Annotated in this window: 89 protein-coding genes, 1 tRNA gene and 6 pseudogenes; 46 read left to right on the forward strand and 50 right to left on the reverse strand. The window is 42.0% G+C overall.

From position 1 onward, the window contains the following. The coding region (locus F8R90_RS01295; RefSeq protein ID WP_196508909.1) for a transposase at positions 1-259 on the forward strand (259 nt) is incomplete at its 5' end. A 194-nt stretch (positions 260-453) separates the two neighbouring features. Here the strand turns inward: F8R90_RS01295 and F8R90_RS01300 are convergent. After that, positions 454-4,527, reverse strand: a complete 4,074-nt coding sequence (locus F8R90_RS01300; protein WP_196508911.1) for a hypothetical protein — start codon at positions 4,525-4,527, stop codon at positions 454-456. A 540-nt stretch (positions 4,528-5,067) separates the two neighbouring features. On the opposite strand from F8R90_RS01300, the gene F8R90_RS01305 reads away from it, so the two are divergent. The 3 genes from F8R90_RS01305 (at position 5,068) to cobT (ending at position 7,757) form a co-directional block, all read left to right on the forward strand. Next, positions 5,068-5,769, forward strand: coding sequence for a Crp/Fnr family transcriptional regulator (locus F8R90_RS01305; RefSeq protein ID WP_190890082.1), 702 nt, complete (start codon positions 5,068-5,070; stop codon positions 5,767-5,769). A 13-nt stretch (positions 5,770-5,782) separates the two neighbouring features. After that, positions 5,783-6,523: a DUF2232 domain-containing protein gene (locus tag F8R90_RS01310; RefSeq protein WP_190889530.1), complete on the forward strand. Its 741-nt coding sequence runs from the start codon at positions 5,783-5,785 to the stop codon at positions 6,521-6,523. Between the two features lie 76 nt (positions 6,524-6,599). Next, positions 6,600-7,757 (forward strand): nicotinate mononucleotide-dependent phosphoribosyltransferase CobT, encoded by a 1,158-nt coding sequence (gene cobT, locus F8R90_RS01315; protein ID WP_196508912.1) that lies wholly within the window; start codon positions 6,600-6,602, stop codon positions 7,755-7,757. A 225-nt stretch (positions 7,758-7,982) separates the two neighbouring features. Here cobT and F8R90_RS01320 read toward each other — a convergent pair whose 3' ends face one another. Then, on the reverse strand, positions 7,983-8,354 hold the full coding sequence (locus F8R90_RS01320) for a hypothetical protein (RefSeq protein ID WP_190891452.1): 372 nt from the start codon (positions 8,352-8,354) through the stop codon (positions 7,983-7,985). Between the two features lie 356 nt (positions 8,355-8,710). On the opposite strand from F8R90_RS01320, the gene F8R90_RS01325 reads away from it, so the two are divergent. Further along, a complete protein-coding gene (locus F8R90_RS01325) occupies positions 8,711-9,868 on the forward strand; it encodes an extracellular solute-binding protein (RefSeq protein WP_196508914.1) in 1,158 nt (385 codons plus the stop codon). A 72-nt stretch (positions 9,869-9,940) separates the two neighbouring features. Here the strand turns inward: F8R90_RS01325 and F8R90_RS01330 are convergent, their stop codons facing one another. Then, positions 9,941-10,489, reverse strand: coding sequence for a hypothetical protein (locus F8R90_RS01330; protein WP_230966028.1), 549 nt, complete (start codon positions 10,487-10,489; stop codon positions 9,941-9,943). A 47-nt stretch (positions 10,490-10,536) separates the two neighbouring features. Further along, positions 10,537-11,313, reverse strand: coding sequence for a class I SAM-dependent methyltransferase (locus tag F8R90_RS01335; RefSeq protein WP_196508916.1), 777 nt, complete (start codon positions 11,311-11,313; stop codon positions 10,537-10,539). A gap of 539 nt (positions 11,314-11,852) precedes the next feature. On the opposite strand from F8R90_RS01335, the gene ppk2 reads away from it, so the two are divergent. Both ppk2 and F8R90_RS01345 read left to right on the forward strand, forming a co-directional pair. Continuing rightward, positions 11,853-12,755: a polyphosphate kinase 2 gene (ppk2, locus tag F8R90_RS01340; RefSeq protein WP_196508918.1), complete on the forward strand. Its 903-nt coding sequence runs from the start codon at positions 11,853-11,855 to the stop codon at positions 12,753-12,755. A gap of 195 nt (positions 12,756-12,950) precedes the next feature. Next, positions 12,951-13,706 (forward strand): DUF4336 domain-containing protein, encoded by a 756-nt coding sequence (locus F8R90_RS01345; RefSeq protein WP_230966029.1) that lies wholly within the window; start codon positions 12,951-12,953, stop codon positions 13,704-13,706. Between the two features lie 145 nt (positions 13,707-13,851). On the opposite strand, the gene F8R90_RS01350 is transcribed toward F8R90_RS01345, so the two are convergent. The 7 genes from F8R90_RS01350 to F8R90_RS01380 all read right to left on the reverse strand — a co-directional run bounded on the left by F8R90_RS01350 (position 13,852) and on the right by F8R90_RS01380 (position 22,871). Beyond that, positions 13,852-16,464, reverse strand: coding sequence for a U32 family peptidase (locus tag F8R90_RS01350; protein WP_196508920.1), 2,613 nt, complete (start codon positions 16,462-16,464; stop codon positions 13,852-13,854). A gap of 95 nt (positions 16,465-16,559) precedes the next feature. Continuing rightward, entirely contained in the window at positions 16,560-17,210 is a 651-nt protein-coding gene (locus tag F8R90_RS01355; RefSeq protein ID WP_069072845.1) for a DUF3226 domain-containing protein, read from the reverse strand. Positions 17,211-17,212: 2 nt separating this feature from the next. Continuing rightward, positions 17,213-18,355 carry an AAA family ATPase gene (locus tag F8R90_RS01360; RefSeq protein WP_196508922.1) on the reverse strand — a complete coding sequence of 381 codons (1,143 nt, stop codon included), beginning with the start codon at positions 18,353-18,355 and terminating at the stop codon, positions 17,213-17,215. Positions 18,356-18,469: 114 nt separating this feature from the next. Beyond that, positions 18,470-19,087 carry a Uma2 family endonuclease gene (locus F8R90_RS01365; RefSeq protein ID WP_196508924.1) on the reverse strand — a complete coding sequence of 206 codons (618 nt, stop codon included), beginning with the start codon at positions 19,085-19,087 and terminating at the stop codon, positions 18,470-18,472. A gap of 165 nt (positions 19,088-19,252) precedes the next feature. After that, a complete protein-coding gene (locus F8R90_RS01370; protein WP_196509031.1) occupies positions 19,253-21,061 on the reverse strand; it encodes an ABC transporter ATP-binding protein in 1,809 nt (602 codons plus the stop codon). Between the two features lie 95 nt (positions 21,062-21,156). Then, positions 21,157-22,287, reverse strand: coding sequence for an aldo/keto reductase (locus tag F8R90_RS01375; protein WP_196508926.1), 1,131 nt, complete (start codon positions 22,285-22,287; stop codon positions 21,157-21,159). An 86-nt stretch (positions 22,288-22,373) separates the two neighbouring features. After that, positions 22,374-22,871: a bifunctional nuclease family protein gene (locus tag F8R90_RS01380; protein WP_196508928.1), complete on the reverse strand. Its 498-nt coding sequence runs from the start codon at positions 22,869-22,871 to the stop codon at positions 22,374-22,376. Between the two features lie 340 nt (positions 22,872-23,211). On the opposite strand from F8R90_RS01380, the gene F8R90_RS01385 reads away from it, so the two are divergent. After that, positions 23,212-23,892 (forward strand): riboflavin synthase, encoded by a 681-nt coding sequence (locus F8R90_RS01385; RefSeq protein WP_196508930.1) that lies wholly within the window; start codon positions 23,212-23,214, stop codon positions 23,890-23,892. A 93-nt stretch (positions 23,893-23,985) separates the two neighbouring features. Here F8R90_RS01385 and F8R90_RS01390 read toward each other — a convergent pair whose 3' ends face one another. After that, entirely contained in the window at positions 23,986-25,599 is a 1,614-nt protein-coding gene (locus tag F8R90_RS01390; RefSeq protein ID WP_196508932.1) for a M23 family metallopeptidase, read from the reverse strand. Positions 25,600-25,689: 90 nt separating this feature from the next. Further along, positions 25,690-26,508, reverse strand: coding sequence for a biotin--[acetyl-CoA-carboxylase] ligase (locus F8R90_RS01395; protein ID WP_196508934.1), 819 nt, complete (start codon positions 26,506-26,508; stop codon positions 25,690-25,692). 77 nt (positions 26,509-26,585) lie between these two features. On the opposite strand from F8R90_RS01395, the gene pgeF reads away from it, so the two are divergent. Next, positions 26,586-27,365: a peptidoglycan editing factor PgeF gene (gene pgeF, locus F8R90_RS01400; RefSeq protein WP_196508936.1), complete on the forward strand. Its 780-nt coding sequence runs from the start codon at positions 26,586-26,588 to the stop codon at positions 27,363-27,365. Positions 27,366-27,498: 133 nt separating this feature from the next. Here pgeF and csaB read toward each other — a convergent pair whose 3' ends face one another. After that, complete coding sequence (gene csaB / locus F8R90_RS01405; RefSeq protein ID WP_196508938.1) at positions 27,499-28,545, reverse strand: polysaccharide pyruvyl transferase CsaB; 1,047 nt, start codon at positions 28,543-28,545, stop codon at positions 27,499-27,501. Positions 28,546-28,605: 60 nt separating this feature from the next. On the opposite strand from csaB, the gene F8R90_RS01410 reads away from it, so the two are divergent. Genes F8R90_RS01410 through F8R90_RS01430 form a run of 5 tightly spaced genes read left to right on the forward strand, consistent with a single transcriptional unit; the run spans position 28,606 to position 30,456 of the window. Beyond that, positions 28,606-28,941: a DUF2499 domain-containing protein gene (locus F8R90_RS01410; RefSeq protein WP_190891418.1), complete on the forward strand. Its 336-nt coding sequence runs from the start codon at positions 28,606-28,608 to the stop codon at positions 28,939-28,941. Then, on the forward strand, positions 28,938-29,237 hold the full coding sequence (locus F8R90_RS01415; RefSeq protein ID WP_190891416.1) for a DUF3593 domain-containing protein: 300 nt from the start codon (positions 28,938-28,940) through the stop codon (positions 29,235-29,237). The genes F8R90_RS01410 and F8R90_RS01415 overlap by 4 nt, the downstream gene beginning before the upstream one ends. Before the next feature lie 47 nt (positions 29,238-29,284). Next, positions 29,285-30,058 carry a 1-(5-phosphoribosyl)-5-[(5-phosphoribosylamino)methylideneamino]imidazole-4-carboxamide isomerase gene (gene hisA / locus F8R90_RS01420; protein WP_196508940.1) on the forward strand — a complete coding sequence of 258 codons (774 nt, stop codon included), beginning with the start codon at positions 29,285-29,287 and terminating at the stop codon, positions 30,056-30,058. 46 nt (positions 30,059-30,104) lie between these two features. Beyond that, positions 30,105-30,254, forward strand: a complete 150-nt coding sequence (locus F8R90_RS01425; RefSeq protein ID WP_190891413.1) for a hypothetical protein — start codon at positions 30,105-30,107, stop codon at positions 30,252-30,254. Continuing rightward, a complete protein-coding gene (locus tag F8R90_RS01430) occupies positions 30,235-30,456 on the forward strand; it encodes a hypothetical protein (protein ID WP_196508942.1) in 222 nt (73 codons plus the stop codon). The genes F8R90_RS01425 and F8R90_RS01430 overlap by 20 nt, the downstream gene beginning before the upstream one ends. 436 nt (positions 30,457-30,892) lie before the next feature. Here F8R90_RS01430 and F8R90_RS01435 read toward each other — a convergent pair whose 3' ends face one another. Then, positions 30,893-31,972: a hypothetical protein gene (locus F8R90_RS01435; protein WP_196508944.1), complete on the reverse strand. Its 1,080-nt coding sequence runs from the start codon at positions 31,970-31,972 to the stop codon at positions 30,893-30,895. A 53-nt stretch (positions 31,973-32,025) separates the two neighbouring features. Next, positions 32,026-33,009 (reverse strand): hypothetical protein, encoded by a 984-nt coding sequence (locus F8R90_RS01440; protein WP_196508946.1) that lies wholly within the window; start codon positions 33,007-33,009, stop codon positions 32,026-32,028. A gap of 435 nt (positions 33,010-33,444) precedes the next feature. Between F8R90_RS01440 and F8R90_RS01445 the strand changes: the two genes are divergently transcribed. The 5 genes from F8R90_RS01445 (at position 33,445) to F8R90_RS01465 (ending at position 39,316) form a co-directional block, all read left to right on the forward strand. After that, positions 33,445-34,197, forward strand: coding sequence for a winged helix-turn-helix domain-containing protein (locus F8R90_RS01445; protein ID WP_190891405.1), 753 nt, complete (start codon positions 33,445-33,447; stop codon positions 34,195-34,197). A gap of 53 nt (positions 34,198-34,250) precedes the next feature. After that, the gene (locus tag F8R90_RS01450) at positions 34,251-35,570 is read left to right on the forward strand and encodes a sensor histidine kinase (protein ID WP_196508947.1); all 1,320 of its coding nucleotides are present in this window, start codon (positions 34,251-34,253) and stop codon (positions 35,568-35,570) included. 28 nt (positions 35,571-35,598) lie between these two features. Further along, a complete protein-coding gene (gene phoU / locus F8R90_RS01455; protein WP_190891401.1) occupies positions 35,599-36,267 on the forward strand; it encodes a phosphate signaling complex protein PhoU in 669 nt (222 codons plus the stop codon). Positions 36,268-36,919: 652 nt separating this feature from the next. Further along, the gene (locus F8R90_RS01460) at positions 36,920-37,549 is read left to right on the forward strand and encodes a Crp/Fnr family transcriptional regulator (protein WP_190891399.1); all 630 of its coding nucleotides are present in this window, start codon (positions 36,920-36,922) and stop codon (positions 37,547-37,549) included. A gap of 132 nt (positions 37,550-37,681) precedes the next feature. Then, the gene (locus F8R90_RS01465; protein WP_196508949.1) at positions 37,682-39,316 is read left to right on the forward strand and encodes an iron uptake porin; all 1,635 of its coding nucleotides are present in this window, start codon (positions 37,682-37,684) and stop codon (positions 39,314-39,316) included. A gap of 75 nt (positions 39,317-39,391) precedes the next feature. On the opposite strand, the gene F8R90_RS01470 is transcribed toward F8R90_RS01465, so the two are convergent. Then, positions 39,392-39,643, reverse strand: coding sequence for a hypothetical protein (locus F8R90_RS01470; RefSeq protein ID WP_196508951.1), 252 nt, complete (start codon positions 39,641-39,643; stop codon positions 39,392-39,394). Positions 39,644-39,904: 261 nt separating this feature from the next. Between F8R90_RS01470 and F8R90_RS01475 the strand changes: the two genes are divergently transcribed. The 3 genes from F8R90_RS01475 to F8R90_RS01485 all read left to right on the forward strand — a co-directional run bounded on the left by F8R90_RS01475 (position 39,905) and on the right by F8R90_RS01485 (position 42,896). Then, entirely contained in the window at positions 39,905-40,507 is a 603-nt protein-coding gene (locus F8R90_RS01475) for a DUF3318 domain-containing protein (RefSeq protein ID WP_196508953.1), read from the forward strand. 116 nt (positions 40,508-40,623) lie between these two features. Continuing rightward, on the forward strand, positions 40,624-42,168 hold the full coding sequence (locus F8R90_RS01480) for a hypothetical protein (RefSeq protein ID WP_196508955.1): 1,545 nt from the start codon (positions 40,624-40,626) through the stop codon (positions 42,166-42,168). 536 nt (positions 42,169-42,704) lie between these two features. Then, a complete protein-coding gene (locus F8R90_RS01485; RefSeq protein ID WP_118167650.1) occupies positions 42,705-42,896 on the forward strand; it encodes a hypothetical protein in 192 nt (63 codons plus the stop codon). Between the two features lie 209 nt (positions 42,897-43,105). Here the strand turns inward: F8R90_RS01485 and F8R90_RS01490 are convergent, their stop codons facing one another. From F8R90_RS01490 to acpP, 6 genes and pseudogenes are all read right to left on the reverse strand, one after another. Further along, positions 43,106-43,510, reverse strand: coding sequence for a hypothetical protein (locus F8R90_RS01490; RefSeq protein ID WP_196508957.1), 405 nt, complete (start codon positions 43,508-43,510; stop codon positions 43,106-43,108). A 461-nt stretch (positions 43,511-43,971) separates the two neighbouring features. Continuing rightward, a pseudogene (locus F8R90_RS01495) lies at positions 43,972-44,382 on the reverse strand (type II toxin-antitoxin system VapC family toxin). Then, the gene (locus F8R90_RS33770; protein ID WP_442946733.1) at positions 44,379-44,522 is read right to left on the reverse strand and encodes a hypothetical protein; all 144 of its coding nucleotides are present in this window, start codon (positions 44,520-44,522) and stop codon (positions 44,379-44,381) included. Before F8R90_RS33770 ends, F8R90_RS01495 begins: the two are co-directional and overlap by 4 nt. A gap of 285 nt (positions 44,523-44,807) precedes the next feature. Then, a complete protein-coding gene (tkt, locus tag F8R90_RS01505) occupies positions 44,808-46,835 on the reverse strand; it encodes a transketolase (protein WP_196508959.1) in 2,028 nt (675 codons plus the stop codon). Positions 46,836-47,087: 252 nt separating this feature from the next. Further along, entirely contained in the window at positions 47,088-48,338 is a 1,251-nt protein-coding gene (fabF, locus tag F8R90_RS01510; protein ID WP_196508961.1) for a beta-ketoacyl-ACP synthase II, read from the reverse strand. 243 nt (positions 48,339-48,581) lie between these two features. After that, positions 48,582-48,836 carry an acyl carrier protein gene (acpP, locus tag F8R90_RS01515; RefSeq protein WP_190891379.1) on the reverse strand — a complete coding sequence of 85 codons (255 nt, stop codon included), beginning with the start codon at positions 48,834-48,836 and terminating at the stop codon, positions 48,582-48,584. A 420-nt stretch (positions 48,837-49,256) separates the two neighbouring features. On the opposite strand from acpP, the gene F8R90_RS01520 reads away from it, so the two are divergent. After that, positions 49,257-50,162: a CoB--CoM heterodisulfide reductase iron-sulfur subunit B family protein gene (locus tag F8R90_RS01520; RefSeq protein WP_196508963.1), complete on the forward strand. Its 906-nt coding sequence runs from the start codon at positions 49,257-49,259 to the stop codon at positions 50,160-50,162. 479 nt (positions 50,163-50,641) lie between these two features. Here F8R90_RS01520 and lpxD read toward each other — a convergent pair whose 3' ends face one another. The 4 genes from lpxD to F8R90_RS01540 form a co-directional block, all read right to left on the reverse strand. Next, positions 50,642-51,694: a UDP-3-O-(3-hydroxymyristoyl)glucosamine N-acyltransferase gene (lpxD, locus tag F8R90_RS01525; RefSeq protein ID WP_196508965.1), complete on the reverse strand. Its 1,053-nt coding sequence runs from the start codon at positions 51,692-51,694 to the stop codon at positions 50,642-50,644. Between the two features lie 204 nt (positions 51,695-51,898). Further along, positions 51,899-53,134: an NAD(P)/FAD-dependent oxidoreductase gene (locus F8R90_RS01530; RefSeq protein ID WP_196508967.1), complete on the reverse strand. Its 1,236-nt coding sequence runs from the start codon at positions 53,132-53,134 to the stop codon at positions 51,899-51,901. A gap of 49 nt (positions 53,135-53,183) precedes the next feature. Further along, positions 53,184-53,348: a rubredoxin gene (gene rd, locus F8R90_RS01535; protein ID WP_196508969.1), complete on the reverse strand. Its 165-nt coding sequence runs from the start codon at positions 53,346-53,348 to the stop codon at positions 53,184-53,186. Positions 53,349-53,408: 60 nt separating this feature from the next. Beyond that, positions 53,409-53,603, reverse strand: a complete 195-nt coding sequence (locus tag F8R90_RS01540; protein ID WP_190891356.1) for a hypothetical protein — start codon at positions 53,601-53,603, stop codon at positions 53,409-53,411. Positions 53,604-54,116: 513 nt separating this feature from the next. Here F8R90_RS01540 and F8R90_RS01545 point away from each other — a divergent pair. Beyond that, entirely contained in the window at positions 54,117-54,683 is a 567-nt protein-coding gene (locus tag F8R90_RS01545; RefSeq protein WP_196508971.1) for an SRPBCC family protein, read from the forward strand. Positions 54,684-54,867: 184 nt separating this feature from the next. Here F8R90_RS01545 and clpB read toward each other — a convergent pair whose 3' ends face one another. Further along, a complete protein-coding gene (clpB, locus tag F8R90_RS01550; protein ID WP_196508973.1) occupies positions 54,868-57,486 on the reverse strand; it encodes an ATP-dependent chaperone ClpB in 2,619 nt (872 codons plus the stop codon). An 8-nt stretch (positions 57,487-57,494) separates the two neighbouring features. Further along, a complete protein-coding gene (locus F8R90_RS01555; protein WP_196508975.1) occupies positions 57,495-57,704 on the reverse strand; it encodes a hypothetical protein in 210 nt (69 codons plus the stop codon). 106 nt (positions 57,705-57,810) lie between these two features. Here F8R90_RS01555 and F8R90_RS01560 point away from each other — a divergent pair, with 106 nt between their 5' ends. From F8R90_RS01560 to F8R90_RS01605, 10 genes and pseudogenes are all read left to right on the forward strand, one after another. Further along, the gene (locus F8R90_RS01560) at positions 57,811-58,194 is read left to right on the forward strand and encodes a hypothetical protein (protein WP_230966030.1); all 384 of its coding nucleotides are present in this window, start codon (positions 57,811-57,813) and stop codon (positions 58,192-58,194) included. A 74-nt stretch (positions 58,195-58,268) separates the two neighbouring features. Next, positions 58,269-58,523, forward strand: a complete 255-nt coding sequence (locus tag F8R90_RS01565) for a TIGR02450 family Trp-rich protein (RefSeq protein ID WP_190891347.1) — start codon at positions 58,269-58,271, stop codon at positions 58,521-58,523. A gap of 618 nt (positions 58,524-59,141) precedes the next feature. Beyond that, complete coding sequence (gene bchL / locus F8R90_RS01570) at positions 59,142-60,008, forward strand: ferredoxin:protochlorophyllide reductase (ATP-dependent) iron-sulfur ATP-binding protein (protein ID WP_012410753.1); 867 nt, start codon at positions 59,142-59,144, stop codon at positions 60,006-60,008. 32 nt (positions 60,009-60,040) lie between these two features. Further along, on the forward strand, positions 60,041-60,829 hold the full coding sequence (locus F8R90_RS01575; protein ID WP_196508977.1) for a DUF5331 domain-containing protein: 789 nt from the start codon (positions 60,041-60,043) through the stop codon (positions 60,827-60,829). Between the two features lie 344 nt (positions 60,830-61,173). Further along, a complete protein-coding gene (locus tag F8R90_RS01580; protein ID WP_190891342.1) occupies positions 61,174-62,577 on the forward strand; it encodes a ferredoxin:protochlorophyllide reductase (ATP-dependent) subunit N in 1,404 nt (467 codons plus the stop codon). Between the two features lie 152 nt (positions 62,578-62,729). After that, complete coding sequence (locus F8R90_RS01585; protein WP_230966032.1) at positions 62,730-62,945, forward strand: DUF4160 domain-containing protein; 216 nt, start codon at positions 62,730-62,732, stop codon at positions 62,943-62,945. A gap of 51 nt (positions 62,946-62,996) precedes the next feature. Next, on the forward strand, positions 62,997-63,290 hold the full coding sequence (locus F8R90_RS01590; RefSeq protein ID WP_196508979.1) for a DUF2442 domain-containing protein: 294 nt from the start codon (positions 62,997-62,999) through the stop codon (positions 63,288-63,290). Between the two features lie 22 nt (positions 63,291-63,312). Next, positions 63,313-63,450 (forward strand): annotated as a pseudogene (locus tag F8R90_RS01595) (AbrB/MazE/SpoVT family DNA-binding domain-containing protein); the annotation flags it as partial. Positions 63,451-63,525: 75 nt separating this feature from the next. Next, positions 63,526-63,753 (forward strand): hypothetical protein, encoded by a 228-nt coding sequence (locus tag F8R90_RS01600; protein WP_196508983.1) that lies wholly within the window; start codon positions 63,526-63,528, stop codon positions 63,751-63,753. Continuing rightward, complete coding sequence (locus tag F8R90_RS01605) at positions 63,743-64,159, forward strand: putative toxin-antitoxin system toxin component, PIN family (protein ID WP_196508985.1); 417 nt, start codon at positions 63,743-63,745, stop codon at positions 64,157-64,159. The genes F8R90_RS01600 and F8R90_RS01605 overlap by 11 nt, the downstream gene beginning before the upstream one ends. Before the next feature lie 24 nt (positions 64,160-64,183). Here F8R90_RS01605 and F8R90_RS01610 read toward each other — a convergent pair whose 3' ends face one another. After that, the gene (locus F8R90_RS01610; protein WP_196508987.1) at positions 64,184-65,329 is read right to left on the reverse strand and encodes a hypothetical protein; all 1,146 of its coding nucleotides are present in this window, start codon (positions 65,327-65,329) and stop codon (positions 64,184-64,186) included. 244 nt (positions 65,330-65,573) lie between these two features. Between F8R90_RS01610 and F8R90_RS33310 the strand changes: the two genes are divergently transcribed. Further along, complete coding sequence (locus F8R90_RS33310) at positions 65,574-65,708, forward strand: hypothetical protein (protein ID WP_269141714.1); 135 nt, start codon at positions 65,574-65,576, stop codon at positions 65,706-65,708. A gap of 188 nt (positions 65,709-65,896) precedes the next feature. Here the strand turns inward: F8R90_RS33310 and F8R90_RS01615 are convergent, their stop codons facing one another. Together F8R90_RS01615 and F8R90_RS01620 are read right to left on the reverse strand one after the other, a co-directional pair. Next, the gene (locus F8R90_RS01615) at positions 65,897-66,229 is read right to left on the reverse strand and encodes a XisI protein (RefSeq protein ID WP_196508989.1); all 333 of its coding nucleotides are present in this window, start codon (positions 66,227-66,229) and stop codon (positions 65,897-65,899) included. 26 nt (positions 66,230-66,255) lie between these two features. Next, positions 66,256-67,137, reverse strand: a complete 882-nt coding sequence (locus F8R90_RS01620; RefSeq protein WP_196508992.1) for a LysR family transcriptional regulator — start codon at positions 67,135-67,137, stop codon at positions 66,256-66,258. Positions 67,138-67,180: 43 nt separating this feature from the next. Between F8R90_RS01620 and F8R90_RS01625 the strand changes: the two genes are divergently transcribed. Then, positions 67,181-67,489, forward strand: a complete 309-nt coding sequence (locus tag F8R90_RS01625; protein WP_196508994.1) for a hypothetical protein — start codon at positions 67,181-67,183, stop codon at positions 67,487-67,489. Between the two features lie 18 nt (positions 67,490-67,507). On the opposite strand, the gene F8R90_RS01630 is transcribed toward F8R90_RS01625, so the two are convergent. From F8R90_RS01630 to F8R90_RS01645, 4 genes are all read right to left on the reverse strand, one after another. Then, positions 67,508-68,248: an amino acid ABC transporter ATP-binding protein gene (locus F8R90_RS01630; protein ID WP_196508996.1), complete on the reverse strand. Its 741-nt coding sequence runs from the start codon at positions 68,246-68,248 to the stop codon at positions 67,508-67,510. Between the two features lie 30 nt (positions 68,249-68,278). Continuing rightward, the gene (locus F8R90_RS01635; RefSeq protein WP_196508998.1) at positions 68,279-69,430 is read right to left on the reverse strand and encodes an amino acid ABC transporter permease; all 1,152 of its coding nucleotides are present in this window, start codon (positions 69,428-69,430) and stop codon (positions 68,279-68,281) included. A gap of 77 nt (positions 69,431-69,507) precedes the next feature. After that, a complete protein-coding gene (locus tag F8R90_RS01640) occupies positions 69,508-70,434 on the reverse strand; it encodes an amino acid ABC transporter permease (RefSeq protein ID WP_196509000.1) in 927 nt (308 codons plus the stop codon). A 53-nt stretch (positions 70,435-70,487) separates the two neighbouring features. Next, positions 70,488-71,567 (reverse strand): amino acid ABC transporter substrate-binding protein, encoded by a 1,080-nt coding sequence (locus F8R90_RS01645; protein WP_196509035.1) that lies wholly within the window; start codon positions 71,565-71,567, stop codon positions 70,488-70,490. Between the two features lie 551 nt (positions 71,568-72,118). Between F8R90_RS01645 and F8R90_RS01650 the strand changes: the two genes are divergently transcribed. Both F8R90_RS01650 and F8R90_RS01655 read left to right on the forward strand, forming a co-directional pair. Then, positions 72,119-72,676 (forward strand): hypothetical protein, encoded by a 558-nt coding sequence (locus F8R90_RS01650; protein WP_190891320.1) that lies wholly within the window; start codon positions 72,119-72,121, stop codon positions 72,674-72,676. A 77-nt stretch (positions 72,677-72,753) separates the two neighbouring features. After that, on the forward strand, positions 72,754-73,398 hold the full coding sequence (locus F8R90_RS01655) for a DUF3318 domain-containing protein (RefSeq protein ID WP_196509002.1): 645 nt from the start codon (positions 72,754-72,756) through the stop codon (positions 73,396-73,398). A 200-nt stretch (positions 73,399-73,598) separates the two neighbouring features. Here F8R90_RS01655 and F8R90_RS01660 read toward each other — a convergent pair whose 3' ends face one another. Beyond that, positions 73,599-74,396 (reverse strand): 7-carboxy-7-deazaguanine synthase QueE, encoded by a 798-nt coding sequence (locus tag F8R90_RS01660; RefSeq protein ID WP_196509004.1) that lies wholly within the window; start codon positions 74,394-74,396, stop codon positions 73,599-73,601. Between the two features lie 198 nt (positions 74,397-74,594). Here F8R90_RS01660 and F8R90_RS01665 point away from each other — a divergent pair, with 198 nt between their 5' ends. Further along, positions 74,595-75,644 carry an anti-sigma factor antagonist gene (locus F8R90_RS01665; RefSeq protein ID WP_196509006.1) on the forward strand — a complete coding sequence of 350 codons (1,050 nt, stop codon included), beginning with the start codon at positions 74,595-74,597 and terminating at the stop codon, positions 75,642-75,644. A 430-nt stretch (positions 75,645-76,074) separates the two neighbouring features. Here the strand turns inward: F8R90_RS01665 and F8R90_RS01670 are convergent, their stop codons facing one another. The 6 genes from F8R90_RS01670 to F8R90_RS01695 form a co-directional block, all read right to left on the reverse strand. After that, positions 76,075-77,532 carry a YcjF family protein gene (locus tag F8R90_RS01670; protein ID WP_196509008.1) on the reverse strand — a complete coding sequence of 486 codons (1,458 nt, stop codon included), beginning with the start codon at positions 77,530-77,532 and terminating at the stop codon, positions 76,075-76,077. Between the two features lie 105 nt (positions 77,533-77,637). Then, positions 77,638-77,714 (reverse strand) — tRNA-Met (locus F8R90_RS01675). 46 nt (positions 77,715-77,760) lie between these two features. Beyond that, entirely contained in the window at positions 77,761-78,714 is a 954-nt protein-coding gene (locus F8R90_RS01680) for an asparaginase (protein WP_190891308.1), read from the reverse strand. A gap of 87 nt (positions 78,715-78,801) precedes the next feature. Continuing rightward, positions 78,802-79,302, reverse strand: a complete 501-nt coding sequence (locus tag F8R90_RS01685; protein WP_190891306.1) for a CGLD27 family protein — start codon at positions 79,300-79,302, stop codon at positions 78,802-78,804. Then, entirely contained in the window at positions 79,299-79,757 is a 459-nt protein-coding gene (rsfS, locus tag F8R90_RS01690; RefSeq protein ID WP_190891304.1) for a ribosome silencing factor, read from the reverse strand. Before rsfS ends, F8R90_RS01685 begins: the two co-directional genes overlap by 4 nt. A gap of 621 nt (positions 79,758-80,378) precedes the next feature. Next, complete coding sequence (locus F8R90_RS01695; protein WP_196509009.1) at positions 80,379-81,650, reverse strand: glycosyltransferase family 4 protein; 1,272 nt, start codon at positions 81,648-81,650, stop codon at positions 80,379-80,381. A gap of 373 nt (positions 81,651-82,023) precedes the next feature. Between F8R90_RS01695 and F8R90_RS01700 the strand changes: the two genes are divergently transcribed. The 6 genes and pseudogenes from F8R90_RS01700 to F8R90_RS01725 all read left to right on the forward strand — a co-directional run bounded on the left by F8R90_RS01700 (position 82,024) and on the right by F8R90_RS01725 (position 89,050). Continuing rightward, a complete protein-coding gene (locus F8R90_RS01700) occupies positions 82,024-83,202 on the forward strand; it encodes a DNA cytosine methyltransferase (protein ID WP_196509011.1) in 1,179 nt (392 codons plus the stop codon). A gap of 170 nt (positions 83,203-83,372) precedes the next feature. Continuing rightward, a complete protein-coding gene (gene deoC, locus F8R90_RS01705) occupies positions 83,373-84,053 on the forward strand; it encodes a deoxyribose-phosphate aldolase (RefSeq protein ID WP_196509013.1) in 681 nt (226 codons plus the stop codon). Positions 84,054-84,174: 121 nt separating this feature from the next. Continuing rightward, entirely contained in the window at positions 84,175-85,104 is a 930-nt protein-coding gene (gene recO / locus F8R90_RS01710) for a DNA repair protein RecO (RefSeq protein WP_196509015.1), read from the forward strand. Continuing rightward, a complete protein-coding gene (locus F8R90_RS01715) occupies positions 85,091-86,737 on the forward strand; it encodes an MFS transporter (RefSeq protein WP_196509037.1) in 1,647 nt (548 codons plus the stop codon). The genes recO and F8R90_RS01715 overlap by 14 nt, the downstream gene beginning before the upstream one ends. A gap of 351 nt (positions 86,738-87,088) precedes the next feature. Further along, positions 87,089-88,237 (forward strand): glycosyltransferase family 4 protein, encoded by a 1,149-nt coding sequence (locus F8R90_RS01720; RefSeq protein ID WP_196509017.1) that lies wholly within the window; start codon positions 87,089-87,091, stop codon positions 88,235-88,237. A 369-nt stretch (positions 88,238-88,606) separates the two neighbouring features. Beyond that, positions 88,607-89,050: pseudogene (locus F8R90_RS01725) on the forward strand (DUF29 domain-containing protein). Between the two features lie 117 nt (positions 89,051-89,167). Here the strand turns inward: F8R90_RS01725 and F8R90_RS01730 are convergent. The 6 genes and pseudogenes from F8R90_RS01730 to F8R90_RS01755 form a co-directional block, all read right to left on the reverse strand. Next, a complete protein-coding gene (locus F8R90_RS01730; protein WP_196509019.1) occupies positions 89,168-89,971 on the reverse strand; it encodes a peptidase in 804 nt (267 codons plus the stop codon). A gap of 10 nt (positions 89,972-89,981) precedes the next feature. Next, entirely contained in the window at positions 89,982-90,215 is a 234-nt protein-coding gene (gene secG / locus F8R90_RS01735; RefSeq protein WP_094328436.1) for a preprotein translocase subunit SecG, read from the reverse strand. Between the two features lie 135 nt (positions 90,216-90,350). Next, positions 90,351-91,949 (reverse strand): 2,3-bisphosphoglycerate-independent phosphoglycerate mutase, encoded by a 1,599-nt coding sequence (gene gpmI / locus F8R90_RS01740; RefSeq protein ID WP_196509021.1) that lies wholly within the window; start codon positions 91,947-91,949, stop codon positions 90,351-90,353. Between the two features lie 221 nt (positions 91,950-92,170). Beyond that, positions 92,171-93,856 (reverse strand): ABC-F family ATP-binding cassette domain-containing protein, encoded by a 1,686-nt coding sequence (locus tag F8R90_RS01745; protein WP_196509023.1) that lies wholly within the window; start codon positions 93,854-93,856, stop codon positions 92,171-92,173. Positions 93,857-94,248: 392 nt separating this feature from the next. Further along, positions 94,249-94,770, reverse strand: a pseudogene (locus F8R90_RS01750) (Rpn family recombination-promoting nuclease/putative transposase); the annotation flags it as partial. A gap of 235 nt (positions 94,771-95,005) precedes the next feature. Beyond that, positions 95,006-95,161: a hypothetical protein gene (locus tag F8R90_RS01755; RefSeq protein WP_196509039.1), complete on the reverse strand. Its 156-nt coding sequence runs from the start codon at positions 95,159-95,161 to the stop codon at positions 95,006-95,008. A gap of 303 nt (positions 95,162-95,464) precedes the next feature. Here F8R90_RS01755 and F8R90_RS01760 point away from each other — a divergent pair. Continuing rightward, positions 95,465-96,802: pseudogene (locus F8R90_RS01760) on the forward strand (IS1634 family transposase); the annotation flags it as partial. 84 nt (positions 96,803-96,886) lie between these two features. On the opposite strand, the pseudogene F8R90_RS01765 reads toward F8R90_RS01760, so the two are convergent. Then, positions 96,887-97,128, reverse strand: a pseudogene (locus tag F8R90_RS01765) (NF041680 family putative transposase); the annotation flags it as partial.

A 97,128-nucleotide genomic window follows, 5' to 3' on the forward strand; every position in this document is an offset into this window, starting at 1 on the left:
GGCCAGACGGATTGCCACAAAATTAGAAATTCACTATACACCTAAACATGGGAGTTGGTTAAATATGGTTGAATCAGAGCTATCTGTACTTGTCCGTCAATGTCTCCAACGAAGAATTCCGAATATTGAAACTTTAGAAAAACAGGTCTCGGCTTGGGAGTGCGATCGCAATATTAATCAAGTTCGTGTAGATTGGCGTTTTCGTACAGAAGATGCCAGAGTTAAGCTGTCAAAGATTTATCCAACCCCGCAAAATTAATGGGACAGACCACTAGTACTTTGCAAAATTCAAAATGCTTATGACGTAATACCAATTCTTTGTGAAACTGCACAAAATCAAGCTTGGTGAAACAAAGGGCTTAAGCCCTTTGTTCTGGAGCAACCTTAGATGTAATCGGTATAAGCATTTTGAATTTTGAATAGTATCCTTATTTTTAGTATGATGCACCAATCTCAATGATGAACCTCTAAGGCGAAATTCACCGTATATGGTTCCTCTAGTGATTGCTGATTACTAGCTTTGATCGCATCTAGATAGCGACGCAAATACAACAGTTGTTGAGAATTGGGACGATAAGTAAGACTCCCTTGTTTTTCAAAAAGTGGTGCAGCTGCGATCGCCTGATAGTCAGAATTTTCTTGCGAACTCTGGGTGAGCCAGGTTGAGTCTGTAACTGAAGGTATCAAACCAGAAGGCAGTTCACCTTCCAAAAAAGCTAGGAGGCGTTGCTGACAAGTGCGAGTATTGATCCCACGACCCTCAAATAGCTGGATAACTTCACCAAAAGATAAGGATCGGTCTGGTAGCAGCCGCAGCAATTCTGTAAATAAGAAATAATCAGTGTATTGTTGCCTGGGTATATCTAATATTTGGGGATGCAGAGGCAGCATCGCCAAACCATAAGCAACCCGACTGCAATTAGGAGCGCCGTTGTCGCCGAGATATAAATCTTGAATAATCTTAGCGCTGGGGAGTTTTTGCCGTAGCCAGCGATTCACCGTCCCAACACAAGCCACCCCACCAGTCAGGATAGCTTGATTAATGGATTCTGTGGGGATGCCACGAGCTACCAACAACTTGTTGAGTTCTCGGTTCAGGCGGCGCACAAAGGGGATAAATACCTGGCTTTCTAAATCTCGCCGCTGCAAAATCCACTGCTGATCGGCCAATTCCAGAGTAAAAGAGTCTTGGTGTTGCAAAATCAGTTTTAGGGCTAGTGCGGCATCTAATACCGCCTGTCCCAGCAGAGAACTTTCTAGACGCTGCTGGAGGCGAATCCGAGCGGTGATATCTGGTTCCCCGACCCTGGGTAGTTCTAATTCTTCCAACCCTAAACTCTGCCAACGCATTTGGTCTAAACCGGGAATTGACGGTTGCCATTGCCAAGGATTACTGGTAATAGTTTTGCGTTGGCGTAGCCCGCCGCAGGCATCGCTTAGTGTTTCTGGGCGTGATTGCCGAGATTTAGGTGGCAATAGCAGCTGGCAGATAATATCTTGTTCAATTCCCTTGCCAGCATAGGCAAAACTATGGAGCATGAAATCATTGTATGTCAATTGCAGCAATGCTTCTGGGACATCTACCAGCAACATTTCTGTGGCAGTTGTCCCAATGTTAATCACAAGGGTGTTGCCAACAATGGAATGTTCACTGGTTTTTGCAGGATGAGAACCCTGACGTTCGCTTAATTTTACTTGCTCACCGTTAGCAGCATCGAGTTCTGGGAGTAAACTAGCGATCGCTTCTTCTACAAAAAAGACTTGCTGCGGATGTTGGATAAGTTTGCTGGTGAGTAAAGCTTCCCGCACGTTGAAGCGATATTGTTCCGACCAGCTAGATGGACAGGTGCAAATGACACCAGCAATATTATTGATAATCTTGGGAAAATCTTGTTCGCTGATCCCCATAGCAGCAGCCATTAAACTAGGGGTGGTACAAGTTTTTTCGGATTTGAGGGTTAACAGTAGCTTAGAGAGCGATCGCACAACCCAAATCAAAGGACCTGCCGAAAATTCATTTAATTGCAAAACAGGTTCCCATTTTTGCCGTTCGCTCTTGTAGGGAATGGCTACTTGTAAATAGGGCTTCAACTGCGCCGAGTAGAGATTGTTTATTGTCGAATCTGCTGTTGATCTCGGTGTTGCAGGGATTGTAGCTGAATGCTCAGGTACTTTATCTTGGGCAACAGCCGCAGGTGCAGTCTGTTCATGTGCTTCGATACTTTCGTTTTCACCGTGGGGAACAGAAGCTGTAGGCAGATAAACCTCTGTTGGTAAACGAAATGATTGCTGGAAGGAAGTTGTTCCCGGCGAATTTTCTGCTGACCAGTAGATAGGATGTACAACAAAAGTCGAGCGATTTAATAATGCGGCAGAAATTCCTGTTGTACCTAAATCAATCCCTAAATACCAAACTGATTCTACAACATTGAGCGAAGCTTCGGGATTGTTAGTGGAGTTGGAAATTGAAGGTAAAGAACCTTCTTGAACAGGAGTTGTGACTTCCTTTTTTTGTTCAGCTTCTACCTGGGGAATTACCAAACTGGAGAAAGCAGCAGTTGAGGTATTTTCTACTATTTGGAGATTTTCTGTTTGCGGCTCAGGGGGAATTGTGGGGATTATGTCTTGATTTTTAGTAACCAGCACCTGAGAAATATCCAAGTTAGTAGCTGGCTGCAACTCAGAATTTAGCTGCCGATCAAAATTAGCCAAATCCCGATCTAATTGCTGCAACTGTTCTTCATCTAAAGAAATATCAGGTACGGCTGGAGCCTGATTTGACTCAACAGAAAGCAAGTTTTCCTGCGGGGAAGCAGCAATGTAGTTATCTAAAAACGGTTCTGGCTGATCAGCAATTAATACTTCCGGTGTGGTGATACCTTCTGGTGCATCTGCTACGCGTAGCTTGCTTCCCTGTAGGGGTACGTTAGGCTTTGCCAACGTAATTTCTGTATTTTCTGCTACTTCTGCGACTTCTGGAGTAACTGGTGCTGTAGTCGTGGCATCCTCCACAGAGGATGATACTTCCAGCAGTTCCTGATCATTACCTGCATTAGGCAATAGGTCAGTTAGGGTATTAATTGTATCAACACTAGCTGGCTGAGTGTCGACTTGTACGGGAAAACTGTCTGTTTGTGGCAGAGAGTTGCTAAGAGGCGACCCTGTATCAGTATCCTCTTCAAAAAATAGTTCTTCCTGTGGTTCTGATGATGAATCTGTAGTTTCTACTAAAGTATCTTGGGATGAAAGACCTATATCTGTCCCTCCAACCGCAGAATCCACGGTTTTAGGGACAGATGGACTCTCGGCGATTGTGGAAGCAGATAAGTCATTTGTGGCAACATCGAGGCTTGGATTATTAACATTACCAGTACCAAACAAACTGGCGTAAAGTTGGTCTACTTCATCGCCAATTAACGCAGAAATATCTTGCGATAATTCGGTCTGGGTTTCAGAAGATTCTGACGAGTCTAAGCCAAGCTGCAACAGCACTGCATCTAGATCCTCTGTGAGGGTAGTCTCCTGTTGCTCAGAATTAATTGTGAGTGAAGATGAAATTTCTGGCTGTATAGGCTCGAAAGGTTGGGGCGCGACTCCAGCAGTTATCTCGGCTCGGTCAGCCAATGATTGTGGTGTCTCAGATTCTACCTCCAACAAAGATGATTGAGAACTAGGGGATTCTGGCTGCAAATGCTGGGTCAAATTATTGAGAAAGCTGGCCATCAACTGTTCGCCTTGCATTCCCTTGCTATGCATTCTTGCCAGTGCTTGCGACAGGGATTCGTAATAAGTATTAATGTTGCGCTGTAGTGCCTCAAAGACTACATTTACTGTCCCATCCAGTGATAATAAACGTTGATCCAACTCCTTGGCCAGATGTGTTAACCTCTCTACACGATCTGGTGATTCTAACAAAGGTTGAGTTGCAGAGGTTGTTGGTTCTGAGTTTGCGTGATTAATTCCTTCTGAAGAACTGGCAGAATTTTCCCAAGTTTGTGCTGCAAGTGGCGTTAAAGTTGGCACAAGGCGACTCATGAGTACCTGTAAAAACTCGGTAATCATTTGATCCTGGTTTGTCAACTGCTGCGCTAAGGAGTAATTTTGCAATCGCCTTTGCTCTAGCTGCCGAATTTCCTGTATAAGAGTTGCTCGTTCTTGCAAAAGCAATTCTAATTCCGATCGCAATGGCTGGATCAAGCTCGAAAATTCACTTTTTAATTGTCCTGCACCAACAGTGCTCTGTTCCTGATATGGTTCAAGCTGCGGTAATTGATACTGGTTATTACCTTGATCAATAAATTTTGTTAATAAAGGCGATCGCGGTTCTTCAGAAGGCTGATTTGGGATGCCTTTCTGTAATGCTTCTTTTTCTTGTAGCCTGACCAAGAAGTTGCGAATTCGTTCTAAAACCTCTTTAGGCTCTTGTGCCTGACCAGACAGAAATCTAGACACGCGTTTGCCACCGCTGGCAAGTAAGTTGTCAATGTCTGCAATCAGCTTTTGAATTTCGTCTGCACTGGAAGTCACTTTTGTTACCTTACCTAAAAACGTATGTCAACTAATGTGACAATTACTTTACAATCACCGTACCCCTATGAGGATCTTACATAGGAGAAGTTTTGAGTGGCAAAAGCCGCTGCTTGGACTTGTGACTGTCATTATGTTATGGATTACTGGGAGTCGTGGCAATCTTCAGTCAGTGTTTGTGTGAGAAGCTTAGTTTTGCAGCTCATTTAATTGCCTATTTTTGAAAATCGCTAAAATACCTGAGCAATAATTTACTCCCTTTAGTATCATTGATGTTGTTTGCCTATATTCTGAACTAATCAAGTTTGCAGTGCAGCTAGCCCCTAAGCAATACAACCGCCGGCTATAAACTACTTTTTGCAAAACTTTTATCCCGTTTAAACTTATAGGTAAAAATTGTCTAGAAAAACGTTCTTGTCGCTTTCTTATGTAGCATAGTTAAGTTTTCTCTTTGAAAGGGAGCTGTGCCTTGATGGCTTAGGCTGAAACTGGCGCTCTTGTTTGTTGTGTGTATATAGCAGCTTGAATAAAAATGTTGTAATGGAAGACCGATATAGCTTGCAAGCACAGGCTAATCCTTGGATGATCACCTCGGCTCCCTTTTTTCAAGGGTTGCCAGAAACTGCTGTGGAATCAGCCCTGATCCATCTTGTTACCCGCACTCATCCAGCCAATCAGGTGATTTTGCTAGAAAATGACTGGGGCGGTTCTGTGTATTTTATTCTGGACGGATGGGTAAAAATTCGCACCTACAATCTGGAAGGAAAAGAGGTAACGCTGAATATTCTTGGCAAAGGGGAATTGTTTGGTGAAATGGCGGCTCTAGATGAAGTACCTCGATCCACAGATGTGATTACCTTGGCCCCGACGGTAATTGGTAGTATGCCTGCTCAAGATTTTGTCAAGTTACTTCAGATAGAACCCTTGGCAGGAGTTCGATTGGCGCAACTCATGGCACGACGCTTGCGGCAAGTAAATCGCCGATTGCGGTTGCGGGAATCTGATAGCCAGTCACGGGTGGCAGATACGTTGCTATTTTTGGCAGAAGGACAGGGAAAAAAAGGGCAAACAGGAACCGAAATCCCCAATTTACCCCATCGGGAATTGAGTAGTTTGAGCGGACTGGCCCGAGAAACGGTGACACGAGTGTTGACAAGGCTAGAAAAAAAAGGCTTGATTAAACGGGATCAAGACACTATTTGTATTCCTGATTTGTCAGCCTTAGAAAGAATGATCGTTTAAGAACTTGTCAGATATGAGTATTTTAGATTCTCTGCCAGATGAGCCGGAGGAAGATCCATCCCCTGAATCTCCAACTCCCCACAATCATTGGTTAGACAAAGAACAGCAGTTAATGCCTCCTCAACTCAAGGCTGAGGCACCCTTGAGGATGGTGGAAACGGCGTTTTTAGCCAGTACCGCTAGCTTAATTTGGTTTATTAATTTTTACTTTCCCTTGGGGCCTGTTTTGCGGATATTTTTTCCGGTGCCCATCGCTCTAGTTTATCTGCGTTGGGGCAAACGCGCGGCATGGATGGCAGCACTCACCTCCGGGTTACTGCTAACGGTACTGATGGGGCCAGCCCGCAGTTTGCTGTTTGTCATGCCCTACGGGTTTATGGGCGTGCTTTTAGGAGCGACGTGGTATCGTCGTCGTGTTCCCTGGATTGTTTCTATCACCTTGGGTACGATGTTGGGTACTTTGGGAGTATTTTTTCGGCTGTGGTTGCTGTCTGTTTTGTCAGGTGAAGACTTGTGGATTTATGTAATTACCCAGGTAACTGAGTTCATAGAGTGGGTATTTTTGAAGCTGAGTTTGTTAGCGAGTCCCAGTGTATTTTTGATTCAAGTGGGAGCGATCGCTCTAATTGTACTAAACAACTTTATCTATCTTTTTATCGTACATCTGGCATCATGGTTGCTTTTTGACCGCCTGGGTAACCCCATTCCCCGGCCACCACGCTGGGTGCAAGTCCTCATGGATTATGAAGGATAGTCAAGAGTTGTGAGTTAATAGTTATGAATTAAACTCCTAACTCCTAACTCCTAATTCCTAACTTTTAACTTTCCAAATGATTAGTATTTATACGCAAAAAGAACAGAGTAAAGAATGGCTGCGACGGTATCGTGGCTGTCTACCCGTATTTGCATGTGTTTTAGGATTTACTGAAACTGGTTTAATTCCAGGGATTTCAGCAGCCGGTCGCACACCAGAGGATCGGAAATATACTGCTTGTGCCGATGCCGAGTTTTTGTATTACGGCCCAGAACATAAAGCTCAATATTCCTTACCACCATTAGCAGCCGGGGCTTCACCTGTGCTGATTTCTCGCGCTGTTTTTGAGTCACTAAAGACACCAGTTCATTTGTTTAATGCTGGTTTACCCCAGCCTCCTGCTGTTCCAGTAATTGATTTGGATGGCGCTCCTGCTCAGTGCTTAAGTGGTGGTTCTGCTATGGAAATCACAACGGTACACCACTTGTTTAAACAAGGGCTACTTTGGGGAGAACGCCTTGCTGCCAATATCCAACATAAGTATGTGATTCTTGGTGAGTGCGTCGTTGGAGGCACTACAACTGCCCTGGCAATCTTAACTGGTTTGGGTATAGATGCTGCCGGAAAAGTTAACAGTAGCCACCCTATTTGTAACCATGCACAAAAGTGGGCACTAGTGGAAGCGGGGCTGGAGAAGATGAGGGGGTCAAGTAGAGACATGGAGAAAACTTTTCCCGCGTCTCCATTTGACCCCCTACAACTCGTCGCATCTGTGGGTGATCCCATGCAAGTGGTGGTAGCTGGGATGGCGATCGCTGCTAGTCGTAATTGTGGTGTAATGCTTGCTGGCGGAACACAAATGCTGGCGGTTTATGCTCTGATAAGTGCGATTGCTCAAGCTTATGCTGTATCATGGCAACCCGAAGCAGTCGTTGTAGGCACAACTCGCTGGGTGGCAGAAGACCCTACTGGCGCTACAGTTGACCTAGCTCTCAGCTTAGGAAAAGGCAACTTAACTCAGAGTGGAGGAACCCCTGCCTTATTAGCAACTGATCTGAGCTTTGCTGATTCTCGTTATCCCCAACTGAGAGCTTATGAACAGGGCTTTGTGAAAGAAGGTATGGGTGCTGGAGCCGCTTGCATAGCCGCTCATCTTAGCCAAGATTGGCAGCAAAACCAACTTTTGGCAGCCATTGAAGCCCAACTTGAACGGCTAAGTACAGCATTTAATTAAGGAAGTAGCCAATTAAATTTGGTAGGACTCTGCGTCCCTCTGCGCTTTATTAAAAACTTCCACCCAGGATTGTCATCAAGTGCTAGCAAGAAATTTATCAATTTGATAGCTGGATTAATTGCTTATACTTAATATATTCTTACAAAGCCATCACTCGACATTGAACCTAAAGGCTTACCTTCCCTACCTCCAGCCATTTTTTTATTCGTTTAACTCAGGTTAAATTTAATGAATTCTCTCTCTGAGTAATTGTTCTTCTAAGGCAGCAATGCGATTGTATGCTGCCGTTAGTTGCGCTGTCAGTCGTTGTATTTGAATTTCTGGTGTTATGTTATCTCCACTTTGACGATGCATGTCTAGATACATGCCATCTGTCAATACATCCTTGTGCTCCATTTCTGGATTGAAATTGTTACGTCCTTTGAACTGGTAGCCTCCAGCCGCACCATTTTCCTGATAATTATGCTTTGCTTGTGTATTCGCTAAAGAACACTCTGAGAAAGCTTGAGCAACTTTACCATCAAGCTGCTCAATCACTTGGCAGAGCGCATCCAGTTTTTCGCTTAAAGTCAGGATTTGCTTCTGTAATGGCTCCATTTAATACCCTCATCCGTACATTCTCTTTATGTTATTCAATTGACTCTCAATGTTAACTATACTTAGGGATTATTTAAGTATTGATAATTTTTGGTGCAAAAGTGAAATTTAAATCATTACTTCTAAAGATAAGTAAAGTTTGACCATAAGTACTAATGAGGAAAATTATGAAGAAAAATCCAACTTGAGGCAAGTAATTGCCGAAAAAATCATTAATTTGACTCAAATAGTCAAAATTAGCGATATTACCAAGAAAAAATACTAATAACTCCCCAACTACACTTTTTCAGTTAGTCAGCCTCTGGTGAATATCTGCTTAATATTAGGTATAATCAAAAATCTCAAATCCAAAATCAATGGATCGACGGTCTTTTTTGCTAGGTACAAGTACATTGGCACTTTCACAAGTGCTTTTTGGTTGTGGTGGAAACAACCAGACGCAACTAAAAGTAAAGTTATTAAAAGGTTCTATACCTGGCCAGATAGTTAATCAATTCCACAAAGGTTTGCAGCAACAGGTGCAATTAAAGTTTGCTCCAGTTGAGCAGATACAGGATTTATTTCAGCAATTACAGAATTGGCAGCAGAAACCAAAAAGCACTGATGAGCAGGGATGGAGTCGCTTTATACCCTTTAGGCAAGGTCAACAAACGGCTGATGCAGACCTAGTGACATTGGGAGATTACTGGTTAAAAGCAGCTATTGAGCAAAAATTGATTCAACCACTCCAAGAGGTACAGGGAAACCAATTAAAGCAGTGGTCTGCTTTAGATGAAAGGTGGAAGAAATTAGTAACGCGCAACGACCAAGGTAACTTGGATACTCAAGGGAAGGTCTGGGGTGCACCTTACAGGTGGGGTAGCACGGTGATTGTTTATAACCGTGACAAGTTGCGAAAATTAGGATGGATGCCCAAAGATTGGAGTGATTTGTGGCGGGATGAAGTGCAGCAGCGCATTTCCCTACTTAATCAACCACGAGAAGTTATTGGTCTGGTCTTAAAGAAGCTAGGAAAATCTTACAATACAGAGAATATTGACCAAGTACCAGACTTGGAAAAGGAATTACAGACATTAAACCGACAGGTTAAGTTATACAGTTCCAATAACTACTTGGAACCTCTAATTATGGGAGATACTTGGCTAGCAGTTGGTTGGTCAAGCGATGTACTGCCAGTTTTGGGAGCTTATCCGCAACTTGGCGCAGTTATTCCCCAATCAGGAACAGCAATCTGGGCAGACTTGTGGGTACGTCCCGCAGGTATTCCTAGGGTTACTTTATCAGATCAATGGATTGATTTTTGTTGGCAACCAAGCACAGCTAAACAAATTTCTGTGCTGACCAAAAGTAATTCACCAATTTCTACAAATATTGTTGCTTCCGATATCCCAAAACCATTATTAAGCTTATTACAGAGCGATCGCGAAGTGTTTGATAAAAGTGAATTTTTGCTTCCTTTACCCCCATCAGCAATAAAACAATACGAGTCTTTATTCGCCAAAATTAAAGTTTAATTGGATATTGGGCATTGGGTAGAGGAGAGGAATTTTCCCCTTGCTCCCAATTCCCCATCCTCTAACTCCTGACTAGAGTAAACGCTGTAACCCTATCTTGTTTTTGACATTTGTTTGGATACTGCATAAAGCTGGACTTGTACTAAAGTTGCAAGTGTAGGTTGCTAAGGGTTCTTTTTGATAGTTAAATACCCGGACGTTGTAACCAAAGTTCCGTGCAGTGCTACCCAAGCGATTCACGAAGTCGTAGCGCTCTACATACTCTAGTAGGCTCCAAATTTGCTGATTCACGATCAAGTCTACTCGTGCAGGTTCTTGTTCAGAAGCTGGATATGCTATCCAATTATCCAATAGCTTTCTCTCAGAGTTTTGTTGTGCCCACCATAAACTGGGAACGGTTAATCGTTCTGGGTTTATGGTGTTAGCTGTGATTACATAATCTTTTGGCTTAGTCAATAAGTCTAGTTCTAGAGGCGCATTAGAAGGCGACGGTATTGGGGGGGTTTGCGCTAACGAGGGCGGGGCTAGTAAAGTGGTGAGGCTAATGGTTAGGAGTAATGAAAATGATGTCTGGCGTTGGCGCAGCCCGCCGCAGGCATCGCACAATTTAGGTATATGCATAGCTGATACTAATTAGTAATTAAGGTATAAGTAAAATTCGCGCAATTTTAAAGTTTAATGGCAACTATACGAATTCTTCGATAGTCTGCCGTCCAAGTTCCTTGTTGATAAAGCGTCGGCTTGAGATATTCCTCCACGACGCGAATTAGTTGTATTTGTTGCTCACCAGAAAGCCCTGCTAAAAAGGCATTGGCGAACATCTGAATCCAGTTTGCCATACCTGCTTCTCCCTCTGCTAGGGGAGTTGGACGAGCAAAAAGGATGGCATGAATGACATCAAAGCCTTGCTGTTCTAGTAAGGTGGCGTACTCGCCAATACTAGGGAAATACCAAGGATTTAGGGCTTTTACAGGAATATTAATTGCTTCTAAGGCGCTTTCCAAAGCTGTGGCGATCGCTTGCACATTTCCCTTACCACCAAATTCTGCTACAAAACGGCCTCCAGGTTTTAGGGATTGATGTATGCAAGCGATCGCACTATCTGCTTCTTTCACCCAATGTAGTACAGCGTTGGAAAATACAGCATCCAATAATTCGTCTACTTGAAAGTTTCTGGCATCAGCTACATCAAAGCGGATATGGGGATAGTTTTGCCTAGCCTTTTCTATCATCGCGGGTGCATGATCAACTCCCCTTACTTCAGCACCAGCTTGGGCAATTTTTTCTGTAAGTTGTCCAGTGCCACAGCCAAGATCCAAAATCGATTCTCCTGGTTTAGGGTTGAGGAAGTTTAGTAAGTCCTCACCATACTGCCAAACAAAAGCGTGTTTATCTTGGTAAAGGGCAGTATTCCAATCATTATTGGGTAAGGAGATATTAGTCATAATTATTAATGGTGGTTCTTAATTGAATGCATAACATTTTTTTATTGTGGGAGTGACTCTTTAGCTCATCCTACTGCGGCGTGAGCGCTACTTCTCTACAAGAGGCTGCGCCCTAAACGTAGCTATGCCGCAGGCTTTACGATAACGATAACGCTCAGTACAAGTCAGTCTAACGCTGCCTACCCCACAAGATACGTATTCAGATCATGGCAGAAGAGAGTTTGCTTTTTCGTGTCATTTTGTAACTCTAATGCCTGTTGAAAATATTTTTTCTAGGAAGCGATCGCTTATTTGAACATAAATTTGGCTTATTATAATAAGAGTAATTACTTTATTAGATAAATCTTTTGTTTCGGCTATATATTTCTAGCTCTTGCTAATGGTAATTAATAGCTTTTTATTTTTCGTTTAATTGCGTATGCTGTTCTACAATATGTTGTGTTGACTCGTGTCAAACTAAGCAAATTTGCTTATTTACCAACAGTTATGCTTGAAAACTATTGCCTCATCGTCTTTAAACATTAACCGCAAAAAAGTTTATGAACACCGAGCAAGACAATGGAAATCCGATTAAAAAAGCTATAGAATCCCCGGTGGCAAAGTTAAAAGCTAAGAAAAAGACCGCGAAAAAATTCAGAAAACACACAACTGAAGGTGAAGGAAGTTCTAAACTATCCAGTCGGCTCTACGAAAAAAAAATAGCCAAGCTGCAATTAGAATTGGTGAAAATGCAGTATTGGGTGAAGTTTACAGGTGCCCGCATCGTAATTCTTTTTGAAGGACGGGATGCCGCAGGTAAGGGAGGTACAATTAAACGGATTGCGGAGCCATTGAATCCGCGTGGCAGCCGGATCGTCGCTTTAGGCACGCCCAGCGATCGCGAAAAGACCCAATGGTATTTCCAACGCTATGTGGCTCATCTGCCAGCTGCGGGTGAAATTGTTTTGTTTGACCGCAGCTGGTATAACCGGGCTGGGGTAGAACATGTGATGGGTTTTTGCACAGAAGAACAGTACAAGAATTTTATCCAAGATTGTCCAGAATTTGAACGGATGTTGGTGCGTGAGGGCATCATTCTACTGAAGTATTGGTTTTCTGTCAGCGATGATGAGCAAGAACGGCGCTTTCAATCCCGAACCACTGATCCAGCACGGCGGTGGAAGCTGAGTCCGATGGATCTCGAATCGCGCGATCGCTGGGTGGAATACTCTAAAGCCAAGGATGTCATGTTTGCCCACACGAATATTCCTGAAGCACCCTGGTTCACCGTCGAAGCAGACGACAAAAAACGTGCTCGCCTGAATTGTATTTACCACATCCTCAGCAAAATTCCCTACGTGGATATGACCCCCCAAGCTCTAGAACTGTCCCCCAGGAAGCCTGCTGATAGCTATGTCAGACCACCCCTGAATGAACAGTTCTTTGTACCACAGATTTATTAGGTGAACGCTATGGGGGTAAGTTTCTGCGAGATGGAAACCCCTAAATAATCCTTGATAACGTACCTGTAATTTATAGCCAATACTTTCAACTGCTGTGACAATCAGGAAACAGTAACCAAGTACGAGAAACTAACAGATGTTGAGAGATTTCAGCAGTAATCTAAAATATCAATTTGATAGCCTGCTATATTCCTAATGTATGTGTTTTTTACCACCGAGTTGCAGTTAATTATGCTCAGGGAGATTGACAAAAATATTTGGGTTGCTGAACAACCATTGAGATATTTTGGACTTAGCGTAGGCACAAGAATGACAGTTATTAGCCTTGCAAATAGTGAACTGGTCGTTATCTCTCCAATCCAGGTTGATCAGGCAACCATCGATCAACTGAATAAAATTGGAAATGTGAGGCATATTGTGGCACCTAATCTTTATCACTATCTGTTCGCCTCCAAATTCAAGCATTTTTACCCAAAAGCGACGTTTTGGGCTGCACCTGGACTAAATTCAAAAAAGCCTGAACTTCCAATTGATCAAATCATCAAAGCAGATGAAAATAATTTTTTGGATGAAATTCAATATTTGTTATTTGATGGTTTTAGAACCTTCGGTTTAAGTGGGCCTGATTTTCTGAATGAATGTGTTTTCTTTCATTCAGAAAGTCGGACTTTAGTCTTAACAGATACTGCTTATCATTTTGATGAAAGCTTTCCACTAATAACACAATTAGCGGCTAGGGTAATTGGGACATATAAAACCCTTAGTCCGTCTTGGCTAGAGCGATTATCTACACAAGAAAAAGAAAAGGTAAGGCAATCAGTTAAAAATATACTCGCTTGGGACTTCGAGCGAGTTATTGTGGCTCATGGTAGCATCATTGAAAACAATGGTAAGCAAAAATTTAGGGAAGGATATGAATGGTTTTTAGGACTCTCCTTAAACGTCGCATAACTTATCAGAACATTGCTAATCACTCTATCCATTTCACCCAATCGGGTGCTGATGCGATCACAGACTAGTGATGAGGGGCTATTTTTATAACCAAGATACAAAATATTTTCAAGTCGCAGCCCCCGCCCTGCGATCGCAAAACGAATTATGACCGCAGTGCAGACACTCCCAATGGGCCACGAGTTACGCCCAATTGATTTTGCAGCTTCAACTCGCGCCAGAGTTGGGAACCTGTAATTTCACCTTGCACTAGTTGACGATAGCGATGTATTATTTTAGTCACTTGGTCTGGTGTCTCATTCACGAACTCGATGCGAAAGTGACGTAATCCTAGTTCTATGAGGCGCTGTACGTACTCTGCTCCAGTTTGAGCAGTGCCGTTAAATACAGTGTTGCGGCAACCTACATCTGCTTTAAGAACGTGTTCGCTGCCTACACGGTCTTTTAATTTCACTTCCTGCTTTTCACAAGGTCGTCCACAGTTGGTATGGTCTGTACCCGTCGATAGAAAGGCACAAAATACACAATGCTCCATGTGGAACATCGGTATATGTTGATGGATTGTCACCTCAAACCACTGGGGTGGACAACTGGTGAGCAGGTCTTGCAGTTGGGTAATATTCAGGTCATAGGATGCCGTCAGCCGTTCTAAACCAAAGCGTTGCTGAAAGTAGTCTGCTGTTAAGGCATTAGCAACGTTGAGCGAAAAATCTCCGATACAACGGTCTTGGGCAAAAAATTGCAGTTGATCATAGTTCCGCACCAGATAGCCATCTGCTTCACAGGCACGTACTTGCTGCAAAATCCAGTTTTCTCCAGGTTTGGTAATTCGGGGTGGTGCAACCCAGATGGTGGGGAGTGGGGATTGTTGCCCTTGTTGGCGTACTAGCTGCACGGCTTCTCGGTAGGCGCGGGGGTCTTCAAATTCACAGTACAGTGTTTCAATACCAGCTTTGAGAGCAGCTTGGAGTTGCTTGAGGTTTCGTACCAAGACTATGAGTGCAGGAGATGTAGCTTTAGCTTCCCGCAGGGTAGGTGATGAGGGTAATGAAGAGGGGAGCAAGTCTTGGAAAGAGACATCAGAACGTAATTGCCAGCGTTTGGGTTGACTTCGCAATTCTTCCAACTGCGTCACAATTTCCCGCCGCATCCGGTTTAACTCACTTACGGGCAGCATAATAGCACCACTGAGGTGGTTGGTTAGCGTTCCCAAACAGAAAGGTGTGTTACCGAGACGACCGAATTGTTCTTGTAAACGGTCTGTATCTAGGGGTTTGGTATGGGCTTCAACTAGTGAAATTGCAGACTCCACTTGTACAATATTACCGAGTTGATCACGAGCGATCGCAATCAATGCCTGACCAACTTCTCCATAAACCTCCAAGTCAATCGGACGCTGAAATTGGGGATTATCGCCTGCAAAACTCTGACGTAGTTGCTTATCTAATTCTGGATCACTGGTTTTCCAAATGCGATCGCCTATATGCACTCGGCGCAGGTTCAAGTCATTTCGACCAAAGGACAGCATGGTTTCATTACCTTTGGATACCACAGCATAAACCCGGCCGCCTTCTTCCTTCGCCTCTGGATGACCGCAGTCAAACACAATTCCATCCCCTGGTTTTACAGGCGCTTCCAGTTTGACTGTTACCTGTTCGTTGTGAATGCGGCTGACTTCACCCAAATAAACCCCACGTTTTTTACCAAAGCGGGCGTGAACTAGTTCCTGATTATTAATCCCGCCAAACCAGCCTGTGTAAAGTCCGCGAGAAAATGCCATTTCTAGGTTGTAATGTTCTTGATCTGTTTGACCTCTCCCCCAGCCCCTCTCCGAAACGGAGAGGGGAGTTTTTATTCCCCCTTCCCTTGTAGGGAAGGGGGTTAGGGGGTTAGGTTTTTCCAATTCCTCCATCACCCCGTCCAGGGCTTGGCGATAAACACGGGTGACATTAGCAACATACTCTGGGGCTTTCAAACGGCCTTCAATTTTGAGACAAGTTACTCCTGATTTCACCAAGTCAGGCAAAACATCTAATCCCGCTAAGTCTTGAGGACTGAGTAAATATTTGCGTTCTTTTAAATTTACAACTTGCCCATCAGCGATTAGATCGTAGGGCATCCGACAAGCTTGGGCACATTCACCTCGATTGGCAGAACGTCCGCCTAAAGCCTCACTAGTCAAACACTGACCGGAATATGCCACACACAAAGCACCGTGAACAAAGACTTCCAAAGGCAGCGAAGTTTCCTGTAGGGCAATCTGCTGCTGAATTTTATTGATTTCTTTTAGAGAACATTCACGCGCCAGCACCACTAATTGACAGCCGAGAGATTTAGCAAATTCCACCCCAGCCGCACTGGTGATGGTCATTTGCGTGGAAGCATGAATAGGAAAATCAGGGGAAAGGTGGCGGATGAGACGGCATATACCAATATCTTGGACAATTACCGCATCCACACCTGCGGCAATAATTGTGCGGAGATATTGCTCTGCTTCTGCTAGTTCTTTGGGAAATATTAGTGTATTGACAGTGACATAACCTTTTACGCCGCGCTGATGCAGAAATGTCATCAATTGAGGTAAGTCCGCCTCAGTAAAATTTTCTGCCCGCATTCTGGCGTTGAAGCGATCCAAACCGAAGTAAATCGCATCTGCCCCATTTTCCACAGCAGCTTTAGCACATTCCCAATTACCTGCTGGCGCGAGTAGTTCGGGACGTTGAAGGGAGAGTTGTGAAAGGGAGCGATCGCTTTTCATTAGACTTAGGGTTAAGTAGCACCATAGTGATTTTATCTAAGTTGGTGGGGAAATGAGGGAAAGGGTGCGATCGCTTTTTGAAAATAGCAAAATACTTATAAGTTGTAGAGATTTTTAAACCATATTAAAAATGTCTGCGCTTTTGGATGTTGAGGATTCAGAATTTCATACTTTATGGCTTGATGCAGTTGTCTTCCTGGTTCTTCTTGCCATGCTAGCCAAGTGTAAATTTTAGCTTTATCAAGATAAGAATCTTTGAACGATGCTCCTTTGCTTTTTGCTTCTTGCGCTACTTCCTGAGCATATTGCCAAATAGTTTCGCTTTCATCTCTAATCATGTAAGCTAAAAAGCTCTCTAACATACCTCTCATTTGGTTATCTGGCATAATCCAGATACCAAACTTAATTCCATTTTTTGTAACGTGAATAAGTCCTGTCTCTGATATTGCTTCAGGAATGTCGGGGATACTTGGCAAACAAGCATTTCTTATGCTTGTCCAACGTGTAGGTAAATCTTCATCTGCGTCTATTATCACGCCTAAATGGGTAAGTCCTGATGCTTGTAATTCAGTAGAGATAAGGTTTGCATCAATGTTTTCGTAACCTCCACAATCTTGTATTGATACAATTGCTTCCCTTTTATTCTCACCCCAACGAATTCCATTTTTTTCTATTAATTCTGGTATAACTCGTAAATCGTCTTGTCCTTCTACTAACAGTTTCTTGGGTTCATAACCTTTTGCCATTACTAACGTACCTCAATTTCTCTTTCAGCAGCAATGACAATTTGAGGTTCAGTGAAGACTACACTTGTTTCTTTACCTTTTTCAATTCTGTGAATTCTAATACCATCCTCAGTGGCATCTTCCTGCTCTGCAATACTAGCTAAACTTGTCCAACAATCACTATTGTGTGTAGTTGCAAAAACTTGTACATTTAATCTTTTGGCTGTTTCCCAAATCAGTTTCCACATATCAGACATCGCCGTAAAATGGAGTCCGGTATCAATCTCATCAACGAATAAGTATCCGTCTTTAGCACATACTATCGCCAGTGCAAGTCCTAATATACGCCAAATACCATCACCCATACTTCCAATTGGTACACGCTGATTACTGTCAGAAAGTAGCACAAAGAAACCACCCCGTGAATCTAAGGAATACCTAGACTTTCGAGAACTAACTGGAGCAATCCGTTGAATTTTAGAGTCTATTCTATGAAGTGCCTGCTCTACAAGTTTTTCTTCAGGCGTTAGTACTATCTGATCAAATAGTTCAATCATCTTCTCAGTTCCTAAAGAAGATGATGTTATAAATTGTATTTTTGGTGATGAATTTTTAGGTTCTCTACGCAATTGACGAGGATAATCCTCTACAGGAAGTCCGCCATTAGCCGATAGCGGTAGTCTCCAAGGCTTTTCTTCTCGCCCATAATTCCACTTAATATTGAAATCTAGTTCTCTTAATGCATCGGGGACTTCATCATATAAAAACTCAGCCGATGAGTTAAGTGGTTCTTTTGAAGAAATTTTGCGTTCTTCTATTGATACAATAAGCTCCTCTTGAATATTGCTATTAGTACCTGTTATTGAAAATTTGCTCCCCAGTTCAATCTCGTGACCATAAAAAAGGTGACGAACATCAAGGTCTTGAGATTGACCTAACCTTAATCTACGTTCACTACGCTCATCATCAAAAAAATATTCACTCCGGTTAGTCATTGTCTGACGTAGTGGCTCAAGATTATTCCGTGAGCATAAAAGTTGAATAGCTTCTAGTATTGATGTTTTACCGATATTGTTTTTACCAACGAGCAGGTTGACTCTACCAAGCTGCTGAAGCTCGAAATATTGGAAACTACGGAAATTCTCTATTTTTATCGTCTTCAACATAATTTTGCTAGCCGGAGACAACAAAGAGGTAATGACTGATATTAGTATAAGCAGACTTGATACTTTTCACTCTAGCAAAAAAAACAATTGCTCAACTCCATCAACTCGCTCCCCTTATCCCAATCCCTCAACATCAACAATTTCGCCTTCCAACTCAACAGGCTCAAACTTCACCTTGTTGTATAAATCTTGTAAAGAAATCTCAAATGGTACAGTTACAAGTGCGATCGCTTCATCTTCTTCATCGTATTCACGAAGCGTCCATTGCTTTTTCCCAATTTTGGAAAATTGCTCTACATGAATCCGAGTTTGGTCAATTAATAGATATTCTTGAAACGTAGAAATAGTTCGGTAAGCCTGAAATTTATCTTCGCGATCGTAGTTTTTAGTAGATTTAGACAAAACCTCAACAATAACTTGGGGATTTGTAATAATATCTGTACGGTTGTTGAAAAACTCTGGTTCACCTGCTATTACTGTCACATCTGGATACGTGTAGATACGCTTTTGGTGTATCCACAGACGCATATCGCTATTAAACACTTCGTATTCTTGTTGTCTGAACGCGAAGTTTAACACAGCATATAAATTACCAGCGATACGATTGTGATTTATTGTTCCACCCGCCATAGGAATTATTTGTCCGTCAATGTATTCACTTTTGTAGTCAGCAGCTTCTTCTAACTCTAAATATTCCTCTGGGGTATAGTATCGCTGTTTTGTTATTTGCATAATTTTATCAGGTAGCAATGTTTAACGATACGGAGCGTCTAGTGACCCATATTTACTGAACAGTTTAACGTGGTTAGATAGAGATGTTATGTGCTTTGTACAAAGTGAGCGTAGGCGCAGCCCAACCTAGGCATCGCTATCTCAATTCACAAAATAGCTCACATACTATTGATAACCTGCTGCTTGTAACAGAAACAACTTGGCATAACGTCCTCCTAGCTGTAACAACTCTTCGTGAGTTCCCTGTTCTATAACTTCGCCGTTTTCTATAACCACGATTTTGTCAGCCATCCGTACCGTTGAGAAGCGATGGGAAATCAAAAGTACCATCTGATTTTGAGTAATAGCGCGAAAATGATTAAAAATCTCAAACTCAGCTTGGGCATCTATTGCTGATGTTGGTTCATCTAACACCAAGATATCTGCTTGCGATCGCATAAATGCACGAGACAAGGCAATTTTCTGCCACTGTCCCCCAGAAAGTTCCTGTCCTCCCTTAAACCAACGACCAAGTTGAGTCTGGAAGCTTTGGGGTAATTGGTCGATAAAAGATTGGGCCATGCCTTTTTCAGCAGCAGTTTGCCAACGGGTTTTGTTTTCGAGATGTTCTACATCGCCCACGCCAATATTCTCACCCACAGTAAATTGATAGCGGACAAAGTTCTGAAAAATCACCCCAATGCGACGCCGCAGCACATCCACATCCCATTCCTGCAAGTCCAAACCATCTAAGAAAATTCGCCCAGAGTCCGGTGTGTAGAGTCGGGTAAGTAGTTTGATTAAGGTAGTCTTACCGGAACCGTTTTCACCCACAATTGCCAGTTTCTCTCTGGGTTTCAAATGTAGCGAAATGTTTGTCAACGCTGGTTTGGAACTTCCTGGATAAGTAAAAGATACGTTCTCGAAACGAATACCATCTTGGGGATTTAAACCAATGGTTGCCTTACCCCAAGACTTTGGTACTTCCTCTTCGAGAAAATCGTAGAGATTTGATAGATATAGGTTGTCCTCATACATCCCTCCAATAGAAGTGAGAGCATTGGAGAAAGTAGACTGTCCTTGGCGAAACACAGTGAGATACATTGTCATATCTCCCAAGGAAATCCTACCTAGCACTGTTTCCAGCACAATCCAAGCATAAGCTAGGTAAAAAGCACCAGTACTGACTAAACTAAAGAGATATCCCCACAGTCCTCGCCGGAGAGTCAAATCGCGGTCTTCGCCATAGAGTTGATCAAACAGGTTGCGGTAACGTCCTAGCAACATCTCTCCCAATTGGTAGAGTTTGACTTCTGTGACAAAATCTTCTCTTGCTAGCAGATTTTCTAAATAGTGCTGTTGACGAGTTTCTGCTGCACGCCAACTAAATAAGCGAAAGCCTTCCCCAGCAAACTTTGTTTCTGCAATAAATACAGGTATGGCAGCCAAAATCAGTACTACCACCGCCCAAACCGAGAAATTTACTAGCAAAATACCGTAGGTGAACAGAGAAAGAGCATTTTGTACTAAACCAAAGGTGCGGTTTACTAGGGAAAGGGGACGAACTGATGCTTCTCGTCGGGCATTGGTCAATTTGTCATAAAATTCTGAGTCTTCAAACTGCCTAAGATCCAGTGTCAGCGCCTTTTCTAAGATGAGTACATTCACCCGTTGACCCATTAGCGCCCGCAATAACGATTGACAAATGATGATTCCTCGCTGACTACCTGCTAGTAGAATTACAGCGATCGCTTCTAATCCTACATAAAATAGGGAGGGATAAATATTGACAAAACTATTGTTTTGTGAATTAACTTGAGAGGCAAATACCACTGCATCAACAATTAACTTACTGATGTAGGATATCGCCGCCGGTAAAAGACCAGCCACTAAAGTTAAACTAGCCAAAAAAATAGTAAGCGATCGGCTAGTAGTCCATACTAGGCTTACAGCCCGTCCACTGTAGCGGAAAACCGTCAGTGATTGGTGTAAGATATTTCTTTTTTTTTAATTTTCATGTTTTTTCCGCAAGGTACCTCAGGTGCAGCGGATCTTCCTGACTCTATTTAATCTTTATAAATTTTACATTTTTATCCCCACAATCTCCTACCTGCTTTCCCACTTAATTTTTGGTGAGCATCTTTCAATAAAGCTGGAATATCTAACTTTTCTGGACAACGAGGCAAACAGTCACCGCATTCTGTACAGCGGTTACCTTTCATTCCAGGGAACCAGTGGCCGGCATTTTCAAACATTCCGTAACGATATTGCCCATAGTCTTTCATGTCGTATGCCACTGTGAGATTTCGTAACCGCAATACCTCTGGAATATTGATATTTTCTGGACAGGGCAAACAAGCATAACACTGACTACAATTATCAGTTTCCAAAGCAAGTTTTTGGTGATGTTCTAATTGCTGGAAAGCAGAAATTTCTGCTGATGTTAACTCTCCACCATCGTCGGCGAATTGCAACGGTTCCATTAATTCATCTGGGTTTGCTGACCCTATACTCAACGTAGTAATACGGTTATCACTAAGTAAAAATCGATAATTTAGTTCTAGGGGTGAATACGGCTTACACAAGTCTTTTAGGATTTGGGGTGGCGTGTAGAGACGTCCTCCCTTGTCAGCAGGGGAAATAATGAAAACGCCCATGTCCTTCTCGGCAGCTAGCTGAATCGCTGGGGCGTGCCGTTGGAAAAAATAGTAATAATGCAGATTGACAAATTCAAATAAATCTGTATTAATTGCTGCCTGAATTAGCTCTAATGACCCGTGGGTAGAAAAACCAACGTGTCGCACTCGACCATCGGCGACAGCTTCCTCCACGGCCTGCATACAGCCATTTTTGGCTTGCACCCACTCCAAATGTTGCCAAGTGTTCAAGCCATGAACGCCTAAGCAATCTAAATAATCTAGCTGTAATCGTTCTAGGGATTCGTCGATGCACCGACGCATGGTGTCAGCATCTGCTGTGGCTGAGATTTTAGTAGTGACATAAAGCCTCGTCCGGGGTACTGATAACCCAGCTTTTAGCGCCCTACCAAGATACTCCTCACTGTTGCCATAACCTCTGGCGGTTTCTAGATGATTAATTCCTAGCGCTAAGGCTTGTTCGATGGTCTGGTGAGCATTTTCAACAGAAGCCAAGTAGCGCATTGTCCCCAAAGAAAAAACCGAGAGGTGCAGATTCGTTTTCCCAAAGCGTCGGTATTGCATCTTTAAAAAGAGTTATGAGTTAACAGTTAAGAGTTAGGAGTTGAAGCAAGTAACTCCTAACTCCTAACTCCTAACTCATAACTTTTCTAGCTGTCACCATTACCAAAGCGCTTAATCAAATCTTCAGGACGGAGATTGGAAATAAATTCACGGAAGGCTTGCTGTTCGGCTTCATCTGCATCGCGATCAACGGGGATAGAAGCATCAGCAATCACTTCTTCCATTACCCAGATGGGGGTATTTGTACGGAGAGCAATGGCGATCGCATCGCTAGGACGCGCATCAATTTCTTTTTTGACCTCGCCTTGCTGGACAATTAAGGCTGCATAAAATGTATCCTTTTGCAGGGAATGAATAATTACCTTTTCTAGACTCATGTTCCAAGCCTCTAGAATATTTACAATCAGGTCGTGAGTTAAGGGTCTGGGAGGCTTCTGATTCTCCAGCGCACCCATAATTGCCCTAGCCTGTTCCTGACCAATGTAAATTGGCAAAGCCCGCCGATCTGAAGAATCTTTCAAAAGCACAATCGGGCTGCGGGTTATGGCATCTAATGCTATGCCAGCGACTTTCATTTCAATCATTGGCTAGGCCTCTACAATGCTTTGAGAACCTTGGATGCTGTGTAACAAATAGTACCCCTTTTGGAGTGGTTTGGCGACAGTAATAAACATAAGCATTCGTTCTCTATAATTGCTTCTATTAAACTCCGAACTTGTGGTGAAAACCAGAGTAAGTCAAATTGGTCTTCTTAGACAATAACCTTCTTACCCAAGTATGCCTTGTGAAGGATGCTAATGTGTTAATATCCCTATAATAAAAAAAGTCAGAAAATATACTTGGATGTTCGAAATTTCTGTGACAATTACCAATTGATTTCAGCCAAAATTAGGCAATAAATAGAGTTAGTTTGACAAAAAAGCCGTGTTTACAGGATTAATTCAGGCATTAGGAACGATGGAACCCTTAGGGGGCGATTCTTGGCAAATTACTTGCAAAAGCCAGTCCGGTGAAGTAATTATGCAAGATTTAGCTTATGGTGACAGTGTTGCTGTAGATGGTGTTTGCCTGACAGTGGAAAAAGTTTTAAAAGATGGGTTTATTGCCACTGCTTCACCGGAAACTTTACGCCGCACAACGTTGGGAGGTGAGCAAACTCAACAGAGATATGTCAATTTAGAAGCGTCGCTAAAGGTGGGCAGCAAAGTTGGCGGTCATTTTGTGATGGGTCATGTAGATGGCATCGGTCGATTGCTAGTGGCAGAACAAACGGCTAGTTCTTGGGAAATGACCTTTATTGCTTCCGTTGCGATCGCACGTTACATTGTCCCCAAAGGTAGCATAGCCGTCAATGGCATTAGCCTCACAGTAGCGACATATGAACCAGAACTCTCCCAATTCAAAGTGGCGGTAATTCCCCTCACCTATGCCGAGACAAATCTTCGCTATTTGGTTCCTGGAAGTTTGGTAAATCTAGAAGGGGATATTCTCGGCAAATACGTCGAAAAATTCCTTTACTCTGGTAATCCACACACCAGAACCACTGATGAAACTAGTATGGATGGCATTACACCCGCATTCTTAGCAGAACACGGGTATTTGTAACTAAAAGAGTTTGGAGTTTGGAGTTTGGAGTTTGGAGTTTTAAATTCATAACTCTTCACTCCTCACTCCTCACTCCTAACTCCTAACTTTCTTCTAGCTGCCTGGTTTCTGGCTTACCTGAGTAGTTTGTAAGCCTAGTACTAACTGACTGAGGCCGCTTTGTAAATGCACGCCTGGGTCAGTAGCAACCCACCCATTTGGTGACAGATGACGGACTTCAAAGTGCAGGTGAGGGCCTGTGGAGTTTCCGGTGCTGCCAACTCGCCCAATCACAGTTCCAGGTTCTACCCACTGACCGGGTTGAACAAAGATTTCTGACATGTGACCGTAAAGAGTTTGTTGAGCCGATTTGTGATTCAGGGTAACGGTTAAACCATAACCGCCTAACCAGTTAGCAGTTTCCACTTGACCAGCAGCTGCTGCCAAAACTGGCGTACCTGTAGGCGCACCTATGTCTGTACCAGCATGGAAGCGTTGATTACCCGTGATTGGATGAACTCGCCAACCAAATACAGAAGTGATAGAAGCGGGTATAGACAGGGGATACATCATTCCCGTACCACTATATGCAACTCTCCCTGTGTAGGGGATTTGCGGCAATACTGATGCTAGTGAGAAGTCGTAAGCTACGTTGCTGGGGCGGGGTGCAATATTGCCATCTGCCATTGGTGGAGGTAAAGTTCCGCCACTCGGTGCGATGGGAGTTGCACTCACTCTTGTGGGGCTGAACTCGCCAGGACTGGGGATAAACCGATTAGGGCGAAATGCGCTCTTGGTTACACCACTAGAACCACTTTGAGCAGCACGCCATCTGCTGGTATTGCCAGTAGTTGCAGCTTGCCGCACGGGTGGAACTACTGTTAATTGGGCGTTTTGACTTCTTTTGAGCCAATTAGGTGCTGGTTTACCATTAGAATCAGCTACACTCCTTTGGGGTACTTTGGCGCAAACGCCGCCTAATACGCTTTGCCCTGAAGGCAAAATGGCTCGACAACCACTGGAACGTTCTGTGAGAATTACGGAATTTGGTGCTTGATAAGTACCTGTGGCACCACTGTCATAACTATTAGGATCAATATAGGCGTTATTATAATCCTTGGTTTTCCCCGCCGTTGCCCTGACAGTACTGTTCGAGTTATTTGATGGTTGAGCAACTTCTGGGAGTTTTTCAGGTAAAGAGCGGGCAGGGGTATTGGGTTTTTCCTGTCTCACGCGTGCAGGTGCAACCTGGGAGGCGGCTTCTACCTTGGGTTTTTCCTGTCTCACGCGTGCAGGTGCAACCTGGGAGGCGGCTTCTACCTTGGGTTTTGTCTGTCTGATAATCACAACAGATTCAGCAGCTTCGATTTTGGGTGTAGACTGCCTAACTGGCTCTTTTGATTGAGCAACCTCTGGCTTGCGTAATCTTTGTTTGAGTCTGGCTCGCCGTTGGGAAAATTCCGGTTGCGCTGGCGCGGCTTGGGGCGCAACAGCCTGTTTTTTAACTGGATTTGTAAATGCTGTTGGTTGGGAACTTTCAACAGTGGGAACGATGTTGTCTATTTGTGTTTCCGTTTGGGCAAACACAAAGCCGCCGCTAAGGAGGCTGACGCTACTCAGCCAACAGAGGCTCTGAGCTGGTAGCGTGGAGGCAAAACGTTTTTTTGTCAGACCTTGTTGCCATAAGTAATGCAAACGATGAGGGGCAGAATTTTTGCGCTGCGTCATTTGTTCTCTCAGTTGTGTGTAATTAGCCTAAAGAGATGATGCTAGTGGTTTGTCTTGCCCAAAGAGCGAAATTTTGAACAAACCTCAAATTTAAACGGAAGATTTATGGTACCCCAAACTGATTGTACCGGGTTCAATATAAATTTCCGGTGTAATTAGTTCCTTTGTATCATCTGTTTCTAAATCAACTCGTAAATTTCCTTGAGGAGTCACCCCAACTACTGTACCTGAAAGATTATTGACGTAGACCCGATCGCCCATGTTTATAAGCAAATCTAGATAGCGAGACAAGAGTATGGTTATTCCTTCTTGGCAAAGGCACTCCATACCGGATTCTATTCCCAGTAAGACTGTAGAGGTTAGCATTTCCAGACAAGAAATTGGTCTGAAATCTTGGGAAGCTTGCCATGATTCCAGATTGATTCCCGTTTCTGGTACTGAATTTGTCCAGTTAATACCAACACCAATTACTGCTTGAGTGATTTGTCCTTTGTTTACTTTGGTTTCTGTCAAAATGCCGCCTAGTTTGCGACTATTTAAAATTAAATCATTGGGCCATTTTATCCCAACATTCACGCCACGCTCGCGCAATTTAGATGCAATTCCCCAAGCAGTAGCAAAAGTTAGTTGGTAACTGTCAGTAGCCTCTATTTTGTGGTCAAAAGAAATCGCCACGGAAACATATAATCCCCCAACCGGAGAAATCCACTCGCGTCCCCATTGTCCCCGCCCAGCAGATTGCCTAGTTGCAATTACTACTGTTCCTGAAATAGCCCCTTGGTTGAGTAAGTTCCAGAGGGTTTGGTTTGTTGAGGAGACGCTTTCAAAAAAGTGAAGGAAAAATGGTAAATATGTATAGTTACGCCCTGCTTTCAAGGCTGTTTCCAAGTTTTGCAGATTAAATCCCACAGCAGTTAACCCAAATTCCGTTGTTCAAGTTAGCATTGATTGGCTGATGAGTGATTTCTGTTTAGGTTTGGTTGAAGATGCACACTTGGCACTGGCGCAATTGGGAAGGACTGCCTTATCTAACTTGTAGTATTCTGGAACATTGGCATCACGGCTTCTTTACCCAGCAGTTTTGGCCGCGATCGCCACAAGTTATCACAGAAGTATTGCAACCAGAGGCATCAGTCTATCGCTTAAAGCAGGTTCATGGCAATACTGTTCTCACCCCCCAAGAAGTTGAAAGCTTCTTAAGCTCTGTTGGGGAGGATTTAGCTTCGGCAGATGGTTTAATGAGTGAGCAGCCTCTACAGGCAGTTTGGGTAGCTAGTGCAGATTGTACACCCGTGTTGATTGGGGATGTGAAAACTGGACGAGTAGCAGCATTACACGCAGGCTGGCGGGGGACTGCCAAGAAGATTGTTCCCTTAACGATCGCTCGATTACAATCTCAAGGCAGCAAACTCGATGATTTGAGAATTGCGATGGGCCCAGCGATCGCTGGGGAGGTTTATCAAGTCTCTATCGAAGTGGCTGCCGAAATTGGGGCTAGTATTATACCACATGAAGACGAAGAAAAAATTGTAACTGCATTACATGAGCTACCAAATTCACCTTTACTAGAAGACCCCAATCCTGGCAAGGTAAGGCTGGATGTCCGGCGAGTGAATACCTTACAACTGGAAAATATGGGGATTAGTGCAGAACAAATTGCGATCGCACCTTATTGTACTTTCCAAACTCCAGAGCATTTCTTTTCTTACCGTCGGGAGAAAGAGAAAAAAGTTCAATGGTCAGGAATTGTTAGCGGAAAAAGGTAAAACTAGTTTTAAGCTTTAGAGGATGTTTTAAAAGTATTATTGCTAACACTAAAATCTCCCAAATCTAACCTACCTCTCCCTAACCTTTTCCTTTTAGGAGAAGGTTAGGTTTCTGAGGTTTTGGCCTGAATTATTACAAAAAAGCTTGGCTCAATAACTCGCGGTGTATTAATGCCCTATCTACTAAAGATTTTATTTGCTCTGGTGATAAAGGATCACCATTGGCATAATGCTCCATCCAAGTCAGACTAATCAAATTGGGATCATCGGGTAAACTTGCCAAATCCCACCCTGGCATTTCCAAGTCTTCCATGAGACGATTTACTTTGGGGTCATAACTGAGAGCAAAGCAGCGACAACCTTCAGCCGCAGCCATAATCAAGCTGTGCAGCCGCATCCCAATCGCCATCTCCACGCCGCGAAACACACCTTTTAACAGTTGCGGATCTTCCAGACACAAAATCTTGCTGACATCTTTAAGGTGTGGTTGAATAGCTTCGGCAATACTTAAATCTTCACTTTTTTGAAATGGCAATAATAAAATAAAAGTCTGCGTAGCTTTTTGAAAATCTACCAAAGCACGAGTCAAGTTTGCTAGGCGTGTTTCTGTAAGCTGAGGATGCGATCGCAACGTTACCGCAACTCTCGGCGCAGGTAAATCCCAAAGTCCCGGTACTGGTTTAGATTCCAATGCCCAAACCGGGTCTGGAGCTATGATACAAGGAATTTGCCAATCAGATAATAAAGCAGCACTGGCGCGATCGCGGACACTAACTTTAGTACAATTACCAAAGGTTTGCCGTGCCAACCAACGAGTTTGCGGACGCACTAACGGGCCAATACCCTGCGCCCAAGCAACAGTTTTCAAACCCATTTTCTGCGCCAATGCCATCAGTCCTCCATAATAAAATGGGCTGATAGTACTGGTAACATCTTGAATGAGACTGCCGCCACCCCAAATCAGGGCATCACTTGAGCGTAAAGCTTGCAGTACAGGTAAGGGAGCCATGCGATCGTAGGTTTCTACATTGTAGCGATCGCGTGTTTCCTCTGGATTACCAGAAAGCACCACAGGCGTTACGTGAGATGGTAACATTTGCAAAAGCGTTGCCAACAAAGCTTCGTCACCACCATTACCTTTACCGTAATACCCAGACAATAAGGCCCGCATCTTGACCATTTTAGATTTTGGATTTTAGATTATCAGCTTTTTTAAATAAATATCTGTTGCTATTACTGTATGCACGCCCTATCGATTCCCACCTGGATTATTCATATTTCTAGCGTTATTGAGTGGATTGTCGCCATTTGGTTAATTTGGACTTACGGCGAACTCACTGGTAATCGCAATTGGTGGGGATTATCCCTTGCCATGTTACCAGCTTTAGTTAGCGCCATGTGTGCTTGTACCTGGCATTATTTCGACAACGCCGAATCTCTGGAATGGCTGGTAACGCTTCAAGCTACCATGACCTTAGTTGGTAATTTTACGCTTTGGGCAGCGGCGTTTTTGATTTGGCGTTCTACCAAGTCTACTAACACTATTGAACCAAAACCTATCAAATCAGAGCAATGATTTCTAAAGAAACCCTGTTTGCACTTTCACTGTTTCCCTATTTGGGTTTCTTGTGGTTTATCAGCCGAAGTCCACAAATGCCGCGTTTAGCACTGTATGGATTTTACGGCACTCTTGTCTTTGTTGCCATCACCATCCCGGCAGGAATTTACGCCCAATTGCATTATGGTGAGTCTTTAGCCAATGTAGATTGGTTGCACGGTGGTGCAGAAGTATTTTTGACCCTTTCTAATATCTTGCTTGTGATGGGTTTTGGACAAGGGATAAGGCAATTAAAAATCAAAAATCAAAAATAGGAACCCCAGCTATAGCTAGCGTTTTGATTGCAATGAGGAAAAAGTAAATGGATGTAATTCCAGCAATTGATTTACTCGAAGGTCGCTGTGTGCGACTGTATCAAGGAGATTACGATCGCTCGCAAGTTTTTAGCGAAAATCCTGCTGATGTTGCCAAACAGTGGGTAGATGAAGGTGCTACTAGATTGCATATAGTTGATTTAGATGGTGCCAAAGCAGGTAAAGTAGTAAACTTGGCAGCAATTGAAGCGATCGCTCATGCTGTGTCAGTGCCCATTGAAATTGGTGGAGGATTGCGCGATCGCACCAGTGTGCAACAAGTATTCAATCTAGGCATACAGTGGGCAATTCTCGGCACCATCGCCGTAGAACAACCCCAGCTAGTAAAAGAACTGTGTGAAGAATTTCCCGAACAAATTATTATCGGTATTGATGCCCGTAATGGCCGCGTAGCAACTCGCGGTTGGTTAGAAACCTCAGAAGTTTTAGCAACCCAACTAGCTGTACAAATGCAAGAATTGGGTGCAGCCGCCATCATTTACACAGATATCCACCGGGACGGTACACTTATCGGCCCCAATTTAGAAGCTTTGCGAGAACTTGCAGCAGTAATTTCTATCCCAATAATTGCTTCTGGCGGAGTAAGTTCTGTCACCGATTTGTTGAGTTTGTTGGCATTAGAACCTCAAGGCGTGACTGGCGTGATTGTCGGACGTGCCTTGTATACTGGGGATATTTTACTCAAAGAAGCATTACGAGCAATCGGGCCAGGGCGGATTCAGGATATTCCACCGAATCTAGATTTTTCTACCTTTGCTTGATCTTTTCTGTCTTTGGTGGAACACTTCACACACTGTACTCGGAGTAATGAGTACAGTTGTGGCTCTCTTAGGCAGTCCGGCTATTTGTTTTAGCTACATAGTGAATGGTACGGAGGATGAAATGGTTGTAACACTGCAACTGCGCCAGATCGACCTTCAACCAGGGCAGTGCTTACGTGGCGTTGGGTGTACCTGAAATTTGGTGTTACGGAGGCGGTAAGTTGCAAGTATTTGTCTTAAATCAAGCAGAATACATTGAGATGCAAACTAGCTCCACATTTGGGAATTTGCCTGTGATTGAAGGAATCTTGCAGTTTTTGCAATTCAGCCTCACAGAAGGATCTAGTACAGCGCGACGAGCGTTTAGGCAGTGGGTGCGTGAGGCATTAGCACAGTAATATCAAGTTTGCTTAAATACTGATAAATGTAGATTGGGTAGCCTATTTTGCCCAGCCACCAAGCGATCGCTGACTCATATATTAAGATTTATAATTATCCGGTTTTATCCAGTTAAAAGTTAAGGTTTTTCCCGATGTAACATTATTTACTAACTTTTTCTAGTTAGACTTAAATTTTCTATGATATATTTCTGTAATCAACAATACCCGTGATGTAGATAATATTGTAGTAAGTTTTAAAATTTAGTATTATGTCTAGTCAAGAACAAAATTCCAATCAAGCATTTAAGCAAACACAGGCTAGCGCAACAAAGAAGAAGAAACTACAACCTCCCCCAGACATCAAAAAACCAAAAAAAACCGAATAAAAATCGTTATACTTCCTTGTAGAGACTTAATTTAAGTCTCTACAATTCTTATTAATAAAGAAATCAACTTATTTATTTTTTACTTGAGTCTTTGCTTGTTCTAAAGCTATTTCTTTTATTGCTTGGTATGAATTAACATTTGAAGTACCTTCAATAGCTTTAACTGCCAAATCCTGAACTTGTTTCAGAGCAGATTCAAGTTGTTTAGAAAGATTTTGAATCCGCGTCTCTTGATTAGTAATAGTTTGTTCTAAAGATTGTAGTCTTTGTTCATAGAAACGCTTTTGACCTTCTACTTCTTTAGAATATAAATCTGATTTTATTTTAGCTTGGTAGTGGGCAATGCCTTTGCCTTCTTCTGTAGCTTTTTTAATGGCTGCTTCTTTATCTTTTGGAAAAGCTTCTACCTTGGCTTTTAATTCTTCAAATTGTTTCTCTCTCTCAGAAATTGCTTTCTCTCTCTCAGCCCACTGTTTTTCTGTTTCTTGTAGTAATTCTTCCAGTTGCTTATATAGCGCTTTCTGCTCTTGTTCGTATTCGTCACTTTGCAGTTGCCGCTGGAGTTCTAAATTATACTTATACTCTGCCGCATCGCGTTGCCGAGTTTTATTCAAGTTTTCATTCCGTTCTTTTATCACCCGCTGCTGTTCCTCTTGTTCTTTACACCAAGTATTCCTTTGCTCTAGTATTTCTTGGAATAACACTTCAGAACGCTGGCTATATTCTTCGTGATAAGCTTTAGTATTATCTTCATAAGCTTGGATAAGAGTATCCAAGATATCATCAGAAATTTCCAAATTGTGCAACTGTGTTAATTGTTGGATTTCTTCTTCTAAAGTTCGCCTGATTTCTTCTAATTTAGAGGCTTTTGTGGTTAGCTGTTCCGATAATTCATTTGCAGCACTGCCAAAACCTAATTGAGTTTTCACTAAGCTTTCAATTGTATTGTTCATTTTTTGTTGGACACTAGAAAGCTGATTCATAGGTGTTTTTTGTTCTAATTTAGGCTGTTCTTTAGTTCCAGACTGGTTTTCTTGGGCAACTTGTTCGAGTTGCGATTTCAGCGCTGCTTTTTCTTTAGCCAACTCCTCATACGCCTGAAGAATTTCTACTTTAGTATTCTTATCAGTCGGTTTTTTTACCACCACAACAAACCTCCTCTTCAGGAATTAAAAATGATTAAGATGCTACAGACTCACAACTATTTAGGATTAGAACTACCAAAAGCTCTCATAGCTAAGTCTTGTGCTTGTTTTAATGCAGTTTGCAATTGAGCAGATATACCTTCTATTTGCTCAGACTGTTTCTTAATTGTTTCTTCTAGAGATTGAATTTTTAGTTCATAGCTCTGTTTGTTAGATTCCCATTCTTTCTCAAATAAATCAGCCTCGATTTTAGCTTTTTGGCTTGTTTCTTTAATTGCTTCTTCCCTAGCTTTCTTAACGGCTTCTTCCAGTTCGTTAGGAAATTTAGTTACCTTTTGTTCATAATCTGCAAAGAGTGGTTGACGTTCAGCGAATATCTTTTCTCGTTCTGCCCAATCTTTCTGTTTCTTTTGAGAATTTTCTTGAATTTCCCTTTGTTGTTGGCGTTTTATCGCTTCGTAGCTGTCTGTATTGAGTTTACGAGTAGTTTCTAACTTATACTGAGATTCTTCTTGTTCTTGCTGGCGATCTTTAGCTAATAAATCGTTATATGCTTGGAGTTTCTCTTCATACTCTGCTTGCTCTTTTTGCCATTCTCTCCGCCTGATTGTAATTTCTTTCTCTAGTGTTTCCCTTTTGCTGATAGTGTCTTGTTCTAGGGTTTTTAATTTTTCTTGGTGTTCTTGACTTAAAATGTCTAGGGTATCCGCTACAACTCTGATTTGTTGAAGCTCTTGTAAGCGTTGAGTTTCAATTTCTATAGCTCGGTTCAATTCATCTAACTTGGAATTTTCCTGAGCTAGTTTTTCAGATAATCCATTGAGAATACTACCAAACTCCAGTTGTAAATCAGCTAAACCTTTGACAATACTATCAACCGTATATGCAGAAGCTGCTTGCAGAATCTCTTGACTTTTTGCCTTTTCTGCTTCCTCTTGTTTGGTTGCTATTTTAGATTCCAGCTTTTTTCTTTGGATAATAATTTGTTGAAATGCTTGCATTAGTTGTTGTTTGCTGTCCTTGACTCCAACTGTAGTCATCTTCCAACTCCCTTCAATAGGCAAATGATTTATTGGGTAGCAAGCCATACCAAGGACTACCCTATGCAGACATCAGAGTAGCCTTTAAATCAACATTTTTAACGCAGTGTAAATACGGAAATCATCACCATAGGACACTTAGGTAGTACGAATTTTCCACATATATGTCCTTATGGTTTTCAGTTATAGTTTTCCCTTTGGCTTTTAGTACTTTTGTACTAAGGTGAATATACCCAACTTAATCTGCTTTTGTCAAGACAACCCTTCATGTAATTGCGCGATTTATGATTTAGGAGGGTGCTGTGGCATATGTTACTTTTTGTAAAGAAAATCTAAAAGAATTAACCCTAGTAGAAGCGCGGTTGCAGTAAGGCGAGATAATAGATTCAATCATCCTAATTGATACAAGCACAGTCCCAGACTTTTGTGATATCAATGTATACCAGTGAATCGACCAAATATTCTGCTAGAACGGACATTGGGCAAACCAGCCGTATTCTAGTAGTAGAAGATGAAGAATTAATCCAGGAAATGCTAGCTGTAGCCCTGGAAGAAGAAGGTTATGGGGTGACAACTGCACCCGATGGGCGGTCTGCTATAGAGTATCTCAAAAGTTTTGAAACCAACTCAGGGGAACTTCCCTTTGATCTGCTCATTCTTGATTTGATGCTGCCTCAAATCAATGGGCTAGATATTTGCCGTTTGCTGCGTCATCAAGGAAACCCAGTACCTATTTTAATGCTCAGTGCTAAGGGTAGTGAAACTGACCGCGTTTTGGGGTTAGAGGTGGGAGCAGATGACTACCTGACCAAACCCTTTAGTATGCGTGAGTTAGTGGCTCGTTGTCGCGCTTTACTCCGCCGCCAACGCTTAAGTAATTTGCCACAACTACCAGTATTAAAATTCAAGGATGTCACCTTGAATCCTCAAGAATGTCGCGTGCTGGTTCGTGGTCAAGAGGTGAGTCTTTCTCCTAAAGAGTTCCGCTTGCTGGAACTCTTTATGAGTTACGCCCGCCGGGTATGGTCGCGGGAACAATTACTAGATCAGGTTTGGGGGCCAGATTTCGTCGGTGATAGTAAAACCGTAGACGTTCACATTCGATGGTTGCGCGAAAAATTAGAGCAAGACCCCAGTCATCCTGAATATATTGTGACTGTACGAGGTTTTGGCTATAGGTTTGGATAATTAGTTTAGATAGTTGTTAGTTTTTAGTAGTCACAAAGAAACTAACAACTCAAATGCTTTTATTGGGATTTTGTCTGGGTTTAGCGGTAGGCATTGGGTTTTGGGTTTGGCAACAGGTTCAACTTAACCGCTACCTGGGGCGCTTACTCCGACCGTTAACCTCGCATTCTTACAAGATGGGACTGCTGTTGATACCTGGTTTGCGGCAGGAAATAGCGATGGTGAAACAGCAACGGCAAGATTTGCAGCAGTCATTGCAAACTTACCAAGACCTACTAGATTTTGCACCAGTGGCATATTTGCAGGTGGATGAGGAAAATCAACTGCTGTGGTGCAATCGGCAGGCACAGGAAATTTTGTATCTGCAAAGTTGGCAACCAGAACAGGTGCGCTTGTTGCTAGAGTTGGTCAGGTCTTACGAACTTGACCATTTAATTGAGCAAACTCGTGATTGGCAAAAACCACAGACGGGAGAATGGGTATTTCATCCATCTTGTGATGATGCGGCAGAGATGCCAACAATAAAATCTCTGGCCTTGCGGGCATCTAGCTTGCCTTTGCCCAATGGACAAGTGGGAGTCTTTTTAGAAAATCGTCAACCCCTATTAGATATAAATCAAGTACGCGATCGCTCTTTTTCTGATCTAGCACACGAACTCAGAACGCCCTTGACTTCGATTCGCTTGGTTGCGGAAACTTTACAAACCCGTTTGGAACCACCTTTAAATCGCTGGGTTAATCGCCTAATGCAAGAAGTTGATCGGCTGATTAACTTAGTGCAAAGCTGGCTAGACCTCACCCAAATGGAAGCAAACCCAACCATGCAATTGCAAACCAAAGTTGTAGAATTGCGATCGCTCATTGCATCTGTTTGGGAAACACTAGAACCCTTGGCAGAGCGCCAACATCTATCTTTTTCTTATTCTGGTCCAGAAAATCTTTGGATTAAGGCAGACCAAGCTCGTATTTATCAGGTTTTTCTCAACTTGCTAGACAATAGCATTAAGTACAGTCCTCCTTGTACAAGTATTCATGTTGAAGCGAAAATCTTATCAACAAAGGATAATGATGCTGCTTCCCCAATTCTGGAAATAAATCTTATTGATTCTGGAGTCGGGTTTTCTGAGGCAGATTTACCCCACGTTTTTGAGCGATTTTATCGGGGAGATAAGGCGCGAACCCATTCCCCACAAGATAGTAACTCCATAGGGGCGATCGTTGGCAATGGTTTAGGTTTAGCGATCGTTGAGCAAATTCTTCTTGCCCACGGTGGTTCAATCAAAGCTATGAACCATCCAGAAACTGGTGGTGCGTGGATGCAACTCCAATTTTGTGAAGTTATGGCAAACTCTTTGAGCCAAGACTATAGTTAATAATATCTTCACGTTTGAGATCACAAGTGTGAAAGCTGCCCATTACAGTCCCAATCCTCAAAGACCCCAACTTGCACGCGCCATTAGGCGCTTAGAACGGGATGTATTACGCATGGGTGCTTTGGTAGAACAATCATTTCGCCTCAGCCACCAAGCGTTATTTGCTCGTAACTTAACAGCAGCTGAGGAACTTCCCCGATTAGATAAAAAGATTGATCGCTTTTATAGACAAATTGAATCAGACTGTACGGCGATTATGACGCTGCAAGCGCCTACGGCTCAAGATTTGCGCTGCCTGAGTGCCTTTATGCAACTGGTGCGCGACTTAGAGCGCATCGGCGATTATGCTGAGGATTTAGCTGAGATTGCGATTAAAATTTTTCCTTACGCGCCTCATACGTCTTTGCCAGATATTGAAGCTATGTCCCTTCACGCGCAAGCAATGCTAGCAACTAGCTTGAAGGCTTTGGGAGATTTCGATGAAGCCGGTGGACGCCGTTTAAAGCATTTAGATGATACTGTAGACGATGCCTACGATCGCGTTTATGAGACTTTAGCCCAACAACGTGATGTGCCAGGCGTAGTCGAGCCAATTGTGTTACTAGCACTGGCAATTCGTTGCCTGGAACGCATGGCAGATCACGCCACTAATATCGGTCAAAGGGTAGCATATATTGTTACCGGTCAACGCTCTTAATTGACGGTTTAGATTCAGTCCACAAGCTAAAGCCATTACCTCTACAAACACAAACAAAAGCTGAGGACTCAAGTCACTTAGTACTGCTTTGCATAAAACTTTAGGGTGTCTTAGGCGCATATTTCGATATAATTTGTCATGAAAAATATGATACGAGTGTCTAACGCACCATGTTACATAGTGGTGAGTTAGGCTAAAGCCGTAATACATTATTTGTGCCTACTTGCTGACTCTTGTAGCAATTCTCACGTGAATGAGGTACATGAGTAGGAACACGCTAATGCCGTACCTTTACTAATATCTGTGCTTATCCGTGGTTAATTATTTTTTCCTGTCCCTTGTTAATGCAGGAACCACTACAAGAAAATACTAAATAATTAAAAATAAGTTAACTAAATATTTTACTAAAAGCTTACCTGTTCTTAAACTTACACAATTAAAGTAACAGAGAAACAACTGGAAAATTCTGGACTATCTTTATGATAGAGAACTCCAATCATAATATTGTTTACATGAGAAAATTTTGAGTTAGTTTCTAGCCCTAGTTGAGAAAAATACACTTCAGATATATAGGTAAAATTTATACAACTTATTAGAGTTTCTTAATCATTTTAAATAGCGAGATTCCCTGATAATTATGTAGTTACAGTTAATGATGTATTCCACAACTCCTACTTCAAACTCTTTTGCCGTGTCAAATAGCTCTGCTTTGGGTGGGCAATTACCCCAGCAGATATTTACCCGTAGGGAAGTAATCCCACTTCAAAATGATGTACTTTGGCGGATTGAGCACGGTGCAGTTCGTACCTTAACATGGAGTGAAAATGGAACATTCATCACTCTCGGTTATTGGGGATTGGGCGATCTGATTGGTCATCCTTTGTCTAGAGTCAAGCCCTACCAGATTGAATGTCTCACAGGCGTGGAAGTAAGCATTGTTCCACCTCATTTGTGGCATCAAGATATTAATGCTTTGTTGTCTCATATTCAACAGGCAGAGGATCTACTAAGTATTGTGCATCGAAAACCAATTTCGCTACGCTTATGGCAGTTTTTAGTGTGGTTAAGTAAAAAATTTGGACGTGATGTAGATAAGGGCAAGCTAATTGATTTAAATATTACCCATCAAGATATTGCTGAAGTGTTAAATACCACGCGAGTAACAGTTACCCGAATCCTACAACAGTTTGAGGAAGAAGGAACAGTTTTTCGTCACAAACGCCGGATTATTTTGCGGTTACCAAATAAATTAATTAAAAACTATGCTTCAGCAGGATGTTAACTAACTTGCTTGTAATAATCACAGGATATAAGGTATAATCATCGCTGTGATTGTGTGTGAAATCCGCAAAAGTAAAGTGTTTTAAGCATTTTACTATGGCTGGATTATGTAGGTGTGAGTGAGAGTAAAAACATGACAAAACGATTCTGGAATCTTTTTAAGGTTAGTCCGGTTGTTGTAGCTGCTGCATTTTTTGTTGCAAATAGCGCCTTAGCTGCTGAAGTCAACGAAGAAGTAACAAATGTTGCCCAGTTATCTGAAGCTCAGGACTCTAACAACATGAGTCAGGTAACATCAGTTTCACAATTTTCGGATGTGCAGCCCACAGATTGGGCATTCCAAGCTTTACAATCTCTAGTTGAGCGCTACGGCTGTATTGCAGGTTATCCCAACAGTACTTATCGTGGTAACCGTGCTTTGACCCGTTATGAATTTGCCGCAGGTTTGAATGCTTGTTTAGATCGGGTTAATGAACTGATTGCTACAGCCACTGCCGATTTGGTCAGCAAACAAGACCTAGCTACTTTACAGCGATTACAAGAAGAATTTTCTGCTGAACTAGCAACTCTGCGCGGTCGTGTTGATGCCGTAGAAGCCCGCACTGCTGAGTTAGAAGCTAATCAGTTCTCTACTACCACCAAGCTGGTTGGGGAAGCGATTTTCAACGTGTCTGATGCTTTTGGTGGAAATGATGATGATGATCCTACCAATCTTCCCAACTTAGAGAGCAACACAGTTTTCTCCAACCGCGTTCGTTTGAACTTGTACAGCAGCTTCACTGGTACAGACCGATTGCAAATCCGGTTGAATGCTGGAAATATCGTTTCCAATTCTACTGTAACTGGCACCAATATGACCCGCTTGGGTTTTGATGGGAATAGCGGCAACAGCGTCGAAATCGATAAAGTTAACTACGCTTTCGACTTTGGTAATGCAGCACGTGTAAAAGTTGATGTTACTGGTGCTGAAGTATACGAGAATATCAACAATTTCAACCCTGACTTTGCTAGTTCTGGTAGCGGCGCTATTTCTCGCTACGGACGTTTCAGCCCAATTTACCGACCTGGTTCTGGTGGTGCTGGCTTGACTGTTACCCTCAATCCTAAAGGTGCTATCAGCTTGTCTGCTGCTTATCTATCCAACGATGCTAACAGTCCTACTACCAGTGGTCTCGATCCTGATCTGAATAACGGACTATTCAATGGTGATAGTACTATTTTAGGTCAATTAGCTTTCCAGCCTAGTCAAGCCTTGAACGTTGGTCTGACCTATGCTCGCAGTTACCAAGAAGATCCCAACGTCTTCGGAAGTACAGGTAGTTCCCTAGCCAATGATCCATTTGGAGGTGGTCGTACTGATTCCAATCATTACGGTGTACAGGCTAACTTTAGACCTAGCTCTAAGTTAACTATTGGCGGTTGGGCAGGCTTCAGTAATGTGGAAGCTAGAACTGGTGCTGCTGCCGGACAGAGTGCAGATGTGTTTTACTGGGCTGCTACTCTTGGTCTAAAGGACTTTGGCAGAGAAGGCAGCTTGCTTGGCTTGATCTTTGGACAATCACCGAGAGTAACTAGCAGTGAATTCGCTCCCGGTGGTGTAGAGCAAGAGGATCTAGACACCTCTTATCATGCAGAAGCTCTTTATCGCCTAAAAGTCAGCGATAATATTGCCATTACCCCTGGTTTATTGGTGATTTTCAATCCTGAACACAACGATGCAAACGATACCGTCTATGTCGGTACTCTGCGTACTACTTTCTCCTTCTAAAATTGGTGATGGGAAATAACGCTCAGAATTAGATAAACAAAAGCCCACCTTGAGGTGGGCTTTTGTTTAGATTTTTCAATCTATGGGAACCGTCGTAATATCTTTTGGGGGGCGATCGCTACTCCAAGCCCACCACACAGAACCACAGTGACAGTAGTAAAACTCTTGCCATTTGCGACGACGGTTTTCTGTAAGTACAGGCGATCGCCGATTTAGCCAAACTTTCTCAGCTTCTCGGCTACTTGAGTGGCAGTTAGGACAGCAAAATTCATAGGCATGTGTTGCCTTATTCGTCCATTCAGGCGGGAGGGTAGCAAAAGCGTCCATGTGGTTATAAGTGTAGTAGCAATGGTTATCCAAAACTTTGAGGTTTTGAATTTAGCGGCAAACGGATACTATAAAATCCCGCCACACTATCAAACTGCTTAAATCAATATTCTTATGGCTTGATTTGAATCTATTCACAAATCGCCATTTACTAATAAAACAACCATTTAGAAAGACTGCCAGAGCATGTCACAAATCAAAGGTTAACACGAATGATAACTAAAATAATTACTATGCACATTATGGCTAATAATTAAATTTATGGAGCCAAATGTTGAAATTCGCCGTTTGTTAGATGTGATGCCTGCTTCTGGTCGGATGACGACAAAAATCGTTAGTAAGCCAGAGCAGGCAAAAGTGATTGACGCGTCCTTTCCCCAACCCTGGAATCAGGCGCGACCGATATATATTAATTTTGATTTGTGGCGTCGCTTGACAAAACCGCAACGAGATTTGCTGCTGTTGCAGATGGTTAGCTGGTTAACGGGGGTGAAGTGGTTTAAACCCGACATTTATCAAGGTATGATGCTGGCGGGGCTGTTAGGCGGATTATTAGAAGCAGCACAGTCAGATGTGGTAGGTGTAGCCGTAGCCGGGGGATTAAGTGCGATCGCTGCTTTTCGGATCTGGCGCACTAATAAATCTCAAGAGTCAGAGTTAAATGCCGATGCAGCAGCAATTCGCGTAGCACAACGGCGCGGTTATTCAGAAGCTGAAGCAGCGCAGCACTTGTTATCTGCAATTGAAGCGGTAGCCAAAATTGAAGGGCGTTCCAGTTTAAATTTTACCGAGTTGATTCGTTGCCAAAACTTACGAGCGATCGCAGGTTTATCACCAGTAGGTATGCCAGAAAGTTATAAGTAGGAATGAGGAATACTTCAGTAGTCAGAATAGTTAAAGAATCAAATAAGTTTTCCCTCAGATTGTGATAGCATCTGTGGCAATATTTTTGATCAAAGAAATTTAATTTTTCAATAACAATGTTAAACAAACAAATCATCAAATATACTTTGAGATTCCCTTTTAATTCTCCTTGGTTTATTATTATTCTTTTTTCTGTTCTTGGGTTAATAGGTATTCTCAACCATTCGATGTGGCGAGATGAATTAAATCCCTGGCTTATTGTCAGAGATAGTGAATCTTTGGGGGATTTAATTGCAAATATTCGTTATGAAGGTCATCCTCTTTTATGGTATTTTTCTCTGGGTATCTTGAGAAGAATAGTCGATAATCCTATTATTATGCAAATTTTTCATTTGGCAATTACTGTTGTTTCGGTTACTCTTTTTTGCCTATATAGTCCTTTTAACTATCAACAAAAGTTTCTGTTTTCGTTTGGTTTCTTTCCTTTTTACGAATATCTTTTAATTTCTCGAAACTATGCCTTTAGTATGTTGTTTGTTTTTGCCTTTTGTACTATTTTTGCATCTAGAAAAACAACTTATGCTTATTTGGCAATTTTATTAGGTTTACTAGCGAATAGTAGTGCCTATGGTTTATTAGTATCGTTTTCTTTATCATTGACTTTGCTAGCTGAATTTTGTTTTGATAGTGAACATCGGCAGCAGTATTTTAGTCAAAGCCAAAAATACGACATATTTTTAAGTATTGTAGTTATCATTTTTTCTTTTATTTTATCCATTTACATTATTACTCCTCCAACAGATAGTTATCTTCATGGTGGGTTAAATAATGGTTGGCTAATACAATTAGATGTTCATCATTTGTTGAGAAGTATAGGTAGAGTATTCGGTAGTTATTTATTAATTATTCCTGCACACACAAGATGGCTGGATTTAATCGTTTGTGCGATAATTGCTCTATTTATTGTAAGTTTAACCTTAATTAAATTATCTGAAAAGCCAGTTGCTTTCTTTTTCTATATTATAGGTAATTGTGTCATATTTACATTTACATACTTGAGATTTATAGGTATGCCCCGTCATTATGGACATTTTTATTTAGTTCTAATAGCGGCTTTATGGTTGGGAAGTTATTGTCAAAACTCAATAGTTTTACTCAATAAGTTTTCTGTTCATCCAAATTCAATTACATTTGTTCAAAAATGGCATCATATCGCTTTAATGCTAATTCTTTATGCCCAATTCGGGGGAGGTATTTATAGTTTTTCAAGAGATTTAGTTGTACCATTTTCTGCCAGTCGAGAAACAGTCCAATATATTCAAAAAGCTGGTTTAGATAATGAGTTTATTGTTGCCAGTCGAGATGCAAATATGGCTCCTTTATCGGGTTATCTTAATCGAAAGTTTTACTATCCTGAGCTTCAAAAAATGGGAAGCTTTACTCTATTTAAAAAAGGTCGTCAAGATGTCGAGCAAACTGAGATTTTAAGCCAAATTAATTCTCTATTCAAAAATCAAGATGAGCAAAAGAAAATTTTGCTAATTTTAAATAAAAAACTAAATGCCAACCGAAATGATCTGAAAATTGTTCCGATTAAAGATTTTCAGAGAGCTTGGGTGGATAGTGAACGATATTATCTTTATTGGGTAGATGAAGCATAAGGATAATGGACCACATAATTTTGCATTTCTCAGGCAGATTGCAGTTAAACTTCGAGGTAAAGAGAAGTACAAAATTTCATTTAGAAATATGGGATAGACTTTTTTGTACTGGAGAAATCAGCATTTACACTTGAATATATTACTATGAATGAATACTTAATTTGTCCAGTGGCAATCGATAGCACAAGATATTTCCTTAAAGCTACAACAAGGAACTAATCCTGCTTTATTAGGCATTTATAGCGCTGTTTTGCCGTTAGAAACTAAAGGCTTGATTGTTATACAAGCAACATGTATCGCCAAAACACACCATAAATAAGGCTTTTACGTCCTTTGACCTAGCTTGCCACCATTGATAACTAGCTGCAATGCGTGAGGCTAATCTACACTGGAATAAGAGAATGTGTGTTTAACTAACTTAGATGTTCGAGACTAAAGAGTTTAGTCATACGTTCTCGGTGTTGGGTTATGAAGTGCTTACCTCGTGTGGTAAAACTTAACTTAAATTCTGTCAGTTACTAACGGAGTTGATAGGAATGGGTAACTTTATTATTTTTGCCTTGATAGTAGTTTACGGAGGCGGCGTTTGGAAGTTTTGGAATGGGTTTGGACGGACTAATTTTAATCCAACTTTGACCAATCGCATTGGTTTATCTTTGCTATGGCCAGCTTTGTTTATTACAAATCAATCCTATCGTCGAAACTTTAGAAAGGCGTTGAAGGGCTAGAGTTTACTATTAAGTTTAAAGTCATCTGAACCTGACGGTGACATATATTCCAATATAAATCTAACCCACCAACCCCCTTTCCCTACTAGAGAAAGGGGGTTGTGTTTACTCATCCTAGAAGGAGAGGAATTAGGGGAGGGATAAGTTCGTAGTGTTTACAAATGCAACCGATTAGCGGTTGGAAAGTATTTCAGCTGATAAATTACGGATTATTTGCCATTGGTCAGCAGATGGATTGCTGCACCTACAGCTGCGCCATCAACAGCATTCCCAAGGGTATCTTTGCTATCGCCAGTAATTACGCCAGTTACTGCGCTAGCGCCTGCACCGACTCCGACATCTTGAACAACGTTCCGGTTACGGCGATTGCGAGTGTTTCTCAGACCATTTGCACCATTGACAGCTGCACCAGTGACACCACCTTTAACAGCATTGTCTAATACACTTCCTCTTCCCCTAACTGCTCCAGTTACTACATTGGTAACAGCCCCAATACCTGCATCTCTTAATACTTGGTCATCAGCAGCAGCCGGTTTAGCGGGAACTAATGTGACACCAGCTAAACTTGCAGCCATGAGGCTGGGTAGAAGTGTGCGCTTTAGGATATTATTCATTGGGTTACCTTCTCAAAACATCAAACAATTGAATAAAGGCAAAGTTACTGGAGTCAGAGAAAATCATATTTTTTCAATTGGACAACAGCAACTATTTATTGTTTGAGGACACATATATAATTGCATTTATAAACATATAACTGCATCCACTGAAAGCATGAATATAGATTAAGTCTAGAGAAGGCCTTGCTGATTTATTAGACAATACTAGAGATTACACATTGACAAAATAAACTAAAGATGAGATGTAGATTTTTAGATATGAAAGTTTTATTTTTTCAGTACTAGCAAGCGATTTCTGATGATCAATCGCGTACTGTTTACCCTATCTATCTAAAGATAGTTGCCAAAATAACTAAACTCACTGGTCGAGGTTAATATTTAATTCTCTTAGTTTAGCAGCCAAGCGTTGCGATCGCGCTTCTGTTTGCTGCGATCGCTTTCTCCTCATAACTTCTAACTCAAGGTTCTGTTCTTGCCCAATTGTCCAAGCTTAATCCTTCAACTCGCAGCAAATCAGAGTCATTGGAAACTAGAATTAAACCGCGTGCGTTCGCTGTAGCCGCAATCAATATATCTTGCTCTTGGATAGTAAACCCCCTGCGTTGTAAGTCCACATATATTTCACACGCTAGTTCAATAATCTCTAAATCATCGATTAATAAAATTTTATATATTTGACAAAATTTATTAAACTCAGCTAACTGTCTAGTTGCATTGATAGCTAAAAGGCCTCGTTTGACTTCATAGTAAGTTATGCAACTAATAAACACATCTTGTTTTAGACGACGGACTTACCGAAACTTCTGGTCTACAATTACATTTCTCTTCAAAATATAACTAACAATATTTGAATCTAGTAAATAACTCACCTTATTGGTCTTCCTTCTACTGCTGCATCAAAAATAGCTATTTGCTCCGGTGTTAAATCATTTAACGTACCTGAAACTGCCTCTAAAATTAAAATACTATCAATTCTGTCTGTCAAATCATCATCTTTAATTTCCCTCATTTCTTCTGGTGAAAATTGCCCAAATAGTTCAACTAAAATGTGGATTATTTACCGTGGTTTTAACTTTACTTGATATAAACTATTAACTTTAAATAAATTTTCCACAATTGGCGATATCCGATTGATAAGTTCCTGATGATAGCTAGAAACTCCTTGCATAACTTCCTACCAATATTTAACTAATTACCTCAATTATAAACAATCCTCTTCAGCGCCCCTCTGCGTTAAAAAAAAAGGCGGGCTGAAAGGCCCGCCTCATAAAATTTTGAGAATATTCTGTTGCTATTAACCCAACAATTGTTTAGCCTTAGCTAACACATTATCAACGCTAAAGCCAAACTTCTCTAAACAAACATTGCCTGGAGCCGAAGCACCAAAGCGATCGATACTAACGCAATCGCCTTCAGTACCCACGTATTTGTGCCAACCGAAACTGCTACCAGCTTCTACAGACAAACGCTTGGTAACAGCTTTTGGCAGAACGGACTCTTTATAAGCCGCATCCTGTGCTTCAAAAAGTTCCCATGAAGGTAGCGAGACAACACGGACTTTCTTGCCTTCAGCCGTGAGTTTTTCGGCTGCGGTGACAGCGAGGCTCAATTCTGAACCAGTAGCAATCAAGATAATTTCAGGTGTACCTTGGCTATCCACAACGGTGTATCCACCTTTCGCTACGCCCTCAATTGATGTACCTGCCAAGTTGGGGACGTTTTGACGGGTGAACGCCAACAAAGACGGAGCGTTTTGCTTCGCTTTTTCAATCGCTACTTTATAAGCACCAGAGGTTTCGTTACCGTCTGCGGGACGGAACACCGTTAAATTAGGAATGGCTCGCAAGGAAGCGAGAGTTTCAATGGGTTGGTGTGTCGGGCCATCTTCACCTTGTCCAATGGAGTCGTGAGTCATCACCCAAATCACGCCAGCTTGGGAAAGGGCGGATAAGCGGATGGCAGCACGCATGTAGTCTGTGAAGATCAAGAAGGTAGCACCGTAGGGAATTAATCCCGAAGTGTGCAGCGCTATACCATTACAGATTGCGCCCATAGCATGTTCCCGCACACCAAAGTGGATGTTGGGGTTTTCGTAGTGCCCTTTTTGGAAGTCGCCCTTGCCCTTGATTTCGGTCAAGTTGGAGTGGGTTAAATCAGCCGAGCCACCAATCAATTCAGGTAAAACTGCCGCTATTTTGTTGAGGCAAGTTTCTGAGTGTTTGCGGGTGGGCAGTCCTTTGTCTTCGGGGGTGTAGGTAGGTAGTACCTTATCCCAACCGTCGGGTAGTTTGCCACTAATGTAGCGTTCAAATTCAGCTGCTTCTTGGGGATACTTAGCTTTGTAGTCGGCAAATGTTTTGTTCCAGTCGCCTTCGTAGCCTGCACCGCGTTCCACTGCTTTGCGTGCATGGTTGAGAGCGTCTTGTGGAACTTCAAAAGGCTCGTATTCCCAACCCAAATTTTTCCGAGTCAATGCTATTTCGTCTCCACCCAAAGCCGCGCCGTGAACGCCAGCAGTGTTTTGTTTATTGGGAGAACCATAACCGATGATGGTTGTCACCTTAATCATTGATGGTTTATCGGTGACAGATTTAGCTTCTTCAATTGCTTTAGCGATCGCTTCTAAGTCAGTATTCCCGTTCTCAACGTGCAGAACGTGCCAACCGTAAGCTTCAAAGCGCTTGGAAACATCTTCGGTGAATGCCACATCTGTGGAACCGTCGATGGAGATGTGGTTGTCGTCGTACAGAGCGATGAGTTTGCCTAATCCCAAGTGTCCTGCAAAAGAACAAGCTTCACCGGAAATCCCTTCCATGTTGCAACCGTCACCTAAAATTACGTAGGTGTAATGGTCAACAATCTTGGTATCGGGTTTGTTATATTTTGCGGCAAGGTGCGCTTCGGCGATCGCCAAACCGACTCCATTGGCAATTCCTTGACCCAAGGGGCCAGTTGTGACTTCAACGCCTGGGGTCATGAAGTTTTCAGGGTGTCCAGGGGTTTTGGATTCCCACTGGCGGAATTGCTTGATATCTTCGATGGTGACGCTATCGTAGCCTGCCAGGTACAGTAGGGCGTACTGCAACATCGAGCCATGACCGGCAGACAAGACAAAGCGATCGCGGTTAAACCATTTGGGATTCTTGGGATTAAACTTCATAAAGCGATCCCAGAGGACAAAAGCCATTGGAGCCGCGCCCATCGGTAGTCCTGGGTGTCCCGATTTTGCCTTTTCTACGGCGTCAACAGCCAAGAAGCGGATCGAGTTAATACAAAGTTCTTCGGGGGACAGTTCTTTGAGGGATTGGGTTGCAACAGTCATAATCTCTTGTTTTTAACGACGGGTTAGCACTCTTCGTAGCTTCTTTTGCTGGGGTTATTTTAGATTCCCCACAGTATCCTCATCATCCCATTCCCGCTTGTCGATGGACAAGCGGGATCTCCTGAGTTTATGGTGATAAATCAAGCTGATAATTGGGTCATGCTGAACGCTTAAGTTATATCGGAATGATATTTCTGATACTTTTAGCACAGTCATCTCAGGAGAGCAGACCAGCAATAAAATGGGAAATTTTTAGACGTATTTCTTAAAGGCCAGTGTGACATTATGACCGCCAAACCCAAAAGAATTGGATATTGCCACCTCGACTTTTTGAGCGCGGCTAGAGTTAGGCACGTAATCTAAGTCACACTCAGGATCGGGATTTTCCAGATTGATTGTCGGTGGAATTTGGTCATTAGCGATCGCCAGTACTGTTGCGACTGCTTCAATACCTCCAGAACCGCCCAACAAATGACCTGTCATCGATTTGGTGGAGCTAATTGCCACCTTATAGGCATGTTCTCCCAAGGCTTTTTTGATTGCTGAAGTTTCAGTTGAATCATTGGCTGGGGTACTAGTGCCGTGGGCATTAATATAGCTAATCTGTTCGGGAGTTATGCTGGCATCTTTGAGCGCTAGTTCTATCGCTCTAGCGGCTCCGAATCCACCAGGGACGGGGGAGGTGATATGGTAAGCGTCACAGGTCATACCATAGCCGATCATTTCGGCATAAATGTGAGCGCCACGATTTAGGGCGTGTTGGAGTTCTTCGAGAATTAAAATTCCTGAACCTTCACCCAAGACAAATCCATCGCGATCGCGGTCAAAGGGACGGCAAGCATGAGCTGGGTCGTCATTGCGAAAAGAGAGGGCTTTGCAGGCGGCAAACCCAGCCATTGATAATGGTGTTACAGCTGCCTCTGTTCCGCCACAAATCATCGCCTGGGCATATCCCCCTTGAATTAAGCGAAAAGCATCGCCTACAGCGTTGGAGCCAGCGGCGCAGGCAGTTACAGGGCAGGAATTTGGCCCTTTAGCACCCGTGTGAATTGCCGTTAATCCTGCTGCCATATTGGCGATCATCATCGGTATCATGAATGGACTACAGCGATCGGGTCCACGGTTGAGGTAGATAGTTTGCTGGTCTTCTAATACCTTAATGCCGCCAACGCCAGAACCGATCATGACACCTACCTGTTCTGCATTCAGGTCATTAATAACTAATTCCGCGTTAGATATAGCCTGTTTTGCTGCCGCAACCCCAAATTGGGCAAATCGATCCATGCGCTTGGCCTCTTTGCGCTCCAAGTAATCGTGTGGATCGAAGTTTTTTACCTCACCAGCAATGCGGCAATCATGGCGAGACGCATCAAAAAATGTGATGTAGTCAATGCCATTACGTCCACTCAATAATCCATCCCAATATTCTGTTGCTGTGTTACCTATAGGTGTAATCGCGCCAACACCAGTTACAACAACGCGTTTACGTGTATGATCTGTCATGATTCAGTTAAAGGTGGCGAAAAAGCAGCAGGCATTAAATATTGCTGAGTTTCGAGTCCTGAGTTCTGAGTTTTGGAAGCACCCAAAGATCGAGAAAACTCCGAACTTTTGCCTCCTAAAACTCTAACTCCTAAACTTTTAACTGTTCAGCACTCAGTGAAAAGTCAAAGCAGCGGTTTTTGCCGTAGATGCCCAAAGGGGGCATGGCATTGCCATCTAAACTTTGGTGACTCAAAACTTTTTTTAAGCTGATGCGGTAACTTTGTTATTGATGTAATCTACTGCGTCTTGAACCGATACAATCTGCTCGGCAGCTTCGTCGGGAATTTCGATATCAAATTCTTCTTCCAAGGCCATCACCAGTTCAACGGTATCCAAGGAATCTGCTCCTAAATCTTCCATAAATTTGGATTGTGGAGTGATTTTGGTATCGTCTTCAACGCTCAGTTGTTCGGTGACGATTTTCTTGACCTTATCAAAAAGTTCCGTTTGGCTCATAAATAATAAAAGTCCTTAACCAGTTACTAGGTTCTGCTCTTTATGGGAGACATTGTTTTGAGCATATACATCTTATCGTCAAGCGCGATCACCCGTATACTACCAAGGGGTTTTCTGTTAGAAAACCCCTCCCGTTCCTCAAAAGAATGGAGTAAATCTTCTTAGAATTGGGTAGGAGAGCGGGCTACGTCATCGTCGATATCGTGTAAATGCTTCGGTTGTCTAATTATTGCTAAATTTTTTTACAATGTCTCGATCAGTATTTAAAGCCTTGCTAGCAATAAGAATATGTCGATGCTGCGGCTTTGAACCTAGACGGTTAAAGGGTCGCTGAACGTCAAACATCAGAACTTTGGTGCTAACAAGGAATGATAAAACAGTTATTGTTTAGAGCGATCGCTCTAACCCAAACATACCTCTATGCTATCTCAGACACTTAAATACGCTTACTTCCCTGGTTGTGTTGCCCAAGGGGCCTGTCGGGAACTTTACCAGTCAACTCAAGCGCTTACTCAAGCACTGGGCATTGAACTGGTTGAACTTAAAAAAGCTGCTTGCTGCGGTTCTGGCACATTTAAAGAAGATTCTCAACTGCTGGAAGATACAGTCAACGCCAGAAATATTGCCCTAGCAGAAGAATTAAATCTGCCCTTACTTACCCATTGCAGCACTTGTCAAGGTGTTATCGGTCATGTCAATGAACACTTGAAAGAATGCAAAACAACTGACCCTGCTTACATTGAACAGGTTAATGGCTTGCTGCATAAAGAAGGATGTTCGCCTTATCGCGGCAGTACCGACGTTAAACATCTTCTCTACGCCTTGGTAACAGATTACGGTTTAGAGGAAATTACCAAACGTGTCACTCGGAAGTTAACTGGATTAAAATGCGCGGCTTTTTATGGCTGTTATCTTCTCCGTGCCCAAAAATATATGCCCTATGATGACCCCTTCCAACCGGAAGCGATGGAAAATATGTTTCGGGCGGTGGGTGCAACACCAATTTATTACCGAGGCCGGACGCAATGTTGTGGTTGGCCCCTTGCTAGTTATGCCACTACCCAATCTTTCAAAATGGCGGGGATGCATATTCAGGATGCCTTAACATCTGGTGCTGACTGTATAGTTACACCTTGTCCTTTGTGCCACTTAAATTTAGATTCGCGTCAGCCAGAGGTAGAAAAGGTTATTGAACAGAAGCTAGGTTTACCAGTGTTGCATTTACCCCAGTTGATTGCTTTGGCACTTGGGGTTAGTCCAAAAGAACTGGGTTTAGAGCGCCACGTTGTTTCCACCAAGCCAGTGTTGGAGAAATTAGGCTTTTAGTTTGTGGAGTACAAGGTAGGGGCACAACAATGTACAGTGTTGTCAACTTAAGCTCAAGCGCTTGTCCCATATACGCTTTACCCCTCCCCTTGGTAAGGGGAGGGGCGGTTTTGGCTTTAGACAAAACCGGGGTGGGGTGACGCGGTGAGTAATGGTAAGTGAATGAACTCAATATCACGTCTTGACAAGCGTTTCACGCTAAGTTGACACCGATGAACAATGTACAGCCCAAAGCCTTTGTCACAGTAATAAGTAAAAGTTTTGACTGCTGGAATTACTGAAACACTCCATCAAGCCCAACTAGCTTTAGTGAACTACTCAGACTTGCCTCCGGCTGAAGTCTGAGCTTCTGTAATCACGGGGGAGTGCCTAAACTTGGTTTTTCTGGTCACAAGTATGCAGAATGAAACGGGTAATATACCCGCCCCACAAAGATAAATAAGAGTTTTAGAGAGGTTTTGCGTAAGTCCTCTTTTAGTTTAATCATTGCTATTTTTGGATTTACGTTGCAATTGTTTTAGCGATTGATACATATCTGGCAGGCGACTATAAACAGCACATACCTTGAGATATAGCTTGTAAGGAATTGCTGGAGTTCCTGAGACAATTTCTCCTGGTGCAACATCGCTGTGAATTCCAGTTTGAGCAGATGCGATCGCCCCATCTCCGATTTTCACTTGATTGGCTATTCCTGTTTGTCCAGCTAAAATAACGCGATTTCCCAGTTTCACGCCTCCCGCCATGCCAGCCTGACCTGCGATCGCACAGCCAGAACCGATTTGGCTACCATGACCTATTTGCACTAAGTTATCAATTACTGTATTACGACCTACCCGTGTTTCTCCGACAGATGGGCGGTCAATAGCAGTGTTACAGCCAACTTCCACGCCATCTTCTAAGACGGTATAGCCAGATTGTTCCATTTTTAACCAACCGGTACGGGTGGGAACATAGCCAAAGCCTTCTGAACCGATGACAGCACCACTGTGAATTACACAATCTGCACCGATGTGGGTGCGTTCGTGAATGGTACAGTTGGCGTGTAAGGTGGTGCGATCGCCTATTTTGGCATCTGGATAAATCACCACATTGGGATGAATAATTGCGCCATCGCCAATTTCCACCCCTTGCTGAATCACAGCATGGGGGCCAATGTAAACATCATTACCAACTTTTGCCGTAGAATGAATCACAGCGGTGGGATGAATTTCTGCGACGGGGCGATATGGTTGGTAAAACAGTGCGATCGCTTTGGCAAACAACAGTCGCGGATCTGAGGTTGCTATCCAGACAATACCCCTCTCTTGTGCAACCACCTGTAATTTTTCATCTTGGGGCAAAATTAAAGCACTAGCATTGGTCTGACCAACAAAAGACCCAAATTTTGGCCCTTCTACGTAGCTGAGAGTCCCGATGGTAGCTTCATCAATGGCTGCTACACCTGTAATTTCTGGGTCATGTTCTGGATTACTAGTCAGGCTATGATTGGTGACCGCATCACCAAATTGGCGGACGATTTCGCTGAATTTCATTGTTGGGTGGGTTCAAAATTGATCTACAATGGCAAGACAATTTTCCCTCTTTATGCTCCATTAAGGTTCAGTTAGCGTCAAAAACCATAATTGGGTTGAAGAACGAAACCGTATTGCTTGAGGCTCGACTACAGTAATTTTATAGAAGTGTCAAAGTAATTCGTAATAACACTTGCGGACTCATTACGAATTACGAATTACGAATTACGAATTACTTCCCATTGCTACACCTGCTAAATACCCAGTTGTCCAAGCACTTTGGAAGTTAAACCCACCAGTGACACCATCAATATCTAAGATTTCTCCGGCAAAATAAAGACCAGGAACTAACCTACTTTCCATCGTCTTGAAGTTAACTTCTTTGAGGTTGACACCGCCACAGGTAACAAATTCTTCTTTAAAGGCTCCTTTACCACTGATTAAGTATTGTCCCTGAGTAAGTTCTTGCACTAGTTGATTTAACGTTTTACTCGATATTTCTGCCCAACGATCTTCTGTGGTGATGCCTGCACGGGCAATGATATATTGCCAGAGACGATGGGGTAGATCAATACCACGATGCAATGCGATCGCTTTCTTTCCCCATTCATCCTTAACTGCTAAAACTTTTTCTCGCACTTGTTCTTGTTGCAAATCAGGCAGCCAATTAATCAATAATGTGGCTTGATAGCGGCTTTCATGCAGAACTCTCGCACCCCAAGCTGAAAGCTTCAAAACAGCCGGGCCACTTAAACCCCAGTGGGTAATTAGTAATGGCCCAGTTTGTTGTAATTGAGATTTTCCGCCCCCAGATAACCGCAATTGGGCAGGGTTAACGCTAACTCCAGCTAAAGCCCGCAATTGAGGATCGGTAATGTTGAAGGTAAATAACGAGGGTACTGGCGGTTCAATTTTATGACCTAACTCTCGGACAATTTTATAACCCACAAGGCTGCTGCCGGTCGCAAGAAGTAGGCGATCGCATTTAATCGTCTCTCCCGACTTCAGAAGAATATCAAAACCCCCATCTGCTGCGGTTCTCACGGAAGTTACATGTGTACCGATACGGAGTTTTACTCCAGATTTCGCCACCGCTTTAATCAGACATTCAACAATGGTTTCTGAAGTATTGGTGACAGGAAACATCCGGCCATCAGCTTCCGTTTTTAGATAGACTCCACCAGCAGCAAACCAGCTTACTGTATCTTGAGGCCCAAACTTAGTCAAAGCACCCCGCAAAGCTTTTGCGCCTCTGGGGTAATTTTGCACTAACTCCTCCGGATCAAAGCAAGCGTGGGTAACGTTGCAGCGTCCGCCACCAGAAATTAGCACTTTCGCTAGGGGTTGGCGACTGGCTTCGAGTAAAGTAACTTCGGCATCAGGATTGGCTTTAGCACAAGCGATCGCGCCAAAAAATCCCGCTGCCCCACCCCCAATAACTACAATTCGTAACGGTAGCAAGTTCTAAAATTTCTCAATAGCACGTACTTTACTAGGCTAGCCGTTATTTTCACTCTTCAACCATTTCAAATTGGTCTTTTGTGGCTCCGCAAGTCGGACATACCCAATCATCTGGTATATCTTCAAAGGCAGTTCCCGGCGCTATATCGCTATCTGGATCGCCTACTTCTGGGTCATATTCATAGCCACAAACAGTACATATATACTTTGTCATGTCCTTTTTCCTAATATATTTATCAATAGCTAATGACCAATGACTACTTCATAAATCAGATTACAAACGCCACCAAGTCCTTTGGGCATAACTGATAATCCCGATCGCGATCGCCCCTAGTAGCAGTAGCCAAATAATTCCACCTGGAATAAAAGTGAGAATACCAAAGCCTCTTAGTACCCAGACGGCGACGCTAACGCCGAGAAGGATACCAAAAATCTGGATTAATCTACGATTTAAAGAAGATTGACTCACCTAATTTTCCTCTCAACTCAACAGACATTACACTATGATATTGACAATAAAATATGAATTTACGATGAAGTTGCAGTTTCAACAGAAATAATACGTAAAAATTGGGATATTCTAGCTAGCGAAAGTCCATTAAGGCGGACACTAAACTTTGGAAAGCCTTATTGTGTCTACCTTTGTGTAGCCACAACATCTAGTCTAGACAAGTTACTTTATTAACTTTTAGGAGCGATCGCAACTTGAGATAAAATCGTGTTTGTGCCATTCTAGCTGTTAATAACTAAGTTTTTCATCTATAAATACCGCTACTATCAAGCCTACTTAAGTATTGATTGTGATTATAAATACGTTTTTTCCAGTAAAGAGACTAAAATAATTACCAAAAAATCACTGTTTCCGGAAAAGAGAGGCATTACACTGGAACTAAAATTTAGTGGGTTGGATCTAAACCAAGTTTTATGGCTTGTAGTTTCAACTCTATTTAGGTGGATGAGTTGAGGAGTAACTAAAATCATTATGTCTGCGTCTCATATCTCAGACTCAATTATTGCAGGTTCAGATATGGCTTGGAGTCAAGACAAGCAAATGTTGCTGGTGCAGGGTGAAATTTTGGTAGAAACGCGATCGCACAAAACCTGGGGTGGCGCTGTGACAGCGTGGATGTATTTGCCGATGGTGCGATCGCAAGTTTGGCAGCAATTAACTGACTATCCCCGCTGGGTACAGTATTTTCCAGATATCACTAAAAGCGAAATATCACACAAAGGTGAAGTCAAACGCCTGTATCAAGCTGCCCAAAAAGCCTTTTTCTTTTTCACGGCTCAAGTTGAAATTTACCTCAGCGTTGTAGAAGTGCTGGGGCAACAAATCCAATTTCGCATGGAAAAAGGGACTTTTGAGGATTTTAACGCTAATTTAGAACTAAAAGATTGCGGTAACGGCACAATGCTTGCTTATACTGTGCAAGCTACACCTCTGATTCCAATTCCATCAATTTTCATTCAACAAGCAATGAACTTAGAGTTACCTGCAAATATGCGTAAAATGCGACAAGTAATTTGTAAGGGACAAAATAATTCGTAATTCGTAATTCGTAATTCGTAATTTGTGAGGCAGTTCCTTTTTGATGGTTCCCTAAAAAGGAACTGCCTATTTTTCCACATTGGTGGAGTAGGTTCATATGTCCAATAACAAAAAAGAAATATTTCGCAAAAAAACGCAAAGACGCAAAGTTTAACTTTGCGTCTTTGCGTAAGATAATCCTGAATTAGCTGGTAAACACCTCAGCAGGTAAGCGACTAAAAGAAAGACGCTCATTTTGCACATCTACAAAGATGGTGTTGCCATCGGTGAATTCACCGCGCAAGATGGCTTTGGCAATTTGAGTTTCTAATTCTCTCTGAATCGCCCGCTTCAGTGGACGTGCCCCATATACTGGGTCGTATCCTACTTCTGCTAAAAAGTCAAGTGCAGCATCCGATAGCTTGAGGGATATTTTGCGATCGCTAAGTCTTTGCCGCAATCTTTCCACTTGCAATAGCACAATTTGCCGCAATTCCTTCTTATCTAAACCGTGGAAGATGATGATTTCGTCAATCCGGTTCAGGAATTCTGGACGGAAACTATTTCGCATCGCTTCCATAACCCGACGGCGCATTTCGTCGTAATGGGCGTTATCTCCAGCGACATCAAGAATGTACTGTGAACCGATGTTGCTGGTCATGATGATAATAGCGTTCTTGAAGTCCACTTTATGACCTTGGGCATCAGTGACGCGACCATCATCGAGAATTTGCAAGAAGATATTGAATACATCCGGGTGTGCTTTCTCGATTTCGTCGAAGAGAATCACTGAGTAAGGACGGCGACGAATCGCTTCTGTAAGTTGTCCGCCCTCTTCATAACCCACGTATCCTGGAGGCGCACCGATTAAACGAGAAACGGCGTGTTTCTCCATATACTCCGACATATCGATTCGCACTAGCGCATCTTCGCTATCGAACATATAGGCTGCCAGCGCTTTCGCTAACTCAGTTTTACCCACACCCGTAGGCCCAAGGAAAATAAAGCTAGCGATGGGACGATTAGGATCAGCCAATCCAGCCCGCGATCGCTGAATTGCATCCGCTACAGCTGTGACTGCTTCTTCTTGTCCAATCACGCGGTGGTGTAGTTCATCTTCTAAATGCAGCAGCTTCTCTTTCTCTGATTCCACCAACTTGCTGATAGGAATCCCTGTCCATTTAGAAATAATTTCGGCAATATCAGCTTCTGTGACTTCTTCTCGTAATAGTGATTTACCACTTCGTTGAGCACTTGCCAATTCAGCTTCTACTGCTTCCAATTGACGATGCAAACTGGTTAAATTACCGTATTTCAACTCCGCAGCCCGGTTAAGGTCGTAGTCGCGTTCTGCTTGCTGAATCTCTAAGTTGACTCGTTCAATCTCTTTTTTCACAGACTGAATTTTGTCAATAATATCTTTTTCAGACTGCCACTGAGTATTCAGAGTTCTTTGTTCTTCTTTGAAATCGGCAATTTCTTTTTCCAATCTTTCTAGGCGTTCACGAGAAGCTGCATCACTTTCTTTTTGCAGCGATAGCTTCTCCATTTCCAATTGCAGAATCTTACGATCAATTTCGTCGAGTTCTTCTGGTTTGGAGGTAATCTCCATTTTTAATCTCGCGGCGGCTTCGTCTACCAAATCAATGGCTTTATCAGGGAGGAAGCGATCGCTAATATAACGACTCGACAATACGGCTGCTGCAACTAAAGCACTATCAGAAATCTTCACCCCGTGGTGGTTTTCATAACGTTCTCTCAACCCGCGCAAAATCGAAATACTATCTTCTACACTGGGCTGATCGACATAAACTTGCTGGAAGCGTCTTTCTAGTGCAGCATCTTTTTCGATATGTTTGCGGTATTCATCCAGAGTTGTCGCCCCAATACAGCGTAATTCGCCCCGTGCCAACATTGGTTTTAACAAGTTACCAGCATCCATCGCGCCTTGAGTTGCACCAGCGCCGACAACGGTGTGAATTTCATCAATAAATAAAACAATATTGCCGCCAGATTCAGTAACTTCTTTTAATACTGCTTTCAGGCGTTCTTCAAATTCACCCCGGAATTTAGCCCCTGCAATCAAAGCACCCATATCTAAAGAGATTAACTTGCGGTCTTTGAGGGATTGGGGTACGTCACCTGCAATAATGCGCTGTGCTAATCCTTCAGCGATCGCAGTTTTACCAACACCCGGTTCACCAATTAGCACAGGGTTATTTTTTGTACGGCGAGAGAGAATTTGCACAGTCCGACGAATCTCATCATCTCGCCCAATCACTGGATCGAGTTGACCTTTACGCGCGGCTTCTGTAAGGTCACGCCCGTATTTTTCCAGTGCTTCGTATTTGCCTTCTGGATTTTGGTCGGTCACTTTTTGGCTCCCCCGAACTTGTTTAATAATATCTTTTAGCTTGCCTTCGTTTAAACTGAATTCTTGGAATAAAGCTTTGCCAAAGCGGTCATCTTTAGCGTAAGCCAACAATAAGTGTTCAATTGAAATATATTCGTCTTGAAACTCTTTGCGATATCCGTCTGCCCGATCTAACAGTGTATCCAAGCTGCGTCCCAAGTAGACAGAACTGCTGCTACCGGATACTTTTGGCTGACGTTGGAAAAATTGTTCAGTGCGATCGCGCAGTTTTTGGAGGTTAACACCCGCCTTGGTGAGAATCCCAGTTGCTAGACCATCTTGTTCTAGCAGCGCCTTCATCAGGTGTTCACTTTCAATTTGCTGTTGTTGATATTGTTTAACAATATCCGGGGTATGGGCGATCGCTTCCCAGGCTTTTTCTGTAAATTGGTTAGGATTAGTAGGTTGCATAGGCTTTTTCAGGAACGTAGAGGGGCAGTGGTGAAGCAGCGAGGTCTTCTCCCAAAGGGAGAGGCTAGCGCCAAGGGGGTTTCCCCCATGAGCGACTGCTGAACCCGGAGGGCTTGTCGCAGGCTACCACCAGAACACCAAGTAAAGAAAATTTCTGCTTTCAATAGATATATAGATATTGTATGAAGACAGGAGCGATCGCCTAGATCGGTGTTCACATCTTGTGAAAGTGGTATTTTCCCCTAGTCCGCATCTTTCTATCCACGCATCCTCTGATCTTCCTGCCCCCACACAGAGTTACCATGATCCCAGGTCGCCTAGTGGATGCTGAAAATGATTGACCCCTACGACTTTGAAGATGATAACTTTGACTTTGAGGATGAAGATTTTTTTAAAATAAAACCCATCAGCCAAATGACTGAAGGGGAAAAACTACAGCGCTTTAAGCGATTCTTCGACAGCAGCAGCCGTGCTATGTTGCAAGACTGTCTATTTCGTATCGTCAATTATGAAGATGGTACGGGCACGTTAGAAATTCTTTGCCCTAATGAAGTCGTAAGACAACGCCTTTCCAAAAAAAAGCGCAAAATTACCAACAACATCAACACCTGCTGGAGCCATATCAGATGGTTTTCGCTATGTGTCCAGCAAGATAATGAGTTGCATTGCCAAAAGTTTACCCGTAACGGCGATTTGGTTACATCTTAGTTGGGGATTGGGGATTGGGACTGGGGATAAAGAAAGTGTTTTCCCAATGACAAATAACAAATGACTAATAACAAATGGCTAAAAAACAAAAATTTCCTTACCTAGTTGGTTCTAAGTGGACAGCACAGCGAAAAGTTGATGGCTGGCGGCACTTTCAAGTTGTTAACCGGAAAAATCAGGCTAAGTGGGTTTACGCCGAAATGGTTTCTGCTTGTGATCCTAAAGTCCGTTTTTGGATAAATGCCAAATTATTACAAGATAGCTCCCAGTGGCAAGCTGGCTGGCAAACATTACAGGAAATCCAGGAAATTGAAACTGAAGTGTCCTGATTTGCCTGGTTCTTAGTTGGCTGCCGCCAGTGAAGTAGGCGGCAGCCAAAATATTTGAATAATCTTAGACAATATCTGGTAATTTAATAATTTTTTACAAAATCAGACTAACTTACTCTCAAGCAGCAATGAAACGGTCTTAGCTATCGACTAAAAACTGGCAACTTATCTGCGATACGTTCGGTGAGCTACGCTAACGCAAATTCCATTAGTATTTCCAGCATAAGGCTGCGTATAACTCTCTTTACCCTTAACTCTGCGCCCCAATGCCTTGAAAACACGTTGTCCTAACATCAGCTAATTCTATGAAAAGCATTAATAAAAGCAGATTTCAGCTTTTTGTATTTTGTAACTCTTTTTATAAAAATAAGTAATAAAAACTTTTTATTGGCTGTTTTTAGAGCTATTAAGGTCTTTAAGGTTCATAAAAACCCAAATAGATATAATTGAGATTTAATTCATCGGATAAGACAGTTTTCCAAATTAAGAGCCACTTTCTTTTCTATGTAATTTGCCCAATAATGAAATTCACAGACCTCACGCATCGCCATCTCAGGACAGGTGAAGGCAAATGTTTGAGCCACAAGTTTGACAAGAAGCTATAAGAGGCAAATAAAAGTGAAACTAGCAGTCTACGGAAAAGGTGGTATCGGTAAATCCACAACTAGCTGTAACATATCAGTCGCCCTAGCTAAACGTGGCAAGAAAGTGCTGCAAATTGGTTGCGACCCCAAACATGACAGTACCTTTACCCTGACTGGGTTTTTGATTCCGACAATTATCGACACCCTCCAAGAGAAGGATTATCACTACGAAGATGTCTGGCCGGAGGATGTGATTTATAAAGGCTACGGTGGTGTTGATTGCGTAGAAGCTGGTGGCCCACCTGCGGGTGCTGGATGTGGTGGTTACGTAGTAGGCGAAACCGTAAAATTACTTAAAGAACTCAACGCCTTTGATGAGTACGATGTAATTCTTTTTGACGTTCTGGGTGACGTAGTTTGCGGTGGTTTTGCAGCACCACTCAACTATGCAGATTACTGCCTGATTGTTACAGACAACGGCTTTGATGCTTTGTTTGCGGCTAATCGGATCGCTGCTTCAGTCCGCGAAAAAGCCCGAACTCACCCACTGCGTTTAGCGGGGTTAATTGGCAACCGCACCTCCAAGCGCGACTTGATTGAAAAATATATAGAAGCTGTGCCAATGCCAGTTTTGGAAGTTTTACCTTTGATTGAAGATATCCGTGTTTCCCGTGTGAAAGGGAAAACTTTGTTTGAGATGGCAGAGCAAGATCCTTCCCTAGACTACGTTTGCGACTACTATCTCAACATCGCCGACCAAATTCTAGCGCGTCCTGAAGGTGTTGTACCGAATGACACACCAGATCGGGAGTTGTTCTCTTTGTTATCCGATTTTTATCTAAATCCGGGTAAACCCCAGGTTCCTAATTCAGAAGAGGAACTAGACTTGATGATTGTATAAATCACCAAGTTCTCAGGATGGGGGACAATAACATGGCATTCTTTCATAGCTTTACAGATTCAATAAAGCAAAAGTGGTTGCAATTTTTCCAGAACAATCGGGACTGGATTACCCTGCACATGCAAGTGGAATCAGTGTACACCCCTGATGGCGGGAAGCGACCACCTTCTTACCTCATCCTGGGAGTTCTTAACGCCCTAGAACCAAAGCTAGCGCAGTTAATGTTGCCCTTTGCCAAACTTAATCCTGATGCCGATACCCTGATTGAGGTGCTGGATTTGCATTTTGACCCAGATTTAGCTCTCGGTAATCGCTTCGTCGCCAACCCAGATGTAGAGAGATACGTAGAAGAAGCAGCAGCTGTTATTGACGAAAAGCCTGAAGATGAAACATTGACACATTCTCATACAAATGGCTTTGCGGCAGTGGCGGTAGTTCAAGAGTTCACAATGGTGGATTCTGATGATGAAAGCCTGGGGATCAGAGAGTTGGAGGAAACCGAAAATGGCTTTGGAGATATTTCCTTATCCAACGGACACAACTCAAAAGATGAATCTCTCCAAATCTCTAGTTTAGAAGCAGATGAGTTTGGGGAAATTGCCTTCGATTCAACAGCTGCAATGGAAGTAAAGCTGGATGAAGACGAGGAGCTTGAAGATAGTGTACTAGATGAGAATGCGTTTAAAGACGTGTTATCAGATGTCTGGGGTGATGAAACAGCTTTGCAAAAGGCTGAAGAAAATAACGATTTTTTGGGGGAAGAACTGCCAGCAGGCGTTTTTGATGAATCAGAAATTGCCCGTCTCTTCCCCAACGCTTAATTATTGCCGTTCCTCACGATTTTAAGTTTTAGATTTGGGGTTTTGGATTAGGAATATAGGGAAATTGTCGTCAGGCATAGGATATTTTTGTTGTCCCAGTCACCAATCCAAAATCGTCAATCTAAAATCTGAAATTGGTTGACCTGCCATTAAAATAACTCGTAATTGATAATTCGTAATTAAAGACTAGTGTTTCAGGTTCTTATTTAGACACCGAATGAAAAAACGCCACGTAGAGATTTTCGTGAGTGCTTCTCCAAGAGTTGAGGAATTAAATCTAAAAATTACGAATTACGAATTACGAATTACGAATTAGTTAAATATCAAGGGGAGAAAAAACCAAAATGACTGTCGCTCAACAACCAGAAGCTTTAAGCTTTGAATGTGAAACTGGAAATTACCATACCTTTTGCCCAATTAGCTGCGTGGCGTGGTTATACCAAAAAATTGAAGATAGCTTCTTTTTGGTGATTGGGACAAAAACTTGTGGCTACTTCCTGCAAAACGCGATGGGGGTGATGATTTTTGCTGAACCCCGCTATGCAATGGCAGAGTTGGAAGAGGGCGATATTTCAGCACAACTGAATGATTATGAAGAGTTAAAGCGGTTGTGCTTGCAGATTAAACGCGATCGCAATCCTAGTGTAATTGTCTGGATTGGCACTTGCACCACCGAAATTATCAAAACAGATTTAGAAGGTTTGGCACCGAAGCTGGAATCTGAAATCGGGATTCCCATCGTTGTAGCGCGGGCAAATGGTCTAGATTACGCCTTCACCCAAGGAGAAGACACCGTATTAGCCGCAATGGCTAACCGTTGTCCTGATAAGTCTCCTGTGGCGGAAACAGAGAAAAGTGAACGTAATGCGATCGCAAAATTGCTCAACTTCGGTAAAAAGAAAGAAGATGTCGCCCAAGATGAGTCTGAGTACGTGGATCATCCACCCTTAGTTCTCTTTGGCTCCCTTCCCGACCCCGTGGTTACTCAGTTAACCTTGGAACTGAAGAAACAAGGCATCAAAGTTTCCGGCTGGCTACCCGCGAAGCGCTTCACTGAATTGCCAGTACTGGAAGAAGGGTATTATGTAGCTGGTGTCAACCCCTTCCTCAGCCGTACAGCTACCACCTTAATGCGCCGCCGCAAGTGTAAACTCATTGGCGCACCCTTCCCCATTGGCCCCGATGGTACCCGCGCTTGGATTGAAAAAATCTGCTCAGTGTTCGGTATTACTCCCAAGGGTTTGGATGAACGGGAAGCACAAATTTGGGCAGGCTTGGAAGATTACGTGAAACTGATTCGCGGTAAGTCTGTATTCTTCATGGGTGATAACTTGCTGGAAGTTTCCCAAGCCAGATTCTTAATCCGTTGCGGGATGACTGTTCACGAAATCGGCATTCCCTACATGGATAAGCGTTATCAAGCTGCTGAGTTGGCATTGCTGGAGAAAACTTGTCAGGAAATGAATTCACCTCTGCCAAGGATTGTAGAGAAGCCGGATAATTACAATCAACTTCAGCGAATTTATGAGTTGAAACCAGATTTGGTAATTACTGGTATGGCTCACGCTAATCCGTTGGAAGCACGGGGTATTAATACAAAGTGGTCGGTGGAGTTCACTTTTGCTCAAATTCACGGCTTTACGAATGCGCGTGACATGTTAGAGTTGGTGACTCGTCCGTTGCGTCGGAATAATAATTTGAAAGATTTGGGTTGGGATAAGTTGGTAAGAGAAGAAGCGAAGATTTAAATTTGAGTTTGGATTTAGCAACAGCATTATGATTAAGGCGAACCCAAAAAGTTCGCCTTTTTTTGTCTTACAGAGGCGCAAAGCGAGAGCTACTATAAATAGTTACAATCATATAGGTATCGCTGAATAGACAGGATAATTTAGGAGATGATATGATGCCTGAAATTTGTCGTTTTTTAGGGATTATCATTACCATGTACTATAACGACCATCCGCCCCCTCATTTCCATGTCCGCTATAATCAGCAAAAGGCAATTATTGATATAGAAACCTTATCAATTTTAGAAGGCAAACTCACTCCTAGAGTTCTTGGTTTAGTAATTGAATGGGCAGCTATGCACAAATCAGAACTTAGAGAAAACTGGTAATTGGCAAGACAAAATAATCCCTTAGAAAAAATTCAACCATTAGAGTGAATTATGCTTAAAGACATTATAGAAGTTATTCCTCACGATAACTATCAACTCTATTTAAAGTTTGAAGATGGTAAAGAAGGTATTGTTGATGTTAACCAGTCAATCGAATTTACAGGAATTTTTGCACCTTTAAAAGATTTAAACTATTTTAAAACCGTTAAACTTAACGCTGAATGGGGAACAATTTACTGGGATAATGGTGCAGATTTAGACCCAGATGTTCTTTATTCTGTGGTTACTAACCAACCTATTCCCACATATAGAAATCTGGAAGAATATGAAAAAAGTTGGAGTTAAAACAGAAGTAATTCCAGAAGTCGGTGATTTATTAAAGCCTAGTAAATTTTTTTCAGTAACTAAATTAGATCATGTAGCAGGTTGTTTAAAATATCAAGGAAAACCTAAAACTCTTGAGGATATGGATAATGCAATTCGCCAAGGTGTAGAGAAATCGTGATTTAAAAGTAGAAAACTGGCTCAAACCTGATTAAAAAAGCTAACAAGTTTCTATTCCCTAACTCCAGAACTCACCATGACTCAAAAAACCTATCAACTCCCCCTAACCTTCGAGCAAATTCTTAATCTTGTCCTACAACTTCCCGCACAAGAACAAGAACAACTTATTCAAGAAATAAAGAAAACCTCTTCAAATAATAAAGATGAAGATTTACTTAGTGTTTTTGACAGAATCGGCAGAAATGCTCAAGCCAAAGGATTAACCGAAGAAGCTCTAGAAGAATTACTTGCCGATGAATCATAAACTAATTCTCATTGACACAAATGTTTTACTTAGCGCTGCTCTAAGTCCTAATGGAACAGCCCGTAAAGCCCTAGATAAAGTCTATAAAGAATTCAAAATTGCTCAAAGTGATGAAACTTATCAAGAGTTAAACATACGAATTTATAAACGTAAGTTCGATAAATATATCTCAGATGAAGACCGACAATATTTTTTGGACATAGTTAAAAAGTACAATCAATTTATAGAAATAAAATCTCAAATAAACACCTGTAGAGATCCAGAGGACAACAAATTTTTAGAACTTGCTAAAGATGCCAATGCAGATTTTTTAATCACAGGAGATCAAGACCTTTTATCACTCAAGACTCTAGCCGAATATCAAAACCAGATTATTACTCCCAGAGACTTTATTGACCTTGATTAATTCATCTTTCATCCTGTAATTAGTTCAGATGGAAGGCTGTAAGTCTAAAGGTTTGGATGGAATTATATACATTAATTCTGCACCGTCTGGTTTAATTTCTGTAGACGGAGTTAATTTAAGCCAGTCATAAAAGCTGATTCCTAGTTGGGATATTGCTTGTACTTCTGTTTGATATGCTTCAAAACGGCGATTGGTTTCAATCATAGATTCCATTACCTCCAAAGTTTTAGGAAGACGTGCATAAATTTGCGGCTTAGGATCATCCCAAATTGCTTTTCCTACCCAATCTACCTTGGAATCCCAAATTGCTGCTGGTATCGATTCTACCCACTTCCCGTTATTCGGGTCTTGAGCCAACATGAATAGATTCATACGTTGCATATCAAAAACTGCATTTTCATTCAAAGTTGGGTCGAGCCATTGGTAAATTCGGGTTAGCCTCCGCAAATCAATCTGACCTCTGAACTGAGGCTGTAAGTATACTGCTGGGTTAAAAGTAAGCAGAAGCTTAACATATTTCTGAATACGAGAACGAATTACTATTGACCCTTCTTGGAAGCGGCGAAGTGCTGTTTCGTGTTCTTCTAATTCAAGATAACAACGTGCTTCAGCTAGGTAGGCTAAAGATAAAGTCAGCAGATATTCATCAGCAATTTGGCTTTTTTGCTCAATTTCGATATCAGCAAATTCAGTATAAATATGCTCTGCTTCTAAAAAGCGGTTAATAGCTTGTAGTGCGCTACTTCTACGATTTTCAGTTTTGGTCATCGTAAAAGCATTAGTTGCTAATTCAATTGCAGCACGAAAATTAGCATAGAAACTAAGATCGATTTTACGGTTAATGTGGTTTAACAGTTTTTGTGCTTGTTGTAGCTGTTGCTCTAATTCTTTTAAGCGTTGTGCTATCACAGCAAAGCCTATAACTGAGACACCCAGGTTAAGTATACTGACTGCACTAGTTACCTGCAAAATTCCTTGAGTTAGTAGCATACTTCGCCCAATTTGACCTAACTGATTTCCCGTAGGAGATCCCTGCTCCCGTAACCACATAACGATATGTTTGCTTCCTACTTCTCGGATTACACCTCCAACCCTTTCCAATGTTCCATCTGCAATTCCTTTAATGATCCAATCAGCAAGCATAAAGGTTACTGTCACTGGTAAAGTCATAATCTTCTCCAAGTTGATAAATACTCAGTAGGGCTATATCTGACAAAAAGTCGCTTGGGTTCTCCGCAGCAAATAACCTCACTTTACTCAGTATTCCCAATTTGAGTTCTATTCTGTCTAATAGTGATCGCTCTTTTTAACGAACCGTTCACGCCAACAAAGAAAAGCGATAACTCAAATTCATCTTATTCAGATACAGTTACAATAGGGTGGGAAAGATGCGAAAACTTTCGTACAAGTCATTATGCTAGTTGAACCACCATCTGAAGAAGACGAAACTACCTATCTTCTGAAATCAGAAACTAACAAAAAACATTTACTCAAAGCTTTAGAGAATGTAGAAAAAGGTAACTTAATTTTTGTTAATTTAGATGAATAGGAAAAATTTGTCTTTGAATCACAAAGTTATAAAATTGAAGAAGATAGATGATTTTAATTTGTAAATATCATCATTAACAATAAAGATTATTGAGGTTGGGATATTGTTTTAGTTCAGGTGATAGCTCTTTTTTAACCCAATGATGTGAAGCAAAACAAGAGAGTAATCCCTATTTTTAATAACTTAAATTAACTAACAGCAAAATCTGTGTATTTACGCACAGAAGGTAACTGAAAACCTAAAACAATATCTTCTTTTGGAACACCTAATTCAACCAACTCATTAGCAATTCCTACCTCTGTCCCGTCTTGCTGGATCCAGATTTTCTCGTTAATAATATCTAGATGAAGAACAGGCCCATATATGCGGTCTTGCTCACGCCAACCTACATAAACTAATTGATAATGATCGTGTTCTGTATCATAAATTATCTGTGCTTGAATGCGATTATCCCAAACAGTACTAGCGTGTTGTTGAAGCAAATTCTTAATATGTTGTCTATATTTGTCTAGCTTTGCCATTGGGCGATTGTCTCCTGTTCAATATCTCAACAGATACTCCTGATAACTTGCAGAAATTCCCTTAGTACAGGTGTCATATCCTCTTGTTGCCACACTACAGCCGTTTCTACTAATGGTGTTTTTTCTTCTAAAGCGCGATACACCACACCAACCCTCTGAAGATTTTGCAATGAAGACGGTGCGATCGCAATCCCCATTCCCGCCGAAACCAATCCGATAATCGTCTGCATCTGAATCGCTTCTTGAGTCACTTTCGGGCTGAAATTTCCTTGCTGGTAAAGGCTTACGATTTGGTCGTAAAGTCCGGGCCCCAAGTGGCGAGGGAACATGATAAAGTTTTCGTTTACTAGCGATCGCACTGAAATCTTTTCTTGTTCAGCTAAGGGATGAGTTTCTAACATAGCCACAATTAAAGCTTCTTCCTGAATGCACTCTTGATTGAGTGTGTTGTCTTCTAACGGTGGATGGGCAAAACCTACATGGATGCGGCGTTCTTGTAGCGCTTGTTCCTGCTGAGTTGTGGTTAATTCCTGCAATATCAACTCTACTTCTGGAAACTGTTCTCGAAAGCGTCGCAAAATTACAGGAAGCAAATCGTAAGTTACCAAACTGGTAAACCCAATTCGTAGTTGTCCCTTTTCACCTCTTCCCGTTTTTTGGGTTAACTCAATTGCTTTTTGGAGTTGAGCCAAAAGTTGATAAGCTTCTTGCAAAAATACTTGTCCAGCTTCTGTTAGCTGTACCTGTCGCTTGGTTTTGCGATGAAATAGTTCTACTCCCAATTGCGCCTCTAGTTGCTGAATTTGCTGGCTTAAGGGCGGTTGAGCAATGTGCAATCGCTCGGCGGCTCTACTGAAGTGCAGTTCCTCAGCGACAGCGATAAAGTAGCGCAGATGTCGCAGTTCCATGTTTTTTGATATTTTATAAGTTTCAATTCTCTATAAATATATATTGGACATCTCAATATTACCTACCTATGATACTCATACAGATATCGTGGGGAGTCAGAGCTATGCCAGAGAAGTATACTCTTATCAATGTTATGAGCCGCTGAGTGAAGCTACAGAATATTTGGCTTTGCGAATTGAGGCTTCTGCAAAGGTGGATGGAGCTGTAGACAAAGGTTGGACTGATGAGCGATGCCTGCGGCGGGCTACGCCTACGCTTACAGCAATGAGCCATGCTTTGCGAGAATGGAGCCAGCACTCAGATGGATTTTTTGCTTCAGCTTGGTGTGAAGTTATAGGATACAAAATTTAGATGAATCTCAAAGATTTTTTAGAGAATTTGCGATAAAAACTTGCGTGTTCTTTCTTCTTTAGGATTACTAAAAAATATTTCTGGGGTGGCTGACTCGACGAGTAAACCGCTATCCATTAAAATAACTCGGTCGGCGACTTCACGAGCAAATCCAACTTCGTGGGTTACAACTACCATTGTCATCCCATCACGGGCTAGACCTCGCATTACATCTAAGACTTCGCGTACCATTTCTGGATCTAAGGCTGAGGTGGGTTCGTCAAACAGCATAATTTTGGGTTGCATGGCTAAAGCACGAGCGATCGCTACTCGTTGCTGTTGTCCACCAGATAGCTGTCCTGGATATTTTTGCGCCTGTTCTAAAATTCCCACCCTTTCTAGTAGTTGCATCGCCAATTCTTCGGCTTTTGCCTTTAGCGATCGCCGTACCCAAATTGGTGCCAAAGTAATATTTTGCAGCACTGTGAGATGAGGAAATAAATTAAATTGCTGAAATACCATTCCCACTTCCCGGCGAATCGTCTCAATATTTTTTAAATCATGGCTGAGAGTAATGCCATCGATTTCAATTCTTCCCTTTTGGTATTCTTCTAAAGCGTTAAATGTGCGGATAAAGGTAGATTTTCCTGAACCAGATGGCCCCATCAACACTACTACTTCTCCACGATTGACTGTCAAGCTCACACCTTGAAGAACGTGGAACTTTCCATACCACTTGTGAACATCTTCAGCAATAATTATTTGTTTTATTTCTGACATAATATTTAAATCCCAACTCATAACTCATAACTAATTACTCAACTGTCTCTCTAACTGCCGAGAAGCCAACGACATGGAGTAACAAAATACCCAGTAAATAAATCCAATAAACAGATAAACTTCTGCATAGCGACCGATAAATTGTGGTTGTGCCAATATGGAACGCGCAATACCTGTGAGTTCCACTAATCCGACCAAAGATAAGAGGGAAGTATCTTTAAATAAGCCGATAAACTGACCAACGATCGCAGGAATAACGTTACGTAATGCTTGAGGTAGAACAATTAATATCACTACCAAGGGTGTATTTAATCCTAGTACTTTCGCAGCTTCAATTTGTCCGCGAGGAATTGATTGAAGTCCACCGCGCACGTTTTCTGCCATGTACGCGGCACTAAATAGTACTAGTCCAGAAATTGCTCGTAATACCCGATCTAGACGCACATCTGCTGATAGAAACAAGGGAAGCATTACCTGAGCTAGGAACAAAATTCCAATCAGTGGTAATCCTCTAATAATTTCAATGTACAGGATAGAAAACCAACGTACTACAGGCAAATTGCTTGTGCGCCCTAAAGCAAGTAAAACTCCAATCGGAAAAGAAAGCACAATACTGACTGCTGCCATTATTAGGGTAAGTAGCAAACCGTTCCACAAATTTGTAGATACAGGCTGCAATCCAAACCCACCGCCAATTAACCATAAAATTATCGGGAAAGACAATAACCATAATAGGGAAAGCCAAGGAGTTAATACCTTAGTAAACTTTCCTCCGATCCAAAAACCTACAAATATTAAAAATGCAATTAACAATAACCAAAGGCGGGATGTAAAGTCTAGTGGTAAAAGAACTAACAAAACGCCGATGATAAAAGCAAACAAAGAAATTCCACGCTTTGTTAACTGTTGTTTACCAAAGAATATACCCCCTGTTATAGCGCCTAAAGTCGAAGCGATCGCCAGTAAAATCCAAGTTCGCCAATATAGCGTTTGAGGAAATCTACCAACTAAAAATAAACGTAAATTAACCTGAATTACCGCCCATTGTGCTTGAGTGGTTGCCCAAGTTAGAATTCCTCGCACTACCCAAAACAGCAATACCAAACAGACAACAGTTAACAAGCTGTTGTACCAATTATTAAACAAATTTTTACGCAGCCAAGTTAATTGAGGATTTGTCATTGGTCATTGGTTATTGGTTATTGGGCATGGCTTAAAGTTCAAGCTCAAAGGCTCAAGCTTCAAAGTTTACTGCTTCCTCATCTCTCTTTAATTTGCACGCTACGATTGAACCAATTCATAACTATAGAGATGGTCAAACTCAGGGTGAGATAGGTGAGCATAATTAGTAATATCACTTCTACGGCTTTCCCAGTTTGGTTGAAGGTGGTAGATGCGACAAAATAAATATCGGGGTAGCCGATGGCGATCGCTAAACTCGTATTTTTCGTCAAATTAAGATATTGACTCGTTAACGGTGGAATGATTACCCGCAAAGCTTGGGGAAAAATCACCAGCCGCATTGTTAACCCTGGTTTTAATCCTAGCGATCGCGCTGCTTCCCATTGTCCCCTAGCTACTGATTGAATCCCACCTCGGACAATCTCAGCGATAAACGCACCCGTGTAAAAAGTTAATCCCAACAGCAAAGCTGAAAACTCTGGTGATAGGGTAAACCAAGGTAGTTCTAAGCCATTTTGGCTAACACCAATAAAACCCCAAAGGGATATCTTATTTTCTGTTTTGGGAAAAGTCAGAAAAACAGCAAAGTACCAAAACAGTAATTGCAGCAGTAAGGGCGTATTGCGGAAAACCTCCACGTAAACCATCGTGATATTCCGCACTAGCCAGTTGTCAGAAAGTCGGGCAATCCCAGCACCTATCCCTACAATTGTTGTAAGCAAAATTCCTGCAACCGCCACCCGCAAGGAGTTAATTAACCCCACCCACAAGGCATGACTATAGCTGTCAGTGGGTTTGTAAGTAATCAGCGTTTCGCCAATATCAAAAGATGCTTGTTGCTTGAGGAAATCAAATCCAAACTGAATACCCAACTGTTGTAAATTGCGGTTGAGATTGCCCCAGAGTACTACTACCACTAATACTGCTACAAATACGGCAATAAATTGCAAGGCAATACGCCAAAAGCGGACATCACGCCATATAAGCGGTTTTGAATTAGTCATTAGTAATTAGTCAATATAAATTTCCTCTCTACTTCCCATGCCCCTGCCATCTTCTACCGAAATGGCGGAGAATAAAGTAGTCCGCCTTTGCTCCAGAGTTGATTTTGGCCGCGAGCTAAATTCAGTTTTGTCTTGGGGCCGAGGTTGCGATCGTAAATTTCGGCGTAGTTACCAACGTGCTTAATTATTCTGGCTGCGAAGTCGTTTGTTAAGCCGAGTCCTTCACCAAGGTTGCCTTCGGTTCCTAAAAAGCGTTTAATATCTGGGTCATTACTAGCAGCAAACTGACCCACATTCTGGGAAGTAATGCCCAACTCTTCGGCTTTTACCAGGGCATAAACCACCCATTTAACAGCATCACCAAACTTAGCATCCCCTTTGGCAACTGCGGGTGCAAGGGGTTCTGAAGAAATTACTTCTTCAAGAATCACGTTATCTTCTGGTTTGGGTAGAATTGCGCCTCGAGATACTAATGCTGAACGGTCAGCGGTAATGCCATCGCAACGACCTTCGGCATAGGTAGCAAAAGTAACGTTAACGTCTTCAAAGACAACAGGTTTGTAGGTGATGCCCCTTTTCCGCATTTGGTCTGCTAAGTTCTGTTCGGTAGTCGTACCAGTTTGAACGCAGATTGCTTTATCCTTCAGGTCTGCCAAGGACTTAATATTGCTATTTTTGCGTACCATTATGGCTTGTCCGTCGTAAAAGACCACAGGTGCAAATTCTAGACCTACAGAGGTATCGCGGCTAAGTGTCCAAGTCGTGTTACGGCTGAGAACGTCTACTTCGCCAGTTTGCAAGGCTGTAAACCGCTCTTTAGAATTGAGATTGCGGAATTCTACTGCATCTGGATTGTCAAACAAAGCCGCTGCGATCGCGCGACAAATATCTACATCGATGCCGCTGTATTTACCATCAGTTCCTACAAAGCTAAATCCTGGCACTTCACCGCTGACACCGCAAGTTACCTGACCACGGCTTTTAATACTATCCCAGCGATTTCGGGTTGCTGGTGCAGCTGGATTACTACCTGGAGTGCCAGTTGTACTGGCTGTTTGACTTGAATCTCCACTACAAGCAGCGATCGCAAATACTAGGGGTGCGATCGCTAGAATTAAAGCTGATTTACGCATAATTTTCATAATTAATAGACCAGAAAAAATGTATTGCTCACTACAATCGTTCAGTGAAAACAACTTATCGATTGTAATATAAAACTTTACCAGTCTCTGTGCTATATTGTTTAGCTTTTAAAAGTGGTAGTTGAAGTTTTTACTTATCTTTTCAAAAGCTTCAAATACTTGCAGATATTATCTCAATTAGGCTTCAGCTTTCGAGTTTTATTTAAAATCCTGCCACCCTTTTTGATTTAGTAATACATTCATTAAACCTAGATGATAATAATAAAACTGAAGTGAGTTAGTGTTCTATCCTTCACTGCCTAAAATTTTGAAAAAAGTGATTATCGCTTCTTTAAAAATGAGCAAGAGTCTTTCAGAAAATATCATTCACAGCGCAGAATGCTCATCTATTTTTCCTATCTTCAATACCCAATCCCCAATGCCCCATGCCCTAATTGCATACTTCTATGTGAGCAGAAGTAGCCATACAAACCTAAACAACTACCCCTAGCAGGTTAAACTAGGTCTGGTAACAGCTGCTCCACGTTCCTTATGAGGCTTTTATGGGAGCTAACCTCAAACAGATTGCCAACTATTTAGACAACCTTGGTTGGGACTACCGTTTTGATGATGAAGAAGACAGAATTATAACAGGAGTGGAGGCTGATAATCTAGAAGATTTCCTAATAGTTGTCCAGTTGGATGAAGAGGGAAAATTTTTCCGAGTATTTGCCCCTCAAGTTTTGGCAGGAATCCAAGACCATCCTCACAAGGGAGCTATCCTACAAACAATGCTTGCCATTTCTTGGGAAACCAAAATGTTGCAATGGGAGTATGACCCATCCGATGGCGAAATCCGTGCCATTATTGAGTTTCCTCTAGAAGACTCGATTCTCACAGAAAGACAATTTCACCGTTGTCTAAGTGGGTTAATTCAGATTGTGGATGGCATAGCGATACCTCGCCTGAAAGAAGTGATGGCAACAGGTTTTGATCCGGGGAATATAGAACTTGGGGAAAGACTATTACTTAGTATCCAAGAAGAAGCCCCAGGATTGTTAGATTTGCTGGAAAAGGCAATGGAAGCGCGAAAAAAGCGAGGAAGTTTTCCCAGCGAGTGAGACGGATCATCACTTAAATCGCTATACTCCAAAGTGATACCCTCACTATATACTGAAATTTTCTGGGGCTGGATATTATGACATCCTATGCAACCTCCTCTGCCAAAGCGGAAATGAGTGAACTCCGGCGGTTGAAAGGCTTACTACCGCCAGAATTACAGAGCTGGGTCACGGTTGAAGGCACAACTGAGGTCAATCCACCCCTGGTTCGTTGCGAAGAAATTGGTAAAGACCAGGTAGAAATTCAAATTGACTTGGTGAAATGGGATGCCCTCGCAATGGATCAGCGCAATCTGCTGTTCTGGCATGAAGTTGCTCGTGTTCAAAATGACACAATTCCTAAAGATGGTTGGGAAATGGCAGCACTAGCCATTGGTTTAGGTGGTGCTGTAGGCGAATTGTGGGTACAAGATGGATTGCTTCTGGTGTTAGCTTTGTCGCTATGTGGTGTGTCAGGCTGGCGACTGTACCAAAAGAATAATGGGGAAAAGCAACTAAGAGAATTGCTCAATGCTGATGAGAAAGCGATCGCTTTGGCAACTCGTTTTGGTTATACCCTCCCCAATGCCTACAAGAGTCTAGGTAGCGCCTTGAAAACCCTGATTGACAATACTCCTAGTAAGCGCCAACGGTCGAGATATGAAGCAAGACTCTCTGCCCTCAAACGCAGTGCCAATAAGGCAAAAGCTAAATCCAAAACTCCAGATGAGGGCGGTTTGTAATTAGTTAGGAGTTAGGAGTTATGAGTCAAATCGAAACTTCAAACTCCTCGTTCCTCACTCCTCACTCTGCCTCCGACTGGGAATGCGTACTCAGAGGGCTACTGCCTCTCTAACTAGCGGCAGCAGTCCAATGACAATTTCATAAAATCTTACTTTTTTCTTGACTACATCTTCATCAAACTCAAATTTTACAAAAATTTTTAGAGTTGGTTCAGCATTTTATGCGTCTGAGGGATCACACGCACGTGCTTGACAAACCCCTTCATCAAAGCTTGCCACGTCAAAACTTGATCGCTTGAAGGCGCAAGCATAGGTATTGGGGAGAATTGTTCAGATACTGGCAAAGGCGTAACAGGTTGTAAAAATACTGAGATATCTGGACTAACCTCTGCCACGAGCAAAGCTGAACGTTCCAACTCGGCTGGATCTGTGTTTTGAGACACAATTATCTTGACAAAAACATTTAAATATGAGTCATGACATAATTGGAGAAATTTAGCATGTTCTTGCCAATGACTTTCGCCGCTGACACTGGGCAATTTGAAATCCATACCCACAGAGTCTAAATAGGGGAGAATCATCGCCAATTGTTCTGGGCGATGTCCGCCAGTTTCTAAGTATATAGGTAGACCAGTTATGGCTCGCACTTGGGGTAGAAACTGCGTTAAGAATGGGGCATGAAGAAGTGGTTCGCCCCCAGTTAAGCTAATGCTATCGTGTAGACAAGGTAGATTTTGCTGTTTCACCCATTCGAGTAGTATGGGTAGAGAAACAGGGTTAGAGTGGATTTCAAAGTCGCGCAATCCAGGCGATCGCTCTATTCGACAAGTAGCAGGTGCATTCCAAGTGTGGGTGCTGTCACAAAAAATACAGCGTAAATCACACAGAGCAAAACGAATAAAAATCTGACGTGTCCCTACATTCAGTCCTTCCCCTTGAATGGCAGAAAAGACCTCAATCAGGCGTGCGGTAGGTGTAACCGTATTTTTAGCAATCATTTGATCAGAGCAACGCGATCGCGCTGCGTCGGCACAACAGCAAGGATGTTTTTTGGCTTCTTGTTCTATTGTGAATCGTCGCTAGCGATCTCCAATTTCAGCCCCGGTAAATAGCAATTAGTCCTTATTACTACTGATTCCGATATTAGGTTAAGTAATTTTGTAGGACAAAATAATGTTTGGCAGATTACATTATACATGGCAACGAAAGTGCAGAGCTTCATGACTAGCCAACCGACAGAGGTCGATTTTCCAGTTAATTCCCTAAACGACACGGCTATAGTGCAGGTGCCTACGCGGTTGAGCGTGCTGGAGGCTTTAAGCTTTAAGCAAACCTGCCAAAGCTTAATCCAACCCAATTCACATCCTAAGCAAATCATCATTGACTTTCACCAAACTACTTTTATGGATAGTAGTGGTTTAGGTGCCCTGGTAAGTAATTTTAAATACGCTCAGTCTAAAGGGATTACATTAACACTGCGGAATGTAACACCTCAAGTAATGGCAGTCCTAAAACTCACGGGATTAGATGAGGTTTTTCCCTTAGAGCTTGTGGACGATGGGTCGCTAATAAAACAAGAAGACTTGGTAGATAGCCGTAAGACAACTTCCCGTAAAGTAGAGCAGTTACCTACTACTCACCCTTCTGTGGCATCTTGGATGAAACGGCTATTAGACATTATAGGATCAGTGGTTGGTTTATTAATTACAGGAGTTTTATTTTTTCCTATTGCGATCGCTATTCAAATTAATGATCCTGGGCCTATTTTATTTAGTCAAACCCGCTGTGGTTGGATGGGTAAGCGTTTTGAGATTTGGAAATTCCGCTCCATGTGTGTGGATGCGGAAGCGAAGAAATCCCAAGTCAAAAACCAAGTACAAGGCGCTTTTTTCAAGAATGATAATGACCCCAGAATTACCAAAGTAGGGCGCTTTTTACGGCGAACTAGTCTTGATGAACTGCCGCAATTTTGGAATGTCCTCAAAGGAGAGATGAGTTTAGTAGGCACTCGACCACCTACACCCGATGAAGTGGAACGCTACGAAGTACCAGAGTGGCAACGTTTAGATGTTAAACCCGGTATGACTGGTGAATGGCAAGTAAACGGACGTTCTACAGTCCGTAGTTTTGAAGATGTAATTCGTCTGGATTTGCAGTATCAAAAAAATTGGAGTTTGGTGTACGATTTAAAGCTAATTTTCAAAACTATAGCTATTCTGTTTAATAGAAACAGTGGTGCTGTTTAGCTAACTACCCTTATTCACAATTTTTTGCTAATTCCCAATCACAATAATTGTTAGATACACCCAAGCCTATTTTAGGCTTGGGTAAATTTTAGGTTTTTATAGCACCACGCAAGTGTCAGCCAATTTTGTTTTGGATTTTAGATTCACCCTATGTTTATTTATTTTTTATCCATGATTAAAATCTAAGGCTTAAAACAGCTTTAAATTTTGGATTTTGAATAATTCAACGTGAGTTTGACAAACCTCTCCCTGCCTTGAATTAAAGTTCAAGTATGTCCCTATCGCGCGTCGGAGAGGGACAGGTTTTGCGTAGTAAAATCTTTTGGAGTTCTTTTGATTCGACTAACTAGGGCGCACTTATGACCTGTCAAACTTAGGTTAATTCACTCCAAAATCCAAAATATAAGAGTCGTTCATCCTCTGCGTGAGATTATCCGACAGCCTTTTGGGTACTTACTAATTCAACCTGCTGCACCTCTGGCAATAAACGTTTCGTACCTTGCTTAACAAATCCCTGCAAAAAACCAATCTGCTGATTTTGCTGAAATACTTTTTGCAATGTTTGCCGCAAATTCTCCAAATTCAAACCAGTCCCAGAATCTATTGCTATTTCCTGCTGTTGGAAATACTCAACTAGACTTAACCCTGCTACCCTGGTCAGATAAGCTGCACTTACTCCCTGCACTACGCCGCCAGCAACAAAGGTAACGGCATTACTTTTCAGAACAGTACTAATCGCCTTGGTAGAAAGTTCAACTAAACCTAGTTTCAGCATCAAACTTCCCATTGTTCCAGCTACGGTTTGCGCCTGTTCCAAGGAAAATTTCTGCTGATAGATATTACCCAAATCCATTACCATTTGAGCATTAATTGCCGCAGTGGCCAGAATATCAAGGGCTGGGACTGGGTTAGCAAAGGCAGCAGCAGCAGCTATCCATTGATATTGTTCAATAATTGGGGTAGCGCGATCGCGTCTGGTTGCATTTAGCCAGTTTTTCGCCTCAGCTTTCAACAACCCGGCTTTCCTCATGGTAGTTACCCAAACCAGCCGTTGTCCTTGCTGTGCCAAAACTTCACCCAACTGCTGCGTCAACTGCTGGATATCTGCTTCTGGTTGTTCCATCCACTCTTGTATAGAACCATCAGCCTCATGCTTTCGGACTTTGATCGGAATGGGAGAGGCGGCTGTTGCAACTACATTTCCTTGCATCCGCTGTTTCAATGACAGCAAGATGCTAGCGCTTTCATCGGCTAAATACTGATCTTGTTTGTTGAAAACTAGAATTGTGGGCTGATTGGCTGCTTTTAGCTGCTGTAAGGTTTGAAATTCTGAGTCTGTCAAATCACCGTTTGTCAGGAACAGAACAAAATCAGATTTTGCCACTTCTGCTAAAACAGCTGCATCTGAATTGTCCCCAGTTTCTTTAAATAAAGGTGCTGTTTCTTCTAAAGACACAAAATTTTGTGTCTCTGAATTTTGCTTTAGCACTTGAATTAAAGTGCTTTTACCCACGGATTTCCCGCCAGTTACAGCAACTTTAATTTCTTGCCTGTCTAATTCCAGTAACAACTGGGCAACTTGTTCTCTGAGTGTTTCTAGGGCTGTATGGTTTTCTGCTTCTTGTGCCAGATGGTTAATTACAGTTTCAGCTTTAGCGATCGCACTTTCCACAGTCGCTCGATCCACAACCATACCATCTAGCTGCTCTAAACTGTCTTTCGGGCGATTTTTTTGGAATAACCACAAACCACCACCAACAGCTAAGGCACTCAACAGACCAAACTCACTCACCTGCACTATAGAATCTTGCCAGCTTTGTAACATCCACAGAGAAAAGGACAGTCCCAATCCTCCCACTAAAATTGGTCGCTGCAACTTCACAACCATGATTATCCGCGCCTTTTAGATGGCTATTTCTTCCAGAATAGATCAAAATAAATCAAAAACCCTGCAATCTTCACTGATTGTAGGGTTTTTGTTTTGTCTTTTATTTGGTGGCGGGAAGTGGATTTGAACCACTGACCTTCGGGTTATGAGCCCGACGAGCTACCAGGCTGCTCTATCCCGCGTCGCTCTTGACTTCTATAGCATAACCTATAGTCAAGAGTTTGGCAACTACAAAAATGATAATTCTCCAATTACTTCTAAACGCTTGTATTTTCCCAAGGTCACAAACTTTTCTGAGAGGCTTTCTGCGGCGCTGGGACTAATCCAACCCATTTGTTGGAGTAAGTGAATCGCAACGGCATGTTTTGCCCGTTTTGCCCCATCCATGACTTTGATTGCCAATCCCATGCCCTCACCGAGTCTACCAATGCACTGCACTCCTTCGGCACCGGCTTTGCTGACTAGTTCTCCTGGAGTTAAGCGCATCAGTTCTGTATCAAATTCTCCATCTCCTGCTACCATCGCGGGGTGATGAGTCATAGCACGGACAATGCGCTCCATATCCAAGTTGGTACTAGAGGCTAACAGTGCATACAAAGATGCCATATGACCGAGTTGCATCAGATAAGTTGGTGCGCCACAGTCATCATGAGCGCTGATAAACTCTTCCGCAGGCATTCGCAGCAATTCTGCTACTTTGCCCAAAATCAATTGCTGTATTGGGTGCTTGCGATCCAAGTAATTATTCAAGGGCCAATGGCGTTGCTGACACACAGCTAACATTCCTGCATGTTTTCCAGAGCAATTGTATTCCAGAGGACTCCGCTTACCTTCAGGAATTGGACACTGGAGTATAGTCGGGTCAAGATCTGCCCGCCAAAGGATGTTAAATACCTGTCGGACTTGATCTATTCTTCCTTTATGGGAACTTGTGATAATTGCTAAGTCGCGATCGCTGAGTTGATAGCGTTCCAGTGTACCTGTGGTGGTGACTGCGAGTGCCTGAAATGGTTTAAGCGCTGAACGGATAAATGCAGCAGTTTCAGAATTTCCGGCAACGGTTAGAACCCGTCCTCGTTCATCGCAGACAACAGCTTGGACTATATGCCTGGATTCAATAATACCTTCCCGCAGCAACCGGACTTCCAGTGCTGTGGCTTGAGTTCGTTTTCCCATTGTCATGGGTTTATATTTATCACCTTTTTTAATTAATTAGTCATTGGTCATTAGTCATTATCTAAGGACTAATGACTAATGACCAATGACTTTTTAAAACAAATGCCAAACTATAGTACCAATAACGTACATTCCCGCCAAGCCAGCAAAGGTAAATTGTAACCGCCGCAAAATAGGTTTAATTTCGTATGAAACAATCAAGCGATCGCGGTTAAGGATTTCCTGTGGCTTTGTCCAAGTTTGACCGTCATACCAGCCAGACTCTTCATAAAAGACTGTAGGGCTGCAAAGGCGATCACACACGTAGAACCAGCCTAAGTACAACCTTACCAGTGCCAGCACTACCCCAACACTCGCTGCTGCTGCACCACAGAGGATAAAATGTGCAATATACTTGTGAGGGGGAAAACTTGCCGCAGCTACAGGCCCTGCTACCAGCCAAGATAAACCCCAAATCCAAACAATTTTCGTGATATACTCGCGCCAATCTAAAGTGCTATCACGAAACAGCCAGGAAGTTTTTAACTCTTCGTACTCATTAAGCGGTTGTTGGTCTGTAGGAACTGGGCAATTAGAAACCGAAGACCTAATCATGTTGGCTTACCCTCACCCTCATCAGATTCTGGAAGGGAAATACGCTCTGCATGAATCCAGAACGCTTCTAAATTATAAAACTCCCGTTCCTTGGGCATCATGATGTGAACGATCACATCACCGTAGTCTTGTAGTACCCAACTTCCCTCAACTTTTCCTTCTGTCCTTATGGGACGCCGTTGCAACTCAGTTTCGACTTTTCCTTCAATTGCTTGAGCGATCGCTCTTACTTGTACCTTAGAATAGCCAGTCATCATCACAAAGTAGTCAGCTAGGTAAGATACCTCTGCTACTTTGAGCAATATAATCTCACCTGCTTTGCGGTCTGATCCAGCTTCTGCGATCGTTGCAGCTAATTTTCCGCTCTCCTCTTCGGTATGGGCGTGGCTCTTTACCACACTCTTCGTCAGTGGAACAGATTGTAATGGGAAATTTCCTTGGAAATAATCAGTCATTAAACCTCAGGTGCTTTCTTTCTTTTGAAACAATTGTTTACATTTACTTACAAATCACAAACAATTGATCTGAAAATGTGTCAATAGGTTTTTTTGAATACTAACAAAAAAACAGGTGTCTATGGGGCTAGTTTGATAATTAGCTAGTGCAAGGAGGCATGAGGCAGAAGGAAACAAAATATGTCAATTAAGGTTTTTAACCTTTTTCAACTGGATAGTTATTTCCGCCATGCCGTACTAATAATTTGCAGGTAAGTCCACATCTATGCTTTTGGCTGTCTGCTACTAAAAACTACAATACAACACAGCAGATTCATGCCTGGTCTACCAAAAGTGTGACTGGCACAAGTCTAGTACTTGGTATGACGAGATACTAAAGCACTCATTTAGTATGGATAAAAATTGCTATTCCCACAGATTGAATGAAGTGATGCTGTGGGAGGGATTTTTGAGTCAAGTTGCCCCAAGGGTATTGGTCTATTATGAGCATCTTTAAAGTATAATTAACTACCCTCAAATATTTAACGTTTGAATACTGAGGGTATAATTGCTACTTTCATTAAGTATAATCGTACTGAAGACTCAAGGCACGGGTATGTAATCTCACTCTACTGCGGTAGATTAAACTTCTTGTTTTGTAACTCTTGTGGACTGAATTACTCCACGATCTGCTGTCAATGAGTAACACAAGGACTCATATTGATTTAAAGCTTGCTCAAAAGCATAGTGTTCAACGGCATATTGGCGACTTTTATAACCCAGAGTTTTTACTTTTTCGGGGTTTTGGTATAAATCTAAAATTGCCATTGCTAAAGCTTGGGGATCTTCTGGAGGAACGATAATTCCGCCGCCACTTTGCCTGATAGCTCTTGCTGCTGTCCCATTGTCAGGGACAGAGGCAACTAACGCCCCTCCACTAGCAAGCAGCACTTGGATTTTTGATGGCATATTGAAGGATACAACATTTTTCTTTTGCACCACCAAGCCAACATCGGCGGCTGCTAACATTTGTGGCAAATATTTGCGGGGTTGAAACGGAAGTAGCAAAACATTATCTGCGCCGCAGTCTAGACATTCCTGTTGCAATCGCTCTAAACCTTTTGCCTCTCCAACGATGACAAAAACAATATCTGGGATATGGCGTAACACAGAAGCAGCTTTGACAACGCTTTCTAAGCCTTGGGTTAGGGCAATGTTGCCAGAATAAAGTACTACAAATTTGCCATTCAAATTATGTGCTGTGCGGAAAGGGTTATTTTCTTTAGGCAAAGGGCGGATAAAATTTACATCAACCCAGTTAGGAATTTGCACAATTTTGTCACCTTCTACGCCCTTAGATCGCAAATTGTCCACAAACCCATCGGCGATGACGCTAATTTTACTGGCAGTATGGTAGGCAAATTTTTCCAATAGTCTAAACAACTGGATGAGCAATTTATTTTTCAGTAGACCGACGTGGACGGCTGCTTCTGGTAATATATCTTGTAGATTTAAAATCACAGGACAAGCACGTAACCATCCTAAAAGAGCAACTGGTACACAGCTTGGCAAAGATGGCGATGTTGAGAGAATCACATCTGGACGCCAACCGATGAGGGCGGGCACAAAACTAGTGACCACAAAACTAGCATCTAGTAACACCCGATCTAATAGGTTAGGTTGTGGACGAATCCAAACGTAACTGCGTTGGATTTGAACGCCGTTTTTGTCTTCGTTGAGATACCACTTCCCCCGATATTCTTGGTAAATTTGACGCTCAGGGTAGTTGGGCATAGCGGTGACTACGCGCACTTGATGCCCACGCTTCACTAGTCCCTCTGCTAATTCAGTCATCAGTGGGGCAATACCAATTGGCTCTGGATAGTAGTTGTAGGAATAAATTAAAATCCGCATAAAAAGTTAGTCCGAAGTACCCCGGTTTTTTATTTAATAACAATACTTTGTCTTAAGCATCGTTTAGAGTTTGGAAACTCCTATATTTAATTGTGGCTTCAGACTCTTTTTATGTCAGGGAATTTCCTTAAAGATTGAGTAAACTTTAATATTGAATACTTAGAGCAACGATGAATTTTTTTTACTATTTCAGCAATATACAAATTGTTCATTTTTGATTGGTACGTAAGTATAAACCCTAACTACATTAGGTTTTACCAGCCCCTGAGACCAAATTGGGATAGTTTGTATGAATTGTTCTTAGAAAGAAGGACACAACCGATTTTACTAAGACCTGATATTAATAAGGTTGTTTTATAATACTAGTCATTCAATGAGCGATCGCCCTTGTATTTTCTCCTTTTTTGCTGGCTCAGGTTTCCTAGATTTAGGTTTTGAAACCAGCGGTTTTAAGATTGTTTACGCCAATGAAATCTTCCCCCCATTCATGGCTGCATACCGCTATTCACGGCAGGTTCTCAATCTACCGTTGCCAGAATACGGATATCATGAAGGAGAAGCAGGAGACATAACCCAACTTCTCGAAGGTTTACAAACACAACATCTCCAGGAGTTAGTACAAGACTGCCGCAAATCTAATAATATTGTCGGCTTCATTGGCGGGCCTCCCTGTCCTGATTTTTCTATTGGCGGGAAAAATAGAGGACGTTTAGGAGATAATGGCAAACTTTCCGCTTCTTACGTTGAATTAATTTGCCGCAATCTTCCAGATTTCTTTTTATTTGAGAACGTTAAGGGGTTGTGGAGAACAACAAAGCACCGTTTATTTTTTGAATCGCTTAAGCAACAATTACTGGAATCAGGCTATATATTAACAGAGCAGTTAATTAATGCTATCGAATATGGTGTACCCCAGGATAGAGAAAGAATTATTCTCATTGGTTTCCGAAATAATTTTATCAAGGATATAGGAATAAAATTCGGTATTGAAAAGTCAATACCTGAGAGACATTTTCCTTGGGATAATCATATTTTATATCCTCGAAAAAATGTTTTTGCTTATCCTTGGCGTAAGTGCGAACCATTTGAAGAAAATTCCATTATGCCTTGTCCCGATGGCATCCCTCAAGAACTCACCGTTGAATACTGGTTTAGAAAAAATAATGTTCTGAAGCATCCCAATGCTGAACACTGTTTTCAACCAAGGGCAGGCATCACAAGATTTGCTGCTATTGATGAAGGAGATGATTCTAAAAAGTCTTTTAAGCGTCTTCACAGATGGCGTTACTCACCAACAGCTTGCTATGGAAATAATGAAGTACATTTGCATCCATATAAAATCCGCCGAATATCTGTGGCAGAAGCTTTAGCGATACAATCTTTACCTGCAAATTTTGTACTTACAGAGAATATGTCGCTCACGAATATGTTTAAAACTATTGGTAATGGTGTCCCATATTTGGCATCGAAGGCGTTAGCTAAAAATATTATTAACTTCTTAGGCGCTGACTTCACAAATGGTGTTGATATTTCTAAGCTTACTACTGCCTAATGTCAACTTAAACACTTACAGTAATACCGCGACATCTACAAAGCCGACATCCCATAGAAGTCAGCAGCTTCTTTTCAGGATAAACTCGTAATAAATATGGTTTAATATATATATAAGAAATGTTTTAATTTTTTATAAAGTTTAATAATCAATCACTGGCAGAAGACACGATGGCAGCAGACTATCCCGATATTGATATTGCGCCATTTATCGATCACTCCCTCTTAACGCCAACTGCTACTCCAGAGCAGGTTGAGCAGTGGTGTGAAGAAGCATACAGATTCAATTTTGCGGCGGTTTGCTTGCACCCCGCCTATGTCAAACAAGCAGTCGAACTCCTACACGGCAAGAACCCGAAAGTCTGTACGGTGATTGGCTTTCCAACTGGTGCAACGACTTCAGCAGTGAAACTGTATGAGGCTCAAGAAGCAGCGGATAATGGGGCCACTGAGTTGGATGTGGTAATGAACTTGGGCTGGTTGAAAGCTGGAAAAACTGAAGAAGCCCATCGGGAAATTGCCGAAATTTGTGAAGAGACTGGGCAAACTGTCAAGGTAATTTTAGAAACTAACCTATTGACAGATGCGGAAAAAAAAATAGCTGCTGAAATAGCTATGGAGGCGGGAGCGGCATTCTTAAAAACTAGTACAGGTTGGAATGGTGGTGCAACAGTGGCAGATGTACGACTTTTGCAGGAATTGGCAAAAGAAAGGGTAGGAATTAAAGCTTCGGGTGGTATACGCACTATCAATCAAGCCCTAGACTTAATCGTAGCGGGTGCTACTAGATTAGGCACATCTCGCGGTATCGATTTGATCCGCCAGCGCGATAACCTGGGAAAGGATGAATAGTCATTTGTTTCTCGTTCTACCCCGCGGGAAACTGCTGGCACGTCTAGGTCATTTGTCCTTTGTCCTAACCTAATGACCAATGACTAATGACCAATGACCAATGACTAATGACTAATGACTAATGAGTAGAACCTACAAAGCAACGGGAATTAATCTTAAAACTCAGGTGCTGGGAGAATCGGATAAAATAGTGACGATTTTAACACCAGAATTCGGTCTGATTCGAGCAGTGGCTCCAGGGGCACGCAAGCACAACTCCAGCCTGGGCGGCAGGAGTGGTATGTTCGTTGTGAATGAACTATTGATTGCGAAAGGGCGATCGCTTGATAAAATTACTCAAGCACAGACGTTAAAAACTTATCCTGGTTTAGCTAAAGATTTGGGAAAATTGGCTGCCAGTCAGTATTTAGCAGAAATAGTCCTGTGTCAAGGTTTGAGCGAACAACCCCAAGAAGAACTTTATGAGTTGTTCAATGAACATCTCCATCGGTTGGAGGCGTTGTCTAGTGCAAATGCATCTGGTGTTTTGGCTCATCTGGCTCATGGAGTGTTTCACCTTTTAGCCTTAGCAGGAGTAACGCCGCAAGTGCAAATCTGCTGCCTATCAGGGCGTTCGCTAAAGCCAGACTTTACAGACCCCAACTGGCAGGTAGGATTTAGCATCCCTGCGGGTGGAACGGTTTGCTTAGAAGCTTGGGAACGTTTACGAAGAGAGGGAGAGAGGGACAGGGGGATACAAAGAAATTCATCTTTTTCTCCATCACCTAATCGTCCCGTTATCCCATCACCTCCAAAACCTAGCTCCCAAACAGTTGTTGTGCATCGGCAAGAAATACCTGTGATTTCTAGTCGTCCGGGTGCTATGGAACTGGCTTTGCTTCAACATCTGTCACAACCAGAGATAATGCAAATTGATGGTGCTAGAGATCATCACTGGTTATCTGTTGAGCAGATTTTGCGCCAGTATGCTCAGTATCAATTAGGTCGCCCTATTCGCTCTGCTACCTTGCTCGACTCTTATTTTGCTGCCAACCATGATGCAACCGTCTGATTTGGATAAAAAAATCCTGCCTTTGTCACCAAGCCTCGCCAAAAAACAGAATAGGGTATCAGAACCTACAGTCAGGAATCACTTGCACTTGAGCGCCGTTTCCAAGTGTACACCTAGTCAAATCAATGGCCAAGAAATGTCCCCAAAAGATGTTTCTAAAAACGATCAAAGTTGGACAGCCCAGATCCCAAAAACTGATGTTCCAAGTCAATCAGAAACACAATCTGAGGACAAATTAACCACTGCCCAAGGAGATAGCAACGGACAGAGTTTGCCAGTAACTACTATTCCAGAAAAAGAACCACAAAAATTAGATGGATCTGGTTCAGGTGGAGAAGCTGGTTCAGGAAATGTCAAACAACAGGGATTTTTGCCTGTATTAAAAAACCCTAATTTCCTGGCTCTTTGGGGCGGTCAAGTTTTCTCCCAACTAGCAGATAAAGTTTATTTAGTGCTGATGATTGCTTTGATTAATACTCAGTTTCAGGCTAGTAATCAGAGTATTAGTGGTTGGGTGTCAGTTTTGATGATGGCTTTTACGATTCCCGCCGTATTATTTGGTTCCGTTGCTGGGGTATTTGTTGATCGTTGGTCGAAAAAGGCTGTGCTGGTGGCGACGAATATGTGGCGCGGCATCCTGGTTTTGTCAATTCCCTTCCTGCTGTGGTTGACTCATGGCTGGAAACCCATAGGAGTCCTGCCAGTGGGTTTTTTGATCATCCTGGGTGTGACTTTTTTAGTTTCCACGCTGACGCAGTTTTTTGCACCGGCAGAACAGGCGGCAATTCCCTTAATAGTAGAAGAACAGGATTTACTCTCGGCAAATTCGCTTTATACGACAACGATGATGGCATCGGTGATTGTTGGGTTTGCTGTCGGGGAACCATTGTTAGCGATCGCCGATGGACTTTGGCTGCAAATTGGTGGTAGTGGTAGTTTGGGCAAAGAATTTTTAGTAGGTGGTAGTTATGCGATCGCTGGACTAATTTTGTTCCTGTTGGCAACTAAGGAAAAACACCACGACCCCGGTACAGAATTCCCTCACGTATTCTCTGACTTGCGGGATGGTTTTGCCTACCTCAAAGCAAATCATCGCGTCCGCAATGCTTTGCTTCAGCTGATTATCTTGTTTTCTGTCTTTGCAGCATTAACTGTTCTAGCCGTTCGCATGGCGGAAATCATTCCTAACATGAAAGCCTCTCAGTTCGGCTTTTTACTAGCAGCCGGCGGTGTTGGTATCGCTGCTGGAGCAACAATTCTCGGTCAATTTGGTCAACGCTTCTCCTATATCCAACTAAGTCTGTGTGGTTGTATGGGCATGGCAGCATCCCTGATTGGTCTATCAATATTTACAACTCAACTGTGGCTAGTTCTGTTACTGGTGGCGCTATTAGGTATCTTTGGGGCGCTAGTGGGTATTCCCATGCAAACAGCCATCCAAACAGAAACACCTCCAGAAATGCGTGGTAAAGTCTTTGGTTTACAAAACAATGTAATTAATATTGCTCTCTCCTTACCTTTGGCATTAGCAGGTGTAGCAGAAACCTTTGTGGGGTTACAGGCAGTTTTCTTGGGATTAGCAGCGATCGTCTTTTCAGGAGGTATATTAACTTGGTATAACTCACAGAAGTAGTTATCAGCTAACACGAGCTATTATTCATTACTTTTAAGTAATTAATATTTACTTAAAGCTTTTCTGTTCATGGTAAACTGTGGTCAGTGAAAATTTATCACATACTTGCGGGATATCAATCTGACATTAGTCAGAGTAAGTTGTTTAAATATGAGAAACTAACAACTTATAAGTAGAATAAATAAAGCCATAAATCAACTGGTTTAATAGCTTAAAATAGGCTTTTTAAACTAAATTATGTTGTAAATCTGTAATTACTAAAAAACCAGCAAGTATAGCTAGATAAAATAAAAATCACGAAGGATACACAAGTAATAGATCAAACCCGCTTTTCTTACAGCTAAATAAAGAATGCGTATAGCCTGGATTGGAAAAAAATCACCCTTTTGTGGCAATGTTACCTACAGTAGAGAAATTACAAATGCCTTACTAGACAAGGAACATCAAGTTAGCTTTCTTCACTTTGCCCAAGAAGAATCTGAACCTGATAACTGGCCAAATCTACGAGAGGTTTCCCTACCTTTCATTTACAAGTCGCAGGTTTACACAATTCCCACTTTTAAAGCGACCAAAGTCTTAACCGATTCGCTGCGGAAAATCAAGCCAGATATAGTCCATGCTTCATTGACACTATCTCCTCTAGACTTTTTTCTACCGGAAATCTGTGAGGAACTGAAGTTGCCGCTAGTTGCCACTTTTCACACACCGTTTGCTGGCAAGGGGGCAAAGCTGATATCGGGAACACAACTTTTGGCTTATCAGCTTTACGCGCCTTTTTTAGTTAACTACGATCGCGTGATTGTATTTTCCCAAATTCAGCGAGAATTATTGGCAGGTATGGGTGTGAGGAAAGAAAATATTGCCGTAATTCCCAACGGTGTTGATACTGTCAAGTATTCTCCAGGATTTTCTCAAGTCAAATCAGAATTTAAAGCCGAACGCTTGTTTGTCTATCAAGGTCGCATAGCGCCCGAGAAAAATGTCGAAGCCCTCCTCCGGGCTTGGAAGCAGTCGGCAATGGGGTCTGGTAGTAAGTTGCTAATTGTTGGGGATGGCCCTTTGAAGTCTTCCTTAGAGCCATTTTATGGTTCAGAATACGGCATTGTCTGGTTGGGATTTGTAGCTGATGAAGACCGACGCATCGAAATTTTGCGGGGTGCAGATGTATTTATTTTGCCTTCATTGGTAGAGGGTTTGTCCCTATCTCTGTTAGAAGGTATGTCATGTGGTCTAGCTTGTTTAGCAACAGACGTGGGTGCAGATGGAGAAGTATTGGAAAAGGGCGCAGGTATAGTTATTAGTACTAAAACAGCGCGATCGCAATTAAGAACCCTCTTGCCAGTCTTGCAAGACCATCCAGAGTTAACAACCTTACTAGGGCAAAAAGCCAGACAGCGTATATTAGACCGCTATACCCTAAGTAAAAATATTACTCTACTCGAAGAACTTTATAAAGAAGTTTTAGCACAGCGACCTCTACCGCTAAGTCGCAGAGCGTAGGGGATGCCAGTTGTTACAATGAATAGCGCAGCAATAGCGAGTTAAACGCTATGCACAATCGCTAACGCTTCTCTACCGAGACGCTGTGCGAATTCTATCGAGCGTTGGGAAACTCCGCAAGGCACTTGCTCCCCTAAGTGTATTTATTTCAAAATCCTATATAAAGCATCAGTTTGTAATTGATTATCATCCTATATTTCCAATTCTTGATCTAGTTCATGACAGACAGTAGCTTGGACATACTCACCTGTTAGACTAGGTGTCATCATAAAGTCATAAAATGTAAATCATTTTCGGCAAAAATTAATATAATATATTAGTTAATATTAAATAATAAATAACAGTAAATTAAAGCTACACAATCAACAAATGAATACAATCCTCGACATAAAAACATTATATGAATCCAATTACCTGCAATGGTTAGAGGAGACTATTAAATGTCTCAAAAATCGACAATTAGCAGACATTGACTATGAAAACTTAATAGAAGAATTGGAAGATTTGGCTAAGAATGAAAAAAGGCGAGTAAAAAGTTTGTTGGAACAAATTATTAGACATTTATTACTTTATCAATATTGGGATTTAGAAAAGCCAAAAAATGCTAACCATTGGGCTGCGGAAATTATTAGTTTTCGTAATCAAGTAAATGAAGATTGAAGTGCCAATTTACGCAAATATTTAGAGGATAATTTCAGCGTAATTTATAGCAATGCTTTAGATTATGTTAAGACTAAAACAAAGCTAACTAATTTACCTGAATTATGTCCTTATACCTTAGAGCAAATTTTGGATAAAAATTGGTTGCCTTAATATTAAATTTTGATTCTTTGCACGAAACATATTCATGTGTATAACTTGTAGCTAGTTTCTGCAAAACGCGAACGTAGGATTTTTAAGTAAAAGTAATCATATTGATCAATTAATCTTTTAATTCTCCACTAAAGACCATCCTAAACTGGTTGGCTGTTCATAAACCCGCTTTAAAGTATTTATATCTCTGGGAGAAATAGGCGACGGGTTACGAACTTGGGAAAAGTATAGGGCATCAGTTTGTAGCGGACTATGACCCCAAATTCCCAGTGCATGACCGAATTCATGCCGGGTAGCTGAAATCAGATACTCACCTGTTTGACTGGGACTTAACAAGATGGTGAAGCGGTGGGATAAAACTTTGTTGCTGGTGTATAACTCGTAAGTAGTTTGTGCTGATCGCGCACGGGGTATATTACTACTAGGGGAAATTTGTAGAGGTGGCGCTTTTCGCACAATGGTAATATCAGCAATTTTTGGCTGTTCGACTATTTTCAAAGGCAAATAAGTACTCCATTCTTGTACACCCTGTAAGACAGCGTTAATCCATGCTTGAGCTTGTTTTTCGCTAAGGGCTTGTGGTGGTTCTACGTAAACTCGAATGGGAAATTGCGACCAAACTAAATAACCTACTTGGCTTGTTGTGACTTGGGAAAAATAGTCACCGCTGTTAATGCTATCTTGCCACTGTGCAAGTTTGGGCGGTAAGGGATGGGGTTTTCGTGGAGATGATGGAGGGAGAGAGATTATTAAGTCTGAATATACAGATTTTGGTATTCTTGTAAACCCATCACTCGACTGAAGATTAGTAAAAATAATTAACAGCCCTGTGCCAATAAAAAAGGCAAGAGCTGTAATTAACCGTCGTGAAATTAAATTTATTAGGGTGTTAAGTATCGGGTGTTTGGTTATTCTCCCCATTTACCTATCCTTATTTAGGCAGCCAACCAGCACTTAAAACTACTGTTAAACCGAGAAAAATTACTGTCAATGCCCAAGTAATTCGGTTTAAGGTGTTTTCTGCACTCTTGGTGCTGCTAAATAGCTGGGCTTGTCCGCCAATGGCTCCAATGCCATCACCTTTGGGACTATGGAGCAAAACTAAGATAATCAAACCAGTGGCGGAAAACGCCCAAATGCCTTGCACGATATTAGTAACTGTCATGGTGGAATCTCATTTATAACAAGTTTTAAAAAACAGGAGTCAGGGTTGGGAGTTAGGAGTTAGGAGTTAGAAAAGTTTTAATTCATCACTCTTCATTATTAACTCTTAACTCTTAATTATTAACTCCTAACTCTTTTACAGTCCTACTTGCACTGGGGTGCGAGTGCGTTGCAGCTCATAATCTGCTGTTTTCAGCAGCGATCGCCCGGTCATTTCTGGTGGCTGAGGCAGCTGTAAAATCTCTAGAATTGTGGGGGCGATGTCGGATAGCTTGCCATCGCTTCGCAGTTCGACATTTGTACCATATCCAGGGATTTTGACTTTCTCTCCTTCCACCAAGATGAAGGGGACTGGGTTCGTGGTATGAGCTGTCCAGGGATTACCCACTTCATCTAGCATATACTCAGCGTTGCCGTGATCGGCAGTAATAATTGTTGTACCACCGGCTTTGATAACGCTCTCTAATAGGCGTCCCAAACAGCGATCAACTGTTTCAATTGCTGTAATGGTAGCTTCGATTTGACCAGTATGCCCTACCATGTCTGGGTTGGCATAGTTAATCACAACTAGGGAATATATACCCTTTTGAATCGCGGCGATCGCAACATCTGTAACTGCTGCTGCTGACATCGCTGGGGCGTGATCGTAAGTAGCTACCATTGGGCTGCTTACTAATTCCCGATCTTCTCCAGCAAAAGGTTCCTCCAGACCCCCATTAAAGAAATAGGTGACGTGGGCGTATTTTTCTGTTTCGGCGGTGCGGAATTGATTCAGACTATGATTGGCTATCACTTCTCCCAGAATGTTACTGAGATTCTGAGGCTCAAAGGCTACAGCCACGGGTAAGTCTGAATCATACTGTGTAAAGGTGACAAAAGACAGGGGTGTGATTTGCTGTCTTTCAAAACCGTTAAAAGTTGTACTGACCAAAGCTTGAGTCAGTTGTCTAGAGCGATCGGGGCGGAAGTTGAAAAATATCACCCCATCCCCTGGTTCTATTGCACCGGGTGCAATTCGGATTGGGTTGATAAATTCATCTTTTACCCCTTCGGCGTAAGATGCTTGCAAGATTTCCACAGCCGTGCGATTATCACCTGTACCATCTTGGGTCATCACGTCGTAGGCGCGTTTGACCCGATCCCATCGGTGATCACGATCCATCGCGTAGTAGCGACCGCTGAGGGTGACTATGCGCCCAATGCCTATACGGTCTATATAATCTTGCAGCAGTGTGATTGCTCTTACACCGTCAGTTGGGGCGGTGTCACGACCATCGGTGATGGCGTGAATACAAACTTCTGGAATTCGCTGGTCTTTGGCTAAGTCAAGTAGTCCGAATAGATGGGTAATATGCGAATGTACCCCTCCCTCAGAACAAAGGCCTACTAAATGCAGCTTGCCATTCCGAGAGCGAACTTCCTGGCAAATTTTGACGAGTGCTGGGTTTAAGGCAATAGAACCGTCTTCGACCGCATCAGAGATGCGTACCAGTTCTTGCGGTACCACTCGCCCAGCACCAATGTTCAAATGACCAACTTCCGAGTTGCCCATTTGACCCTCTGGCAACCCTACGGCTTTTCCTGATGTGCGGATGAGGGTATGCGGGTAAGCTGCCCATAAACTTTCCACAATGGGAGTTTTAGCAGCAACAATAGCGTTTCCTCGCTTCTCCTCGCAGTAGCCCCATCCGTCTAAAATGACTAGCACCACAGGAGCAACAGGTGCTTTGGTCATAGTAAAATTGCCCTTTACTTTTTGTAATACCCGAATGATACCACTGCTAAACCACGCCGCAAGTGAATTTTTGCTTATTAATTTCTTTTATGAAAGACTTGCAGTTTTTTGAATGATTTTTTAAAATTTAACAGTTTTTCTGTAATGTTCTTGATCGCTAATAACAAATGATTACTTAGTAGTAGCGTTTTAGCACTACTACTAAGTCCGTATTCAATCTGTTATTTCCTTTTTGTGGAAGCTTTTGCAGCTTTTTTAGCAGCTTTTTCAGCAGCGATCGCAGCTAACTTTGCTTGTTCTTTTTCTTCGGCAATTTTTTGGAGATAGTAATGATAGTCTCCTAAGTAAACCCGGAATTCACCATCACGAATTTCGACAATTTTGTTAGCTACTTGAGAAATAAAGTAGCGATCGTGTGAAACTACAATTGCCGTCCCATCATAATTTTTGAGCGCTTCTTCCAGCATTTCCTTCGCTGGAATATCTAGGTGGTTTGTCGGCTCATCTAAAATTAGTAAGTTCGCGGGACGTAAGAGCATTTTTGCCAACGCCAGACGAGCTTTTTCTCCTCCACTTAATGCCCCAACTGCCTTAAATACAGTATCACCAGTGAATAAGAAGCGTCCTAAAAGCGTGCGGACTTCTTGATTATCCCAGTCTGGAACTTCATCATGGATAGTTTCCATGACAGTTTTCTTCAAATCTAAGGCTTCAGCTTGATTTTGCTCAAAATAACCGGGAATAACGTTATGATCGCCTAATTGAACAATACCTTCTGTGGGTGGTTCCATCCCCATAATTACGCGCAGAAGGGTAGATTTCCCAGCACCGTTGGGGCCAAGAAAAGCAATGCGATCGCCTCTTTCAATTAGCAGATTTGCTGCCAAAAACAAGATTTTATCACCATAAAGATGAGTTAAATCTTTAATGTCCACTACTTCGCGTCCACTGCGGGGTGCAGGGGGAAAACGGAAGTGGAGAGTTCTTACCCCTGCAATGGGTGCTTCAATGCGCTCAATTTTTTCGAGTTGCTTTTCCCGGCTTTTTGCTTGGGTACTGCGGGTAGCACTGGCGCGGAATCTATCAACAAAGGTTTGCTGTTTCTCTAATTCTTTCTGTTGGCGTTCGTAGGCACTAAGTTGTGCTGATTGGCTTTCGGCTTTTTGTTCCAAATATGCCGAGTAGTTACCAAGGTAGGTACTGGAAACGCCACGTTCTGTTTCCACAATTTGGGTGCAGAGGCGGTCAAGGAACTCCCGGTCATGGGAGACTATTACCATAGGGGTAATCAGGCCTCTGAGGTAATTTTCTAACCACTCAATGGTTTCTAAATCTAGGTGGTTAGTCGGTTCATCCAGTAGCAACAAGTCGGGTTTTTGCAGGAGGATTTTACCCAAACTCATCCGCATTTGCCAACCACCACTGAAGGCACTGACGAGGCGATCGCCATCTTCTAGCCCAAACCCCATCTCTGGTAAAATTTTCCCGATGCGTGCATCTAAGTTGTAGCCATCCAAGGCTTCAAATTTGCGCTGCAAGCGATCTAACTTGTCGATTAGTCGATCCAGTTCCTCTGGGCTAGCCGTTTCCATCTCTTGTGGTATGTGCGCCAGAGATAGCTGTACTTCGTTGGCTTCTTTGAAGACAGTCCAAAATTCTTCTCTAACGGTGCGGGTGGGGTCTACTTCAAACTCTTGGTTGAGGTAGGCTATATGTAAGCTATTAGGACGGATAATTTCGCCTGCGGTGGGTTCAATTTCCCCAGAGATGATTTTGAGTTGGGTAGATTTTCCAGCACCGTTGACACCGACTAAGCCAATGCGATCGCCTGGTTTAACTTCCCAGTTGATATCTTTGAGAACTTCGCCTGTGGGATAAATTTTACTTATATGTTCTAGTCGCAGCATTAAGTTTCTCTCAGGTAGGGAGTGTGTGGTTGAGGACGAAGTACTAACACCGCCTCTAATATTAACAAAAATTAACTATAAATTCGTCGTGAGGAAGTTTGGAAGCTGCAAACCAAATTTGGCTTGAGCTACGGATAAAATTTACCACATCTATCTCAAGGCTGGGTTTATGTCACTTGTCTAACTTCTTCGACACTGAAATCAAATGCCTCAGCTACTTGTTCCACTGTCATCCCCAATTTTAATAAGGTGGGTATTAATTTTAATTTGGCTCTACGCTCCCCTTCCAAACGCCCTTATTCAAATGCTTCTTGATAAATTTTTGTATCTTTGAAACTCAAAGTTCCTATGTTGTAGTCCACCAATTCCTCTACTCCTTGATCAGAAGAATCTTACTGCGCGGCTTGTCTGACTTCTTCGACACTCAAATCTAGCGCCTGTGCTACTTGTTCTACAGTCAACCCGGCTGCCAACATTGCTGGTACTGCTTTGAGTTTACCTTGCTCAATGCCTTGAACCTTACCTTGTTCAACACCTTCCTGACAGGCTTCCTGATAAAATCTGGTTTGCTTTAACTCGCTTAAGCCAAACATTTGCTCCATCTCCTCCCTAGTTATTGTGGGAAATTTGTAAGCCAAAATAGTCTCTATAAATTGTAATAATTCTTGCTGTTTTGGTGGTGAGTTTATCTCTGACTTAGTTCTGTCTATCAACTCCCTTGCTTGGACAATTGCTATATCGTCACTTGCAATTACTAATTTAGCAGTTGCAATGCCAATTGGAAGCGATGCACCTTCACCTAATTCATCCAAATAAATGCGTCTGACGCGCCCACTTGTGAAAAACTCACGATAATGTTTGATATTGCCTGTATCTACATTCCTGTTTGGGTATAAAACCATAGCACCCCAGTCAAAATAATTCGTAATTGTTAATTCGTAATTCGTAATTATTAGCCCACACAGAAATGTAGTAGCTTGAAGAAGGAATCAAATTTATTTTTTATCAATAAATTGATTTCCTCCGTACTCTCAATGGATTAATAATTTATAATTAATGGACTCTTCACTACAAATTACGAATTACGAATAAAAAATGATGATGTCTGTTTTCACAGCTTTATATCATTTGAACATTTTGATTTGCTGTTCATGTGTTACTTGATTCTTCAGAACCATCTCGCACTTTCAGCAATTGCTCTTTTGCCATTCCTAATATACGTGATAAGGGCGTTAACAAACTATCATCAAATGCTTCTCCAGCATAAATATTATTCAGTTCAGTGGGAGATAATTTAACCCACATTCCGCACCTACAACTGTCACACCCCAAAGAAACGGATACATTTAGTACATAAGAACTAATGATTGAAAGAATTGACTAGAATCTATTAGGGCTAAATAGGAATTATTATGATTAGCTTAGATATACAGTTGAATATTTACGGCTAAGTACAAAATTTGAGTTCTTAGGTTATTTTGATGTCAAAATTGGTTCAAAATCATTGAAAGCTTTATCCTCAATGACTATAAAAAGATAAAAAAACATTTTGAATCACCATAATCAGGAGAAAATTTCAACAGATACTTTTGTGGAGTTTCTGTTGCCATGTTTAGTGCTAAAGACCTGGAATTGAAGAAGATTGATCATTTAGGGATAGTAGCAGGAATAGTAGATTCAATTGGGATTGTAGAAATAATTAATAATTTACTCTCTTCAGAGCCAGGAGAAAAAGTCAGTGCGGGTCAGGTGGTAAAGGCAATGATTTTAAACGGCTTAAGTATGATGTCACAGCCTTTATATATGTTCCCAAAATTCTTTGAATTAATCGCTTGTGAACACTTAATTGGTACAGGAGTAAAGCCAGAATACCTCAATGATGATAAGCTGGGGAGAATCCTAGATAAATTATTTATCAAAGGACTAGATACAGTATTTTTAGCAATCAGTTTAAATGCTGTACAAAGATATCAGATATCACTTTCATCATCACACTTGGATTCAACATCATTTCATGTAGATGGAGAATATGAATATAGTTTACCAGAAGTAATATTTAATAATCAAAAGCAATCAGATAATTTAGGAAAAGAAAATGAAGAAGCGAAATCACCTCAAGCGATAAAACTAACCTACGGTTATTCCCGTGATCATCGTCCAGACTTAAAACAATTTATTACAGAACTAGTATGTTCAGGAGATGGAGATATACCAATATATATCAAATCAGTCTCAGGAAATGAAGTTGATTCTAAAAGGTTTGGAGAAATCGCAGTCGAGTATCAAAAAAGAATACAAGTTGATAGTCTAATAGTAGCAGATAGCGCATTATATACAGAATCAAATATCAAGTTAATGTCGAGTATCAAATGGTTGACACGAGTACCATTGACGATAAAATTAGCAAAAAGCTTAGTCAGGAGTTTAGCAGAATCGGAATTTGTGAAAAGTGAAAAGACAGGATATTCATACGCTCAAAAGAAAATAACTTATGGAGATATAGAACAAAAATGGTTAGTTGTACAAAGTCAAGATAGAAAAAAATCTGACTTAGAGGAATTATCAAAGAAAATAGAAAAAGCTTTGATAAACAATCAAGCTAAGTTAAAAAAACTAGCACAAGAAAAATTTGCCTGTGTTGCTGACGCTAGAAAAGAATTAACCAAAATAAGTAAAGGATTTAAATATCATCTGGTAGAAACTATTGAAACTCTCGAAAAAACTCCCAATATCAAAGAAGAGAATCAATCAAAATACTATCAAATTTCAGCAACAGTCAGTGAAAATAAAGATGTTATTGACCAATAAATCTTATGTGCAGGAAGGTTTATAATTGCTACAAATGTTTTGTCAGATAAAGAACTGAGCAATGAGAAAATGCTGTCTGAATATAAAGCGCAGCAATCATGTGAAAGAGGATTTAGTTTTCTCAAGAATCCTTTATTTCTGGAGTTTAGACTAGGCAACAAGAAAAGACTCAGCAACGCTGAGTTGAAAAGAAACAGACTTCAGAGATGAAAATCTACACTACTAAGCAGATTCTGATTGCTCTTTGCGGGGCTTGGTTGTAGTTTTTTTAACTATGGGGTAGCGAATTCTACGTTTACGTGGTTGATCCGTCTTCCAGCCTGGAGACTTTCCGCGAGATTTGGGTGGTTGGGCTGGAGTACCAATCACCGCAAAAACTCCACCCATAGCTTGAGCAACTCTTCCAGGGGTTAATTTTTCGAGAGGCTTCTGCCAAGGTAGAGGATTGTCAGCAACGATATCAC

Source organism: Nostoc sp. NZL, from assembly GCF_015714705.1.
Lineage (GTDB): Bacteria > Cyanobacteriota > Cyanobacteriia > Cyanobacteriales > Nostocaceae > Nostoc > Nostoc foliaceum_A.

Coding starts and splice junctions, on each gene's coding strand:
- rsfS (WP_190891304.1), bottom strand. CDS start 79,757: ATGACTGATTATTTCCAAGGAAATTTCCCATTACAATCTGTTCCACTG.
- F8R90_RS01410 (WP_190891418.1), top strand. CDS start 28,606: ATGCACGCCCTATCGATTCCCACCTGGATTATTCATATTTCTAGCGTT.
- F8R90_RS01335 (WP_196508916.1), bottom strand. CDS start 11,313: ATGACTAATATCTCCTTACCCAATAATGATTGGAATACTGCCCTTTAC.
- F8R90_RS01560 (WP_230966030.1), top strand. CDS start 57,811: ATGCTGAAAATGATTGACCCCTACGACTTTGAAGATGATAACTTTGAC.
- secG (WP_094328436.1), bottom strand. CDS start 90,215: ATGACAGTTACTAATATCGTGCAAGGCATTTGGGCGTTTTCCGCCACT.
- F8R90_RS01730 (WP_196509019.1), bottom strand. CDS start 89,971: ATGGGGAGAATAACCAAACACCCGATACTTAACACCCTAATAAATTTA.
- F8R90_RS01605 (WP_196508985.1), top strand. CDS start 63,743: ATGAATCATAAACTAATTCTCATTGACACAAATGTTTTACTTAGCGCT.
- F8R90_RS01415 (WP_190891416.1), top strand. CDS start 28,938: ATGATTTCTAAAGAAACCCTGTTTGCACTTTCACTGTTTCCCTATTTG.
- F8R90_RS01715 (WP_196509037.1), top strand. CDS start 85,091: ATGCAACCGTCTGATTTGGATAAAAAAATCCTGCCTTTGTCACCAAGC.
- F8R90_RS01585 (WP_230966032.1), top strand. CDS start 62,730: ATGATGCCTGAAATTTGTCGTTTTTTAGGGATTATCATTACCATGTAC.
- F8R90_RS01390 (WP_196508932.1), bottom strand. CDS start 25,599: ATGACGCAGCGCAAAAATTCTGCCCCTCATCGTTTGCATTACTTATGG.
- F8R90_RS01580 (WP_190891342.1), top strand. CDS start 61,174: ATGACTGTCGCTCAACAACCAGAAGCTTTAAGCTTTGAATGTGAAACT.
- recO (WP_196509015.1), top strand. CDS start 84,175: ATGAGTAGAACCTACAAAGCAACGGGAATTAATCTTAAAACTCAGGTG.
- rd (WP_196508969.1), bottom strand. CDS start 53,348: ATGACAAAGTATATATGTACTGTTTGTGGCTATGAATATGACCCAGAA.
- fabF (WP_196508961.1), bottom strand. CDS start 48,338: ATGACAGATCATACACGTAAACGCGTTGTTGTAACTGGTGTTGGCGCG.
- gpmI (WP_196509021.1), bottom strand. CDS start 91,949: ATGACCAAAGCACCTGTTGCTCCTGTGGTGCTAGTCATTTTAGACGGA.
- F8R90_RS01450 (WP_196508947.1), top strand. CDS start 34,251: ATGCTTTTATTGGGATTTTGTCTGGGTTTAGCGGTAGGCATTGGGTTT.
- F8R90_RS01360 (WP_196508922.1), bottom strand. CDS start 18,355: ATGTTGAAGACGATAAAAATAGAGAATTTCCGTAGTTTCCAATATTTC.
- F8R90_RS01330 (WP_230966028.1), bottom strand. CDS start 10,489: ATGCATATACCTAAATTGTGCGATGCCTGCGGCGGGCTGCGCCAACGC.
- F8R90_RS01375 (WP_196508926.1), bottom strand. CDS start 22,287: ATGCAATACCGACGCTTTGGGAAAACGAATCTGCACCTCTCGGTTTTT.
- F8R90_RS01485 (WP_118167650.1), top strand. CDS start 42,705: ATGGGTAACTTTATTATTTTTGCCTTGATAGTAGTTTACGGAGGCGGC.
- F8R90_RS01320 (WP_190891452.1), bottom strand. CDS start 8,354: ATGGAGCCATTACAGAAGCAAATCCTGACTTTAAGCGAAAAACTGGAT.
- F8R90_RS01475 (WP_196508953.1), top strand. CDS start 39,905: ATGGAGCCAAATGTTGAAATTCGCCGTTTGTTAGATGTGATGCCTGCT.
- F8R90_RS01345 (WP_230966029.1), top strand. CDS start 12,951: ATGTATGTGTTTTTTACCACCGAGTTGCAGTTAATTATGCTCAGGGAG.
- F8R90_RS01680 (WP_190891308.1), bottom strand. CDS start 78,714: ATGACAATGGGAAAACGAACTCAAGCCACAGCACTGGAAGTCCGGTTG.
- F8R90_RS01655 (WP_196509002.1), top strand. CDS start 72,754: ATGACATCCTATGCAACCTCCTCTGCCAAAGCGGAAATGAGTGAACTC.
- F8R90_RS01635 (WP_196508998.1), bottom strand. CDS start 69,430: ATGACAAATCCTCAATTAACTTGGCTGCGTAAAAATTTGTTTAATAAT.
- lpxD (WP_196508965.1), bottom strand. CDS start 51,694: ATGAAATTCAGCGAAATCGTCCGCCAATTTGGTGATGCGGTCACCAAT.
- deoC (WP_196509013.1), top strand. CDS start 83,373: ATGGCAGCAGACTATCCCGATATTGATATTGCGCCATTTATCGATCAC.
- F8R90_RS01695 (WP_196509009.1), bottom strand. CDS start 81,650: ATGCGGATTTTAATTTATTCCTACAACTACTATCCAGAGCCAATTGGT.
- F8R90_RS33310 (WP_269141714.1), top strand. CDS start 65,574: ATGCTAGTTGAACCACCATCTGAAGAAGACGAAACTACCTATCTTCTG.
- F8R90_RS01620 (WP_196508992.1), bottom strand. CDS start 67,137: ATGGAACTGCGACATCTGCGCTACTTTATCGCTGTCGCTGAGGAACTG.
- F8R90_RS01520 (WP_196508963.1), top strand. CDS start 49,257: ATGCTATCTCAGACACTTAAATACGCTTACTTCCCTGGTTGTGTTGCC.
- F8R90_RS33770 (WP_442946733.1), bottom strand. CDS start 44,522: ATGAGGGAAATTAAAGATGATGATTTGACAGACAGAATTGATAGTATT.
- cobT (WP_196508912.1), top strand. CDS start 6,600: ATGATTAGTATTTATACGCAAAAAGAACAGAGTAAAGAATGGCTGCGA.
- F8R90_RS01355 (WP_069072845.1), bottom strand. CDS start 17,210: ATGGCAAAAGGTTATGAACCCAAGAAACTGTTAGTAGAAGGACAAGAC.
- csaB (WP_196508938.1), bottom strand. CDS start 28,545: ATGGTCAAGATGCGGGCCTTATTGTCTGGGTATTACGGTAAAGGTAAT.
- F8R90_RS01445 (WP_190891405.1), top strand. CDS start 33,445: ATGTATACCAGTGAATCGACCAAATATTCTGCTAGAACGGACATTGGG.
- F8R90_RS01670 (WP_196509008.1), bottom strand. CDS start 77,532: ATGGTTGTGAAGTTGCAGCGACCAATTTTAGTGGGAGGATTGGGACTG.
- F8R90_RS01755 (WP_196509039.1), bottom strand. CDS start 95,161: ATGTGGGTTAAATTATCTCCCACTGAACTGAATAATATTTATGCTGGA.
- F8R90_RS01650 (WP_190891320.1), top strand. CDS start 72,119: ATGGGAGCTAACCTCAAACAGATTGCCAACTATTTAGACAACCTTGGT.
- F8R90_RS01365 (WP_196508924.1), bottom strand. CDS start 19,087: ATGCAAATAACAAAACAGCGATACTATACCCCAGAGGAATATTTAGAG.
- F8R90_RS01565 (WP_190891347.1), top strand. CDS start 58,269: ATGGCTAAAAAACAAAAATTTCCTTACCTAGTTGGTTCTAAGTGGACA.
- F8R90_RS01720 (WP_196509017.1), top strand. CDS start 87,089: ATGCGTATAGCCTGGATTGGAAAAAAATCACCCTTTTGTGGCAATGTT.
- F8R90_RS01645 (WP_196509035.1), bottom strand. CDS start 71,567: ATGCGTAAATCAGCTTTAATTCTAGCGATCGCACCCCTAGTATTTGCG.
- F8R90_RS01380 (WP_196508928.1), bottom strand. CDS start 22,871: ATGATTGAAATGAAAGTCGCTGGCATAGCATTAGATGCCATAACCCGC.
- F8R90_RS01350 (WP_196508920.1), bottom strand. CDS start 16,464: ATGAAAAGCGATCGCTCCCTTTCACAACTCTCCCTTCAACGTCCCGAA.
- F8R90_RS01310 (WP_190889530.1), top strand. CDS start 5,783: ATGAGTATTTTAGATTCTCTGCCAGATGAGCCGGAGGAAGATCCATCC.
- F8R90_RS01685 (WP_190891306.1), bottom strand. CDS start 79,302: ATGATTAGGTCTTCGGTTTCTAATTGCCCAGTTCCTACAGACCAACAA.
- clpB (WP_196508973.1), bottom strand. CDS start 57,486: ATGCAACCTACTAATCCTAACCAATTTACAGAAAAAGCCTGGGAAGCG.
- F8R90_RS01630 (WP_196508996.1), bottom strand. CDS start 68,248: ATGTCAGAAATAAAACAAATAATTATTGCTGAAGATGTTCACAAGTGG.
- F8R90_RS01325 (WP_196508914.1), top strand. CDS start 8,711: ATGGATCGACGGTCTTTTTTGCTAGGTACAAGTACATTGGCACTTTCA.
- F8R90_RS01470 (WP_196508951.1), bottom strand. CDS start 39,643: ATGGACGCTTTTGCTACCCTCCCGCCTGAATGGACGAATAAGGCAACA.
- F8R90_RS01545 (WP_196508971.1), top strand. CDS start 54,117: ATGTCTGCGTCTCATATCTCAGACTCAATTATTGCAGGTTCAGATATG.
- F8R90_RS01745 (WP_196509023.1), bottom strand. CDS start 93,856: ATGCTGCGACTAGAACATATAAGTAAAATTTATCCCACAGGCGAAGTT.
- tkt (WP_196508959.1), bottom strand. CDS start 46,835: ATGACTGTTGCAACCCAATCCCTCAAAGAACTGTCCCCCGAAGAACTT.
- F8R90_RS01480 (WP_196508955.1), top strand. CDS start 40,624: ATGTTAAACAAACAAATCATCAAATATACTTTGAGATTCCCTTTTAAT.
- F8R90_RS01590 (WP_196508979.1), top strand. CDS start 62,997: ATGCTTAAAGACATTATAGAAGTTATTCCTCACGATAACTATCAACTC.
- F8R90_RS01425 (WP_190891413.1), top strand. CDS start 30,105: ATGAGTACAGTTGTGGCTCTCTTAGGCAGTCCGGCTATTTGTTTTAGC.
- F8R90_RS01465 (WP_196508949.1), top strand. CDS start 37,682: ATGACAAAACGATTCTGGAATCTTTTTAAGGTTAGTCCGGTTGTTGTA.
- pgeF (WP_196508936.1), top strand. CDS start 26,586: ATGCACACTTGGCACTGGCGCAATTGGGAAGGACTGCCTTATCTAACT.
- ppk2 (WP_196508918.1), top strand. CDS start 11,853: ATGAACACCGAGCAAGACAATGGAAATCCGATTAAAAAAGCTATAGAA.
- F8R90_RS01700 (WP_196509011.1), top strand. CDS start 82,024: ATGAGCGATCGCCCTTGTATTTTCTCCTTTTTTGCTGGCTCAGGTTTC.
- acpP (WP_190891379.1), bottom strand. CDS start 48,836: ATGAGCCAAACGGAACTTTTTGATAAGGTCAAGAAAATCGTCACCGAA.
- F8R90_RS01490 (WP_196508957.1), bottom strand. CDS start 43,510: ATGAATAATATCCTAAAGCGCACACTTCTACCCAGCCTCATGGCTGCA.
- F8R90_RS01575 (WP_196508977.1), top strand. CDS start 60,041: ATGGCATTCTTTCATAGCTTTACAGATTCAATAAAGCAAAAGTGGTTG.
- F8R90_RS01660 (WP_196509004.1), bottom strand. CDS start 74,396: ATGATTGCTAAAAATACGGTTACACCTACCGCACGCCTGATTGAGGTC.
- F8R90_RS01305 (WP_190890082.1), top strand. CDS start 5,068: ATGGAAGACCGATATAGCTTGCAAGCACAGGCTAATCCTTGGATGATC.
- hisA (WP_196508940.1), top strand. CDS start 29,285: ATGGATGTAATTCCAGCAATTGATTTACTCGAAGGTCGCTGTGTGCGA.
- F8R90_RS01640 (WP_196509000.1), bottom strand. CDS start 70,434: ATGACTAATTCAAAACCGCTTATATGGCGTGATGTCCGCTTTTGGCGT.
- F8R90_RS01460 (WP_190891399.1), top strand. CDS start 36,920: ATGATGTATTCCACAACTCCTACTTCAAACTCTTTTGCCGTGTCAAAT.
- F8R90_RS01615 (WP_196508989.1), bottom strand. CDS start 66,229: ATGGCAAAGCTAGACAAATATAGACAACATATTAAGAATTTGCTTCAA.
- F8R90_RS01665 (WP_196509006.1), top strand. CDS start 74,595: ATGGCAACGAAAGTGCAGAGCTTCATGACTAGCCAACCGACAGAGGTC.
- F8R90_RS01610 (WP_196508987.1), bottom strand. CDS start 65,329: ATGACTTTACCAGTGACAGTAACCTTTATGCTTGCTGATTGGATCATT.
- F8R90_RS01440 (WP_196508946.1), bottom strand. CDS start 33,009: ATGACTACAGTTGGAGTCAAGGACAGCAAACAACAACTAATGCAAGCA.
- F8R90_RS01600 (WP_196508983.1), top strand. CDS start 63,526: ATGACTCAAAAAACCTATCAACTCCCCCTAACCTTCGAGCAAATTCTT.